Source organism: Kitasatospora sp. NPDC034035 (assembly GCF_055575755.1).
In genome coordinates this window covers 1-115,343 of record NZ_JBVISA010000001.1, presented here as the reverse complement: position 1 = coordinate 115,343, position 115,343 = coordinate 1, and the positions used below count along the sequence as shown (strand labels likewise).

The window sequence follows — 115,343 nt, the reverse complement described above, 5'->3', positions numbered from 1 at the left end:
CCCTCCCGCAGCGGAAAAGTTCGGCTCTCCCACTCTGTGCCCACCGGGAGGGAGGACCGGCCGTGATCACTACATGATTGTGTAGTACCCGGAGCGTCCGCGGGCTTGCCTACGAACCGTCAGCTCCGGCTGCGCGGATGCCACGGGGAGGAGAGGCCGGAGATGCAACCGACCGAGGACTGCGGTCCGGTACCGGGGAGCCCGCAGGACGCGGCGGTGATCTGGCGCAACCGGGCGTTGCGCCTGCTCGACCACGTGCCGATGCCGATCGCGGTGGTCGAGTTCGGCGGCCGGGTCCTGATCGTCAACCGCGCGATGGCGGCCGAGTTCGGCCTGCTGCCGGGGCAGTTGCGCGAGCGGAAGATCCTGGAGTTCTTCACCCTCCAGGACAGCGACACGCTGCAGGCACTCGCCGAGGCGGTCCGGCTGCACCGCCGCTCGCGGTACCCGGCCCGGGTCTCCTGGACGCCCGCGGACGGCGGCGAACGGCACGGCGAGATGACCGTCGACCTGGTCGGCGACACCCCGGAACAGACCCCGAACCTGCTGCTCTCCCTGCGGACCGTCGAGGCACCCCGGGAGGTGCCGCCGCCGGGCCCGCAGGTCGAGGTCAGCCCGGTCGAGGCCCGGATCCTCGCCGCGGCCGCCCGGGGCGCCACCACCGCGCAGATCGCCCGGGAGATCGGCCTCACCGCGGACGGCGTCAACTACCACCTCGCCCGGCTCTCCCGGCGCTGGCGGGTGCCCAACCGCACCGCCCTGGTCGCCCGCGCCTACGCCACCGGCGTGCTGGCCGCCGACACCTGGCCCCCCGAGCCCGCGGCCTGGTGAGAGCCCGGCGACGGGCGCCGAAACGCCCCGAACGGGTGACGGCGAGCTTCGGCCCGGCTACGCCTGGGCAGCCGCCCCGGGCGGACGGAGCGCTTCGAGGAGGAGGACGGCTTGCGCCAGGACGAGGACCGGACCAGCGGCGACCGGGCGGAGGCGGGCCGGGCGGGCCGGGCCTGCGGCGTCAGGCGGGTGTGCAGCGCAGCGCCGCCCACAGGTCGAGCCGGTCCTCCAGCTTCAGCAGGCTGCGGCCGGTGAGCTCCTCGATCCGCTTCATCCGGTAGTGCACGGTGTTGACGTGGAGGTGGAGCGCCTCGGCCGTCCTGGACCAGGAGGCGCTGTGCCGGAGGAAGGCGTCCAGGGTGTCCAGCAGGGAGACGGTGTTGGTCCGGTCGTGCTCGATCAGCGGCGCGAGGAGCCGGCGGCGGAAGTCCGCGGTGATCTCGGCGGGGACGCCCCGGAGCAGCGTTTCGAGGGAGGTGATCCGCGCGCAGCGGCCGACCGTCCCGGGCGGCTCGACGTGGAGCGCGTAGCGGGCCTGGACGAGCGCGGTCCTGAGGGCCCCGGCGGCCGGTTCGACGGTGGAGCCGATGCCCAGGCGCAGGCGCCGTCGGCCGGTCAGTCCGGCTTCCAGGCGGGGGAGGACGCGCTGCAGGGTCTCCGCGATCCGGGCTTCCGGGGCCGGGGACAGGGCCGCCGCGCCGCCCCGGCCGTCGGGGGCGGCGACGAAGGGGGCGGACAGTTCGTGGAGGGCCTCGGCGAGGGCGGCGGCCGTCCAGGTCGCGGGGGCGCCGTCGATCCGCGCGGCGACCGGGGTCAGGCTCTGGTGCGGGGGCAGGCCGGAGAGGGCGAGCGCGCGTTCGGCCTCGGCCTCGGTGTCGGCGCCGGAGTCGAGCAGTTCGATCAGCCGGGTGCCGGTCTGCCGCTGGGCGGTGGCGGTGGCCCGGTCGCGGGTGGCGAGCGGGGTGAGCAGTTCGGCCAGGCCGTGCAGCATGGCGGTGGCGGTGGGGCCGGGTTCGGTGTGGGGCTGCAGCAGCCAGCCGTCGAAGGGTGACTCGCCGGGCGGGCCGACCGGGACGGGCGTGGCCGCGGCTCGGGCTGCGGTTCGCGATGCGGAGGGCGCCGAGGAGTGCGCAGAGGTGTGCGCCGAGGAGTGCGCAGAGGAGTGCTCCGAGGAGGCCAGCACCCGGCCGGAGCCCGTGGTCAGGAAGCAGCCGGGCAGTCCGAGGTCGGTCACGGCCCGCTCCAGGAGGTCGTCCAGGGAGGCCTCGGTGCGGAGGAGCTGGGTCAGGGCGCGCCGGGCGGCGGCCGGGAGGGCCGCCTGCCCCTCGGCGTGCGCCTGAAGGTCGCCCCACAGGCGCAGGTAGACGCGGTCGGTGACGGAGCGGAAGCTGGTTCCGGCCGGGACCGACAGCAGGGGTACGCCGTGCCGGCGGCAGGCCTCGACCAGTTCCGGCGGGACGGTGCCGTGGGTGCCCTCGCCGGCGAGGAGCGCGGCGACCTCGGCGGTGCGCAGCGAGTTGGCGAAGCGCATCGCCGCCTGGCTCTCGTCCGGCCGCCACCAGACCAGTCCGGAGAGGACCAGTTCGCCGCGCTGCAGGTAGCGCGCCGGGTCCTGCAGGTCGGTGGAGGTCACGCCGGTCACCTCGCGGTCGAGTTGGTGGGGGCTCGCCCAGGCGACCTCGATGTGGAGGTCGTCCAGCTCCAGGAGGTCTCCGACGATCATGTTGTTGCTCCTTGTGCGCCATGTGCGGCATGGGGGTCTCGCACATGCGATGGCTGACGCGTATCAGGCATCGTAAACACAAGGACTAGGGTGCGGTTTTCCTCTTGTGTGATCACCTGACGGCGAGGGCTGCGGAGGGGGCCGTGGTCCGGCGGTCCCGACAGTGGACCGCCGCCCGGACTGCCCCGGGCCGCCTCCCGGGCCACGTCCCGGACCGTCCCGGGCCGCCTCCCGCTCACGGCGCCGCGGGCCGCCGGCGGTGCTTGTCGAGGGCCCGCCAGACCTTGTCCCGCAGGAACGGCGCCTCGGTGAAGCGGATCCCGGTGGCGTCCCGCAGGGCGTTGGCGAAGGCCGGCGGCACCGGGTTGAACGGGCTCTCCGACATCGACTTGGCACCCAAGGGCCCGATGGCGTCCGAGGTCTGCGAGAAGTGCACCTCGGTGCGCGGCACGTCCGCGAAGGCGGGCAGCCGGTAGCGGCGGAACGCCGCCGTGCTGACCTCGCCGCGGTCGTCGACCAGGACCTGCTCGAACAGCGTCGCGCCGAGGGCCTGGGCGACGCCGCCCTCGACCTGGCCGCGACACTGCAGCGGGTTCATCACCTTGCCGGCGTCGGCGCCGTGGACGCTGCGCAGGATCCGGATCTCACCGGTGTCCGGGTCCACCGCGATCCGGAACCACTGGGAGTTGAACGCCACCGAGCGCGGTGAGCCGCCGAAGTGGCCGTCGGCACTGAGCTCCACGCCCTGCCCGCGAGCCGCCTCGAAGACCTCCTTGAGCGCGACCGCCCGCCCGTCGCACTCGACCGCGTCGGCGGTGAGCCGCAGCAGGCCGCGCGGAGTGCGGGCGTACTCCGCGGTGAAGGAGAGGATCCGCTCGGCGAGCGCGTCGGCGGCCTTCATCACGGCCTTGCCCGCGACGACGGTCCCGGCGGAGCCGAAGGCGCCGGTGTCGTGCTTCACCACGTCGGTGTCGGACTGCCGGATCGAGATCCGGTCGAGCGTGGTGCCGAGGGCTCCGGCGGTGATCTGTTGGTGCACGGTGGTGGTGCCGTTGCCGAACTCCGCGGTGCCCACCGCGATGTCGTACGTGCCGTCCTCCAGCAGTTTCACCGTCGCGTCGGCGATGTGGCCGCCGGGCGGGCCGCAGGCGATGGCCGCCATGGCGAAGCCCTGGCCGACCAGCCAGCCCTCGGGGGCGAGTTCGGCGCTGGTGTCGTGCGCGAGGGCGTTGCGGACCACCTGGAGGCACTGGTCGAGTCCGTAGGAGGCGATGTGGAGGTCCTCCTCCTCGCCGAGCGGGCCCTCCATGTGCTCGCCGGGGCCGATGACGTTCCTCTCCCGGAGCACCAGCGGGTCGAGGCCCAGCCGCCGGGCGAGTTCGTCCATCGCCGACTCCACGGCGAAGGTGACCTGGCCGAGACCGTAGCCGCGGAACGCGCCGGCGGGCACCGCGTTGGTGTAGACGGAGTAGGCGTCGACCTTCTTGTGCGGCGCCCGGTAGACGCCCATCGACTCGCCGATGCTGTGGAACATCACGGCCGGCCCGTGGTTGCCGTACGCGCCGGTGTCGGCAACCACCCGGAAGCGCAGGGCCGTCAGGGTGCCGTCGCTCCTGGCGCCCAGCTTGACGGTGATCGTGAACGGGTGCCGGGTGGTGGCGCCGTGGAACTGCTCGGCGCGGGTGAACTCCAGCTTGACCGGCCGGTGCAGCCGCAGCGCCGCCAGCACCGCGATGTCCTCGGTGAGCATCTCCTGCTTGCCGCCGAACCCGCCGCCGACCCGGCCCGCCACCACCCGGACCCTGTCCATCGGCAGGTCGTAGAGGTCGCACAGGGCGCGCCGGGTGAGGAAGGGCACCTGGGTGGAGGAGCGCACCACGATCCGTTCCTCCCCCGTCTCCTCGCTCTCCTCGAAGTACGCGACGCAGCCGTGCGTCTCCAGGCTGGCGTGCTGCACCCGCTGGGTGCGGAAGGTCTCCTCGTAGACCACGTCGGCCTCGGCGAAGCCCCGTTCGACGTCGCCCAGTTCGCCGTGCGCCTCGCCGCAGACGTTGTCCCCGGGCCGGGCGATCCGGGACTCCGGGCCCTTGGGGTGGATCACCGGGGCGCCCGGCCGCATCGCCTCCTCCGGGTCCAGGACGTACGGGAGTCGCTCGTAGGTGACGGCGATCCTCCGGCAGCCCTCCTCGGCGGCACCCTCGCTCTCGGCGACCACGGCGGCCACCCGCTGGCCGACGAAGCGGACCACGTCGTCCAGCACCCGGGTGTCGTCCGGGTCCTCGGTCGGGTGCTCGTGGCGGGCCGTGGAGTACAGCCTGTCCGGCGCGTCCTCGTGGGTGAACACCGCGACCACGCCGGGGACGCGCAGCGCGTCCGAGGTGTCGATGGCGGTGATCCGGGCGTGCGGGTGGGGCGAGCGCAGCAGCTTCATGTGCAGCAGCCCGTCCACCGCCAGGTCGAAGGTGTAGCGGGCGGTGCCGGTCACCACCTGCGGCCCTGCGGGGGCGCCCGGGCTGCGGCCGACGGCCTGGCCGGCGCAGGGCCGTTCGGTGTGCCGAACGCCGCGGACGGCGTCCTCGATCGCCCGGTAGCCGGTGCAGCGGCACAGGTTGCCCTTCAGCGCCCTCGGCAGGTCGGCGAGGTGCTCCTCGTCGAAGGCGGAGGCCGTCATCAGCATGCCGGCCGTGCAGAAGCCGCACTGGAAGCCCTGGGCGTCCAGGAACTTCTGCTGCAGCGGGTGGAGTTCGCCGCCCTTCTCGGCCAGGCCCTCCACGGTGGTGACGGCCCGGCCCTCGGCGCGCAGCGCCGGGTAGAGGCAGCTGTGCACCGGCTCGCCGTCCACCTGCACGGTGCAGGCGCCGCAGTCGCCCGCGTCGCAGCCCTTCTTGACCCCGAACCAGCCGCGGTCGCGCAGGTAGGTGCGCAGGCACTGGCCGGCGCGCGGCTCGGCGTCGAAGTCCTCGCCGTTGACCCGGATGGAGAAGCTCACCGTCCGTCCTCCTCGTCGGCGTGGTGCCCGTCGACCAGTTCGCGGCGGACCTCCTCGGAGAGGCGGAAGGTCATGTGCCGCCGCCAGGCGGGGTGTCCGTGGATGTCGTCGACGTACTCCTCGGGCGCGATGCCGTAGCCGATCGCCTCGCGCACCGCCGCCGCGTTGGGCGGCAGCGGGAAGCGCAGCCGGACGGGGCGCACGGTCGAGGCCGTGACCGTCAGCGCCAGCTCGCCGTCGAGCGGGTCGCGGGTGCCGATGAGCAGCGCGCCCGAGCGGCCGAGCCCGTAGAGGGAGGCCTGCCGGAAGGCCGTGCGCCGCTCCAGGGCCCGGGCGGGCAGGAGGATCGAGCGGAGCAGTTCACCGGGGCGCAGGTCCTTCACCCCCGCGCCGACGACGAAGTCCGCCACGGGGACCTCGCGCACTCCCCCGTCCTGGGACAGCAGGGTGCAGACGCCGTCCAGGGCGGCGGTCAGCGAGATCATCGGCCCGGCCGGCAGCCCGTTGCACAGGTTGCCGCCGACGGTGGCCATGTGCCAGATCTTCCAGGACGCGAGGAACGCCCGGCAGCACTGCTCGACGAGCGGGGCCGTCGGCCGGTCCAGGGTCCGGGCGAAGCGCGACAGTTGGGCGATCGTGCAGGTCGCCGCGATCTCCAGGTCGCCGGCGGGCGTCAGCCGCACCGGCTCCCAGCCCATCCGGCTCAGGTCGATCAGCCGCCGGATGTGCGGCTGCGGCTCGGAGAACAGGTACGTCCCGCCGCCGAGCCAGGCGTCCCCCGGGCGCCAGCTCCCGCGCCGCCGCGCGTCGCGCAGCTCCACCACCGTGTTCAGGTCCACGTTCCGTCACCGTCCTCGATTGCTCGATTGATCGACACGGCGATTGAAGCAACGCGCCACCGGGCGGAACGAGTGGTCGCACGCACCAGCCTCGGGCGGCCGGACTGGACGATCGACCAGCGCATGGACATGTCGCGGTGGTGGCCGACGCCACTGGTCCGGGCCCTGCGGCGGGTCGGGGGCAGCGGGCGGGGCCGGGCGCGGGCTCAGCCGTCCGTGCGTCGGACGGCCTCGATGAAGCCCCTGGTGGAGGGCCCGGAGAGCGGGCGGCCGTAGTGTTCCCCGACCTGGTCCAGGGGGGTCAGTGCGGTGGTCCAGCCGTGCCGGTCGAGCCAGCCGTGGGTGTCGGGGCCGAGGCCGCCGCGCCACAGGTCGGTGATGTGGGCGAGGGACGGGTCGTGCGGTGCGGCGCTGACGTCCCCGCCCTTCTCCAGCAGCAGGCGGCTGCCGGGGGCGGCCAGGCCGGCGACCGCCGTGAGCAGTCCGGCGGCCTCCTCGGGCGTGAGGTAGACCAGCAGGCCCTCCGCCAGCCAGGCCGAGCGGCGCGACGGGTCGAACCCGGCCTCGACCAGCCGGGCGGGCCAGTGCGGGTCCAGCAGGTCGGCGGACAGGGTGGTGCGCTCGCTCCTCGGCGCGGCACCGAGCCCGTCGAGGACCTGTTCCTTGAAGGCCAGCACCGGGGCCAGGTCGAGTTCGAACACCCGGGTGCCGGCGGGCCAGTCCAGCCGGTAGGCGCGGGTGTCGAGGCCCGCCGCGAGCAGCACGACCTGGTCGGCTTCGGCGGCGAGGAGGCGGTCGTCGTAGTGGCGGGTGCGCAGGATGCCGTGCGCGACCAGGGCCCTGGCGAGGCCGCTGCCCTGGCCGGCTGCGGGCAGCGGCAGCGCGGCGGCCGTGACGAAGGCGGCGGCGTACGGGTCGACGAAGAGCGGGTCGGGGCGGGCGCTCTCGTAGGCCCGCACCCGGGCGACGGACAGGGAGGTGCGGGACACCGGGCTCAGCGGTTCGGAGGTCGTCATGCCCGCAATGTACATCGCCACCGATACATCGGTGAAGATGTATTATGGCGGCATGGACGGCGTGCAACTCCTCAGACTCGGCAAGCGGTTGACCGAGCTCGGCCGCGCGATGATCACCGACCCGGCCTCCGCGCACCTCACCGCCGGCGAGATCGCCGTGATCTCCGACGTGTACCGCCACCCCGCCACCTCCGTCCAGGAGATCCGGGTCCGCACCGGCTTCGCCCAGAGCCACGTCTCCGTCTCCGTCGCCCGACTGCGCGAGGCCGGCCTGCTCGACGCCGCCGCCGACCCGGCCGACGGGCGGCGCACCCTGCTGACCGTCTCCGAGCGCGCCCGGACCGCCATCCGCGCCCGCGTCGCGCAGCCCGCCGAGCCGGTCATCTCGAAGGCCGTCCCGGACCCGGACCAGGCCCGCCGGGTCACCGAACTGCTCGACGAACTCGCGGGCCTCCTGCTGCGCTGACCAGCGGACCCGGCCGGATTTCCACAACTGCGCTACAAGGAGCCCGGTCTGCTTTCCCGTCAGCCGTCTCCCTGGAATCATCCCCACTGGGCATCGGGGAGGTGCCCGGGACGCGATCGATGGGGGTTGCGATGAACGCTCGGATCAAGGACGCGCGGCCGCCCGGCCGGCCCCGAGTCCTGGCGGCGGTCGGCCGCACGCTGGCCCGGGGCCTGCTCCTGCTGGCGGGCCTGGCCACCGTCTTCGTCGCCTTCAGCTGGTTCGTGGGCGGCTACCGCTCGGTGGACGCCTACCTCGCCGCCCCGGACTGCGGAACGGCGGCGGCCGCGCCCGGCGCGGCCTGCGTACGCCACGAGACGGGCAAGGTCACGGCGGGGAATGTCGACAACAGCGGCGACTCCACCAGCTACGAGCTGACCGTGGCCCGGGAAACGGCGCGCAGCCACACCTTCGACGTCGGCGAGGCCTTCTACGACGAGGTCGCCATCGGCACGGACGTGGACCTGAAGATCTGGAACGGCCGGGCGGTCGAGGTCTCCTGGCACGGGCACCGCGCCTCGGTACCCGACATCCCCTGGCTGACCTGCCTCAAGGTGGCCCTCCTGGTCGGAGCGGGGACGGCCCTGACCCTGTACGGCCTGGCCTGGCCAAGCGCGAGCGCCCAGGCGGTACCGCCGGCCACCGCCCTCGGGATCGCCTTCGTCTCCCTCCTCGGCAGCTTCACCCTCTGCCTCGCCCAGTGGCCCCTCGTCGTCACCCTGGCCCTCCCCATCCTCGCCTGGCTGCTCTTCACCGCCGTCACCACGGTGGTCGCCCTCGAGGACTGACCCTCCGATCCCGACCGGACCTTGACCCCGCTCCGGTCACGTCCGGGTCCGCGAGCGACTCACCACGTCATCGCCGGCGAGCCGGCTGCCCGGGGGCGTGCCCTCGGGAACGGCGGGCGGCGAGGGCGGCCTCGATTTCGGCCTGGAACGGCGGCGGGAGCGGGGCCGGCCGCCCCGGTCCCCTACCGTGGGAGGAGACGGCCCCTACCGTGGGAGACCATGGCCGACGTCCGGAACGCCGCGGCCCGCGGACGGCCCCGGGCAAGCTCGGGCCGGGAAGGGACGGTGACCGGTGGGTCCCGTGGAGGCGCGGCAGCCCAGGCACCCCGTCACCGAGGCCGTCGTCGTCGGCTCCGGTCCCAACGGCCTGGCCGCCGCCGTCACGCTCGCCGTGCACGGGCTCGCGGTCACCGTGCTGGAAGCCGCCGAGGAGATCGGCGGCGGCGCCCGCAGCGGCGAGACCACCCTGCCCGGCCTGCTGCACGACCACTGCTCGGCGGTGCACCCCTTCGGCGTGGCCTCCGCACTGCTGCGCTCCCCCGACCTCGCCCGGCACGGCCTGCACTGGGCCTGGCCCGACGTGGACCTCGCACACCCCCTGGACGACGGGAACGCGGCCGTGGCCCTGCGCTCGGTCCGGGACAGCGCCCGCGCGCTCGGCGCCGACGCCGAGGCCTGGCTGCGGGTGTTCACCCGGCCGAGCGAGCACTTCGACGCCCTCGCCGACGACGCCCTGCGCCCGCTCCTGCGGGTACCCCGACACCCGCTGCTGCTCGCCGACTTCGGCCGCCGAGCCGTGCAACCCGCCACCGTGCTCGCCCGGCGCTGGCGCACCGACCGGGCCCGGGCCCTGTTCGCCGGGGCGGCCGCGCACGCCTTCCAGCCCCTCGAACGCCCGCTGACCTCCGCCGTCGGCCTGCTCCTCCTCGCCGCCGCCCACCACCGCGGCTGGCCCGTCGCCCGAGGCGGCTCCGGCCGGATCACCGCCGCCCTCGCGGCCCGGCTCACCGAACTCGGCGGACACCTCGAAACCGGGCACCCGGTGCGCTCCCTCGCCGAACTGCCGCCGACCGGGCTCGCCCTGCTGGACGTCGCCCCCGGCGCGGCAGCGGACATCTGCGGCGACCGACTGCCCCCACGCGTACGGCGCGCCTACCGGCGCTGGCGGCACGGGCCGGCCGCCTTCCGGATGGACTTCGCCGTGGCCGACGGCGTCCCGTGGCGCCACGAGGACTGCCGCCGGGCCGGCACCGTCCACCTCGGCGGCACCCTGGAGGAAATCGCCCACGCCGAACGGGAGACCGCCCACGGCCGGATGCCCGAACGCCCCTTCGTCCTCGTCGCCCAGCAGTACCTCGCCGACCCCGGCCGCTCACGCGGCGACACCCACCCCGTGTACGCCTACGCCCACGTGCCGCACGGCTACGACGGAGACGCCTCCGGGCAGATCCTGGCCCAACTCGAACGCTTCGCCCCCGGCTTCCGGGACCGCGTGCTCGCCACCACCGTCACCCCGGCGTGCCGACTGCCGCGCCACAACGCCAACCTCGTCGGCGGCGACATCAGCACCGGCGCCAACACCCCGCTCCAGACCGTCCTGCGCCCACGCCCCGCCCTCGACCCGTACGCCACCGGCATCCCCGGCGTCTACCTCTGCTCCGCCGCCACCCCACCCGGCGCCGGCGTCCACGGCCTGTGCGGCATCCACGCGGCCCGGTCCGCCCTACGGCACGCGGGGATCACGGCGGCCGGCTGATCAGCCGGCCGCCCGGAGAGCGGGCGACGGGGCGTCGGGGCCGCCGTGGCGTGGCTGCGCCCCGCCGGACGGTGCGCGCCGCGAGCATAGGGCCTGGCGTCGCCGTCCCCCGGTCGGCGGCCGCGACCGGACGCGACCGGAGGCGGCTGCGACCGAACCCCGACGGTGACCGAGCCCCGTTCCCGAGGAAAGGCGTCGTGCTCGATGAACCCCCCGCCGGGACCTGCCCGCCCGCCCGAACCCGATGCGCGGGCGGCCGACGGCGGGCGCCGGTGGCTCCTCGTCGCGGGGATCGCGGGCGTGCTGTTCACGGTCGTGGCCGTGCTGACGGCCGCCCACGGCTGGGCACCGTACCCGTTCGAGCGGGCTGCCAATGACTGGAGTGTCACCCACCGGCCGGCCGCCGCCCGGAACACGGCCGTCGCCCTCACCTGGCTCGGCAGCGGCGTGGTGCCCTACCTCCTCGCCCTCGCCGCCGGGGCCGTCACCCTCCGCGCCGCGCCCGCGCCGCGCTCCCCGCGCCGCGCCGTCCTGCAGCTGACGGGCCCCGTGCTGTGGCTGATCGCGGGCCAGCTCCTGCGGCTGGGCGTGATGCACGCCTGCGGACGGCCCCGGCCGCCGCGGATGAACTGGGCGACGGACGCGTCCGGGTTCTCCTTCCCCTCCGGCCACTCCTTCACCGCCACGGTCAGCGCCGGTCTGCTCGCCCTGGCCGTCGCCCGGGCCCGCCCGGCCCGGGCCGGGGCCGCGATCGCGGGCGCCGCCGTGTTCGCCGTCGCGATCGGCCTCACCCGCGTCTACCTCGGGGTGCACTGGCCCCTGGACGTCCTCGGCGGCTGGCTCCTCGCCGCCGGCTGGCTCGCCGCCGGCGCCGTCGTCCCGCGCCCGGGCCCACCGCACCGCCGCCGGACACCCGGGAGCCCGACGGATCACCACGCGAGCGACCGAGAGTGACCACCCCGGGAACCCGGCGGGTGCCCGCTCAGACCGGCGGCTGTGCCCGGGCCAGGCCGCGGTCGTACGCGAAGATCACCGCCTGTACCCGGTCCCGGGCGCCGATCTTCGCCAGGACGCGGCTGACGTGCGTCTTGACGGTCGACTCCGCGAGCACCAGGCGTTGGGCGATCTCGCCGTTGGTCCAGCCGTTGGCGACGGCGATCAGGATCTCCCGTTCGCGGTCGGTCAGGGCTTCCAGCCGGGGGTCGGCGGCGGGTGCCGTGCCGGGCGGGCGGATCGGCAGGCGGTGGGCGTAGGCGTCGAGGAGGCGCCGGGTGATGGCGGGGGCGACGACGGCGTCGCCCCCGGCGACGGAGCGGATCCCGGAGAGCAGCTCCTCGGGGCGGGCGTCCTTGAGGAGGAAGCCGCTGGCTCCGGCGCGCAGCGCGGCGTGGGCGTACTCGTCGAGGTCGAAGGTGGTCAGCACGAGGATGCGGGAGCGTCCGCCGCTGGCGACGATCTGCCGGGTGGCCTCGATGCCGTCCATGCCGGGCATGCGGATGTCCATCAGGACGACGTCGGGTCGCAGGTCGGCGGTCAGCCGGACGGCTTCGCCGCCGTGGGCGGCCTCGCCGACGACCTCGGTGTCGGATTGGCTCTCCAGCAGCATGCGGAAGCCGTACCGCTGGAGTGGCTGGTCGTCCACGATGAGGACGGTGGTCACGTCGGTCCGCCTGTCGGGTCGGGGGTGAGGTCGAGTACGGCCTCCACGCTCCATCCTGCACCGGGGCCGGGGCCCGCCGTGACGGTGCCGCCGTAGAGCGCCGCGCGTTCACGGATGCCGGCGAGGCCGTGGCCGTCGCCGCCGGGGTGCGCGGGTGTGCGGGCGTCGGGGGGCGGCCCGCTGTCCTGGACGCGGACCCGCAGCCGGTCGGTGTCGGCGGTCAGGGTGACGTGGGCCCGGGTGTCGGGGCCGGCGTGCTTGAGGGTGTTGGTGAGCGATTCCTGGACGATGCGGTAGGCCATGAGCTGCATGCCGCGGTCCAGGCGGTCGAGGTCGCCGGCCGCCGTGTACACGACCTGCGGTCCGGCGGCGCGGATGCGGGCGCACAGCCCGTCGAGGTCGGCGATGCCCGGCTGCGGGGTGAATTCGGCGGTCTCGTCGCCCTGGTCGCGCAGGACGCCGAGCATGCGGCGCAGTTCGCCGAGTGCCTGGCGGCTGGTGTCGCCGATCAGCAGCAGGGCCTCCCGGCCGCGCTCGGGGGCGGCCTGGGCCGCGTAGGCGCCGCCGTCGGCGAGGGTGACGATGACGGACAGGTTGTGGCCGATGATGTCGTGCATCTCGCGGGCCACCCGGGTGCGCTCGGTGGCGGTGGCGAGCCGGCTGCGCTGGTCGCGTTCGATCTCCAGGCGGGCGGCGCGTTCGCGCAGTCCGGCGAGCTGGGCGCGCCGGATGCGTACCGCGATGCCGAGGGCGACGGCCGCCGTGGCGGCGCTGAACAGGAAGAACAGGGCGTCGCCGACGGGCAGCCCCCCACCGGAGACGGCCACGGCGACCAGGGCGACGGCGCCGACCATGGCCCCGCAGGACCAGGCCAGGTGCCGTAGCCGGCCGTGCAGGGCCAGGCTGTAGAGGGCGATCAGCAGGGCGGCGTCGGCGCGCAGGCCGACGCCCAGCGACCACTGCAGGACGAAGACCGCCATGATCGCGACGAAGGCCGCCGTGGGCCGGCGGCGGCGCCACAGCAGCGGGACGACCAGGCCCGCCTGCAGGGCCAGCGTCGCGGGCAGCGACAGCCGGGCGAGGACGATCCGGTGCTCGCGCGGGCCCTCGCCGTGCCCGGGGAGGAGGTCCGGCAGGCAGAACAGCAGGACGGCGGCGACGACCACGGCGGCGTCGAGCACCCAGGGGTGGTCGCGGTCCGCCTGGCGCACCCGTTGGCCGATCCGGGCCAGGCGCGCGAACAGCGGGCCGGACAGGACCTCGGCTCCGGTGAACGGGCCCGTGGAGGTGGCGTGCTCGCTCACCGGTGGCACCTCCCTGGTCGGACGTCTGTACTGCGCGATCGCGGAAAGCGGCGCCGGTCTGTCCCGGCGCCGCACTCCGATTGTCTCAGGCCTCGTGCCGCAGGCGCCGTGCCTCAGGCATCAGGCCTCGTGCCTCGTGTCTCGGGCGCCGTGCCTGAGGCATCAGGCCTGACGCCTGGTGCCTCAGGCGTCGGTGCGCACCAGGCGCACGGCGGCTCCCGTCAGGGCGAGCACCGTCCAGCCGAGGAAGACGACCAGTCCGGCCGTCGGCGACAGCGTGGTGCTGTCGTGCTGGAGGGCGAACATCGCCTCGCCCGCGTGGCTGGGCAGGTAGGGGCTGATGTCGTCCTGCCAGGAGCTGGGCAGCAGCGAGGTCAGCCCGGGGATCAGCATCAGCGAGGCCACCAGGACGGCGATGCCGCCGGCCACCGAGCGCAGCAGCGCGCCCAGCGCGACGCCGATCACGCCGACCAGCGCGAGGTAGAGCCCGGCTCCGAGCAGGCCGCGCACGACCCCGGTGTCGGAGAGGGTCATCGCGGCGCGGGTGTCGGCGAGGATCCGGCTGTCGACGAGGAAGGTGGCGAACACCCCGACGGTACCGAGGACCAGCGCGATCACCCCGAACACGGCGGCCTTGGACCACAGCACCGGCAGGCGGCGCGGCACGGCGGCGAGCGTGGAGCGGATCATGCCGGTCGAGTACTCGCCGGCGGCGACCAGGACGCCGAGGACGCCGAGTGCCAGCTGGGCGAAGTTGGTGCCGAACAGGGACAGGCTCAGCGCGCTCGCGGTGGCGAAGTCCCGGTCCATCGGGCGGCCCTCGCTGATCCGCGACTTGAACTGGGACGCGGCGATCAGGCCGAACGCGACCAGGAAGAGCAGGGCGAGGCCGAGGGTGATCCAGGTGGAGCGCAGGGACCACAGCTTGGCCCACTCGGAGCGCAGCACGCGCAGTGCGGTCACCTTGTACGCGGGGCGGGCGGGCCGGAGGTCGGCGGGCGCGGACGTCGGGCTCGGTGCGACAACGCTCATGCCGCGCTCCTCGGGGTTTCGGTGCCGACGGTGTCGGCGGCCTTGGCGGTGGTGGTGCCGTGGTACTCGACGGCGTCGCGGGTCAGCTCCATGAACGCCTCCTCCAGGGAGACCGTGCGGGGAGTGAGCTCGAAGAGCGCGATGCCCTGCTCGGCGGCGGCGAGGCCGATCTCGCGGGCCGTGCGGCCGGTGACCAGGAGTTCCTCCGAGCCGGCCCGGCCGGTGATCTCCACTCCCGGTCCGGCGAGCGCGGAGCGCAGCCCGGCCGGGTCGGCGCTGGCGACCTTGACCGCGTCGCCGCCGGCCTGACGGACCAGTTCCTGCACGGTGGTGTCGGCCAGCAGCCGACCCCGTCCGACGATGATCAGGTGGTCGGCGACCAGGGCCATCTCGCTCATCAGGTGCGAGGAGACGAAGACGGTGCGCCCCTCGGCGGCGAGCCCGGTGAGGAGGTTGCGGATCCACAGGACGCCCTCGGGGTCGAGGCCGTTGACCGGCTCGTCGAGCATCACGGTGGCCGGGTCGCCGAGCAGGGCCGAGGCGATGCCGAGCCGCTGGCCCATGCCGAGCGAGAACGCCCCGGCGCGCTTGCGGGCCACCGACTGCAGGCCGGTCATCTCGATGACCTCGTCGACCCGGCCGCGCGGGATGCCGTGGGTGTGGGCCTGGGCCATCAGGTGGTTGAAGGCGGAGCGACCCGGGTGGATCGACTTGGCCTCCAGCAGCGCGCCGACCTCCTGCAGCGGCGCCGCGTGCTCGGCGTAGCGGCGGCCGTTGACGCGGACCGTTCCGCTGGTGGGGGCGTCGAGACCGACGATCATCCGCATGGTGGTGGACTTGCCCGCCCCGTTGGGCCCGAGGAAGCCCGTCACCGTGCCCGGCCGGACCGTGAAGTCCAGCCGGTCGACGGCGGTCTTCTCGCCGTACCGCTTCGTCAGCTGGTGTGCCTCGATCATCGGTCATCCCTGTGCTCCGGGGCCGGGCCGTCCCGGCCGCCCTCGCCTTCCACGCTAGGGGCAGGGGCGGCCGGATCCGTGGTACCGGGGGCCGATCATCGACGCGCCCGTAGTACCGCGGTACCACGGGCCACGCGTCGGCCGGGCAGCTCGACGGGTGATGTTCCCGCAGGTCGGCCGCCGCCGTCCGGGGGTCGGAGCAGGCCCGGCCGATACTCCGGCCATGACACCCTCCCGCCGGAATTCCCTGCTGCGCGTCACCGCTGCCTGCGCGCTCCTCGCCGTCTGTTCCCCGGTCACGACCGCGGGCGCTGCGGCCGGTACGGAAGCCCACCGCCGTCCCTGCGTGGTGTCCGCGAAGATGTCAGGCCTCGCCCTGCTCCCGGAGGATCCGTTCCACGCGGCGAACGCGGCGCGCACGCGCTGATCGTCGGTGCGCCCTGACCAGGGAGGCCTCCGCACTCCTGCGGCGGCGTGACCGCCGGTCAGTCCTGCGCGGAACCCGCGCCCGCGGACAGTCCGAGGATCGTCGCGGTCAGGATGCGGGCCAGCCGGGGTTCGACCTCGATGACGGCGTGGGCGAGGCGCGGGTCACTGCGGTAGAGGGCGGCGACCTCTGCGCCCGGGTTCGCGATCTGCCACATCGCCCCGGCCAGGGCGACGGCGGTGGCGATCAGGTCGACGACGTCCTGGTCGTTCAGGGTGGGCACCTGCGCGCGGACGGCCGCGGTGATCGGCTCACGGGCGGCGCGGGTGGCGAGCTTGAAGTCGCGCACCGCGTCGAGCGAGACGTTGCGTTCGAGGTTGAGCGGTGCGTGCGCGAGCAGGTCGCAGAACATGCCACGGGCCGCGAGCGTGGCGGCGAACGCCCGCGCCACGGCGGCCGGACCCGGGTCCGCGGCGTCCCGGAGCCGCTCGGACAGCGCGTCCGACCAGTCCTGCCAGCCCTCCGCCGTCAGCCGCAGGAAGATCTGCTCGCGCGTCTCGAAGTACCGCAGCAGCGCCGACTTGTGCATGCCCACCGCGGCGGCGATGTCCGTCAGGGAGACGTCCCGGATGCCGCGCTCCCGGCCGAGTGCCCGGGCCGCCTCCAGGATCGAGGCCTCGCGCAGGCGCTTGGCCTCGGGCGAGCGCGCCCGCTGGAACTCCGATGCTGCTGCTTCCACCCGCCCATCGTAGAACAACACCGTTGCGGTATTACCGCAACAGTGTTGCGGTAATACCGCAACGGTGTTTTACTAACGGCATGGAACAGACTTGGTTCATCACCGGCAGCTCCCGCGGCTTCGGCCGCACCCTCGTCCGCGCCGCCCTCGAAGCCGGCGACCGGGTGGCCGCGACCGCTCGCCGCCCCGAGCAACTCGCCGACCTCGTAGAGGAGTTCGGCGACCGGGTCCGACCGATCGCACTCGACGTCACCGACCCGGAGGCCGCCCGGGCGGCCCTCGCCGAGGCGCACGCACACTTCGGCCGGATCGACGTGCTGGTGAACAACGCCGGCTACGCCAACGTCTCGCCGATCGAGACCACCGAGGACGCCGACTTCCGCGCCCAGTTCGAGACGAACTTCTGGGGCGTCTACCACGTCACCAAGGCCGCGATCCCGCTGCTGCGCGAGCAGAAGGGCGGGCTGGTCATCCAGTTCTCCTCCATGGGCGGAAGGGTCGGCGGCTCGCCGGGCATCGCGTCCTACCAGGCGGCGAAGTTCGCCATCGACGGCTTCAGCCGCGTCCTGCGGGCCGAGACCGCGCCGTTCGGCGTGCGGGTGCTGGTCGTCGAACCCAGCGGCTTCCGCACCGACTGGGCCGGGGCCTCGATGGTCGTCCACGACGTCCCGGAGGCCTACGCCGAGACGGTCGGCGCCGTCAACCAGCGGCTGCGGCAGAACAGCGACGGAGCCGGCGTCGCCGGCGACCCCGTCCGGGCCGCCGAGATCCTCGTGCGGATGGCCAAGCGGCGCGACATCCCCCACCACCTGCCCCTCGGGGTCAACGCGGCCGAGGGCTCCATCGCCATGGACCGCCGGCTCCTCGCGGACGACACCAAGTGGCGCGAGGTCTCCCGCTCCGCCGACTTCGCCGAGGCCTACCCGGCCCCCTTCCCGCCGGACTCCACGCACTGACCGGCCTCCACGCCCGCCTCCACCTCCGGGTCCGTCTCCGTCGTCGCGTCCGTCTCCGTGTCCGTGTCCGTTCCGTGTCCGCGTTCGGGAAGTCGGCGCCCGTCCGGTCGGTTACCCGATAATGCGCGGTGGCCGTGTGCCGTCGTAGCGCAGACTCGGAGCGAGCACTTTCCAGACCGGAGGATGGTTTTCATGATTGACCGGCCGTTGACGCTGATGGCAGTACACGCCCACCCCGACGACGAGGCCAGCGGAACCGGCGGTGTCCTCGCGCGGTACGCGGCGGAAGGCATCCGTACGGTCCTCGTCACGTGTACCGACGGCGGTTGCGGTGACGGACCTGGCGGTGTCAAGCCGGGCGACCCCGGGCACGACCCGGCGGCCGTCGCCGCGATGCGCCGGCAGGAACTCGAGGCGAGCTGCGAGGTCCTGAAGGTCAGCCACCTGGAGCTGCTGGAGTTCGCCGACTCCGGGATGATGGGCTGGCCGACCAATGACGCACCCGGCTCGTTCTGGCGGACGCCGGTCGAGGACGGCGCCGCCCGCCTCGCCGAACTGATGCGCCACTACCAGCCCGATGTGGTCGTCACCTACGACGAGAACGGGTTCTACGGCCACCCCGACCACATCCAGGCACACCGCATCACGATGGCGGCACTGGAACTGACCGGGATGACGCCCAAGGTCTACTGGACGACGGCGCCGCACTCGATGATGCGGCGGTTCGGCGAGATCATGCGGGAGTTCGGCACGGACCGGGAGGAGCCCGAGCCCACCGAGGCCGCCGAACTGCCCGAGATCGGCCTCCCCGACGAGGAGATCACCACCTGGGTGGACACCACCGAGTTCGGCGACCAGAAGTTCGACGCCCTCGCCGCGCACGCCAGCCAGGGCGAGAACATCTTCTTCCTGCGCATGGGCAAGGAGCGTTTCAACGAGCTGTGGGGCGTGGAGACCTTCGTCCGGGTCAAGGACGCCACCGGCGCGGCCGTGCCGGAGACCGACCTCTTCGCCGGGCTGCGCTGACCCCCGGCGCGACTCGAACCGCTCGGCCCGCTCGGCCCGCTCCGACGGACCCGGCGCGGCTCGGCCCGTTCCGTGACACCCGCCGCCCGGTTCGCTCGACCTTCGGGTCGGGCGGGCCGGGCGGCGGTTTTGATCTCCGGCCCGAGGGCAGCCGCGGTCGGTGTTGCTTGCTACCGTGAATGTCCGGACATATCGGGGGGACACCATGACGGACTTTCACGTCAAACCGGCGGACATGCTGCTGTCGTCCGCCGGGTTCACCGACCTGCAGAACGCCGCCGCCCAGATCTACCGGAGCGTGGTGTTCGCCCTGGACGGCACCGCGGGCATGGCGGGCGACGACGAGGCCGGCACCGCCTTCGCCGCCACGTACGATCCGGCCGCGCAGAAGCTCGTCGACGCGATGGCCCAGGTCGTCGGCCAGCTCGGCCAGACCTCCAACGGCCTGTACACGATGGCGATCAACTACCTCCAGACCGACGCCGACATCGCGGCCTCGATGATGGCCCCGCAGAAGCTCCCGGAATCGGCCGACCCGCAGTGCGACGAGGAGGTCGCCAAGGCCAAGCTCCACTCCGCGGCCGGACACAACGACAGCGGCGCCGTCCACGACCTCCTCAAGAAGTTCTGGCCGCAGGGCGATCCGGGCAAGCTCCGCCAGGCCGCGAGCGACTGGAGGCACTTCGCGGAACTCGTCGGCAAACTCGGCACCGAAGGCGACAAGCGGGTTCTGCGCGTCACCGCCTCCAGCACCTCCGGCGCCGTCACCTCCTTCGCCCAGAACTGGGCCAAGGTGCACGACGGCAACGCCACCGAGGGCCCGCTGTTGAACAGCCTCGCCACCGCCGCGAACAAGCTCGGCCAGGCCTGCGAGTCGTACGCCAAACACGTCGAGGACCTGCGCGACAAGCTGGAGGACCTCGCGATCGCCGCCGGCGTCGTCGCCGGGGCCGGCCTCCTGCTGACCGTCTTCACGCTCGGCGGATCCGACGTGGCGGCGGCCGGCGGCGAGGCCGCGATCGTCGCCGAGGCCGGCACCGCGGCGGCCGCCATGACCGCGGCCGTCGAGGGCAGCGCGGAACTCGCCGTGCTGGCCGAGGCGGCGGCCGTGGTCGACTCCGCGGCGGCGAGCCTGATCCCCGTCGGCGCGGGCGTGGTCGCCGTGACGACCACCGCCGTCGTCCTGGCCGGGGCGACCGACGCCGCGGCCGCCCCCACGCCCAAGCCCCCGCCGTTCACCGTCACCCCCGGCATGCCGCCGCTGCCCCGCGACCCGAACAGCCCCTTCCCGGCGCTGTCGCCGCAGGACCAGGCCTCCGTCCGGGCGTGGATGACGCAGATGCAGCAGGACGGCCGTACCTTCCCGGCCCTGGGCCCCTCCGTCAAGGGCGATCCCAAGATCGACGCGCGCCGGGGCTACCAGGTCCGGGTGGCCGGATCGACCGAGTACCGGCTGTACACCACGGTGACCGACCCGGAGACCGGACGCGAGCTCGGCATGGACGCCGACGGTGTGCGCCCCGAGGACGGTGCGGCGATCGACGCCAAGTACATCGGCCAGCAGAAGAGTTGCAAGTCCCCGTTCCGGCTGGACAACGCCGACGGCGTCTTCGACTTCGTGTACGAGAACACGATGGACGGCGAGGCGAAGAAGCTGGACAAGTACGCGTCGGCGCTGACGGACCCCCGCAACAAGGTCAACCACCTGGAGCTGATCACCAACGACGGCAAGGCCAGCTCCTACTTCCAGGCCCTGATGACCGCCAAGGGCGTCACCGGCAACGTCCGCGTCGTACCGTGACCGTGACCACGACCGAAGTACCCGGCCCGCACCCGACCGCACCCGACCCGCAGCACCGAGAGATAGCGAGAACACCCCGTGGGAGCCACCTTCTACGTCAGCGCCGACCGCGAGCAGGCCGGACCGTGGGCCTTCACCGGCGAACAGCTGAAGGACTGCGTCCGCCGCCACTGGCCGGACGCCACGGTGAGCGGCGCCTTCGAGCACTTCCTGGAGATCCACGCCGAGGTCGAGCCCGGCCGGTGGGCGGAGGTGTCGTACAACCTGCGGCACGGCGCCTTCTCCTTCGAGGACCGGGAACCGCACTCCGCGCCGCTCACCGTCATCTACGCGGCGCTGCACGAACTGGCGCCCGCCGTACCAGTGGTCTGGTGGGTCGACTACGACGCCGAGCTCGAGCCCCTCGACCTGGCCGGCGGCCGGGAGGCGTTCATCGACAGCTTCCCCGCCTAGGGTCCGCCTGCAGTCCGCCCGCCCGGGGTCCGTTCTCGACCGCCGGCCGGTCACCTGAGTTCGCGCTTGAGGATCTTGCCGGTGGCGGTCATCGGCAGGGTCTCGACGATCTCCACGACGCGCGGGTACTTGTGGCCGGCCATCTGCTCCCTGCCCCAGGCGATCAGTTCGTCGGGGGTGGCCCGGGCATCGGGGTTCAGGATGACGTACGCCTTGACCTCCTCGCCGTGGCTCTCGTGGGGCACGCCGACGACCGCGGCCAGGCCGATCGCGGGGTGCGTCATCAACACCTCCTCGATCTCGCGCGGGTACACGTTGAAGCCGCCCCGGATGATCATGTCCTTGGCGCGGTCGACGATGTAGTAGAAGCCGTCCGCGTCCCGGCGGGCCAGGTCGCCGGTGCGGAACCAGCCGTCCCTGATCGCGGCCGCGGTGGCCTCGGGCCGGTTGTGGTAGCCCTTCATGACGGCGTGGCCCTTGACCGCGATCTCGCCGACGGCGCCGGGCTCGGTGACCTCCGACCAGTCGTCATCGATCAACATGAGCTCGACGCCCCAGATCGGCACGCCGATGGAACCGGGGCGCGGCTCGCGCTCGGGGTCGGAGAAGGTCACCACCGGCGAGGTCTCGGAGAGGCCGTAGCCCTCGAGGATCCGGATGCGGAACCGCCCCTCGACCCGGCTGAGGAGCTCCACCGGCATCGGGGCGCCACCGGAGACGCCGATGCGCAGGTTGCGGGCGATCCGGTCCACGTCGACGGCATCGGTGAGGGCGCCCAGCAGACCCCACCACATGGTCGGGACACCGGCGAAGAAGGTGATCTCCTCGGTGTTCATCAGCCGCACGACCTCCTCCGCGTCGAAGCGCGGCACCAGGTGGAGGGTCGCGGCCGTCGAGAAGCCGGTGTGCATCTGGACGGTGGAACCGAAGGTGTGGAACAGCGGCAGGCACAGGACGTGGCTGTCCGTGGCCGGCGTGCTCCGGAACATCCGGTTGCAGGCCAGCACGTTCATCACCGTGTTCACGTGGGAGAGTTCGGCGCCCTTGGGCTGACCGGTGGTGCCCGAGGTGTAGAGGATGACGGCGGTGTCGGTCGCCTCGGTGGCCACCGCGTCGAACACCGGGGACTTCCCGGCCAGCGCCGCGCCCATGGTCTCCGTCCCCTCGATCGGCGAGGGCGCGGCCGGATCGGCGGTGATCAGGAAGAAGTCCTCGCAGGTCCCGACCTCGTCGAACGCCTTCCGGCCCTCCTCGCCGATGGCCAGGCCCGGCGTCCCCTCGAAGCAGAAGTACGCCTTCACCTCGGCGTCGCGCAGATGATAGGCCACCTCCCGCGACTTGAGCAGGATGTTCAGCGGGACGACGACCCCGCCGGCCTTGAGGATGCCGTAGTAGACGACCGGGAACTGCGGCAGGTTCGGACAACTCAGCGCCACCCGGTCACCGGGCCGGATCCCCCGTTCCACGAGCAGGTTGGCGACCTGGTTCGCGGCGGCGTCGACCTGGGCGTAGGTGAGCCGCGTCGGGCCGAGGACCAACGCGTCACGGTCCGGGTGCGTACGGGCGGAATCCTCGAGCAGGACCGACAGGTTCAGCATGACACCTCCGAAGGTGCGGGTCCGGGCCGAGCGGCGGAGGGCTGCTCGGCCCGGCCCGGGACGGGTGGGACTCCTACGGTTCACACGCGGTTCGGGCGCCGAAGCGGCGGGTGCGGTCGTCGGCGCGGCGCACCGCGACATCATCGTCCTCGGAGCGGATCACCGCTACAGGGCCCGCCTTCAACTCTCCTGCCGCGCGCCCACGCGTTCACGCGTCGCCCTTCGAACGGAGGAACCGCGCCGTACGCGGCCACCGTCATTCCGACGGGCCAGGCACGGATGCAGTCGGCGGGATGCCCGGTGTTCAGTGGGGAACGTGCCCCGGCGCCCGACTGATCGTCCGGTACCCGCACGCGGCCCGGTGTGATCCGGGCCTTCCATGGGGGGAATCGCACTCTGGAGACTTCCGATGAGCAAGGAACAGGCCAAGCCCGGCACCGAAGCGTCGACGATGAGCGGCGAGGCGATGAAAGTCCGGCACGGCCGGGTGACCGATCCGGCGTCCCGGGCGGCGCTCTACATGCCCGAGTGGATCGCCAACGAGATGGAGTCGGGCAAGTTCTTCCCGGCCACTCAGGGCGGTCTCGCCGACCCCGTCGCCCCCGACGACGTCCGGAACGACATCCCGCCGATGGACGGGCGGATCGCGAGCGCCAACCGCAAGGACGCCACGCAGCTGGACGAGCCGATGGACCCCGACGGCCGGGAGTGGCGGAGCCACGAGGTCGTCCCGGGCCAGTCCCTGGCCGTCGTGTGGAACTACGCCATGGCCCACAAGACCCGCCGGTGGAACTACTTCATCACGGAGGCGGACTGGGACCCGGCCAAGCCCCTGAGCAGGGCGCAGTTCGAGCCGAAGCCGTTCCACAGCGTGGAACTCACCTGCCAGCCGTACTGGTCCTGCGGCGAGGAGCTCAACCCGCCGATCCCGACCACGCACACCATGGTGCTGCCCACCCGCACGGGGCACCAGGTGCTCCTCGCGGTGTGGGAGGTCGCCGACACCGCCCGGGCCTTCTACCAGGTCATCGACCTGAAGTTCACGGGGACGCCGAGGTAGGCGGGAACAGGCCGATCTGCCCGCCACCTCGAAGCCGGGCACCTCTCCACCGCGCCCCCTGCCCGTCGACGGGCAGGGGGCGCGGCACTGCCCGTCGGGCCGGGGTCCGGCGAGCGTGGCCCGACGGGCCGTCAGGGCGGCGAGGTGTCAGCCCTGGCAGAGGCCGCGGGCGTAGTCGACGGTCGCGGCGGCCTGCGAGTACTGCCATTGCGGGGCGAGCAGCTGCTGGTCGAGCTGCGCGGCGGCGGCGCGGTTCTCGACGACGTAGCCGAAGTCCTGCAGCCAGGCCGGGTAGAGGTTCTTGGAGCCGATGAAGAAGGCGGATCCGTCGACCGAGACCAGCTTGTGGTGCAGCGCGTAGGGGTGGCCGTCGGCCCAGGTCGGGGTGGCGGCGGCGCGGAAGGGGGCGAGCTGGAGGTTGTGGCACATGGTCGCCTTCGCCTGCGCCGGGTCGCCGAGGCGGGCGGTGAGGCGGGCGGCGAGGGTGTCGCTGATCTCGTTCAGGGACTTGATCTGCGAGTAGCCGCCGCTGCCGACCGTGCCCCGGTTGCCGGGGTCGCTGACCACGATGCGGACCTTGACGCCGTCGGCCATCTTGGCCGCGAGCAGGTCGAAGAGCCGCACGTCGTAGCGGGGCAGCGGCGGGCAGGTGCCGGTCACGTCCTGCTGGGAGATGTCGATGCGGCTGCCGGCGCTCGCGATCAGCGTGCGCAGGGCGGCCTCCTCCGGGTTGACGCTCGCGTAGTCGCGGTCGGCGTTGGTGTTGTCGTGCAGGCCGATCGGGCCGCACTTGACGTCGTCGGCGGCGGGCACCGGGTCCGGGCGGTAGGCGGAGGCGGAGTCCTTGTCGCGGATCCCGACGCCCAGGCCGCCGACGGCGATCACCGGCACTCCGCCGGTGGCGGGCACCTGAGCGGCCGACGGGTTGCGGCGCCGCTCCAGGTCGGGGGTGCAGGTGGCGCCGTGGGAGGAGGCGAACCAGGCGGCCGAGAACACCCCGGTGTTGCGGCAGGTCCAGTCCCACAGGGTGTCCAGGTAGGCGCCGGCGGAGGCGGCGGCCGGGCCGTTCAGCGCGAGGTCGACGTCGGTGACCGGGTGGGCGGTGTCGAGGTAGTCGTTCTTCCAGTTGTTGATCCCGCCGGTGATGACGCTCTGCCCGTCCACGACCAGCAGCTTGGAGTGGTTCCAGGAGAACGCGGTCTTGGCGGTGGTCATCGCGGCGACCTCGAGGGTGACCCGGCCGGCCGCGTCACCGAGCTTGGCCACCAGCTCGTCCCGGTACTTCGACGGCAGCGCGGTGATGTTGTACAGCGGCGCGGCCCCGGCGAGGATCCGCACGTGCGGCGCGTTGCCGGCGGCCACCGAGGCCTTGAGGCCGGCCACGATGGCGTCCTGGAACGCGCCGTCCGGGAACGGTGCGAGCGTCGATATGTCGACGGTCCGGGTGGCGCGCGCGATGTTCTCGCGCATGGTGTCGAGCAGCCGGCGGGTGCCGGTGCGCTCGGTGCAGGAGGGGTCGCCCCAGCAGCCGGGGGTCTGCAGCAGCCAGCCGCCCGGGTCGTCGGCCGGCGCGTCGAGCCGGTTGCCCGCCGTGCGCTGCCACACCGTCCCCTCCAGGCCGGGGGACACCTGACGCAACGCCTGTTCCACCGCGTCCAGGTGCGGGGTCGCGTCGGCTTGCGCGGCCGGCACGGGGGCCGACACCGTCGCCGCCGGGGCCGGGACCGGGGCGGGGGCCGGGTCGGCGAACGCGGGGGCGACGGGCAGCGCGCAGACGGTGGCGACGAGGGCCAGCGCCGATCCGGCGAGACGGCGTCCGGAACGGCGGGACTGGTGATCGAGCACGTACAGGTCCTTCATGAGGGGCCGGGGATGTTCACCCGAGCGACATCGTTGGATTACCCAAGAGTAACCTGATGTGATGTCAGGATCCTGCCAACGTACCGGCGCCACAGCTCGGAGCGGCCGGCCGCCCGCGCGGGAACGACCGCGCCCCGGACCGGAGTTGGCCGGCCCGGGGCGCGATCGGATTTTTCCCGCGGAGATCGGAATTCCCCGGTCGGGACCGGAATCCCCCGGTGGAGGTCGGAGTCCGGTCAGCCGTCGGTCTCCGCGGACGGCAGGTAGGCGCCGGGCACGTCGTTCGGCGCGTGGATCCCGGTCTCGCCCGGGTACGGCATGGTCCAGTTGTGCGTCTGGTACCAGACCAGGTGCTCCATCTGCGCCGGGTTCGCGTGGTCCGGCACCGCGTTCGGTCCGGTCAGCCGCTGCTGCGACTTCCAGGCCTCCCACTGGGCCGCGACGGCCTGCTCCGCCGCCGGCGGCGCGGTCGTGGCGGGCACCGCCGCCGCGCGGAGGTCCTGCGCCCCGGGCACGTCGACGCCGCACGGGGGCGGTGTCTTCAGGCCGTCGGTCAGCGAGGTCCGGTTGGGCACCGCCGTGTACGGCGTGTAGTCCGGTGTGCGGGTGAAGGCCGTGGCCATCGGGCTGGCCGCGCTGTCCTTCTGGTTCATCGGGCGGATCCCGAGGATCTGCTCGATGGTGCGGACCATGGTGATCTGCGTGTAGTAGCGGCTGTCGACGGCCCCGTGCTGCGCCCACGGGCTGATGATCTGGATCGGCGCGCGGTGCCCGTCCACGTGGTCGAGGCCCGCCTGGGAGTCGTCCTCGACGACGAAGACCGCCGAGTCCTTCCAGTACTCGCTGTGCGAGATCTCGTCGACGATCTTCCCGGTCGCCAGGTCGTTGTCGGCGACCTGCGCGGCCGGGCCGGCCGGACCGCCGGTGTGGTCGCTGGACAGCCACAGCATGTTGAGGTCGGCCGGGCCGTTCTGCTCGAAGTCCTGCTTCCAGATCTGGTACCGGTACAGGTCCGGCACGCTGGTGTCGAACTTGGGGAAGCCGGGCACCGACACGCTGTTGAGCGACGGGATCGGCGACGACGAGTTCAGCGTGTACGCGCTGCCCTGGCCGCTCCCGTCCATGGACTTGGCGTCGCAGTACAGGTTCTGCCAGCTCGCGTCGGCCGGCTTGGTCAGGAACTGGTGGAACTCCCCGAAGTCGCGCACCGTCCGGCCCGCCGCCTGCGCGCCCGTCCACAGGAAGCCCGTCCGCTGGTGGCCCAGCGCGTCGTCCTCGGTGTCGTAACTGCGCTCGTACTCGCCCGCCGAGGACTCGGTGTACTCCGGATTGTCGGCCTGCATCAGCCAGTTGTGGCCCTCGGCGGAGTTCGTGCCGATGTCGTAGGTGTTGTCGTAGAGCCCGAACTGCTCGGCCAGCGCGTGCTGGTTCGGCGTCACGTTCGCGCCGAACTGGGCCAGCTTCGGATCGCCGTTGGCCTTCGCCACGTCGCCGAAGAGCTGGTCGTAGGTCCGGTTCTCCTTGACGATCAGGAAGACGTGCTTGATCGGCGAGGGATCGCCGATCCGGTTCGGGACCGGCACCGCCTTCGCCTTGTGGCCGTTCGCCGTCCTGACCGCGCCGTTGGTCCAGCCGTTCTGCCGGAAGACGTCGGCGGTCCGGGAGCGGATCTCCCGGTCGCCGGGCAGGGTGAACTGGGTCAGGCTGGAGGTGGTGTCGTGGGTCTTGTGCGCGCCGGTGCTGTCGGGCCGCCGCGCGTCGATGCCACGGGTGTTGGAGACGACCACCTTCGAGCCGACCGTGGCGATCTCCGCCGGGAAGTAGTCCGTCGGCAGCAGGCCGACGTAGCCGACCGGCTCCTGCGCGCCGGTGAGGCGGTAGACGGCCACCGCGTTGGCGCGGCCCAGGGTGACCAGCAGCCGCCCGTCGTCGGTGAGCGTCACCGCGGTCGGCTCGTAGCCCACCGAGGCCTCCGGCCACGGCTTGGTCGAGACGGTCTGGACGACCCTGCCGTGCGCGGTGTCGATCACCGACACCTCGTCGCTTCCGGTGTCGGTGACGAACAGGACGCCGTTCTTGGCGTACACCGCCGTCGGGTGCAGGCCGACGGCGATGGACCGGACGGCGGCGGCCGGGTCCGCGAGGTCGATCACGCTGACGGTGCCGGTGGTCGTGGCACCGGTCGCCGGATCGGTCGGCACCTGCGTGCCGTAGGAGTTGAGCGTGTCGTCGTCGGCCGTGGCCGCGCGCCCGCCCTCGTTGGCCACGTACAGCTGGTGGCCGACCCGCGCGATGCCGCGCGGGGCGTTGCCCACCGTCCAGCTGTGCCGGATCGCGCCGCTCGCCGCGTCGATGGCGACCACCCGGTTCTGCCCGTTGACCGCCGCGTACACCGTCGAGCCGTCGGCCGAGAAGACCGCCCCCGACGCCAGCGCGTGCTGGTCGCCCTCGGCCGGGATCGGCACAGCCACCGGGGCGGCCAGGGTTCCGTCGGCGTTCACGGAGAACCTGGTGTAGCCGTCGAGCCGGCCCAGCCACAGCTGCTTGCCGTCCGGCGAGTACACCGGGGACTCCTGGCCGACCGCACCGCTGGGGATGCGCAGTTCGTCCACCGCGGCGGTGCCGACGCGCTGCCGCACCTTCCCGGTCTTCAGGTCCACCACGACCAGCGCCGCGTCGCCGTCCGCGACCGAGGCCGCCAGGTGACCGCCGTCCGGGCTGATCGCGGACCCCATCAGCTTGCCGTCGTCGACCACCGACCGGCTGCCGTACGGGGCGAGGTACTGGTCGCTGGAAATGACCTGGCCGTCGGCGGTGACCTGGCCGACCTGGTCCGTGCCGAACTGATGGGTGGTCGCGAAAGCCGTGCCCGTGGCCACGGCCACCGCCGTGACGCAGGCCGTGACGAGTGTGGCGCGGCGGCCCGCACGGCGGCCGCGAAGGACGAAGTGCTCCTTCTGGGAACGTCGACGACGCGTTACCTGCATGGCGTCAGCCCTTCCTTGGGTTAGGTGGGTTCGGTGCGATCGGCGGGTTCGTTCAGGTGGAGAGCAGGTCGACCTGGCCGTCGAACTGCCACAGCGGATTCGGCGCGTCCCCGGACGGGGTCCGCACCAGGAAGTAGCCGTTCACGTCCTTCGGCCCGTCCCCGTCGGCCATCAGCCGCCCGTCCGAGGCCACGTCGAGCTGGTAGATCGCCGTCCCCGGCGCGTCCGTACCGGGCAGGTGCCAGGTGACGACACAGCGCCAGTCGTTGCCCGGCCCCTCCGGGTCGACCTGGCCGCCGCTGCGGTCGCACGCCGTCGTGACCCGCAGCTGCTCCTCCGTGACGGCCGGGCGGTGCAGTTGCTCGGTCTGCAGCCGGTACAGGTGCGCGAACACGGTGGCCACCGACCGCTGCACCTTCGCCTGCGAGATCCCCGAGCCCGTCGAGGGCGTGGCCGCGGCGACCGCCCCGAAGGTCAGCGCGAGCAGCCCGGCCAGCGGCAGCACTCCGAAGGCGAGCGCGCGGCGCCCCACGCCGTCCTCGCTGCCGGTGGTGAAGTCCCGCCGTACGAACAGCAGGTAGGCCGCCCCGGTCGCCACCGCGGCCCAGACCAGGCTGACCGCGACGGCGACCAGCAGCTCGTCGAGCCGTACGGGGCCGGCGAACAGCCCGTTCCAGGACACGAAGGCGTAACCGGGCAGTGCCAGGCGCAGCGCCACCGGCAGCGGCAGCATCTGCGCGAGCTGCATCGCGACCGCCGCCACCGCGGGGACGAGCAGTCCCATCGGCGAGCGCCCCAGCAGTACGGAGCCGAGCAGCCCGAGCGCGGCCAGCGCCAGCGTGGGCGCCAGCGCGCACCCCCACGCCAGCAGCACGCTCCCGGCCGCGTCCGCCGGCGACAGCGGGTGCCCGTCGACGCCGACCAGCGGACCGTTCCCGACCGCCGCCAGGCCACCGACCGTGCCCGAGGCCACCAACCCGGCCAGCAGCAGCACGATGACGGTGGTGCTCGCCAGCGCCTTCGCCGCGAAGATCCGCCGCGGCGAGCGGACCGTCACCAGCAGGTGCCGCCAGGTCCCGAGCCGGTCCTCGGCCGCGAACACGTCACCCGCCACCACCGAGGTCAGCAGCGGCAGCGCCCACGAACCCGAGAACCCCAGCACGACCAGCGGGCCGGCCCAGCCCGTGGCGTGCATCCAGCGGCCGAACAGCGTGTCGGACGGCAGCGTCCCCTGCTGGGCCACCGCGGCCACGAACAGCCCCGGCCCGATCCAACAGGCCAGCATCAGCAACCGGATCCGCCACTGCGAGACCAGCTTCACCAGCTCGAAGCGGTACACGCGGCGCACCGGCACCCGGCTCGCGTCGGGTACGGCACCGACGCCCACGACGGCCGTGCTCACGGCTTCCCCTCCTCCTGCCGCCCGGTCAGGGCGAGGTACGCGGCCTCCAACGGCGGCACCACGGGCGCGACCTCGCGCACCCGCACCCCGGCGCGCACCAGCGCGGCCACCAACTCCTCGACGGCCGGGCCCGACGCGCGCACCACCAGCGCCCCGGCCCCGCCCGACGTCCCGCCCCGCGACCCGGCCTCCGTCACCGCCCGCACCCCCGCGACCCCGGCGGCCACCCGGCGCGCGGCCCCGGGATCGGAGGTGAGCAGGCGGTGGTCCGACGCGCGGCTCTCCGCCACCAGCCCGCCCAGCGGGCCGGAGTAGCGGACCCGCCCGGTCCCGAGGATCGTGACCTCGTCGCACAGCGCCTCGAGGTCGTCCATGCGATGACCGGACAGCACGACGGTCACCCCGTCGTCCGCGAGCCGCCGCAGCGCCCCGTGCACATGCTGCTTGCCCGCCGGGTCCAGGCCGTTGGACGGCTCGTCGAGCACCAGCAGCCGCGGATCCGTGAGCAGCGCCGCCGCCAGCCCGAGCCGCTGCCGCATCCCCAGCGAGAACCCGCGGACCCGGTCGTCGGCGACCTCTGTCAGCCCGACCTCGGCCAGCACCTCGTCGATCCGCCCCGCCTCCGTGCCCGGCCCGCGCAGCGCCGCCAGCGCGGCCAGGTTCCTGCGCGCGGTCAGCGACGGGTACAGCCCGGGCCCGTCCACGAACCCGGCCACCCCGGGCGGCGCCGCCGACACCCGCCCGACCGGCCGGCCCAGCACCTCCAACTCGCCGCCGTCGGCGACGGCCAGCCCGAGCAGCAGCCCGAGCAGCGTCGTCTTCCCCGCGCCGTTCGGCCCGGCCAGCCCGTGGATCCGGCCGGACGCCAGCTCCAGGCCGACCCCGTCGAGCGCCACGACGTCACCGAAGCACTTCGTCAAAGCTCGTGCGCGTACGGCCGGTTGAGTCTCGTTCATAGCCCCTTCTCGCAGTTCCCCAGGGAACGTAGGGCCATGACGGGGCACAGTCAGGAGCGGGCGCTTGAACACCGGTGGAACATCCGGCAGGTACGCCGTGGAGGCCACCGCGGAGAACGGCCGGGAGCGGCCCGGCCCTCGACGCGGCTCAGTCCTCCCCGGGCCGCCCGCGTTGCGTCTACCCCTCCTCCGCGCCCAACCCTATGGTGAGTGCATGGTTATGGCACCAGCCGAGGACGTCGGGCCGTTCGGCGACGGCGCGTGCGCCGGGAACCGGATTGCTGAGGCCGACCGCGGGATCGAGCGCTACCTGGACCGGCTCTGCCCGCCCGCCCCCGGCGGACTGGCCGTGTGGCTCCCGGACGGGCACGGCGGCGGTCTGTCGGCCGACACCGCGCACGCCCTCGACCGCCGCCTGCACCAGGCCCTCGCCGAGCCCGTGCGGCACATGGTGGACGCGGGCGGGCAACGGTGGCGTCCCACCCTGCTGATGCGGGTCGTCGACCTGCTCGGCGGCGACGGCGACCGCTTCGGCGTCCTCGCGGCCGCCCTGGAACTCGCCCACACCGGCTCCCTGGTCGTCGACGACATCCAGGACGGATCGACGATGCGCCGCGCCAAACCGGCCGCACACGCGGTGTACGGCCTGCCCGCCGCCCTGAACGCGGGCACCTGCGCCTACTTCGCCTTCGACCGGGCCATCGGCCTGTGCGCCGCCGACGACCCGGCGCTGCAGGGCCGGATGCGCGAAGCCCTGCTCGCGGCCCTGCGGGCGGCCCACGCCGGACAGGCCCTCGACATCCAGGGCCACCACCCCGAGCTGGACCGGGCCCTGGCCGCCGGCGACAACGGCCCGCTGCTGGAGCTGGTGCTCGCCACCCACCGGCTGAAGTCCGGTGCCCTGGTGGGGGCGTGCTGCCAGATCGCCGCGATCGCCGCCGACGTCGGCCCGGCCCTGAACCGGGCACTGCTGGACTGGGGGTCCGCGATCGGCACCGCCTACCAGATCGCCGACGACGTCGCCGACCTGCGCGGCGTCACGGGCGAGGACGGCACCCTCACGAAGCACGTCGCCGAGGACCTGCGCAACGCCAAGGTGACCCTGCCACTGGCCCACGCCGTCACCCTGCTCCCCCGCCCCACCGCCGAGGCCCTGTGGACCACGATCCGCGACGGCGACGCGGCCGAAGCCGACATCCACGAAGCCCGCCACACCCTGCTGGCGTGCGGCGCCGTCGATGCGAGCGAACGCGACGCCGACCGGCTGTGCGCCGACGCCTGGCGGGCACTCGAACCCCTGCTGCCACCCGGCCCGGACACCGCCCGCCTCCACGCCATCGGCCGCGGCGCCGTACGCGCCCGCCGGATCGCCTGACCCGGCTCCTGCTGTCGCCCGTACGGACGTGGGGCGCCTGTGAGAACGTCAGGACGTTCCGGAATCCGCGGTCAGCGCCGTCAACAGGGGTGCCAGGAAGCGCTGTTCGAGCCTGCCCGGTGGCAGCCGCTCGGGTTCGACGTAGCTCTGCGCCAGGCCGCCCTCGCGGATCGCGATCAGCAGGCGGGCGACTTCGTCGGGGTCCGCGGTGAGGGTGCGTCCGGCCCGGGCCAGGTGGTCGGTGAGGGCACGGGCGAGTTGGGCGCGCAGCCGGGCGTCGTGCTGGGCGAGCACCCAGGCGGCCTGGGGGTCGCGGATGGCGTGCAGGGTGAACTCGGTGGTGACCAGGTACCAGTCGCGTTCGGCCGGTTCGACCTCGCAGAGGACGTCGACCAGGGCCTGCACGGTGAGGTCCTCGGTGGTGATGGAGTCGACCAGTTCGGTCATCCGCCGGACGATCCGGTCGCTGTGCGCGTCGAACAGCGCGAGGAACAGTTCCTCCTTGCTGCTGAAGTTGGAGTAGAACGCGCCTCGGGTGTAGCCGGCCCGCTCACAGATCTGCTCGATGGTGGCGGCGCGGAACCCGTGCGCGGCGAAGGTCTCCAGTGCGGCCTGGAGCAGTGCCGCACGGGTGCGCGGGCGTCGCTTGGTCTCACCCTTGGGCATCGGTGGCGTCCCGGTTCGGTCGGATGGCGGCCGGTCGGATCCAGCGGTTCCGGCAGATCTGTCAGTTCCATCAGACCGGTCGGCTTCATCGGATCCATTGGCGTATCGGATACATCATTGTATCTTCTGGGCCATGAGCACCCCACCGCCTTCCGGCGCGGGCAACCCGCTGCCCGCCGCGCTCGCCGCCGCCGTCGGACCGCTGCCCGCCGGAGTCACCCTGCCGCTGCCGCCGAGCTTCGATTCGGTGGCGGACGAGCGCCGCTACCGCAAGGAACAACTCGCCGCCGGCTTCCGGCTGTTCGGCCGGTTCGGCTTCTCCGAGGGGGTGGCCGGGCACATCACCGTGCGCGACCCGGAGCACCCCGACCGCTTCTGGGTGAACCCGTTCGGGATGCCCTTCGGCATGATCAAGGCCTCGGACCTGATCCTCGTCGACCACGAGGGCACCCTGCTGCACGGCAACCGGCCGGTGAACCGCGCCGCGTTCGTGATCCACTCCCAGGTGCACGCGGCCCGCCCGGACGCGATCGCGGCCGCCCACGCGCACTCGCTGCACGGGAAGGCCTTCTCCAGCCTCGGCATCACGCTCGACCCGCTCACCCAGGACGCCTGCGCGTTCTTCGAGGACCACGGGCTGTACAGCGACTACCGCGGTGTGGTGAACGAGGTCGACGAGGGCAAGCGGATCGCGGCCGCGCTCGGCGCGCACAAGGCGGTGATCCTGCAGAACCACGGACTGCTGACGGTCGGCCGGTCGGTCGCCGAGGCGGTCTGGTGGTTCGTCACGATGGAACGCTCCTGCCAGGCCCAGCTGCTCGCCATGGCGGCCGGGACGCCCAAGCACATCGACCGGGAGACGGCGCTGATCACCCGCGGGCAGATCGGCAGCCACCTGGCCGGCTGGTTCCAGGCGCAGCCGCTCTTCGAGCAGATCGGCGCGACCGACCCGGACCTGGTCGACTGACCCCGCCTCGCCCCCGTCTCCCATCCCCCGAACCCGTCTCCCATCCCCCGAACCGCCGGCTGCCAGAAGGACGCTACGAGTGAGCAAGGAACCACGGATCGCGGTCTTCGGCGCCGGCAGCATCGGCTGCCACCTCGGGGGCATGCTGGCCGGCGCGGCAAACGTCACGCTGATCGGCCGGCCGGCCGCGATGGCCGCCGTCGAACGGGACGGGCTGACGCTGACCGGCCCCGGCCACGCACGGCGGGAGGTGCGCGAGCTGACCGTCGCCACCGACGCGGCCGCCGCCGCGACGGCGGACTACGTGCTGGTGACCGTCAAGTCCGCCGACACCCGCGCGGCGGCGCGCGAGCTGGCCGGGCGGCTGGCCGCCCACGCGGTCGTGATCAGCTTCCAGAACGGCCTGCACAACCCCGAGGAGCTGCGGGCGGAGCTGCCGGGCCACCGGGTGCTCGCCGGGATGGTCCCGTACAACGTGCTGCGCAGCGGTCCGGCCGCCGTCCACCAGGGCAGCGGGGGTGCGCTCATGGTCGAGGACGCCCCGGCGGCCCACCGGTTCGCAGCGGCGGCCCGGGCCGGCGGGCTGAGTCTGGCGCTGCGCGCGGACATGCCCGCCGTGCAGGCCACGAAGCTGCTGATGAACCTGAACAACGCGGTGAACGCCCTGTCCGGACTGCCGCTGCGCGAGGAGCTCGGCGCCCGGGCGTACCGCGCCTGCCTGGCCCGGTGCCAGCGGGAGGCGCTCGCCGCGTTCCGGGCGGCCGGGATCACGCCCGCCCGGCTCGGCCCGGTGCCACCGCGCTGGATGCCCCGGGTGCTCGGGCTGCCCGACGCGCTCTTCCGGCGGGTGGCCGCCGCCAGTCTGCGGATCGACGCCCGGGCCCGCTCGTCCATGTGGGAGGACCTGCAGCGCGGCCGTCCGACCGAGATCGATTCACTGCAGGGCGAGGTGATCGCGCTCGCCGCGCGGAACGGCCTGGCGGCACCGGCCAACGCCCGGCTGGCCGCGCTGGTCCGCGAGGCCGAGCGGGCCGGTCCGGGCGGCGCGCGGCGGTGGTCGGGCCCGGAACTGCTGGCGGCACTCGACCCCGGGGATGCTTGACAAGCTCAACCTTTCAGGCCTAGCGTCGCCACCGTTATTTCATGCGATGAACCATTGGGGCGCGCAAGCCCTCCCAAGGCGCCGCGAGGCCCGCACTCCCCGGAGACACGTTCATGACCCCGCACGACCACAGCACGGCCGTCAGCGCCGAGACCACCCGCTTCGTCGCCGCCGTCCGGCACGCCGACCCGTCGCTCCCGGTGCCCAGCTGCCCCGGCTGGACCCTCGCCGACCTCGTCCGCCACGCCGGCAGCGTGCAGCGCTGGTTCACCGTCCTGCTCCGGCAGCGGATCCAGGAGCCGCCGCGCAGCCGCGACGTCGACCTGCAGCTGCCCGAACGGGCGGAGGACTACCCGGCCTGGCTGGCCGAGGCCGCCGAGCAGGCCGCCCAGGCGTTCGCCGAGACCGACCTCGACGCGCCGATGTGGGCCTGGGGCGCCGACCAGCACGCCCGGTTCTGGGTCCGCCGGATGCTGTTCGAGACCCTCGTCCACCGCGTCGACGCCGAACTCGCGCTCGGCCTCACCCCGGACATCGACCCGGCCCTCGCCGCCGACGGCGTGGCCGAGTTCCTCACCAACCTGCCCTTCGCCGCGATCTTCGCGCCCAAGACCGCCGAGCTGCGCGCCGACGACCGGACCGTCCGCTTCGCCAGCACCGACGGCGAGGGCGACTGGCTGGTCCGGCTGCGCCCCGACGGCTTCGCCCTCGCCCCGGAGGCCGCGGACCCGGCTGCCGCGGACGCGACCGCCGACGCCACCGTCCGGGCCACCGCCGCCGACCTGCTGCTCATGCTCTACGGCCGGCTCGACCGCAGCGCCGACCGCGTCGACGTGTCCGGCGACGACGCGCTGCTGGCCCACTGGTTCGCCAACTCCGCCTTCTGACATCCACGAAAGCACCCCGGCCGGCCAACGAGGCGTCCGCCGAACAGGCGACGCGTGACTCGCGACGGGCGTCAGTGGACACGGACGTGGTACGCGGCGAGGCGTGACCGGACCCGGTTCTCCGGGTCCGGTCCCACGGACGTCGGGTGGATCAGGCCGTCGCGGCGAGGGTGCCGTCGAAGGTGGCGGCCGCGAGGCCGAAGGACAGGGTCATCCCGATGCCCGAGGTGACCGAGATGGCGCGGACTCCCAGTGCCAGGTCGCGCACCAGCAGGGGGCCGCGGGGGCTGCTGGCGTAGACGCCCTGCCAGCGTTCGAGGATCCGCAGACGTTCCACGCCCAGGACCCGGGCGACCGCGCCGGTCAGCAGTTCGTGGGTGTGCTCGTCGATGAACGGCGGGGTGGTGGCGTCGTAGTGGTGCGAGTCGCCGAGCAGCACCGTGCCGTCCGGGAGGCGGGCGAACATCACGTTGGCACCGATCTCGAGCAGTTCGGCGCTGTGCCCCTGGACCTCCTCCCGCAGCCGGGCGGCGGACGCGCGGGTGGTGAAGGCGTCGTAGCGGAGCATCGACGTGGCCGTCAGCACCGCGGAGTCGGTGCGGAAGCCGGCCGGGGCGGCGGCCCGCGCCATGGTGAGGCGGCAGCGCTGGATCTCGTGGTCCTCGGCGATGTCGGGGAACAGGTAGTCCAGGTCGTGGCCGACGCAGATCAGGATCCGGTCGCCGTGGACCGGGCCGCGTGTGGTGTGGACCGTCCCTGGTTCGACGCCGGTGACGGCGGTGCCCCACAGGACCCGGCCGCGCGGCTGTTCGGCCACCCAGCGGGCCAGGCCGGGCGCCGCCTCGCGCGGGTTCACCCGCAGGTCGGCGGGCAGGAGCGCGCCGCCGGCCAGGTCGCCCGCGTCGCCGTCCGCGCGCCCGAGCAGCGACGCCGTCTGTGCGGCGGTGCGCAGTTCGACGGCGTCGCCGCCGCGCTCGGCGCGCAGTTCCTCCAGCACGGCCGCCTCGGTCGCCGACCGGGCCACCACCAGGGTGCCGGCCTCCGCGGCCCAGATCCCGGCGGCCTCGGCGGCGCGCAGCCAGCCTGGCCGGGAGCGCTGGGCGAGGGCGAGCAGGTCGCCGTCCTGGGCGCTGATGCAGCAGTGGCCGAAGTTGCGGACCGAGGCGCCGACGGGCTGCCGGTCGCGGTCGACGACGGTGACGGACAGCCCGCTGCTCAGTGCCTCGAAGGCGTGGGCGAGGCCGATGATGCCGGCGCCGACGATGACCACGTCGCTGCGGCCGGGTGTGCCGGGCGTGCGCGGACGGGAGGCGGCGGAGGCGGGTGTGGGTGCTGTGCTGCTGCTCATGGCTCCAGATTCCGGGCTCGGCGACCCCAACGTCAAGAGGTGTCTATACAAGTTACCGTCCGTTCATCCGGTCGACGAACACCGGAGGGGAACGGTTGACCTGGGAAACGCCCAGATGGGCCCACCTTGAGAAGTCCCGCCGCCGAGTGTCATAGTCGACTTGTGAAGACAAGTGAGGACCCCCCTCTCCACCAACGACTCGGCGCCGAGTTCCAGCGCCGCATCGAGTCCGGCGAGTGGCCCGAGGGCCGACCGGTGCCCAGCGAGTCGCAGCTCTGCGCCGAGTTCGGCACCTCCCGCGGCCCGGTCCGCCAAGCCCTCGCCATGCTGCGCCACGAGGGCAGCCTGACCGGCGGACGCGGGAAGCCGCCCGTCGCCCGCCGCACGGCGCCCTCCCAGCCGTTCGGCACCTTCCTGTCCTTCACCCAGTGGGCCCGCAGCATCGGCCGCGAGCCCGGGCAGACGACCGTCGAGGTGGCCCGCCGCCGTGCGTCCCCGGAGGCGGCGGCCCGGCTCGGCCTCGCCGAGGGCGCGCCGGTCGTCGAACTCGTCCGGCTGCGGCTGCTGGACGACGTCCCGGCCATGCTGGAGCGCTCCACCTTCGTCCACGAGGTCGGCCGCATCCTCTTCGACTTCGACCCGGACACCGGGTCCGTCTACGAGGAACTGCTGCGCCGCGACGTCGACCTGCACCACGCCCGGCACACCATCGACGCCGTCGCCGCCGAGCCGCACGACGCCGAACTCCTCCGGGTCGCCGTCGGCGACCCGCTGCTGCGCGTGCGGCGGCTCACGACGTCGAGCCGGGGCGTGCCGCTGGAGGACGCCGACGACCGCTACCTGCCCGCCATGGCCACCTTCACCATCGAGAACACCGTCGAAGGCCGTACCGTCATCGGCCGCTACCGCACCGAAGAGGACTGACACCGTGATCGAGCTCGCTGCCCTGGACATGGCCGGTACCACCATCAACGAGGCCGGTGCCGTCTACCGGGCGCTGCGCACCGCCGTCGAACGGACCGGCGTGGCCGTCTCCGAGGCCGACCTGCAGACCTGGATGGGCACCGACAAGCGCGAGGCCATCGCCGCCCTGGTCCGTCTCGGCGGTGGCACCCCGACCCCCGAGCTCGTCGAGGACGGCTACGCGGCCTTCGCGGCGTTCCTGCGCGAGGCCTACCGGGCCACTCCCCCGCAGGCCATCCCCGGCGTCGAGGCCACCCTGGCCGAGCTGCGCCGACGCGGCATCAAGGTGGCCCTGACCACCGGCTTCAGCGACGACGTGGCGTACCCGCTGCTGGAGTCGCTCGGCTGGTCGGTCGGCGAGGGCGGCAACCTCGACGCGGTCGTCACCTCGGACGAGGTCCCGCGCGGGCGCCCGGCGCCGCACATGATCCACCGGGCGATGGAGAAGACCGGGGTCATCGACACCCGCCGGGTGCTGGCCGCCGGCGACACCGTCGTGGACGTCGAGGCCGGCGCCAACGCCGGGGCCGGCGTGGTCATCGGCGTGCTGACCGGGGAGCTCACCCTCGGCGACTTCGAGGGACACCCGCACACCTACGTGCTGGACAGCGTCGCCGACATCCCCTCGCTCCCCGAGGCCCGGCCCACGGCCTGACCCCACCGCCACGACCACCGTACGAGCCGCCGGGGGCACCTCCGCCCCGGCGGCTCGTACGCGCGTCCGCCGTCCCGGGCCCGGCCGTGGCGCTACGCCTGCAGCAGCGCCTGGTAGGCGTGCAGCGGCGCGTCGTCGTCCAGCGGGGCGATCGCGGCGACGTAGCCGTCCGGGCGGACCATGATCCGGCCGCCGTTCGGCAGGCCGTAGCGGGCGGCCGTGTGGCCGTCGGGGTCCTGGAACACGGCGTCGTAGCCCGTCGCGGCGGTGGCGGCGGCACCGACCAGCAGTTGACGCACCGTCACGCCGCTCACCGGTGCGGGTGCCGAGCCGTTGACCGCCACGGTGAGCAGTACGTGCGCGTGCGCTTCGGCGAGCGCCGCGCGCAGCTCCGGGCCGGCCGCGGGGAGGTGGTCGCCGGCGTGCAGTTCGCCGCTGCCCCGGCCCCGGACGACGATCGGGCTCTTCCGGTACGCGACCGCGGTCTCCTCGGTGCGGTCGGCCATCGCCTGGCGGACCGGGGCGAGGCCGGTGAGCAGGTGCATCCCCTTGTTGCGCAGCTTCTGCGCGATCGGGTTGGCGAGGGTGGCGACCCGGGTGAGCGTGCCGGCGAACTGGATCACCTGGGCTCCGACCGGGTGGCGCTCCGCGTGGTAGCTGTCCAGCAGGGCCGGGCCGGCCTGGCCGGTGCTGACGAGGGCGAGCTTCCAGGCGAGGTTGTGGGCGTCCTGGATGCCGGTGTTCATGCCCTGGCCGCCGGCCGGGCTGTGTACGTGCGCCGCGTCGCCGACCAGCAGGACCCGGCCGACCCGGTACTCGGGCACCTGGGCGTGGTGCACTTCGAAAACGGTGAGCCAGCGGGAGTCGCGGATGCGGATCGGGCGCTCGGCGCGCTCGTCCACCACTTGCTGCAGCCACTCCTGGGTGGCGGTGCGCTCCTCGTCCGTGGGGATGTTCGCGATCAGTCGCAGCCGGTCGCCCTCCATGGGGAAGACCAGCAGCGGGCCGTCGTGCGGCGAGAAGAAGGTGTACATGCTGTGCGGGTCGAGGTCGTGGTCGGCGTTCACGTCGCCCATCAGGAACTTCTCGCCCTTGAACTTCCCGGCCAGGGCACTGCCGACCAGTTTGCGTGCCTGGCTGTGCCCGCCGTCGGCGCCCACCAGCCAGCCGGTGCCGGCCGTCTCCTGGCGCCCGTCGGCGTGCTCCAGCACCACCTGGACACCGTGCTCGTCCTGCGTGAGACCGGTCAGGGTCACCTCGCGCTCGACGGTGACGCCGTGCTCGGCGAGCGCCTTGGTGAGGATGCGCTCGGTCTCGGTCTGCGCGATGGTCACCGAGTACGGGAACGGGCTGTCCACCAGGTCGAGTGCGATCCGGGCGACCACCTCGCCGTCCGCGTGCATCTCCATCCCGGTGGTCCGGACGCCGGCCCGGATCAGCACGTCCACCAGGCCCAGCCGCTCGAACATCTCCAGGCTGCGGGCGTGCACGATGATGGCGCGCGATTCCGTGGTGGGCTCCGCCAGCCGGTCCACGATCCGCACCGGCACCCTCCGCCTGGCCAGCTCCAACGCAGCGGTCAGCCCCACCGGGCCCGCACCTACGACGATGATCGGGTCGCTCATCAGTAGTCCTCAGGTTCGTGCCGACGGCGGATGGACCGGACGGATCGTCAGCCGCGTTGCCTGTCAGCTTGATCGGCGGGAAGCTTATCGATCACCCGTGCGATTTCCATCCCATTTCCACGTACTCGTCGGGGAACGCCACGCGGCGATCCGTTCCGCGGTCTCGGACGCCAGGCCTTACGGATCGCTGACACCGTCCCGTCGCGACGGCCCGGCGGGCAGATCGCCCGGTAGCGTCCCAGGTCATGAGGATTCTGGTCACCGGCGGCGCCGGGTTCATCGGTTCGACGGTCGTGCGCGCTCTGGTCGCCACGGGCCACGAGGTCCGGGTGCTGGACGCACTGCTGCCCGCCGTCCACCCTTCGGGGTCGGCTCCCGGCCTGCCGGCCGGCGTCGACTTCCGGCACGGCGACGTACGGGACGCGGCAGCGGTGGAGCGCGCCCTGGCCGGGGTGGACGCGGTCTGCCACCAGGCGGCGATGGTCGGTCTCGGGCTCGACCTCGACGACGCACCCGCGTACGCCGGCTGCAACGACCTCGGCACGGCGGTGCTCCTGTCCGCGATGGCGCGCGCGGGAGTGCGGAACCTGGTCCTGGCCGGATCGATGGTGGTCTACGGCGAGGGCCGGTACGCGTGTCCGGAGCACGGGACCGTGGCGCCCGGTCCACGGCGCCCGGAGGATCTCGACGCGGGCCGGTTCGAGCCGCCGTGCCCGGCGTGCGGGGCCCCGCTCCGGCCGGGCCTGGTGGCGGAGGACGCACCGGGTGATCCCCGTAACGTGTACGCCGCGACCAAGCTCGCCCAGGAGCACCTGGCCGCCGCCTGGGCCCGCGCCTGCGGCGGATCCGTCCGGACGCTGCGCTACCACAACGTCTACGGCCCGGGCATGCCGCGCGACACCCCGTACGCCGGGGTGGCCTCGCTGTTCCGCTCCGCGCTCGCCCGTGGTGAGGCTCCCCGGGTGTTCGAGGACGGCGGCCAGCGCCGGGACTTCGTCCACGTCGACGACGTCGCGGCGGCGAACCTCGCCGCCCTGGAGGACGTCCGCGGCGGGCTGCCGGGCCGCGCCCGGGCGTACAACGTGGGCAGTGGGGAGGTGCGCACCATCGGCGAGATGGCCGAGGCGCTGGCCGACGCCCACGGCGGACCGGCGCCGGTGGTGACCGGCGAGTACCGGCTCGGGGACGTCCGGCACATCACCGCCGACTCCTCCCGGCTGCGGGCGGAGCTGGGCTGGCGAGCCCGGGTGCCGTTCCGTGCGGGGATGGCCGAGTTCGCCGCCGCGGCCCTGCGGACCTGACTACCCGGGCGCCGCCGGGAGCGCGATCTCGAAGCAGCAGCCTCCGGCGACGTTGTGCACCCTGGCCCGGCCGGAGTGGGCCTCGACGATGCCGCGGACGATGGCCAGGCCGAGCCCGGCCCCGCTGTCCCCGCCCTCTCCGGGATCGCGCCGTGGCGTCCGGGCGGCGCTGCCGCGCCAGCCGGTCTCGAACACGCGGGAGAGGTCCTGTTCCGGGATTCCTCCGCAGCCGTCGGTGACCGAGAGGACGACCTCGTCCACCTCCCGGCGGGCCGAGACCGCCACGACGCCGTCCTCGGGCGTCGAGCGGATCGCGTTGACGAGGAGGTTGCCCAGCACCCGGGTGATCTCGCGGCTGTCCACCTCGACCGGCTCGGCGGCGACCTGGCGGCCCTCCAGCCGGACGCCGCGCCGGCGGGCCAGGGGGTGGGCGCCGGCCAGTGCGTCGTCGACCAGGTCGTAGACGGACACCCGGGACACCGACAGGGACAGCGCGCCGGCCTGGATGCGGGAGAGTTCGAAGAGGTCGTCGACCATCCCGGTGAGCCGCTCCACCTCGGTGCGGATCCGCGTGAGGTACTGCTCCGGCTCGTCGGCCACTCCGTCCTCCAGGGCTTCGGCCATGGCGCGCAGCCCGGCGAGCGGGGTACGCAGGTCGTGGGAGATCCAGGCGATCAGCTCGCGCCGCGAGGCGTCCAGCGCCCGTGCCCGGGCCCGGGACTCGGCGAGCCGGGCGCTGGTCGCGGCGAGTTCCTCACTGAGCTGGGCCAGTTCGAGCCCGAGCGGGTGGTCCGGCGCGGTGAAGCCGGCGTCGCTCCCGACCGTGCGGGCGGCCGCGGTCAGGGCGCGGCTGCCCGCCACCACCTGGCGTCCGAGCAGCGCGGCCGTGAGCAGCGAGACCACGGACGCCATGCCGAGGACGGTTATCACCACCCCAAGGTCGTGCCCGGACAGGAACATCGCCTGGGCGACGGCGAACGTCCCGGAGGTGACGGCGAGGACGGTGACGACGGCCACGCAGAAGAGCGAGAGCGCCACCGAGCGCCGGCGCAGCAGCCGCACGGCCAGCCAGCCGAGCAGGCCGGCGCCGGTGGCGCCGAGCCCCGCGAACAGGGCGATCAGCAGCAGGTCCTTCACGCCGGGCCGTCCGTCTCGTCCGTCTGGTCAGCCTTGTCCGTCTTGTCGGCCATGGGGTCGTAGCGGTATCCGACGCCCCAGACCGTGGTGATCAGTGTCGGTGCGGCGGGATCGTCCTCGACCTTCTCGCGCAGCCGGCGGACGTGGACGGTGACGGTGGACAGGTCGCCGAAGTCCCAGCCCCAGACCCGCTGCATCAGCTCCTGCCGGGTGAAGACCGTCCGGGGGTTCCGGAGGAGGAAGGCGAGCAGGTCGAACTCCCGCAGGGTGAGCAGGAGTTCACGCCCCCTGCGGTCGGCTCGGCGGGCCCGCGGGTCGAGCGTGATGTCCCCGGACACCATCCGCACGGGAGACGGCGCCGGGGAAGCCCCGGCGCGGGAGCGGCGCAGCACGGACTGGACGCGCAGGACGAGTTCCCGCGGGCTGAAGGGCTTGGTGACGTAGTCGTCGGCGCCCAGTTCCAGGCCGAGGATGCGGTCGGCCTCGTCGCCCTTGGCAGTGAGCATGATCACCGGGAGGCCGGCGCCGTCCTCGGTCGCGCGCAGCCTGCGCAGGATCTCCAGCCCGTCGATCCCGGGGAGCATGAGGTCCAGGACCAGGAGGTCGGGCCGGTGGGCGCGGGCCAGGTCCAGGCCTCGGTCGCCGTCGCAGGCCCGGTCGACGTGGTGGCCGGCCCGGGTGAGGTAGCCGGCGACGACCTCGCCCACGGTGAGGTCGTCGTCGATCACCAGGATGCGGGCGGGGTCCGGTGGGCCGGCGGAGGCGGGGCTGTCGTTCACGTCGCCGAGGATACGAGGCGTGGCCGCCGTGGGGTGCCCCACCCTGGTCGACGTTCGTGTTCCGTAAGATCGCGGCTCCGGCCGCACGCCGGTCCCTCCGCCGGCGAGCTGACGTAGGACTTCCGTAAGGGCGCGGTTCGGCCGCCACCGACCCACCCGCCCCTAGCGTGGCCGACGTGACCTCTCCGACTCCCCCGTTGCCGGGTGCCGATGCGACCTCTCCGACTCCCCCGTCGCCGGGTGCCGATCTGATCCTGCCGTGCCTGGACGAGGCCGAGGCCCTGCCTTGGGTGCTGCGGCGCGTCCCCCCGGGCTGGCGGGCGATCGTCGTCGACAACGGCTCCCGCGACGGCTCGGCCGAGCTGGCGCGCTCGCTGGGCGCGACCGTCGTCGAGGAACCGCGACGCGGCTTCGGCGCCGCGTGCCACGCCGGGCTGCTCGCCGCCACCGCCGAGCTCGTCTGCTTCATGGACTGCGACGGCTCGCTGGATCCCGCCCAGCTGCCGCGGGTCGCCGCTCCCGTCCTCGCCGGCTCCGCGGACCTGGTGCTGGGCCGACGCCGCCCCGCGACCGCCGGGGCGTGGCCGCCGCACGCCCGCCTGGCCAACGCGTTCCTGGCGCGCCGGCTGCGGGCGAGGACGGGAGCGCCGCTGCACGACCTCGGGCCGATGCGGGCCGCCCGCCGTGACCGGCTGCTGGCCCTGGGCCTGGGCGACCGCCGCTCCGGCTACCCCCTGGAGATGGTGCTCGCCGCGTCGGCGGCCGGGATGCGGATCGCCGAGACGCCCGTCGACTACCTGCCCCGCGCGGGTCGCTCCAAGGTCACCGGAACCGTGCGCGGCACCCGGCAGGCCGTCCGCGACATGCGGGCCGTCCTGGCCGCACCGGCCCCGACCCTGCTGGTGATCGCCAAATCGCCGGTCCCGGGCCGGGTCAAGACCCGCCTCACCCCGCCCTGCACACCCGAGCAGGCGGCGGCGCTGGCCGAGGCCGCCCTCACCGACACCCTCACCGCCCTCTCCCGGATGCCGGCCGGACAGCGGCTGCTCGTCCTGGACGGCGCCGTCGGCGCCTGGCTCCCACCCGGCTGGCAGGTCGTGCCGCAGGCGGACGGCGGACTGGACGCCCGGCTCGCGGCGGCCTTCGCGGCGGCCGCCGGCCTCGCCCCGGACGCGCCCGCCCTGCTGGTCGGCATGGACACCCCGCAGCTGGACGCCGCCCTCCTCGCCGAGTCCCTGTCACCCGCCCGGCGCACCGGCGTCGACGCCTGGTACGGCCCGGCCGGCGACGGCGGGTTCTGGGCGCTCGGGCTGGCCAGGCCCACCGAGCGGCTGGCCCGGCGGCTGCTCCTGGGCGTGCCGATGTCCACGCCGGACACCGGACGGGCCCTGCTCGACCGGCTGGCGGCGGAGGATCTGACGATCAGCCACCTCCCGGTGGTCACCGACGTGGACACCATCCGGGATGCGCGTCACGTCGCCGCAGAGGCTCCGGACGGCAGGTTCGCGGCCTGCCTCCGATCGATCGGGACCGCCCGGGAGGTGGCGGAGTGACCGTCGCGTCGGAGGCGTGGGTGGACGACCCGTTCGCCGAGGCCGTCCGCGCCGGCCGGGGCCCGTTGTGGCTGCGGGGCGAGGACGGCCGCCGGATCCCGCTCGACGTCGAACGCTGGTGCGCACCGGCCGCCGGAGCGGATCACGGGCTGCTGCTGCGCTGCACCCGGCTGGCCGCGCCGGTGGTGGACCTCGGCTGCGGCCCCGGCCGCCTGGTCGCGGCCCTGCTGGGCCTGGGCGTGCCGGCGCTGGGTGTCGACGTCACCGGAGCCGCGGTGGCCCGGACCAGGAGCCTCGGCGGGCCGGCCCTGCGCCGGTCGGTGTTCGACCGGCTTCCCGCGGAGGGCCGCTGGGGTGGCGCGCTGCTCGCCGACGGCAACCTCGGCATCGGCGGCGACCCGGGGCTGCTGCTGGGCCGCAGCGCCGAGATCCTCGCTCCGGGTGCCGTACTGCTGGTCGAGGTGGAGCCGGCGGAGGTCGACGAACGGATCACCGTTCGGGTCGAGGGCGCCGACGGGCGGGTCGGGCCGCCGTTCGCCTGGGCCCGCTGTGGTGCGACGGCCACCGCCCGGCGCGCCGACCGAGCCGGGCTCGTCGAGACCGAGCGCTGGTCCTCGCACGGCCGGCACTTCCTCGCCTTCCGGAAGGCGGCCCGTCCCCGCTGACGAGGCGTATTTCCGTCACTCCTCGGCGCCCACCGCCACGGCCGCCCGTCCCGTGCGGCGCCGGCGCAGCAGCGGGACCAGGAGGACGACGCACAGCGCCGTTCCGTACGAGAGCTGCTGCGCCTCCTGGCCTCCCGTCAGGTAGAGCGCCTGCCCCGCGGCCGGGACGGCCAGCCACTCCCAGCGGCCGTCGAGTGCGACCATGGCGACCACGAGCAGCCCGTACCACGGGTAGGAGGGCGCGACGAGCAGCAGCGCCGTGCCCGTCACCAGCAGCGCCCCGGCCCACGGCCGGCTCGGGTCGCCCCGGCGCAGGACCCCGACCACCACCACCGCGAGGACCACGGCCGCCGCCCAGGGCAGGAGGCGGTCGGGCAGCACCAGCCGCAGCAGTCCGAACCGGTCGATGTGCCCCTGCTCGTAGCCCTCCTCCCGCAGGTAGCCCGGCAGGTAGCCCAGGACGGAGGTGCCCGAGGCCACCACGTACGGCAGGTAGGACAGCGCGAAGGCACCGAGCGCGGATCCGAGGAGCAGGACGTCGTTGCGGGTCGGACGCCGGGCGAGCAGACCCGACAACGCACCCGGGAGGGCGAGGGCCGGCAGCAGCTTGGCCGCGACCGCGCCGCCCAGGAGGAGCCCGCCGCGGACGGCTCGGCCCCGCACCTCTCGGGCCCGCACCGCGCAGCCCAGCCCGGCGACCGTGAGCAGCACACCGAGCGTGTCCACGTGCGCGTCGTTGACGGCCCACACCGTCACGCCCGGGAACCACCCCCACAGCGCGGCCCGCCACTTCTCCCGGCCCACCGTCAGCAGGAGTCCGGTGGTCGCCACCGCCAGTACCGCCCCGCCGGCCTGTACCCCGCGGATCCCGCCGCCGAACGGAAGCACCGCGACGAACCACGCCTGCGCCACCGGCGGGTAGACGGTGTGCACGGCCGGCCGGTTGATCCGGGTGCAGTCCCCTGCCGTGGTGAGTCGCTCGTCCCAGCCCGCGCACCCGTCTCCCACCGGGAAGAGTCCCGGATCGCGCAACCGCGCCAGCGCCGGATCGTCCGGGGTGTGGGCGTACGGCGAGATCCCGGCCGCCTGCACCCGACCGTCCCAGACGTAACGGTAGGCGTCGTCGCTGGTGCGCGGCGGGGCGAGCAGCCCGACGGCGGCCACGGCGGCGGAGCCGGCCAGGACCAGCGGCACGACCTGCCCGCCGGGCACCTCGCGCAGCAGCAGCACCGCGACGACGAAGAGGGCGGCGTCGAGGACGTACCAGCCGGGGAGCGGGAGGGCACCGGCGCGGGCGACGGTCAACGCGAGGGCGGTCACCAGGGCGGCGAGAGCGAGGAGGCAGGGCAGGACGGTACGGGAGGTCACGCCGCCCACCCTCCCACCGGCCCGCCTCCCCGGCCCCGCCGGCGAGGCCGCCGTTCGGAATCCGTAAGCACGTCGGAGCTCCGGCGGGACGTGCCGAGGCGCTTCGATGGGCGGATGGAAACCGAACCCGCCGACTCCGGCGCTCCCGCCCCCCGCCGCCGCCACGACCCGCCGCTGCCCGCTCCCCCGGCGTTCCTGCGTCGCGGGCCGTTCCGGCAGGGGGCTTTCACCTCAGCCCTGCACGAGCCGCGGACCGTGGTCGTCATCGGCCGCTGGCTGGGCGCGGCCCTCCTGGTCTGCTTTCTGACCGGCCTGACCAGCCATCTGCTCCAGGACCCGCCCGGCTGGCTCGCACCGCACCTGCCCGCACGGCCGGTGAACGGCTACCGGGTCACCCAGGGCCTGCACGTGATCAGCGGCCTGGCCGCGATCCCGCTGGCCGGCGCGAAGCTCTGGGCGGTCTACCCCCGGCTGTTCGAGTGGCCGCCGGCGCGCAGCGTGCTGCACGCCCTGGAGCGGCTCGGCATCGCACTCCTCGTGGCGGCCGTCCTGCTGGAGCTGTTCACCGGCCTGCTGAACACCCTTCAGTGGTACCCGTGGCCGTTCCCGTTCCGGCAGACCCACTTCTGGCTGGGCTGGCTGGCCACCGGCGGACTGCTGGTCCACCTGGCCGTCAAGGCGCCGCTCATCGGCGCGCACTGGTGGCGCCGGGCCGCTCCGGTCCTGGCGCAGCGCCGCGCGTTCCTCACGACGACCACCGCCGCCGTCGGTGCCGTCACCCTCGTCACCGCGGGACAGAGCGTGCCCTGGCTGCGCGCCGTGGACCTGCTGGCCCCGCGCCGCCCCGACCTCGGTCCCCAGGGCCTGCCGGTGAACCGCACCGCCGCCCAGGCCGGAACGGTCACGGTGCCCGCCGACTGGCGGCTCCGGGTGGACGGGCCCCGGCCGTACCAGCTCACCCTCCCCGAACTCGCCGAACTCCCGCAGCACTCGGTCGAGTTGCCCATCTCCTGCGTGGAGGGCTGGAGCGCCGTGGCCCGGTGGACGGGGGTCCGGCTCTCCGAACTGGTGCGGCGGGCCGGAGCCCCGCCCGGCTCGGCGGTACGGGTCACCTCGCTGGAGGCCGAGGGGCCGTACCGGGTGATGGAGATGCCCGCACCGTACGTCGACGATCCGCTCAGCCTGCTCGCCCTGCGGGTCAACGGCGAAGTCCTGGCAGCGGACCACGGATTCCCCGCCCGCGTCATCGCGCCGAACCGGCCCGGCGTCCTGCAGACCAAGTGGGTCACGCGCATCGAGGTGATCGCATGACCGCCGGGCTCCGGGCTCTGCTCCTGGCCGCCGGCCTCGCCGTGATCGGCTACGGCCTGTACGGGCTGCTCGGCGACCCGTACATCACCGACCCGGTGGAGGTCCTGGTCTGGGCGTTCGGCGGGCTGGTGATCCACGACGGGCTGTGGGTGCCGCTGGTGTGCCTGCTCGGCTCGTCCCTGGTGCGCGGGCCCGTGCTGCGCGGCTGGCTGGTCGTCGCGGCGGCCGTCACCGCCGTCGGCCTGCCGGCCGTCCTGCGCGCCGACGACGACCACGGCAACCCGTCGGTGCTGCCACTGCCCTACCTGCGCAACTGGCTGCTGGTGCTGGCCGCCACCGCCGGTGTCGCGCTGCTGGTCGCGCTCGCCGGACGGTGGCGGCACCGGGACCGGGCCGCCGGGCGCCGGAACCGGGCCGCCAGACACCGGGACCGGGCCGTCAGGCGCCGGTCACCCCGGGAAGACCCGTCGTGAGACCGTCCAGGGCGTGACCGCAGGGGCACTCGCGCACCGCCGGCAGCCGCTCCAGTGCCTTGAACAGCACGGTGCGCAGCCGGTCGACGTTGCGGGCGAAGACCTTCAGCACCTCGGCGTGGGTGACGCCCTCCCCGCTCTCCACCCCTGCGTCGAGGTCCGTGACCAGGGCCACCGAGGTGTAGCAGAGCCCGAGTTCACGGGCCAGCACCGCCTCGGGGTGGCCGGTCATGCCGACCACCGACCAGCCGTTGGCGGTGAACCAGCGGGATTCGGCGCGGGTGGAGAACCGCGGCCCCTCGATCACCACCAGGGTGCCGCCGTCCACCGGCTCCCAGGCCGCGTCGCGGGCCGCGTCCATCGCCGCGTGCCGCCCGGCCGGGCAGTACGGGTCGGCCATCGACACGTGCACCACCCCGGGGACGGTGCCGTCCGGCAGCGGCAGCCCGTCGTAGAAGGTCTGCACCCGCCCCGACGTCCGGTCGACGAACTGGTCCGGCACCAGCAGCGTGCCCGGCCCGTACTCCGGCCGCAGCCCGCCCACCGCACACGGCGCCAGCACCTGCCGCACGCCCAGACTGTGCAGCGCCCACAGGTTCGCCCGGTAGTTGATGCGGTGCGGCGGCAGCCCGTGGCCGCGCCCGTGCCGGGGCAGGAACGCGACCCGGCGCCCGGCCACCTCCCCCACGAACAGCGCGTCGCTCGGCGCCCCGTACGGGGTGTCCACCCGCAGCTCGGTCACGTCGTCCAGCAGCGCGTACAGCCCGGAGCCACCGATCACGCCCACCTCGGCGCTCGGCAGGACGTCCTGGTCGACCGTCATCGCAGTCCACCTCTCTTCTCGGGAACAAGCTCCCGGCAACTGTAGGAACGGACGGCGACGGAACCGGCGCGCCGGGCCTTACGAATCGTGAACGTCCCCACGCCGTGCGCGCGACACGGAGGCCCGGCCGGGCCGTCACCCCGGGAGAGCCCTGCCCACCGCACGCACGAAGCGGGGAGTTCGAACGGCGGCGGCACGTCGGTTCACGCTCTCTGGCGGGGAGTCGGGCGCGCTGATCAACGACGCCCGCCGCACCCGGTCACCCCGCCCGAGGGGCCACGGCCCCGGGCGGGCCGCCCACGCGGGACCCCCGGGAGGGAGCCCCGCGTGCGGCTTCGGTACCGGTCGGGTCGCGGTCAGTTGCCGCCGTGGATCAGACGCAGCGAGAAGCTGTCGTCAGTGGGCAGGGACGGCGTGCGGATCTGCGTCACCCCGGTCGCGGCGTCGTAGTACCAGCCCGAGCCGGCCGCGTCGAGTGCGGCCGCCGAGTCGAGCCGGGGCAGCGGGCCGTCGTCGGTGACCACCAGGCGCGGGGCGGGGCGGCCGTGCACGGTGAAGCGGTAGCCCCGCTCGGCCGGCTTGCCGGCGTAACTGCCCTCGCTGGCACCGACGTCGACGGTGGTGACGGCCCGGTTGGTGTGCACGTCGACCTGCTGGGTGGCCGAGGACCCGGCGGTGAACTGCCGGGTGACGCCGTCGTCCTCGTACAGGGTGTAGGAGGAGTCGCCGTTCGCCTGCGGGTAGAGGTCGTAGTCGAGTTCGGAGCGGTCCCGGTTCTCCCAGGAGAGTGTGCCCTTGGGCCACATCGGCACGATCGCACCGCCGCGGACGAACAGCGGCAGGGTGTCGAGCGGGGCGGAGTAGCCGTTGACGGTGGTCGGGCCCTGGTAGGTGCGACCGGTCCAGTAGTCGGTCCAGGTGCCCTCGGGCAGGTAGATGCCGTCGCGCACGCTGGTGTCCGAGTAGACCGGTGCGACCAGGAAGTCGGGCCCGGCCAGGAACTCGTACTTCGCGTTCGGCCCGAGGGCGTCGGTGTCGTGCGGGTACTCCAGGGCGAGCGGGCGGACCGCGCCGATGCCGGTGCGGGTGGCCTCCGCGGACAGGCCGTACATGTACGGCAGCAGCCGCTCCTTGAGCTGCAGGTACTTGCGGTTGATGGAGGTGTACGGCTCGCCGTCCAGCCAGGGCTGCTGGTCGCGCTGCTGCTTGCCCGTCATGTCCTTCGCCCAGCCGTCCATGGTCATGATCGCCGGGAGGAAGGCCTTCCACTGCAGGTCGCGGGTGTACATCTTCGGGTCGCGGCGGAAGATCGAGCCGACGTCGCCGGTGTCGTAGGCGATGCCGGACATGGTGGCGCCGGCGTAGGTCGGGATCTGCCAGCGGATGTAGTCCCAGGACAGGCTCTGGTCGCCGCTCCACAGGACGCCGCAGCGCTGCGCGCCGGCCCAGGAGACCGGCAGCCAGACGAAGCCGCGGGCGTCGCTGCTGTCCTCGATGCCGGCCTTGGCCTGGTCGCAGGCGTTCAGCGCGAAGTCGTAGCCGTTGCCGACCCAGGCCACGTCGAGCTTGCGCACCCGCACGCCGGCCTTCACCTCGGCGGCCTGGTCGGGCAGGCCGTTCTGGGTCCAGAGGCCGAGCTGGGCGTGGTCCTTGCGCAGGCCCTGGCCGGTTTGCGCGAGGTTCTCGTAGCCGCAGCCGTAGCCGTCGTTGACCAGCATCCAGCCCAGCGGCATCTGCTGCTGGACGTAGCCGTCGGCGACCTTCAGCGCGTCCAGGGTGTGGCGCTCGCCGCGGTTGGCGTTGTGCAGGTAGCAGTCGGAGTCGCCGGGCTCCAGGCCGTAGACGGGAGGCATGAAGGGCTTGCCGACCAGGGCGGTGTACCGGCCGATCACCGACTTGACGTCACCGGTGAAGTAGTAGGCGTCCAGGCGGCGTTCCTGCTGTCCCGTACGGACGGGCGAGCCGAAGTCGTAGATCCCGGGCGCGAAGGTGTTCCGGAGGACGCCGTAGCCGGCGGTGGAGACGTAGAACGGCTGGGAGTTGTTGTAGCCGCCCTCGTTCCAGTCGAAGCTGTTGGCGACGTGGATGGTCTGGTCGCGGTGCGAGAAGGAACCGTTCTGCTCGCCGCCGCCGAAGAACTGCTCGTCGGCGCCGCGCACCAGGCTCTGCCGCAGTCCGCTGGTGCTCCAGCGCAGCGGGGCGTCCTCCTGCCAGAGGGCGGTGCGGTCGTCGGCCTTGTACAGGCCGAACCGCAGGGGGTGCTTGTAGACCCGCAGCACCAGGCCCTTGGAGCGGATGCCGTAGTACGCGCCGGCGTCGAAGGTGCTGGTGTCGCGCTGGGGCTCGGGCTGCGTGCGGATGATCGTGCTGCCCGCCGGGTCGGTGAGGACGCCGTCCGGGGCGGCGCGCAGGCGCAGCTGGTCGTCGGCGAGGAAGTCGACCTTGGCCTTCAGCGTGCCGGCGGAGACGTCGTAGCTGCCCTGGGAGCCGCCGAAGGAGGTCAGGTCGCCCGCGTCGGCGGTCTGCGGCAGGTAGGCCGTGCCGGTGTACGAGCCGCCGTGGACGTCGTAGGGGACGACCAGGACGCGGTAGCTGCCCGAGGCCTTCGGGATCACCGTGGCCTCCGGGTCGGCGGTGCCCGCGCTGCCGGCCACCTGTTTGCCGGCGGCGTCGTAGATGTAGAGGTCGAAGTCGTCGGTGGGGTTCTGCCAGCGGACGGAGACCGGGACGCCGCCCTCCGGGTTGTCGTCCCAGTAGCCGGCCGGCACGTTCACGGTCAGGTCGAAGTGGTCGCAGACCGCGCCGCCCGGGTCCTGCGCGGCCGGCGGGCAGGAGGCGGGGTCGCCGAGGGTGCCCTTGGCGTACTGCGGGCTCTGCCAGGTGACGCTCTGGTGGCCCTGGTCGAGGACGGCGGAGCCGGGGGTCGCGGCCCGGGCGGGCAGGGCGGGCCCGGCCAGGGCGGTGATGCTGCTCAGGGCCACGGCGAGGGCGGCCCGGCGGAATCGGGGTCGGCGGAGTCGGAGCCGGGTCCGGGTCCGGGTCCGGTGGGGTTCGGGTCGTCGTAAGCGCACGGTGGTGCCTCCGGTCGAGAGCTGGGTGGCTGGCGGGCGAGGAGCAGCAGGCGGCGCCGGGGCGGGGCGGGTCCGGGGCGCGTTCTCAGTCGTGGTGGTCGCGCAGGACGACGGAGCGGGTGAGGTGGCGCGGCCGGTCCGGGTCGCAGCCGCGCGCGTCGGCGACCGCGACGGCCAGCCGCTGGGCCCGGACCAGGTCGGCCAGCGGGTCCAGGTCCGTCGCGGCGTCGCCGGACCCGGCGACGAGCAGGCCGCCGGCCCGGGCGATGTCCTCGGTGAGCCCGGCGGGCAGCGGGCCGAAGGCCCAGGCGACCCGGCCGGGCGCGGCGATGGCGATCGGCCCGTGCCGGTACTCCATGGCCGGGTACGCCTCGGTCCAGGCCCCGGCCGCCTCGCGCAGCTTCAGCCCGGCCTCCAGCGCCAGCCCGTACGTCCAGCCCCGGCCGAGGAAGGTGAACTGCTCGGCGCCGCTCACTGCGGCGGGCAGCGGCTCCGCGACGGCCCGTTCGGCGTCGCGCACCGCCCGGGCGAGCGGGCGCACTCCCGCCGCGAGCGCGCCGTCGGCCTCCAACTGGGCCCGGAGCAGGGCCAGTACGGTGGTCGCGAAGCGGGTCTGCACGACCGAGCGCTCGTCGGCGAAGTCCAGCACGGCGACGGTGTCGGCCAGTGCCATGACCGGCGTGCCCGGATCGGCGGTGAGGGCGCCGGTGGGCACCCCCGCCGTGCGGGCGCGGGCGAGCAGGTCCAGTACCTCGGTGGTGGTGCCGGAGCGGGAGATGGCGAGCACCCGGTCGTAGCCGCGCCCGTGGGGGAACTCCGAGGCGGCGAAGGCGTCCGTCTCGCCGTGGCCGCCGCTCTCGCGCAGCGCCGCGTAGGCCTGGGCCATGAACCAGGAGGTGCCGCACCCGGTGACGGCGACCCGCTCGCCCCGGCGGGGCAGGACGTCGGCGTACCGGGGCAGGGACGCGGCGGCGCGGCGCCAGCACGCGGGCTGGGAGGCGATCTCGGCGGCGGTGTGGGAGGTCATGCGGCGGCTCCTTCGGATGGGGGTGGCCGTACGGGTCGACCGGGCGGCAGCCGCCGCTACTTGACCGATCCGGCGGTCAGTCCGGAGACCACGCGGCGCTCGATGAGGGCGAACAGCACCACGACCGGCACGATGGCGACGACCGAGCCGGCGAAGAGGTAGTTCCACTCCACGGTGTAGTTGCCGATGAAGCTGTTGATCCCGACGGTGAGGGGCTGGCGCTCGGGCGCCGTGGACAGGGTCAGGCCCATCACGAACTCGTTCCAGGCCGCGATGAAGGTGAAGACCAGCGCGGTGACCACGCCGGGCATGGCCAGCGGCAGGACCACCCGGCACAGTGCCCCGAGCCGGCCGAGCCCGTCGAGCATGGCGGCCTCCTCCAGCTCGACCGGGATCGAGCCGATGTAGGCGGTGAGGATCCAGACGGCGAAGGCCAGGTTGAAGGCGGAGTTGCAGAGGATCAGCGTCCAGACCGAGTTGAGCATGTCCAGCCGGTAGAACTCGCGGTACAGGCCCACCAGCAGCGAGGTCGGCTGGAACATCTGGGTGACCAGGACCAGCAACAGGAAGAGCCGGCGCCCCCGGTAGCGGACGCGCGCGGTGTGGTACGCGGCGGGCAGCGCGACCAGCAGCACCAGCAGGGTGGAGCCGCCGGCGACCAGCAGGGTGACCCGCAGGTTGGCACCGAGCGTGGAGTCGCGCCACACGTCGACGAAGTTGGACCAGGCGAAGTGCCGCGGCAGGTAGCTCGCGTCGCGCAGTTCGTCGGCCGGGCGCAGCGCCGTGACGGCCATCTCCAGGTACGGCAGCAGGAACACCGCGGCCAGCAGCCAGGCCAGTGCGGCGACCACCAGGGTGCGCGGGCGGATGCCCCGCCCGGTCCGGTGCCTCGTCACCTGCCTCGTCACCTCTCCTCCCGGCTCGTCCATCGGCTGACCTTGAGGAAGACCAGGACCATGACCACGACCAGGGCGAAGTTGACCACCGACATGGCCGCGGACTCGCCGATGTCGGAGCTCTTCAGCTGGTACATGAACACCGTGGTGGTGGCCGTGTCGCTGCTCGGGCCGCCCTGGGTCATGCCCCAGATGACGGGGAAGGAGTTGAAGACGTTGATCAGGTTGATCACCAGACCGACCAGGAAGGCCGGGCGCAGCAGCGGCAGGGTGATCCTCAGGTAGGTCTGCCACCGGGAGGCGCCGTCCACCCGCGCCGCCTCGTACAGCTCGCCGGGGACGGTCTGCAGGCCGGCGAGCAGGGTGTAGGTGGTGAACGGCAGCGAGACGAAGACCGCGACGGCCACCATCCAGGGCCAGGCCGTCGCGGGATCGCCGAGCCAGTCGCGGGGCCCGTCGACGAGGCCGAGGTCCGTCATCGCGGTGTTGAGCACGCCGGCGGTCCGGTCGAGCATCCACCGGAATCCGATGGCGGTCATCAGGACGGACGCGGCCCAGGGCGCGATCAGGGCCCAGCGGGCGAACCTGCGGCCGGGGAAACGCTGGTCGAACAGCTGGGCCAGGCCGAGCGAGAGCACCATCGTCAGACCGACCACGGCGACGGTCCAGAGCACGGTGGAGAGCAGCACGTGGCCGAGGTCGGCCTCGTCGAAGAGCTTGCGGTACTTGTCCAACCCGGCCGAGCCGCGGACGAATCCGCTGGTGCTGACGCGCAGGAACGAGGTGCGGACCATCTCGTACACGGGCCACAGGACGACGAGGACGATCAGCAGGAGGGCCGGGGCGATCCACGGCAGCGGTCCGAGTCCGCCGGGGCGGCGCGGGCGGGCGGGCGCGCGCCGGCGGGGCCTGGCCGCCTGCGGCGCACGGGAGTTGTGGGTCACTGCGGGTGCCTTTCGCGGGGCACGACGACGACGGCCGGCTGGGGGCGTGACTGCCCTGTGGGCATGGCTGCGCTGGGGGCGTGGCTGCGCTGGGGGCGTGGCGTGGCTACTTGTTGGCGACGGCGTCCTGGGCCTTCTTCTGCAGGTCGCCGAGTACCTTGACCGGGTCGCCGGCCACGGCGCTGCCGACGGACTTCTTCAGCTCGGCCGAGACCGCGTCCCAACTGGTGTCGCCGAGCGGGTAGAAGGAGGCGTGCGGCAGCAGGGCGAAGAACGGTTCGAGGTCCTTGTGCTTCCCGCCGACGGTCATGTCCTGGAGGGCGTCCTGGGTGACCGGCATCAGGTTGTAGGTCTCGTAGAACCGGAGCGTGTTGTCCTTGGTGTAGACGAAGTCGAGGAAGGTGCGGATCTGGTCGCGGTGCCCGTTCTTCTTGAAGGCCATCATCCAGTCGGCCACGCCGAGGGTGGACGGGAGCGGGCCGGCCTTGCCGGGGACGGGCGCGACGCCGTAGTCGACCTTGCCGTCCCGGGCCATCGTGATCAGCGAGGGGTGCCCGTTGAGCATGGCGGCCTTGCCGGCGGCGAAGTCGGCGAACGCGGTCTTGCGGTCGGTGGTGGCCGGGTTGGCGTAGGTCAGGCCGGGGTCGACGAGGTTGGCCCTGAGCCAGCGGAAGGTGTCGACGTTGGCCTGGCTGTCGATGGTGTAGGTGCCGTCCTTGCCGGTGGGGCCGCCGCCGTTCCCCAGCTCCCAGAGCATGCTCTCGCCCTGGGCCTCCTCCGGGCCGAGCGGCAGCGCGTACGGGGTGACCCCGGGCACCTTGGCCTTGATGAGCTGGGCGTCCGCGCGCACCTCCTCCCAGGTGGTGGGCGGCCGGGTGAGGCCGGCCTGCTGGAAGACCTCCTTGTTGTAGAAGAAGGCGCGGGCCGAGGAGACGAACGGGATGCCGTACTGCACGCCGTTGACGCGGCCGGCCTGGGCGAGGCTGTCGATGAAGTCGGCGCGGGTGTCGGCGGACAGCACGTCCTCGGCCTTGTAGAGGAGGTCGTCGGCGACCTTGTCGGCGTAGCCGCCGGTCTGCAGGACGTCCGGGACGTTGCCGCTCTGGATCATCGTCTTGACCTGCTTGTCGATGTCGTTCCAGTTGACCACCTGGACGTCGACCGTGATGTCGGGATGGGCCGCCGTGAAGGCGGAGGTGACGCCCTTCCAGTAGGCCTTCGAGCTGTTGGCGTCCTTGTCGCCGTAGTCGGCGGCGACCAGTCTGAGCGTCACCTTTCGGCCGGAGCCGTTCCCGCCGTCGTCGCTCCCGCTGCCACCGCCGCTGCCGCAGGCCGTGAGGGTGAGTGCGCCGAGGGCGCACACCGTGGCGAGGGCCAGCACAGGTTTGTTCACCGCAGTTACCGCCTTCGTACGCGCTTGATTCGCTGATCCAAGTTGCTTGAAGAAAGCTGGTTTTGAGCAGTTCCGAAAGAGCTTCCTGCCTCTGACAGTTCATGTCAACGGGTGGTGCACCAGAAAGCCCGGCCGGGGCGGCCCGGCCGGGCTTTCCAGTGGGTACGGTTCGGCGGGATTCAGACGCGCAGGACCCGCACTCCGCAGGCGGCCACCGCCGTCTCCTGCGCCGTGGTGGCCTCGCCGTCGGTGACGAGGTCGTCGACCTCGGCGAGCGGACAGATCCTCGCGAAGGTGACCCGGCCGATCTTGGTGCTGTCCGCCAGGACGACCGACCGCGCGCTGCTGCGCAGGAACGCCCGGTCCGTCTGGGCCTCCATCTCGTCGTGCGTGGTGCAGCCCTCCTGGGCGGTCAGGCCGTCCACCCCGATGAAGGCGATGTCCAGGTGGTACTGGGCGAGCATCCGGTCGGCGGCCGGCCCCACCAGCTCGTAGCTCGTGGTCCGGGCCAGGCCGCCCACCACCACCAGGCGGATGTCCGGCCGGACGATGAGGTCGGCCGCGATGTTGACGGCGTTGGTGACGATGGTGATCCCGCCGCGCTCCGCCAGCACCCGGGCCAGCTCGCTCGTCGTCGTGCCGCCCGTCAGGCCCACCACCGCGCCGTCCGGCACCAGCCGGTCGGCCGCCAGGGCGATCCGCCGCTTCTCCGCCTGGCGCTTCCCGTGCTTGTGCCGCAGCGGCAGTTCGAGGTTGACGGCCCCGGTCACGGCGCCGCCGCGGGTGCGGTGCAGCAGCCCCTGGTCGTGCAACTCCTGCAGGTCGCGCCGGACGGTGGCCGCGGACACCCGGAGGAGCCCGGCCAGCCCGTGCACGTCGGCGCTGCCCGCCTCGGTGATGTGCGCGAGTATCCGGGCGGTTCGGTCAGCTTTGAGCATGGCGGAAGTCTAGTGCCGCCCTCGCGGTCGCCGGTTCCGCGCAGAACTGCTCACCGGCTACCGGACGGCCGCCGTGACGGCACACGCCTTCGGGCCTCCCCAGTCGACCGGTTCACCTCCAGCGTCCGGTCCACCACGTTCCTCCCGCTCGGCCGGGCCGGGCTCCCGCTCCCGGCTGAAGTCCTCGGCGCCGGACCGTACTTCGCGGATCCCCTCCGCCCTGGCCTGCGCCGCCCGCTTCGGCTGAAGTGAACACTTCACCACGCCGGGTGATCGTGTTAGCGTCCGTCGGATGTCGAGGATTCTGGTCACCGATCTGGACGGCACCTTGCTCGGCGGCGGAACCGACGACCGGCGCCGATTACGGGAGGCCCTGGCCCGCCACCCCGAGGTGACGGTGGTCTTCGCCACGGGCCGCGGCGCGGCCTCGGTCCGCGAGGTCCTGCGCGACGCTCTGGTGCCGCCGCCCCGGTGGGTCATCGCGGACGTCGGCGCGACCGTCCTCGACGGCACCGACCTGTCCACCGTGGAGCCGCTGCAGGAGCAGCTGCGCACCGGCTGGCCGGGCGCGGAGCGGGTACGCACCGCGCTGGCCCGCTTCCGCACGCTCGACTACCAGCACGAGGTGGCGCAGGACGGCCGCTGCTCGTTCCACCTGCCGCCGCAGGGGCTGACGGGCGAGCTGACCGCGGCGGTGGAGTCACTGGGCTGCGCCTGGGTGTACTCCGGGGACCGCTACTTCGACGTCCTTCCACCGGGTGTCTCCAAGGGCAGCGCGCTGCGGGCCCTGGCGGACAAGCTGGCCTGGCCGGCGGAGTCGATCCTGGTGGCCGGCGACTCGCTCAACGACCTGTCACTGTTCCGGCAGGGTACCCACGGGGTGATCGTCGCCGGTGCCGAACCCGCCCTGAGCGCCGCGGTCGGCGCCGACCCGCTCGTCCACCGGGCGCACCGGCGCGGTGCGGGCGGCATCCTGGCGGCACTGCTCGCGCTCGGCTGGGTGACACCCGCCGCCCGCCGCACAGGGCGCCGGCACTCCCTCGTGGTGGGCTACCACCGCCCGCCCCCGTCTCCGCCTCCGTCTCCGCGCCGGACGGACCCGCGCCGGACGGACCCGGCCGGCCGGCCGACGGCCAGCCCCAACGGCATCCTCCCGACCTTGACCAGTGCCTTCACCGACGGGCTGCCGGGCACCTGGGTCGCCGCCCGGCCCGGTGCCGGCGACACGGCTGCTGGTGGCACCGCTCCCGGTGGCACCGCCGCCGGTGAACGGCGCCACGGGCTCCCGCTGTCCCTCGTCCCGGTCAGCAGGACCGAGTGGAGCGCGTACTTCCACCAGGCGTGCAAGGACACCCTGTGGCCGGTGCTGATGTCCGAACCGCACCGCTCCGTCCACGACGCGCAGACCTGGGCCGCCTACCGTGCGGTGAACGCCCGCTTCGCCGAGCGCATCGGCGCCGAGGCCGCTCCCGGCGCGACCGTCTGGCTGCACGACTACAACCTGTGGCTGGTGCCCGGGCTCCTGCACGCCACCCGGCCCGATCTGCACGTCGGGCTGTTCCACCACACGCCCTTCCCACCGGCGGACGTCTTCGCCGCCCTGCCCGTCGCGGCGGAACTACGCGCCTCGCTCGGCCGCCTGGACTGGGCGGGGTTCCACACCGCCGCCTTCGCCGAGCACTTCCGGGACGTCCTGTCCTCGGCCGGCCTGCCGTCCACGCCCCGGCTCGGCGTGCATCCGCTGGGGATCGACCGCCCGGCCATCGAGGCCCTGGCCCGCTCCCGGCCGCCCACGGTCCGGTCGGCGGAAGACCGGCTCGTCGTCTCGGTCGAACGCCTCGACTACGTCAAGGCGCCGGTCCAGAAGGTGGACGCGCTGGACCGGCTGCTCGCCGACCGGCCCGACCTGCGCGGCCGGCTCACCTTCCGGCTGGTCTGCCCGCCGCCCGAACCGGGGATCACCGCCTACGACACCACCCGGGCCCTGCTCGAAAGACGCATCGACGCGGTGAACGACACCTGGCGGAAGGGAAGTTGGCAGCCGGTCGACTACCGTTCCCATGCCCTCGCCTTCGCCGAGGTCGTCGACGAGTACCTGGCGGCGGACGTGTTCTGGGTGACCTCGCTCCAGGACGGCATGAACCTCACGGCCAAGGAGTTCGTCGCCGCCCAAGCCGCCCGAGCCGCCCGAGCCGCCCGGGCTGCTCTCCCCGGGCACCGCGACCGCGGGCCGGGCGTGCTGGTGCTCTCCCGGCACACCGGCGCCGCCACCCAGTTCGGCGACGCGGCCCTGCTCACCGATCCCCGCTCGCCCGAGGACCTCAGCTCCGTCCTCGCCCGCGCCCTCGACGCCACCCCGGGCGAGCGCCGCACCCGCATGGCACGGCTGTCCGCGCTCCTCGCCCACGAACGGCCGGTGGACTGGGCGCTGCGGGTCATCGACGCGATCCGCCGGCCGACGGTGGATCGCGTCGATGACCGCTCCACGGGCGGGCCCGGCCGACGGCTCGCGGCCGCCGACCGGGACGGCCCCCGCGCGTGTCAGGACAGGTAGTCCTCCAGCCCGCCGTCGCGCCGGATGTCCAGGGTGACGCAGTGGAAGCCGCCCCCGAGCACCCGGGAGTGCCGCAGCCGGTGCGGCAGGACGGTGATTCCGGAGTGCTCCAGCAGCTTGATCAGGCTCTCCTGGCCAGACTCGACGATCGCCGTGTCCGGGGAGACCATCAGCAGGTTCATGCTGATCCAGCTCTCGCTGAGCGCGTGCTCGGGCAGGTCGCCGGAGGGCTCGGCCGGCGGGCACCACAGGATGTCCCAGCCCCGCAGCGGCTCCGGGACGGTCTCCGGGCTGATCCGCTCCGGGTTGAGCAGCACCAGCCCGGGCCGCAGCAGGGCGATGGTGCTGTCGATGTGGGTGTAGCCGTAGATGTCGCGCAGCGGGTGCAGCCTCAGGCCGCCGTCGCCGAGCAGGCCGAGGGTGGATTCGAGCCACTGCAGGCCGAGTTCGTTCCCGCTGCGGGAGACCTGGTAGAACACGTCCCGGCCGAGCCGCAGCACGTTCGCGGCGTCGAAGACCGGCTCGGCCTCGCCCAGCAGCGGGAGTCCGTCCGCGTCGTACTCGAAGAGCGCGTCCGTCAGCTGCGGCCGGGGGGCGGCCAGCCAGCGCGCGCCGCGGCGCAGGTAGTCCTGGAAGAGTCCGCGCAGCCCGAAGACCTCGAAGTAGCGCTGCCGCATCGGGCTCGCGACCTCGATCACCGTCTCGCCGACCACCAGGGTCAGGTCCCGGGGGCAGTAGGAGTGGAAGCCGCCGTCGGCCTTCCAGAGCGGGGAGGCGAACTCGGCCGCGTGGTCGATCGCTTCGGGCTGGTGGACGGTGACGCCGAGGCCGCGCAGGGTGGCCACCAGCGCGTCCAGGTCCTCCTCGGTCTCCTCCACGACCTGCTGCGAGTAGGGGCCGACCTGGATCGAGGCGAGGTCGGCGGCGCTGGTCTTCGGGAAGCAGGACAGCCAGGAGGACGGCTCGGTCTGCTCGGGAAGCCGGGCGCCGACGGCGCTGCCGACCACGACCTCCCGCAGTGTGGTGAACTCGTCCCAGCTGTGGACCGGACGGGCCGAATTGGACATGACTCCCCCTTGACGCAGGTTTAGTGACACGGTTTTAGGGAAACGCGGATACGGCGGCGAACAACCGCGCGCCGGCGGCGGAGCGTGGTCCCCCCGGCCATGCGGAACCGGCCAGGGAAAAGGGAAATCGGTACGGATTGTTCGCCGGACCGCCTCCGGCCGACCACGGCGTACGGGAAATCACCGGCCGGGCAGCCGAATTCGCCTTCGACGGGCCGGGATCGATCGTCAAGCTACCCGCCCGGCCGACGGCGGCGCAAGGACCGTGATCGGCACCGAATGCGCCGCCGTGACGAACCGTCGATTGATCCGCGCGTTGTTCAACTCCCGTGCTCCGGCGCTGATCAACACCCGGGCAACCTCGGGCAATGCCCCGACTAACACCCCGGGCAACACCCCGGGCAACAACCGGGCGACGGCCCGAGCGGGGCGCTCGCGGGAACGACCACCGCCGCTCCTGCGAACGACCCGGCACTCACACCCCGGCGCTCACCACGGCCAGGCCCGACGGATCCGGCTGCCGCCCGCCAGGGCCAGCAGCGCCCCGCCCGCCGCGGCGACCCCGGCCACCGCCAGGTTCTGGCGCTGCGCCCGGCGCCGGTCGGCGACGGCCGCCCGCGCCGAGGCCGCCAGGAACGCCCGCTCGACCCCCGCCGTGGTCAGCTCGCCGGCCGCCACCCGCCGCATGAGCTGCTCCAACCGGATACCCCGGTACAGCAGTTCCGGATCCCGTTCGGCGGCGGCCCAACTCCGCGCGGCCGTGGTGAGCCTGCGCTGCTCGCCGAGTGATTCGCGGCCCTCGGCCAGCCAGCCGCGCAGTCTGGGCCAGGCCTGCGGGAGCGCGTGGTGGGACAGTTCGACGCTGTCCCGGTCCACCACCACGAGCCGCGCCCGGATCAGCCGTTCCATCACCTCCGCCACACCGGGATCGTCAAACTCGGCACGCCGGACCGGCTTGCGGGTGCCCTCGTCGCCGCCCGACACCAGCTCGCCGCCGGGGGTCAGCCCGTCGCCCAGTGCCATCGCGCCGCCGGCGGCGTCCTCGCCCGCGCCGAGCAACTCCCCACCGAGCCGCAGGAACACCGCCTGCGCCCGGTTCCGGTCGGAGGCATCCAGCCCGTTGTACAGCGTCTCCGCCGTCCGGGCCAGCGCGCCCTCGAAACCTCCGGTGGCCTGGAACCCGGCCAGGGTGAGCGCGTTGCCGCTGCGCCGCCGCCAGGTCTCCAGCAGTGCCGCGGACAGCAGCGGGAGCGCGCCGGGCTGTTGAGCGGCGGTCGAGATGAGGACGGCCAGCAGGGCACCCTCGACGGTGCAGCCGGCCCGTAACGCGGGTTCGGTGATCGCCCGCCGCAGCTCGTCCGGCGCCGGACGCCCCATCGACAGCACCCCGTGGCGTCCGGCGTCGGCCAGCCCCGGGTGCTCGGCGAACAGCGGCCCGCTCTGGTCCGAGCGGATCACCAGCACCACCCGGCACCGGGCCGGCGCCGCCACCGGCAGCCCGGCCAGGGCCTCGCGCGGACCGCCCTCGGCCGTCGCCACCAGGGCGTCCAGGAAGCGGGCCCGCTCGGCGGCGTCCCGGCAGCGGGTGCGCAGTTGCTCGCCCTGGTCCACCACCAGCACCGGGTCGCCGCCCGTCGGTCCGGACGCGCCGCGCATCGTCTCCCCGGCTCGCTGCCCGAGCCGGGCGAGCGCGAGCGCGTACGCCTCCATCGGTCGTTCACCCGGCGTCAGCAGCGCCACCGGGACGCCGCCACCGGCCGGGGCCCGCCCCGCTCCGCCCCTGGCCCCGCCTCTCCCGGCAGCGGTACCACCGGCAGCGCCGGCAGCCGCACCGACAGCGGCACCGGCGGCCGTACCGGCAGCGGGAGCCCCGCCGAGCCGGGCCAGCAGACCGGCTCTGACCAGCGAGGACTTGCCCGCCCCGGACGGCCCGGCGAGGATCACCAGCCGCCGTTCGGCCAGCAGGGCGACCAGCCGGTCCAGCAGCGCCTCGCGGCCGAAGAACCGCTCGGCGTCGGCCGCCTCGAACGCCGCCGAGCCGGGGTAGGGAGCCCGCCCGGCGTCCTGGGCGCGCCGCCGGGCGGCGGTGTCGGCGGCCAGTTCGGCGGCGAGCAGCTGCCAGCGGTGCCGCCACTCCCGTACGTCCCCGCCGCAGGCCTGGACGTAGGCGAGGGTGACGGAGAGGCTGGGCAGCCGCCGGCCTCCCGCGGCCACCGACAGGCTGGCGGCCGAACAGTGTGCCCGGAGGGCGAGTTGACGGTACGGCGGACTTCCGGCGCGTTCCCGCATGGCCCGTAAGTCGCCCGCGAACCGCAGCAGCGGCCCGTCACCGGGCTCCAGTGGACTTTCCCGACGCGGCACTTCGGCCCCCTTCTTCGTTGAAGCGGTGTCCTGACACCCTTGTGTGCCCACGTGCCCACGCGCGTCGCGCGTGTCTCGTGTCCGTCCCCCGGTGATTCATCATGCACAGCACGGTTGGCGTCAAACAATGGTGCGTGCGGGTCGGTTGTTCCGAGTTGATGTTCAATGTCCAGTCACACGGCGCCGAACAAAGCCGGTGGGATAGAACCGGAACCCGCAGCCTTCGCTGACTTCGGAGATATCCATGAAGTTCACGCGCTACTGCCGTTCCCTCCTGTCCACACCCGCGATGGCGGTGGAGCGGTACGCCAAGAGCCACCAGTCCGGCGCCGACATCGCCATGGTCGATCTGGAGGATTCGGTCCCACCGGCCCGGAAGGAGGAGGCCCGCCGGCTCGCCGAGGAGTTCTTCGCGCTCCCGTCCACCAAGCTCGCGCGCAGCGCGGTGCGCATCAACACGCTGTCCGGACCGGACGGTCTGCGTGACCTGATCGCCATCACCCGGTACCGGGTCAAGCCGGACATCGTGCTGATCCCGATGGCGGAGTCCCCCCGGGACATCGAGATCGCGGCCGGCGCGCTCGGTCCGGACTGCCCGGAGACGGAGTTCCTGGCCGTCGTGGAGACCCCGCTGGGCATCGAGCACGCGCCCGCCATCGCGGCCGCCGGGCACCGGCTGCGCGGGCTGGTCTTCGGCTCGGCCGACTACGCCTTCGCGGTCGGCGCCCGGCTCTCCTGGGAGGCCCTGGCCCACGCCCGCGCCCGGGTGGTCAACAGCGCCCGCGCGGCGGCGGTGGAGGCGATGGACGCGCCGTTCTTCGAGGTCGCCGACCTCCCCGGGCTGCGCCGGGAGGCCGGGCTCGCCCGGGACTTCGGGTTCAGCGGCAAGATCGCCGTCCATCCCCGCCAACTTGCGCTGATCAACGAGACGTTCAGCCCGGACGAGGAGCTGCTGGCGCGCGCCCGCCGGGTGGTCGCGGCGGGTCTGGAGAACGGCCGCTCGGTCACCGTGGTGGACGGGGTGATGGTCGGCATGCCGTTCTTCGAGGCCTCGCAGCGCCTGATCGAGCAGTTCGACCCGCCCCGGCCGGACGGTTCGCACCTTCCCCAGGGCCACCCGCAGGGCCGCGCCCAGATCCCCCCGCAGGGCCACGCGCCCACCGACACCCCGAACCACGCGACGGAGAAGTGACGATGACCGAAGAATCCATCCTGGGCCCGCGCCGGTACCGCAACGCCGAGGCCATGCTGGCCGCCGCCGACCCGGTCTGGCAGGCGGCCGCCGCCAACGGCCTGATCGGCATCACGGTGGACTCGGAGTCCAACAACCGGCTGATCGTCCGCGAGACCGGGCACGAGTTCGCCAACATGGTCTCCTGCGCGTACCTGGGCCTGAACAACCACCCCTCGGTCGCGGCCGCCGCGGTCGACGCACTGGCCGAGTCCCGCAGCACCTGGCTGGTCACCTCCACCACCCGGATCCGGCACAACCTGCTGGTGCGCCTGGAGGAGGAACTCGGCGAGCTGTTCGGCGCGCACATCCTGCCGGGCGCCTCCTGCACCTCGCTCACCGCCGGCATCCTGCCCCTGATCGCCTCCGGCCACCTCGACGGCGCCTGTCAGGGCGGCGGCGGACCCCGGGTGATGGTCTTCGACCGCTTCTGCCACTTCTGCATGGCGTACGTCAAGCCGATCTGCGCGGACGAGTCGCTGGTGCTGACCTGCCCGCACAACGACCTGAACTACCTCGAGGACATCTGCCGCAAGTACCCGCGGGTCGCCTACGTGGCCGACGGCGCGTACTCGATGGGCGGCGCGGCGGCCCTCGACGGGCTGCTCGAACTCCAGGACCGCTACGGACTGTTCCTCTACATCGACGACTCCCACTCGCTGTCCATCATGGGCGAGCGCGGCGAGGGCTTCGTCCGCTCCCGGCTGGAGATGAACCCGCTGACGGTCATCGTCGCGAGCCTCGGCAAGGGCTTCGGCACCGGCGGCGGCGTCGCGATGCTCGGTAACCGCGAGCAGTTCGAGTTCCTGCACCGGCACGCCGGCCCGGTCGGCTGGTCGCAGAACGTCGCGCTGCCGCTGGTCGGCGCCTCGCTGGGCAGTGCCGCCATCCACCGCTCCCCCGAACTGGGCGACCTGCAAGCCCAGTTGAACCGCAACATCGACCTCTTCGACGAACTGCTGCCGACCACCTTCGCGGGCAACGGCCTGCCGGTGCGCCGGGTCGACGTCGGGGACGCCGAGCGGGCCGTCAAGCTGTCCGCCCAGCTCTTCGAGCGCGGCTTCTACAGCTCGGCGGTGTTCTTCCCGATCGTGCCCAAGGGCGAGGCCGGACTGCGGCTGATGATGCGCGCCGACATGGACGAGCGGCTGATCCGCGAGTTCGCCGGCCACGTCAAGGAACTCACCGCCGACCTCTAGGACTTGGGGACAGCCACCATGGAAGGAACCGAACCCGCCGGCTACCGGCGGATCGGCGAGCGCCGCTACCGCGAGGTGGTCGGGCGCTACTACGAGGAGTTCGAGGTCGGCGAGGTGGTCGAGCACCGCCCCGGGCGGACCGTCACCGAGCTCGACAACGTGCTGATGAGCATGCTGAGCATGAACGACGCCCCGCTGCACATCGACGCCGCCTACAGCGCGCACACCCCCTGGGGACGGCCGATCGTCTCCAGCCTGGTGACGCTCAGCATCGTCGGCGGGATGACGGCCCGCTCCACCAGCGGGCGCACCATCGCCAACCTGGGCTGGGAGAACATCCGGATGACGCACCCGGTGTTCACCGGCGACACCCTCTACGCGGAGACCGAGACCCTCGCCAAGCGGCTGTCCAAGAGCCGCGCCGGGCAGGGCATCGTGAGCTGCCGCACCACCGGGACGAAGTCCACCGGCGAGGCCGTGGTGGTGTTCGAACGCAGCTTCCTCGTCCCGCTGCGCGGCCACGGCCTGGACGAGGTCGCCGGGTACTGACCGGTCACCGGGCCCGACAGTCCGCTGTCGGGCCCGGTGCGCACACCGCTCGGTCCTCCCGGCGCCCTGTTCGCGGGCTCACTCCTCGCGGCGGACGTCCACCAGCAGCTTGCCCATGGTCTCCCGCGCGGCCAGCGCCCGGTGCGCCCCGGCCACCCCGGACAGCGGTACGGTCCGGTCGATCCGCGCCACCAGCCGTCCCTCGGCAGCGAGTCGGAACAGGCGCTCGGCGATGCCGGCGAACAGCACCCGGTCCGCCAGGACGTGCTGGAGCCAGAAGCCCAGCAGTCCCGCCGAGCGGTCGGCCAGCTCGTCCACCGAGAAGCTCTCCTCCGGTCCGCCCCGGGCCCCGACCGACAGCAGCCGCCCGAACGGCGCCAGTGCGGCCAGCCCGGCGCGCAGCACCCGGCCGCCGACCAGGTCCACGAACAGGTCCACCCCGCCCGACCCGCCGATCCGCTCGGCCAGGTCGGGATCCTCGGGGTCGATGACCTCATCGGCTCCCAGCGAGCGCGCGAACTCCCGCTTCGCCGGGGTGGAGGCCAGGGCGATCACCCGGCCCGCGCCCGACTCCCGCGCCAGCTGCACCGCCAGGTGTCCGACCCCACCGGCGGCAGAGGTCACCGCGACGGTCTCGCCCGGCCGCAGCCGCCCCGCCAGGGTCAGCGCGCCGTAGGCCGTCGCCCCCTGCTCCAGCAGGGCGAGCGCCTGCTCGTCGTCCACGCCGTCCGGCACCTCCACCGTGTACGCCGTCTCGGCGCGGGCGACCTGGGCGTACCCGCCTCCGGTGCGCAGCAGCGCGGCGACCCGCCGCCCGTCCCCGCGCCGCCGCCCGACCACGTCGGCGCCGAGCACCGCCGGCAGCGGGTAGCGCGCGTACTCGCCGGTGCGGCAGTGCAGGTCCGCGTAGTTGAGCCCGGCCAGGGTGACGTCGATCAGCACCTGGTCAGGGCCGGCCACGGGCTCGGGCACCGTCTCGGTGCGGAACTCCTCCGGCCCGCCGTAGCGGTGGATCACCGCCGCACGCATCCCGCTCACGGCCGTGTCGGGTGTCATCCGGCGAAGAGCGCGAGCAGCGCGCTCTCCAGGGCGCGGGTGGCCTCCGGGCTCTCGGCGATCACGCAGTACATCACCGAGCCGTCGGCGGGCGCGAAGTCGCAGCTGTACAGCACGCCGGTGCCGGTCTGCGGGTCGAAGGCCAGCCCGGCCGTGTCGATCGCCGCCACGGCCTGCGCGAAGGACGGCACCGTGAGGCCGGCGAGCTCCAGAATGTAGCGCGAGTCGCGGTGTTCCGCGCGCAGCAGGCGGCCGAAGTAGGCGTCGTGCAGGTGGCTGGAGCCGGTGAGCCGACCGTTGGTCTCGTGGAAGTAGATCTCGCCCTTGGGGGTCAGCACGGCGTCGGCGCTGACCGTGCCCCGGTAGCCGATCACCCGCAGTGCCTCGGACAGCCTGGCGCCCTGGGCGACGAGTTCGGCCAGGACGTCGGAATCCGGGGTGACCGGCGGGGTGATCTCGCCGATCACCACCGGCCGCATGACCATCTCGCCGCAGCCGGAGAGCACCACGGCCGTGTCGTCGATGAGGAACTGGGCGTACAGCGGCGCGGAGTCGGCGAAGTACCGCTCCACCACCACCCGTTGGCCGCGCCCGCCGGTCAGCCAGGTCCACCGCTCGGCCACGTACGCGGCCACCGCCGCCCGGTCCGGCAGCGGTACGACCCGTTCGGCGCCGACCGCGTCGACCTGCTCGTCCCGGGAGAGGATCTCGTTGCCGAAGCCACCGGCCTGGTACTCGACCTTGACCATCACGCTGTGCCCCTGCGCGAGCAGGTGCTCGATGGCGGCCTCGACCTCCGCGGGCGAGCCGGCCACCCTCCCGGGCGGGATCGGCACCCCGGCGCCGGCGGCCAGCGCCCGGAAACCCGCCTTGCTGTTGACCAGGGCGTTGCCGCCCTGCGCGGCGAAGGGGTGGCCGGGCATGGCGTGCGCCAGGCCGAGCGCATCCGCCAGTTCGGCCACCGCGCCGTTCGGCGAGATGGCCAGCACCTCGTCGACGGTGCGCCCGGCCAGGGCGCGGCGCAGCTGCGCGCGGAAGTCCGGGTCGACCAGGCGGTCGGCGGTGAGCACCTGGTCGCCCTGGGCGCCCGGCGGCGGCACCACGAAGGTCAGGCTGTCGGCCCGCACGCCGGTCAGCCCGGTGACGTACGCCAGGTACTCCGGGTCGGGGCCCCAGGGCAGCACCAGGACGTCGCCGTCCTCGGCCCACCAGAGCATCCGCTGCGCCCCGCACCCGGCGAACCGCTGCTCCAGCGGCTCCATCCCGGTGAGGTCCCCGACCATCTCCTCGGTGCGGTTGTTCGCGATGCAGAGCGTCGTCATCTGGTGAACTCTCCCGGGGTTCGGCGCTGTTGCGGCCCTGGTCCACGCACGGCACGGGTGTGGCGTGCGCTACTGGTGTAGCGCACCGGGATTGTTCTGGTTCGGCCCTCGGTCATTGAACAAAACGCCGAACAACCGCCTCGGTCGGCGGATCAGACGGCCGGCTCCCGGGCGGAGGTCGGCTTGGTGGTGAGAAGTGCCCTGATCTCCTCGGCGAGGTGCGGTCCGAGTTCGCCCCAGCCCTCCTTGTAGCCGTAGACGCCGGCCAGGCTGCGGGCCTCGTAGTCGCCGTTCATGATCTCGACGTCGTCGGCCGTGATGAGTGCCGGGTGGGCGACGCCGACGGCCGCCGACACCTTCGCCAGCTCCCTGCGCAGGGTGCGCAGGTAGACGGCCGCCCGGGTGGCCTTCGACGCCGGGTCGAGGCCGCGGGCCAGCCACGGGTTCTGGGTGGCGATGCCGGTGGGGCACTTGTCGGTGTGACACTTCTGCGCCTGGATGCAGCCGATCGACAGCATCGCCTCGCGGGCCACGTTGATCATGTCGACGCCCAGGGCGAAGGCGACCGCGGCGTTCTCGGGCAGGCCGAGCTTGCCGGAGCCGATGAAGGTCAGGTCGTCGGTCAGCCCCAGCTCGGCGAAGGTGCCGTAGACCCGGGAGAAGCCCATCCGGAACGGCAGCGACACCGAGTCGGCGAACATCCGCGGCGCCGCCCCGGTGCCGCCCTCACCGCCGTCGATCGTGACGAAGTCGACCCCGCGGTCCCCACGTACCATCAGGGTGGCCAGCTCATGCCAGAAGCCCATCTCGCCCACCGCGCTCTTGATCCCGACCGGCACACCGGTCTCGGTGGCGAGCAACTCGACGAAGTCGAGCATCGAGTCGACGTCGCCGAACGCGGTGTGCCGCGACGGGGAGGCACAGTCCTCGCCGACCGGGATGCCGCGGATCGCGGCGATCTCCGGGGTCACCTTCGCGCCCGGCAGCATTCCGCCCAACCCGGGCTTGGCGCCCTGGGAGAGCTTGATCTCTATCGCCCTGACGGGCGCACCGGCGACCACGTCCTTGAGCTTGTCGAGGTTGAAGCTGCCGTCCTCGTTGCGGCAGCCGAAGTACGAGGTGCCGAGCTGGAGGACGAGGTCGCCACCGTTGCGGTGGTACGGCGAGAGGCCGCCCTCGCCCGTGTTGTGCATCGCGCCGGCCAGCGCCGCCCCCTTGTTGAGCGCCGAGATGGCCGCGCCGGAGAGCGATCCGAAGCTCATCGCCGAGATGTTCACCACGCTGGCCGGCCGGAACGCCTTGGCGCGCCCGCGCGGCCCGCCCAGCACCTTGGCCGAGGGCAGGGGAGCCAGCGGGTCGTGCGCATCGGGCAGTGCGCCGGCGAAGGTGCGCTGCTTCAGGTAGGCGTGCCCCTGGACGTGCTCGACGTCGACCTCGGTTCCGAACCCGGAGTAGTTGTTCTCCTCCTTCGCCGACGCGTAGATCCAGGTGCGCTGGTCGCGGCTGAACGGGCGCTCCTCCTCGTTGGAGGTCACGATGTACTGCCGCAGCTCCGGCCCGATCGTCTCCAGCAGGTACCGGGCGTGCCCGACCACCGGGAAGTTCCGGAGCAGCGCGTGCCTCTTCTGGAGGAGGTCGCGGGCCGCCAGAACCGCCACCGCGGTTACCGCGGCCGCGCCGATCTTCCGGGCTTGCATGAAGGTTCCTCCTCGATGCCCGACTCCATCGCCGTGCGGTGGAGTCGAGGTGTCGTGCCGGATGGTGGACGGCGGGCACCCGGCCATGCGGGCAGCGGTGTCCGTCGAAGAATGCGACACGATGCTAGGAGGCCCCCCGAACGGGCGTGCGGCCAGGGGGCTGATCCGGGAGGTCGGCCTTGCCGAGGAGGCCCCGGGCCGGGCCCGCTCGCAGGCGGTCCCGCGCCCACTCGCAGGCGGTCCCGCGCCCACGCGGAGGCGGGCCCGGGACCGCCGGCTGTCAGCTGACGGCCACCGTGGCGGCCGTGGCAACGCTCACGGCCGTGATGGCCGCGACCGCGACGCGCATGTTCCGGATCGCCTGGGTGACGGGCTCCCCCGCCCAGTCGCCCGCGGCGATCTCCGAGAAGCGCAGCTCGACCCGCGCGCGGGGGAGGTCGGGGAAGGCCAGACCGTGCAACCGGGCGGCGTGCAGGAGCGCTATCAGGGTCGCGGTGCGGGTGTCGGGCGTCCCGTGATGGCGGATCACGGCAGCGAGCCGCTCGCGGAGCTCACGCTCGACCGAGCCGTCCGCCTCCGGATAGCGTCGGACCGGGAAGAGGCCGAGGACCCGGTGGCGCTCCTCGACGACCAGGCCGCGCTCGCACAGCCGCTCCACGGTGGCACGGACCGCCGTGGGGTGGTCCTTGGTCAGCCAGTCCGCCGCCTTCGCCTTGCCGGGAGCCTTGCGCGCGACCCACTCGGTGAGCCGCTCCAGCCGCCCGTCGAGCAGCGGGTCGCCGGTCGGGGTGTGGTCGGTGACGCTGAGCCGGCCTTCGTCGAGCGCGACCCGGCCGGCCAGTGCGAGGTCGGCGAGGAGGCCTCCCGCCACCGCCCATCCGGCGCTCGAACTGTCCTTCGCCACACCGGACTCGTCGTCCAGTGAGAGCAGCATCAGCTCCTCGGCGAGGGTGACGTGCATGTGCAGTTCCTTTCCCTGTTCGGATCGGCCACCCCCCAGCGCGCCGACCAGCAGCCCCGCCCGGGTGTCCTCAGCCAGCAACGCCCGCACCCGCGGCCCGGTTCCCCGGTCGGGTCCGCTCCCTGACGGGTGCTGTTGCCGCTGCGCCGACGGCTCGACCGAACCGTCACACGAACGACACCCGACCCGCGCAGAAGCCTCGCGCCGGCCGGGTGTCGCGAACCGGTCCGATCTGCGTACGCTCGCATCCCATCCGGCCCGGCCTTCGGGCGGCGTGGCAGTCACCGCCGGGATCCCGGTCACGCGCACCTACGGAAAGATCCCATGAGTTACTGCACGCCCTGCCAACGCCACCTCAACGGCGCGCTCTCCTGCCCCGGATGCGGCCGGGCCGCCGAGCCCGCGACCGGGGAGGCCGCTCACCACCGGTCCGCGCGACCGAGCGAAATCTCCGCCACCGCGTCCGCACCGCCACGCCGGTCGGCAGCGCGGTCGGCCCGGCGGCGGGCCGGTCGGCCGCGGAGCACGGTCGTGGCCGTGTCGACGGCCGGGGTGGTCGTCTGTGGACTGGCCACCGTCCTGCTGACCGGCGGCAACTCGGACGGTGCGGTGGCCCCGGCCTCCGCGGGCGCCGAGTCACCCTCGCAGAGCGCCCCGGCCGTCCCCGGTACGTCGGCCTCACCGGCCCCGGCCACCGCCACGGCCGCAGCCCGCCCGCAGCCGTCGGCCACCACCACCCGGCCCAAGCCATCCGGCAGCCCGACCCCGGCCACGGCGTCCCCCTCGGGCCCGCCCCCGTCCCCCGGCGCCCCTCTTCCGGTGGACCCGCCCTCGGCACCCGCCCCGAGCACGACCAGACCGAACACCGGCCCCGTCCCGCCGACCTCCGCCACCCGGCACCCGACCGACCCGGCAACCACACCGGGCTGTACCCGTCTCCTGTTCTGGTGCACGTGAGCACGAGGCACCGTTCGTCAGGCCCGCCGAGCCGATGCGGGCCGACGCGGCCCTTCGACGCTCACGACCCGGCCGGCTGTTGTACCGAGGTCGTCCGACGGTCCGGGGACGAACCGTTGACAGTGCCACAGCAGGCTCCTAGCGTGGCGCAGTCGATTACCCGCGAGTAGGGACTGCTGATGGCCGAGCCGCGCCCGTACGACCTCGTCCTGTTCGGTGCCACCGGGTTCACCGGCGGGCTCACCGCCGAGTACCTGGCCCGGACCGCGCCCGAGGGCTGCCGCTGGGCACTCGCCGGACGGGACGAAGGCCGGCTCGCTGCCGTCCGGACGAGGCTGGCCCGGATCGACCCGCGCTGCGCCGACCTCCCCCTGCTGATCGCGGACGCCGCGGACCGCGAGGCGCTGCGCGCCGTGGCCGCCGACGCCCGGGTGGTGGTGTCCACGGTCGGCCCGTACCTGCGGCACGGCGAGCCGCTGGTGGCAGCCTGCGCGGACAGCGGCACCGACTACGTGGACCTCACCGGCGAGCCCGAGTTCGTCGACCGGATGTACCTCCGGTACCACGAGCGGGCGGTGGCCACCGGCGCTCGCCTGGTGCACGCCTGCGGCTTCGACTCGGTCCCGCACGACCTCGGCGTACTGTTCACCGTCGAGGAACTGCTGCGCCGCGGCGGCCCGGCGGCCCGGGTCTCCGTCGAGGGCTTCGTCCGCGCCGGCGGCACCGTCTCCGGCGGCACCTTCGCCTCCGCGATGACGGCCTTCTCCCGACCGCGGGCGATGGCCCGCGCCGCCCGGGCGCGCCGCGTGGCGGAGCCCCGGCCGAAGGGACGGCTGGTCCGCACCCCGGTCGGCCGGCCGCACCGGTCGCGGGCGGCCCGGGCCTGGGCGGTGCCGATGCCCTCGATCGACCCGCAGGTGGTGTCCCGCTCGGCCGCCGCGCTGGAGGAGTACGGCCCGGACTTCGGCTACACCCACTACGCGGCGGTGCGACGGCTGCCGGTCGCCCTCGGCGGTGTCGCCGCGGTGGCGGCGATCGCCCTCGCCGCGCAGCTGCCGCTGCTGCGCCGGGCCCTGGGACGGCTGCGCAAGCCCGGCGACGGGCCGAGTGCGGAGCAGCGGGCACGGTCCTGGTTCGCCGTCCGGTTCGTGGCGCGGGCGCAGGGCGGGCCCACGGTCCTCACCGAGGTGTCCGGGGGCGACCCCGGCTACCAGGAGACCGCGAAGATGCTGGCCGAGGCGGCGCTCTGCCTGGCCTACGACGACCTGCCGCCCGTGGCGGGGCAGCTGACCACCGCGGTGGCGATGGGTCGGCCGCTGATCGACCGGCTGATCGCGGCGGGCATCTCCTTCCGGGTGCTGGACACCCCGCCGACGGCCGCCCCCGGCCGGTAGCGGCCGCCGCGGCACGCCGACGGCTCGCCCGCCCCTGTCGCGGGGCGGGCGAGCCGTCGGCATCCTCCGGGGGGTGGCCGCCGCTACTGCGGGGTCACGTAGGCGCCGGAGATGCCGCCGTCGACGAGGAAGGTGTTGGCGGTCATGAAGGAGGAGTCGTCGGAGGCGAGGAAGGCCACCGCGGCGGCGATCTCCTCGGGCTCGGCGAAGCGGCCGAGCGGGATGTGGACCAGTCGGCGGGCGGCCCGCTCCGGGTCCTTGGCGAACAGTTCCTGCAGCAACGGGGTGTTCACCGGGCCGGGGCAGAGTGCGTTGACCCGGATGCCCTCGCGGGCGAACTGCACGCCCAGCTCGCGGGACATGGCCAGCACGCCGCCCTTGGAGGCGCTGTAGGAGATCTGCGAGGTGGCCGCGCCCATCACGGCGACGAACGACGCGGTGTTGATGATCGAGCCCTTGCCCTGGCGCTGCATGTGCGGGATCGCGTACTTGCAGCACAGGTAGACGCTGGTCAGGTTGACCTCTTGGACCCGCTTCCAGGCGTCCAGGCCGGTGGTGAGGATGGAGTCGTCGTCCGGCGGGGAGATGCCCGCGTTGTTGAAGGTGATGTCGAGCCGGCCGTACTCGTCGACGGCCCGCTGGAAGAGGTCGCGCACCGAGTCCTCGTCGGTGACGTCGGCCTGGATGAACAGGCCGCCGACCTCGTTCGCGGCCTTGGCGCCGGTCTCGGCGTCGAGGTCGACGCAGACCACCTTGGCGCCCTCGGCGGCGAAGCGGCGGGCGGTCGCCAGGCCGATGCCGCTGCCCGCGCCGGTGATGACGGCCACGCGGCCGTCGAGTCGCTGGGTCATGCTGATCATTCCTCCGTGGAGATGAAGACGTTCTTGGTCTGGGTGAAGGCGTCGAGGGCGTCGGGGCCGAGCTCGCGGCCGAGGCCGGACTGCTTGAATCCGCCGAACGGCGTGGTGTAGCGCACCGAGGAGTGCGAGTTGACGGAGAGGTTGCCGGCGTCGACGCCGCGGGAGACCCGCAGCGCGCGCCCGACGTCCCTGGTCCAGATGGAGCCGGACAGCCCGTACTCGCCGGCGTTGGCGATGCGCAGGGCGTCCTGTTCGTCGCTGAACGGGACGACCGCGACGACCGGGCCGAAGATCTCCTCGGTGAAGGCCCGGTCGTCGTGCCGCACGGGCGCGAGCACGGTCGGCGGGTACCAGAAGCCGGGCCCGTCGGGGGCGCTGCCGCGGAAGGCGACGGCCGACCCGTCCGGAACGTAGGAGGCGACCCGCGCCCGGTGGGCGGCGGAGATCAGCGGGCCCATCTCGGTCTTCTCGTCGGTCGGGTCACCGACCCGCACCCCGCGGACGGCCGGCTCCAGGAGCGCCAGGAAGTCCTCGAAGACGGATGCTTCGACCAGGATCCGGGAGCGGGCGCAGCAGTCCTGGCCGGCGTTGTCGAAGACCGCGTAGGGCGCCGTCGCGGCGGCTTTGGCGAGGTCCGCGTCGGCGAAGACGATGTTGGCGCTCTTGCCGCCGAGTTCGAGGGTGACGGGTTTCACCTGGGCGGCGCAGCCCGCCATGATCTCCTTGCCGACCCGGGTGGAGCCGGTGAACACGACCTTGCGCACGTCGGGGTGGGTGACGAAGCGCTGTCCGACGACCGGTCCGCGGCCGGGCAGGACCTGCAGCACGCCTTCCGGGATCCCGGCTTCCAGGGCGAGTTCGCCGAGGCGCAGGGCGGTGAGCGGGGTGAGTTCGGCCGGTTTGACGATGACGGTGTTGCCGGCGGCCAGGGCCGGGGCCAGGGCCCAGGCGGCGATCGGCATCGGGAAGTTCCACGGCACGATGACCCCGACCACGCCGAGCGGTTCCTGGAAGGTGACGTCGATGCCGCCGGCGACGGGGATCTGCCGGCCGAACAGCCGCTCGGGCGCGGCGGCGTAGTACTCGATGACGTCCCGCGCGTTGCCCGCCTCCCAGCGGGCGTTGCCGATGGTGTGGCCGGCGTTGGCGACCTCCAGTGCGGCGAGGTGCTCGCGGTCGGCGTCGACGGCGGCGGCGAAGGAGCGCAGCAGCCGGGCCCGGTCGGCGGGGGCCACCCGGCGCCAGGTGTCGAAGGCGGCGCGGGCGCGGGCGACGGCGGCGTCGGTTTCGGCGAGACCGGCCAGTTCGACGGTGGTGATCACCTCCTCGGTGGAGGGGTTGACGACCTCGAAGAGGTCCGGATCGGTCATGGAGCTGTCTCCCTGTGCGTGGCGGTGGTCCGGCTGTCGGTGGTCCTGGCGGTGGTCCGGCCGGCGGTGGTCCGGCCGGCGGTGGTCCGGCCGGCGGCGAGCAGGGCCTCGAAGAGGCGCAGGTCGTCGGGGTCGGTCTCGGGGTGCCACTGGACGCCCAACGCGAAGCGGTGGCCGGCCAGTTCGAGCGCCTCTACGGTGCCGTCCGTGGCCCAGGCGGTGGCCCGCAGACCGGTGCCGAGCCGGTCGACGGCCTGGTGGTGGTAGCAGGAGACCTCGGCGGTCGGCCCGAGGACGGCGGCGAGCCGGCTGCCGTCCACCAGGCTGACGCGGTGGCGGACGAAGCGGGCGGGGACGATCTGGTGGGTGCCGTCGGGCAGGTGCTGGCGGAGGGTGCCGCCGCGTTCGACGTTGAGCAGCTGCATGCCGCGGCAGACGCCGAGCACCGGCAGGTCCCGGGCCAGGGCGGCGCCGAGCAGCCGGCTCTCCCAGTCGTCGCGGGCGTGGTGGGGCGGGCCGGTGCGCGGATCGGCCACCGCCGCGTACCTGGCCGGGTCGATGTCCGGTCCACCGGCGAGGACGAGCCCGTCCAGGGCGTCGAGCAGGTGGTCGGCCCCGCCGGGTTGCGGCGGCAGCAGCACCGGGCTGCCGCCCGCGCGCGCGACCGCGTCGACGTACGTCTGGGGCACCAGGGAGGCGCGCTGGTTCCAGACGGACCAGGCGGCGTCGTCCTGGTAGCTGGTGATGCCGATCAGCGGGCGTCGGCCGTCGTCGCGCGTCACAGCCGCTCGAATCCGCGGCGCCGCTCCCAGTCGGTCACCGCCCGCTCGTAGGAGGCGAGTTCGGTGCGTCCGGCGTGGGTGTAGTGCCGGACGACGTCCTTGCCGAAGGCCTCGGTGGCGACCGCGCTGCGCTCGAAGGCGTCTGTCGCGTCGCGCAGGGTGGCGGGCACCCGGGGCGCGGCGGAGGCGTACGCGTTGCCGGTGAACTCCGGTTCGAGTTCGAGCTGTTGCTCGACACCGTGCAGTCCGGCCGCGATCAGGGCGGCGACCGCGAGGTACGGGTTGACGTCGCCGCCGGGGACGCGGTTCTCGAAGCGCAGCGACGGGCCGTGGCCGACCACGCGCAGCGCGCAGGTGCGGTTGTCGCGGCCCCAGGCGATGGCGGTGGGCGCGAAGCTGCCGGGCACGTAGCGCTTGTAGGAGTTGACGGTGGGGGCGAACAGCAGGGCGAAGTCGGCCAGGCAGGCGAGCTGTCCGGCGAGGAAGTGCTCCATGGTGCGGGAGAAGCCGTGCGGACGGTCACCGGCGAACACCGGGGCGCCCTGCTCGTCGCGCAGGCTCAGGTGGATGTGGCAGGAGTTGCCCTCGCGTTCGTCGTACTTCGCCATGAAGGTGAGGCTGCAGCCCTCCTGGGCGGCGATCTCCTTGGCTCCGGTCTTGTAGACGGCGTGGTTGTCGCAGGTGGTGAGGGCGTCGGCGTACTTGAAGGCGATCTCGTGCTGGCCGAGGTTGCATTCGCCCTTGGCGGACTCGACGGTGAGGCCGGCGCCGGCCATGCCGTTGCGGAGCCGGCGCAGCAGGGGCTCGATCCGGCCGGTGCCGAGGATGGAGTAGTCCACGTTGTACTGGTTGGCCGGGGTGAGCCGGGTGTAGTCCTTGTCCCAGGCCTGTTCGTAGCTGTCCCGGAAGACGATGAACTCCAGCTCGGTGGCGGCCTGGGCCTGCCAGCCGTAGCCGGCCAGGCGGTCGAGCTGGCGTTGCAGGACCTGACGCGGGGAGACGGCGACCGGGGTGCCGTCGTGGTGGACGATGTCGCACTGGACCATGACGGTGGCGGGGTGCCAGGGGATTGACCGCAGGGTGGCGAGGTCGGGGCGCAGCGTCAGGTCGCCGTAGCCGTTCTCCCAGGAGGAGATCTCGTACCCGTCGACGGTGTTCATGTCGACGTCGACGGCCAGCAGGTAGCCGCAGCCCTCCGCGGCGCCGGGCACGACGTCGTCGAGGAAGTACTCGGCGGCGACGCGCTTGCCCTGGAGGCGCCCCTGCATGTCGGTCATGGCGAGCACGACGGTGTCGACGGACCCGTCGGCGACGCGGGTGCGCAGCTCGTCGAGGGTGAGCCGGGGGGTGGTCATCGGGTCTCCAGTTCGGTGTCCGGGACGTCGTGTTCGGGCGGCGTGGCGTTGATGTGGGGCCCGGTGAACCAGTGCCGGGCGGAGGCCAGCCACCACACGCCGGCGAAGCCGACCACGACGGCCACGGCGACGGGGGTGTAGTTGAAGCTCTCGGCGGTGATCGGGCTGGCGGTGGGGAGCATGAACAGGACGGTGATCACCGCGGTCCAGGCGACGGCGACGACGCCGATCGGCCGGCTCCAGCGGCCCAGGTGCCAGGGGCCGCGCGGGAAGTCCTCGCCCTGGCGCAGCCGCAGGTACACCGGGATGACGTAGGAGATGTAGAGACCGATGACGGAGATGGAGGTCACGGCGGTGTAGGCGGTGGTGTTCCAGAGCGCGGGCAGCCCGAGCAGCAGCGCGCCGCCGGTGGCCAGCCAGACCGCGTTGGTCGGGGTCTGGGTGCGCGGGTCGATGCGGTGCCACAGGCGGGAGCCGGGCAGCGCGCCGTCGCGGGAGAAGGCGTAGATCATGCGGGAGTTGGCGGTGACGGAGGCCATGCCGCAGAAGAACTGGGCGCCGATGACGATGAGCAGCAGGAGTTGGGCGCCGCCGGAGCCGATCGCGTCGATGAAGATCTGCGCGGGCGGGACCTGGGTGTCGCTGTTGAGGGCGCCGTCGTAGTCCCGGATCGCGAAGGTGATGCCGAGCAGCAGGATCCAGCCCGCCACCAGGGAGACCGTGATGGCGTTGACGATGCCGCGCGGGCCGGAGCGGGCGGCGTCGCGGGTCTCCTCGGTCATGTGCGCGGAGGCGTCGTAGCCGGTGAGGGTGTACTGGGCCATCAGCAGGCCGAGCAGCGCCACGTAGAACTGGTTGTGGAAGCCGGTCTGGTTGACGAACTCGGTGAGGACGAAGGAGACCGAGGCGTGCCGGTCGGGGAGCACGGTGAGCGCGCCGACGATGATCGCGACGCCCACCAGGTGCCACCACACGGACACGCTGTTGAGGACCGCGACCAGGCGCACCCCGAAGGTGTTGAGCAGGCCGTGCACCAGCAGGATGACGGCGAAGATCTCCATGGTGTGCGCGGGGCTCGCCTCGACGCCGAAGCGGAGCGTGAGGAACGCGTTGGTGAAGAAGGCGGCGCCGTAGTCGACGCTGGCGGTCACCGCGACCTGGCCGAGGAAGTTGAACCAGCCGGTGAACCAGCTCCAGGCCGGGCCACGGCTGCGGGTCAGTTTGGCGGACCAGTAGTAGAGCCCGCCGGCCGTCGGGTAGCTGGAACAGATCTCGGCCATCGCCAGCCCGACGCAGAGCGTGAGCAGGCCGACCACCGGCCAGCCCCAGACGATCAGGGCCGGGCCCCCGGTCTTCATTCCCGTTCCGTACAGCGTCAGGCAGCCGGAGAGGATCGAGACGATGGAGAAGGAGACGGCGAAGTTGGAGAAGCCCGACATCGAGCGGGCCAGCTCCTGGGTGTAGCCCAGCTCGCGCAGTCGCTGTTCGTCGTCGGAGACGGAGGTGGAAACAGGGACGGAAACGGCGGCGGAAACGGGGGCGGTGTTCTCCGGAAACTTTTCGGGGGCAGGCTGGTCGGGTGAGCGTGCGTCGGTCATGGGCACCCCTGGGGGTTGAGGGTGTGCCGGGGAGCACGCGGCCACGACGGCGTGGCCCGGTCGCCCCGACGGGTTCGACGGTCGGACGGCTCTTCAATGGTCTGGAATCAGTCCATTGGGTGGGTGAGCAGCATCGTTCCGGCTGGGCCGGGGCCGCGTCAAGAGCGACAGGGGAACGAGTCGGGGAAACCCGGTCGTAGGTACGATTCCGGCGTGGACGTGGACGAAACACGTGAGCGAGCGCGGCTCGACTGGCAGGCCGGGGCGATCTTCCGCCCGGTCCGGACCGGCAACGCCTTCGAGGAGACCGTCGAGCGGCTGCTCCAGGCGATCAAGCTCGGCGTCTTCGGCCTCGGCGACCGGCTGCCCGCCGAACGGGACCTCGCCACCCGGCTCGGCGTCAGCCGGGAGACCCTGCGCGAAGCGCTCCGCACACTGCAGCAGACCGGCTGCGTCGAACCCCGCCGCGGCCGGTACGGCGGCACCTTCGTCACCTACCGGATGCCGGCGCCGGACGTCGCCGACCTGCGCCGCGCGGCCCGCGACCTCGGCGGCGCGCTCGAGGACGCGCTGACCTACCGCCAGGTGCTGGAGATCGGCGCCGCCGAGGCGGCCGCCCGCCGCCCCCTCTCCCCCGAGCAGCGGGCCCGCCTGGAGAGCCGGCTGACCGACCTGGAGGGAGCCCCGCCCGAGCAGTACCGTCAGCTGGACTCGCGCTTCCACCTCGCCATCGGCGAGCTCACCGGCTCCCCCACCCTCGCCGCGGCCATCGCCGAGGCCAGGATGCGCCTCAACGACCTGCTCAACGCCATCCCCATGCTGGACCGGAACATCGAGCACGCCGCCGAGCAGCACCGGGCGATGGTCCGGGCGATCCTCGCCGGCGACGGTGACGCCGCCCGACGCGCCACCGAGGAACACCTCGCCGCGACGGCCGCACTGCTGCGGGGCTTCCTGGCCTGAGGCTGCCGGACCTCTCCGTACGCCCGCCGTGACCGCCCACCCCTCTCCGCTGGTCACTCCTCCGACGCTCTTGGTCACTCCTCCGACCGCCCCCTGACCGCCGCCCGGGTCCTCCGGACGATCGGACGATTACCCGCACCCCGGCCGCGCCCCTACCGTCGGGGATCACCCGCAGGTCGCTGTCGCCCGGTCGGGCCGGTCGCGGGAGGCGGGCGTCCGCACCGGCTCCGCAGAGAGTCGTGCACGGTGTCCGTGGCGTTGAACTTCCGCATGGCGAAGCAGCTGACGGGCGGCCGGGTGCTGCTGTGGTCGCTGCTCCCGCCGCCGTGACCTCGACCCGGATCCGCCCGCCCTGTCCATGTACACCGGATGACCGCGCGGGCCGTTGGAACCGCCGTACTCAACGACGACATCCTCCTGGAGGCCAGTCCGGGGAAAGCTCAGTTGCCACCGCCACGCTGGAACGCGGACTTTCCGTGAGCGACGTCCTGACCGACCTGGTGGCGCGTGGGCGGAGCGGGTCCACCGTCCCGGTGCTGCGGCGGGCGGGGAAGGTACCGCAGGCGGACGATGTCCGGGCTACAGGCCGATGTCCGCATCAACGAACTGCGCCTCCGGATGCGTTGAAGTACTGCATCCTGATCCTGGGCCAATCGATGGGGCACGCATGACGGGTCCTCAATCCGCTGTCCGGCCGCTGGCTGCCGGATCACAGCCACCTCCAGCGGCATGTCGGCTCGGCGGTCGCCTACAACGTCTGGCAGTACTACCAGGCCACCGGGGACCGGGACTTCCTCGCCACGGCCGGCGCCGAGATGCTGCTGGAGATCGCCCGCTTCTGGTCCTCCGCTGCCACCTACGACCGGGCCCGCAGGCGCTGGTCGATCCACGGGTTGCTCGGCCCTGACGAATACCACGACGCCTACCCGTGGGAGACCCGGCCGGGCGTGGACGACAACGCGTACACCAACGTGCTGGCCTCCTGGGTGCTGGGCCGCGCCCAGGACGCCCTGGACGTCCTGCCCGGCTACCGCCGCGACGAACTGCGCGAGCGCCTCGCCCTCGACGACCTGGAGCTGGAGCGCTGGCAGGCTCGACATCGTCCAGGCCTGGCGCGCCAAGGGCGCCGTCACCGCGATGACCGGCGACGGCGTCAACGACGGCCCCGCCCTGCGGCAGGCGGACATCGGCGTGGCCATGGGCCGACGTGGCACCGAGGTCGCCCGCCAAGCTGCCGACCTGGTCCTCGCCGACGACGAACTCGCCACCGTAGTCGGCGCGGTGGAGGAGGGCCGCCGGGTCTACGACAACGTCCGCCGTTTCCTCGTGTACGGGCTGTCCGGCGGCGCGGCCGAGATCCTGGTGATGCTGGCCGGCCCGCTGTTCGGCCTCGCACTGCCGTTGCGGGCGGGCCAGATCCTCTGGATCAACCTGCTCACCCACGGCCTCACCGGTGTCGCCATGGGCGCGGAGCCGGTTTCCCCCGGCGCGATGACCCGGCCCCCGCGCCCGCCACACCAGCACATCCCGGGTTCCGGTGTGTGGCAGCGGGTGCTGCTGCTGGGCTTCGTCGTCGCGGCGGCCGCTCTCGGCGCCGGGCTCTGGGCCCACGGCGGTGACCGCCCGTGGCAGTCCGTCCTGTTTCTCGCCTTGCTGGCCGCCCAACTCGGCGTCGTCCTGGGCCTGCGCGAACGGCTGCTGACCCGCGCGAACCTCTTCCTCCCGCTGGCCGTCCTCACCTCCGGCGCGCTCGCGGCCGCCGCCCTCTACCTGCCGTTCCTCCGCGACGTGCTCGACACCGTGCCGCTGTCCTGGAGCGACTTCATCGCACCCGCGGCCGCCGGGGTCGTCGGGTTCGCGGCAGCCCGGCTGTGCAGGCAAGGGGTCTGACGCCATGTCGAACGCCCTGGGTCACCGACCTGTACGAGCTGCCGATGGCCCTGTCCTGCCAGCAGGGCAGCTGCGGCGACGTGGCGGCCCCGAGGTCGGCATCGCGGCCCGTCCCACAGTGGAGTCCCGCGATAGGACCGCGACCACCATCAGACCCGTGAACGTGCGCGCCGCGACACAACCGGTTGTCTGGGACGCACTGACCAGTCCCGACGGCGAGGCATCGGCAATCGCTGGTGCAAACGGGGCCGGGTGCCCCTTCGGAGGATAGGGGTGAGCGGGTAGGTTGGCGGGCCGGGCAGGGTGCCCTGAAGGCCGGAAGCGGGTGGGGCATGATTGCCGGGGCGGTTGTGGACTGCGGGCTGTACGAGCTCGGGCGCAGGCTGCCCGGGACGGTGGAGCTGTCGAAGGTCCTGGAGCGGATCGGCGAGGGGCTCGGCCGGTTCGTGTGGATCGGCCTGTACGAGCCGACCGCGGAGCAGTTCGCGGAGATCTCGGCGGCGTTCGACCTGCATCCGCTGGCGGTGGAGGACGCGGTGCGCGCGCACCAGCGGCCGAAGCTGGAGCGGTACGGCGACACGCTGTTCCTGGTGCTGAAGACGATCACCTACGTCGAGCACGACAAGGTGACGGCAACCAGTGAGATCGTCGACACCGGCGAGATCATGGTCTTCGCCGGGCCTGGCTTCGCGATCGTCGTGCGCCACGGCAGCGCCAAGTCCCTGACCGGGGTACGCAAGGGCCTGGAGGCCGCCCCCGATCTGCTGGCCCTCGGCCCGGCCGCCGTTCTGCACGCGGTCGCCGACCACGTGGTCGACCAGTACCTCGACGTCGCCGACAAGTTCGAGCGCGACGTCGAGGAGCTGGAGTCCGCGGTGTTCTCCCACGAGCGGACCGACGACGCGGGCCGGATCTACCAGCTCAAGCGCGAACTGCTGGAGTTCAAGCGCGCGGTCGTGCCGCTCGGCGCACCGCTGCAGCGCCTTGCGGACGGAACGATCGCCCTCGTGCCGGCGGCGATAGCCGCCTATCTGCGGAACGCCGCCGACCACCACACGCAGGCCAGGGAGCGGATCCTGGCGTTCGACGAGCTGATCTCCAGCATCCTGGACGCGAGCATGGCCCGGCTGTCGATGCAGCAGAACACCGACATGCGCAGGATCAGCGCCTGGGCGGCCCTGGCCGCCGTGCCGACGCTGGTGGCCGGCGTGTACGGGATGAACTTCGACAACATGCCGGAACTGCGCTGGACCTACGGATACCCGGCGATGCTGCTGTTCACCAGTGTGGTGTGCGGGCTGGTCTTCCGGGCGTTCCGCCGCAACGACTGGCTGTGACGGCGGTGTCGGCCCTGGGCGGGGCCGGCACCGGGTGCTCATCCGTCGAGGTGGATCCAGGTGGCGATGAACGCGACCCAGGCGAACAGGGCGGTGAAGGCCAACAGCGGAGCGAAGCGGGGCACGGTCGTTCCTTCCGTGGGGGGCGGGTGATGGCGGCGAGGATCAGGCGAGGCCGAGCCAGCCGAGGACGGTCTGGACGAGCAGGATCGTGGACATCCCGGCGACGCCGACGACCACCGCCGTGGCCGCGACCCGGTAGCGGGGGCTGTTGGCCGCCTCCCCGAGGACGGATCGGCGGTTGGTGAGGACCAGCAGGTAGACCAGCACGATCGGGCTGATCAGGCCCTGAAGGACCTGGGTGCCGATCAGCAGCTGGATGACGTCCACCGGGGTGAGGGCGACGATCGCCCCGAGAGCGATCTGCGCGGTGAACACGCCGAGGAACAGGGGCGCGTCGCGGAAGCTGCGGGAAACCGAGCGTTCGACACCCGCTGCCTCGCCGACTGCGTAGCTGGCCGAAAGCGGGACGACGGCGCCGGCGAGGGCGGAGGCGCCGATCAGGCCGAAGGCGAAGAGCAGCTCGGCGCCGTGCCCGGCCACGGGCTTGAGGGCCTCGGCAGCCTGCGCGGCGGACTCCAGCGGCCCGGTGCCGCCGATGGCGGAGGCGGTGGCGATGATGATGGTCAGACTGATCAGGCAGGCGAAGACCGCGCCGAGGACGGCGTCGGCCCGGATCAGCTTGTAGTCCTCCGGCTTGGCCCCGCGGTCGACCACGCCGGCGGCGGCGTAGAACTGCATGTACGGGCTGACGGTGGTACCGATCAGGGCGACAGCCAACAGGATGAAGTCCTTACTCGGCTCGATGTGCGGGACGGCCAGGTGCTCGCCGACCCGGCCCCAGTCGGGGTGGCCGAGGACCATCGCGATGGGGTAGGCGAAGAAGGCCAGCGACATCACCAGGAAGATCCGCTCGGCCCACTTGTAGGAGCCGAACAGCACCAGCGACCACAGCAGGAATGCAGCCGGCGGGATGACCGCCCACTTGGGGACGCCGAGGAGTTCGAAGGCGGCGCCGATGCCGGCGAACTCGCTGACGACCAGTCCGGTGTTGGCCAGCCCGAGGCAGAACACCGCCAGCGCGGTGAGCCGGAGGCTGAACTGTTCGCGGATCAGCGCGCCGAGGCCCTTGCCGGTGTGGGCGCCGAGCCGGACCGCCATCTCCTGCACCATCACCAGCGCGACGGTGACCAGCACCATGAAGAACAGCGTGCCGTACGTGAACTGGGAACCGGCCGAGGCATAGGTGGCGATGCCCGCGGCGTCGTTGCCGGCGTTCGCGGCGACCAGGCCGGGTCCGGCAATCATCGCGATGGCCGCGATGCGGCGCCGGCCCTTGCGCCGGGCGGGCGAGGCCGCGGCGACGGCCGGCGCGGCGGTGACAGGGGCGGTGTCGAGGTCGCGGGTCACTTGAGGAGCCTCCGGAAGTGCAGGCGCCCGCGCTCGGGCAGCAGGGTGTCGAGGATGTCGTCGGCGAGGATCCGGCCCAGCGGGCGCTCGGTCTCGTCGACCACCAGCAGGGAGGTGGCCCGGGCGGCGACCAGCTGATCGGCGGCCTCGGCGAGGCGGGTATCGGGGCGGACCGTGACCGGCGGACCGAACTGGGCCAGCCACTCCACCAGATCCCCAACCGGCGCGGCGTCCTCCGCGACCGCCACGTCGAACAGCGGGATGTCGCCGACCAGTCGACCATCGTCATCCAGCACCACCACGGAGTCGATCTCGGTCCGGTGCTCCGCCTGCGCGGCCAGCTCGGCCCTCACCTGGGCGACCGTCTGCCCGGCGCGGGCGGTGACCAGCACGGTGGTCATCGCGCCGCCCGCCGTACCCTCGCGGTGGGTCAGCAGGGTGCGCAGCTCCGACGCCTCGCCGACCGGCATCCGGGCGAGCAGGTTCTCGCGCTCGCCCGGCTGGAGGTCGCGCAGCGCGTCGGCGGCCTCGTCCGGCTCCATCTCGTCGAGCAACCGGGCGGCGTGCTCGGGCGGCGCCTCGCGGAGCAGGTTCTCCAGCTCGGCCGGTTCCATCTCCTCCAGGGCGTCCGCGGCGTGCTCCGGCTCCAGCCAGCCAAGCAGCTGCTGGCGCTCGTGCCGGCCGAGGTCCTCCAGGATGTCCGCGAGGTCGGCTGGGCGCAGCTGGTGCAGGGCGGAGCGGGAGGCGCGCAGCCGTACCTCGGCGGGACCGTGGGTGGCCTGCTCGCCGAAGGGGGCGACGGACTGCCAGTCCAGGACGCGGTCCGGGGTGGGGCGCACCTGCCAGCGGCGAGGGCCGAGCCGGCGCAGCAGGGTCGCCAGCGACACGTCCACCCCGATGAGCACGGTGCGGTCGACCTGTGGCGCCAGGTACAGGTCGGCGGCGCGGGTGACCTGAACGCCGTCCACGTCCACCAGCTGGTGGTCCATCACCTCGCGGGCGAGCAGCACCTCGCCGGGCCGGCGGACGTACTCGCGCAGGTCGACGCGGGAGGTCCGCAGTCCGACCCGCCCGGCGTGGATCTTGCCGATGGCCGTGGCGGGAAGGAAGGTGCGGCGGCGCCCGATCCGGATGATCAGTCCGGTGACCGGCGGGTACGGCTCGGGCCCGTAGAGGCGGGCGACGATGTCGACGACGCGGCCGACGTCCTCGCCGGGCTGGTTGGTGACCGGGCCGCCGACCAGCCCGGCGACAGAGACCAGGGAGGCCCGGACCGTGCGGGTGGTGGCGGCACGGCGCTCGAGATCGACCTTGCGGTCGCGCAGGCGGGCCGTGGTGGACATGAGCAGAGTGGTGGAAGCCATGGGTGAGCACCCCCTTGCCTCGGCTGGGACGAGGCATCAGGCGGCACCGGGGCACACCTCCACATTCCCTGGCTCGTGCGGCAGGCCGTGCGCGGGGTGATACCGCCGCACGGCAACGCGTCTCGCCGTGGTGCCGAGCGAGAAGGCCGCTACGGGTTGAGCGATTCAGGGAAGGAGGGGCTGCCCCGGGCCGGTGAAGGACGGCGAGGACAACACGATGAAGGGCCGACTATGGCCCGGACTACTGTCCATCTCGCCTCCTCCCGATCACGGCCACGATCCGACGTCGCGGCGGCACGGCAAGGGGAACCGGGCCCACAGCCTGGTACACCCCCAACTCGTCAGAGCTTTGGCACTCCACGGCGTGTCCCGCGTTCTGCGGGAAGCCACTTGGGGTCACCCCTTAGGTCGGGGAGACCTGTCCTGATCCGGAGCGTCTCTCGACGGGTGGGATCAGTGGCCTGTGTCCGTGAAGACGCCTCACCGAACGAGGTGTCTGTTCAAACCTGCGCAAGGATAGGCCTACCCAGCTCGCGAAGCCCAATCCTTGACCGGACCTTGACTCGCTCGGGCAGGGGGTCCCGATCACAACGGCCGCCCCAGGAGGCACCGCTGGAATCTCGGAACCCGTCGACTTGCGGGTGGTACGACCGGCCATGCCGGCAGGCGAGCAGTGCGGGCGGCACTCGGGACCGCAGACATCCGCCGGCGCATCGAGGAGTGGCGTCGCGTCGCTCAGTAGGGCAGTCGGCGGCCGGACGGCGTTCGCAGGTCCGGTGGCGGGGGCTCGTGGGGGGCGAGTCGGCCGGGTGACGACCTTGATCCGGACCATCGTGGCCACCTCCTCGTTCGGGCTTCGTGCTCCGCTCTGCCGTCGCCGGACGGGGACGTCACGGGTGGGGCCTCCGGGCTCCGGCGACTGGGCCGGTCGGCCCTCGTGGCGAACGCCGTGCCCACCTAGCGTGGGAGCAGGATCCAGGTCACCGGGCCGAGGAGGACCGCCATGACATCCGCGAGTTCCGACAGCACGACGCGTTCCGTCGTCCTCGGCGTCGATGCGAACGACACCGGCCGGATGAGCGCCGCCTGGGCCGCCGACGAGGCCGACCGCCGGGGGCTGCCGCTGCGGCTGGTGCACGCCGTCCCGTCACTGTTCCGCGAGTTCCGGCCCTTCGACGAGGGCCGCTACCACAAGGCGCTGCGCGAACGGGCCGACCAGGCGCTCGACCGGGCCGCTGCCGTGGCCCGCGAGCGGCACCCCGGACTGACCGTGACCACCTTCGTGGCCGAGGACGTCCCGGCTCCCGCACTGTGCCGGGAATCCCGCCACGCCGCACTCGTCGTCGTCGGCTCGCGCCGACTGAGCCGGGCGGCGGAAGAACTGAGCGTCTACTCGGTGGCCGTCCCGGTGAGCGCTCAGGGCCACTGCCCGGTCGTCGTCGTCCGCGATCCCGAGCACATCACCCAGGACCCGCCGTACGTCGTGGTGGGCGTGGACGGCAGCCCGTCCTCGGACGCTGCCCTGGACTTCGCCATCGACCTCTCCGCCGAACGGCACGCCGCCCTACGGGTCGTGTGGGCCTGGCAGCGCCTGCCGGTCGCCCATCTCGACGAGTCAGCCGCCGAGCAGGCGCTCCGGCGGATGCTCTTCGAGACCACCGCCGGGCGCCGCGAGCTCCACCCCGACGTGGCCATGACCCACGAACTGGTGCGCGGCCACCCGGTCGAGGAACTCGCCCGCGCCTCCGAGCACGCCTTGGCCGTGGTGGTCGGCCGTCGCGGCAACGGCGGCTTCACCGGTATGTGCCTCGGCTCCGTCCCCCACGGCCTGCTGCACCGGGCGCACTGCCCGGTCGTGACCGTGCCAGCTCACCCGTAGCGGAACGGGACGTGGTCGGCAGCGACGAGACCCACCAGCACGTCCTGGCACGACTCGCCGACCGGGAGAGCGAGTTGCGCGCCCTGGCACCCCAGGTACTGGTCTCCCGCTCTGGCTCTGCCGTGACCGCCGAGGCCCTGAAGGCTGCGGCGACGGCCCGGCTGCTCGTCCTGGGTCGCCGGGTCCGGCGGATGCCGCTCGGAGCCCAGCTCGGTCCGGTGGCGCACGCTGCGATCCATCACGTCGGTTGTCCGGTCGTGATCGTCCCGCACCGCTGTCGTGCCCGTCCGGCGACCCGATCCGGTCCGAACGGCCCACCTCCGCGCGGAAGTGCCGGAGCGAGAATGGAGTCGACGAAAGGTGGAAACCATGCACACTGTGATCGTGTACGAGAGCATGTACGGCAACACCCGGGAGATCGCCGAGGCGATCGCCGAGGGTGTCCATCAGGCCGACCCCGGAGCGGCCGTGGACTGCCTCCCGGTTGCCGAGGCCGACGTCGGGCTCATGCGGTCGGCGGACCTGCTGGTGGTCGGCGGCCCGACCCACATGCACGGCATGTCCTCCGGACTCAGCCGCCGGATGGCCGCCACGGCCGAGGCGCACAAGGAGGGCCACGAGGAGGCCGCCGCCGAAGCGCGGGAGACCGTCGAGGGTCCGGGCCTACGCGCCTGGTTCCACGACCTTCCGAAGACCGAACCCGGCACACACGCCGCCGCGTTCGACACCCGGGTCGACATGCCCCGGGCCGGCGGCGCGGCCAACGGCATCGCCCACCGGCTCTCCCACCACCACTACGACGTGGTCGCCGAACCCGAGGGCTTCATCGTCGAGGACAACGACGGCCCGCTGCGCGCCGGCGAACTCGACCGCGCCCGCACCTGGGGCGCGAACCTCGTCTGACGTCCGATCGGGCTCCGGCCGGCTCCGCTCCAGCCCGGGGCTGGTCAGCAGGGCCCGGCATGACGGTCCTCCGCCAGTCCTCGCTGTCCCGGATTGGCGAGCACGTTCGGGTATCCCGTCTGCCCGGCCTGCCGTACGGCGTCGACTCGCGGTCGTCCGGGGCATCCGGGCCGGAGGAGTGCGGCGGCCACAGCAGGGAGCCGGCCGCACGGGCCCTCCGGGACCGCTGCGCGTGCCGCAGGTGCGGCCTCGTGGATCACCCTGGCCCGGGCGGCGTACCGGCGATCGCGCGAGACTGGTCGAGGAGCGGAGGACTGGGAGTGGACGAGGACTGGGAGTGGACGGGATGTCTGACGGCGGAGGCGGCGGTTGCCCGCATTGGTCGGCGAGCTGGCCGGTCTGGTCCGGCTGGCGCACACCGCCCTGCACGGTGCGACGTCCGTCCTCACGGACCCGGCCGACGGCGGGGACGGGATCCCGGGTGCTGAGAACGCGATCAGGCCCTCCAGCAGGGCTTCGAAGACGCCGGCGTCCCTCCACTGCCGGAAGCGGTTGGAGACGGTCGACCAGGCGCCGAACTCCTGTGGCATCTCCCGCCACTGCCCGCCTGTCTTGAATCGCCAGATCACGCCCTCGAACTGCTGCCGCAGCCGCTCCGGGTACGGGCCGTACTCGCCGATCGGCAGGTATGGCTCGATGTACTCCCACTCCGCATCCGTAAGTTGCGCTCGCGTCACGCAAGATGGTTGATGTGTGTCGTTGACTGACGCGCAGTGGGCGCGGCTCGAGCCGCTGCTGCCGGAACGAACACCCAAGCGAGGTCGGCGGTGGCGTGATCATCGGCAGGTTATCGACGCGATCGCATTCAAGTACCGCACTGGGACTGCGTGGACCGACCTGCCAGGACGGTTCGGATCCTGGAAGGGGGTCTATAACTGGCTACGGACCTGGGCGCGCACGGCGTCATGGCGCATCCGCGGTCGGCGGCCGTCCGGCAGTACCGTGACGGCTGCGAGGTGGATGTGGTGCACGACGTGCTGGACCGCGACCCACCGCTACCCCGGCTCGCCCTGCGGTGCCAGGCCGGTGTTCCGGCGATCACCCGGGGCGCCGGCTGCCCGCCAGGATGAACCGCCAGACCCGGGCTCTACGTTCTTTCTGGTAGCGGTCAACAGAGATGAGACGTACGGAAAGTGGTGCGCATGACCCAGCTGGAGCGGAACTGCCCAGCGGCCCTGCTGCTGCTCGGGGGGGCCGGTCACGGACACCGCCGCCGTGCTCGCCGCGGCCCGCGGCCTGCACGCCTGGGACCCGCGGCGGCCGGCGGTCGGACAGCTGCTGGAACACCTGCTGGACCACGGCGACGACGCCCGGGCCAGGTCTCCGCACCAGGGCCGGAACCAGCTCGCACCGTTCGACGACTCGAACGTCATCCCCATCCCGACGGCCCGCATCGAACGCCGACAAGCCGTCACCGGCCTCATCAACGAGTACCACCGAGCAAGCTGACCATCCGACAAACCCCCGGCTCACAGCCGGTGAAGCCATTTTGAAGCACTACGGGCCACTCGGCCTGGATGATCTTGCAGTGTTAGGATTTTCAGGTCGGAGTAACTCGCCACAGGCTCCGATGCACCCTCGTTAGACATGAACGGAGAGTGTCGTGCCGAAAACCCACACTACTCCGGCGGGAGAATTTTCGCCGACGTTATTGTCAATAGCTTTGACCGGTCCTCACGGCGTCGGATCGATTTGCCCTTCCTGGCCGGAAGACCAGCTGATACGCGAACCCCACGAGGTCCGTTCGAGCGATGACGTCCTTTTGTTTTACGGACCCGGCATGACCCAGGAAGTGAGGCGGTTCTCGATCGAGTCGGACGTCGAGCTGCCGCCTGTCACGACTGTGGGCTCCGCCTACGGTCCCGTCCCAGCCGGGCCGTACGGAACGGACGAGTGCCATGGGTAATGACCAGAACGGCTGCGAAGTGTCCCAACCGGTCGGCGACTGCGTTCTCAGCTCGGTCCAGGTCAGGATCCTGGAGGGCATTGCGGCCGGCTTCTCCAGCGGGCGGCTTTCGAGAGAGTTATACCTCAGTTCGAAGACCATCGACTATCACGTCCGCGTCATGTCCGACAAGCTGCAGGCGCCGAATCGTGTCGCGTTGGTTTCGAGGGCGTTCGTCCTCCAGATTCTGCGAACGGATTCATGGCCCCCGCGCATTGCGTATGAAGCTGTGGATTAATGCCCGGCGGTTCGCGAGATCGTAATCCGCACGTTCTGCACGAACTGCATTTTGTGTCATGTTTCCCGGACGTTTACTTTATCTCGCTCCTTCTGGTCAGGTCGGAGGTCAGACGCTGGCCGGCCACGAGTGCGCGGGCCAAGCCGTGACCTGGCTCGGCGATCTGCTGCAGCGTGGCGTCGATGTCGGCCGTGGACGTGGTGGTCACGACTGCACCGGCACCGGCGCGACGCCGCCAACCGGCACCTCGCGCCCACCATGATCTGGCGGGGGGTCCGCCGCGTGGCCACCGAGAGGGGGACCTCGTCCTTGCGTGGCAAGGGCATTCCCAAATCGATGGTCGTCAATGTTCCTCCCCTGAATGAACCGGCCAGGTGCCGGGGTCGTCGATGTCTGCTGACGCCGGTGCGGCATCGAGGCCGGTCAGCAGCCCCACCACGACCCTGGTGATGTTCTGCGCGGTCAGCCCGCAGGCGGCGAGCACCTCGGCCCTGGTGCCGTGGCTGAGGAACCGCCTCGGGATGCCGAACTCGCGCAGCGGGGTGTGCACGTCGGCGTCCCGCAGCGCCTGCGCGATCGCGGAACCGACACCACCCGCGCGGCTGTTGTCCTCGACCGTGATCGCGAGCCGGTGGCGGCGGGCCAGGTCGGCCAGCGCGGGGTTGACCGGGGTGACCCATCTCGGGTCCACCACCGTCACCCCGATGCCCTGTGCCCGCCCACCGTCGGCGACGGTGAGCGCGAGCCCGGCCAGCGCACCTACCGCGATGATCAGCACGTCTAGCCGGCCGGAACGGCGCAGCACGTCAATCCCGTTGAACGTGGCGGTGGCGGGCAGGTCCTCACCGGCGGGGCCTTTGGGGAACCGCAGCAGTGTCGGACCTTCGTGCCACGCCACCGCCTCAGCCAGCAGTTCGGCCAGCCTGGTGCCGTCCCGCGGCGCCGCGATCCGCAGCCCCGGCACCACCTGCAGCACCGACAGGTCCCACATGCCGTTGTGGCTCGGCCCGTCGTCGCCGGTCACCCCGGACCGGTCGAGGACGAACGTCACCGGGCGGCGGTGCAGCGCGACGTCCATGAGCAGTTGGTCGAGCGCGCGGTTGACGAACGTGGAGTAGATGGCCACCACCGGGTGCACACCGCCCATGGACAACCCGGCGGCCATCGTGACCGCGTGCTGCTCGGCGATGCCGACGTCGATCACCCGGTGCGGAAACCTGCGCTGCAGCGGCAGGAGCCCGGTCGGCTCGGTCATCGCGGCCGTGATCGCCACGAGGTCGTCGCGCTGCTCGGCCAGTTCGACCATCTTCTCGCCGAACACCGACGTGAACGACGGGGGCGATACCTTCAGTGCCTGCCCGGTGTACGGGTCCATCGGTTTGACGGCGTGGCCGAGATCGAGGTCATTGGTCTCGGTGTGCCGGTATCCCTTGCCCTTGGCGGTGATCACGTGCACCACCACCGGCCGGCCCAGTGCGACCGCGCGGCGCAGGGAGTCCTGGACGGCGGGGAGGTCGTGACCGTCGACGGGGCCGAGGTAACCGAGCCCGAGTTGTTCGAACACGCCCGGCCCGCGCCCGGCGCGCAGGTCGGCCAGGTGCTCGGCCAGCCCGCCGACGGTCGGCGCGTAGGAGCGCCGGTTGTCGTTGAGCACGATGACGAGCGGCCGCTCCGGCCCGCCCGCGATGTTGTTGAGCGCCTCCCAGGCCATGCCGCCGGTCATCGCGCCGTCGCCGATGATCGCGACGGTCGCCCGGTCGCGTCGGCCGAGGTGGGCGTCCGCCCTGGCCAGCCCGTCCGCGTAGGACAGCGCGGTGGACGCGTGCGAGTTCTCCACCAGGTCGTGCTCGGACTCCTCCCGGCTCGGGTAGCCGGAGAGCCCGCCCGACTTACGCAGCCGGTCGAACCCGGCCTGGCGGCCCGTGAGGATCTTGTGCACGTAGGACTGGTGCCCGGTGTCCCACAGCAGCCGGTCCCGCGGGGACTCGAACACCGTGTGCAACGCGATGGTCAGCTCGACCACACCCAGGTTGGGCCCGAGGTGTCCCCCGGTCGCGGAGACCCGCTCGATCAGGAACGCGCGGATCTCCCCGGCGAGGTCGCGCAGCTCCCCGGCGGTCAACTCACGCAGCCGCGCCGGGTCGCGCACGGTTTCCAGCAGCGCCATGTCGAACAGTGCTCCTCACCGGGCGTGGTGGGCGGCCGCGGCCGCCCACTCGGTCAGTTCGGGCCGACTGCCCGGCGCGATGCCGGTTCGGCCGACGATCGGTCCCGACCGGTCACGGCGCGTCCGCCACTCCGGTCAGCCGCGTGGGCGGGAAGAACACGATGTCCTCGGTCGCCACCCGTTCCACGGACGTGTCCGCGTAACCCAGTTCGGCGAGCCGGTCGAGCAGCTGGTCGACGAGGATCTCCGGCGCGCTCGCCCCGGCGCTCACGCCGACCGTGCTCACGCCGGCCAGCCACGTGGGGTCGAAGTGCGTCACGTCCGGCACCAGTTCAGCCCTGCCGCCGAGCCTGCGCGCCACCTCGACCATCCGGATCGAGTTGCTGGAGTTGGTCGAACCGACCACCAGCACCAGGTCGCAGCGGTCCACGATGGCCCGGATGCCGTCCTGGCGGTTCTGGCTGGCGTAACAGATGTCGTCGGTGGCGGGCCCGCGCAGGTCGATGAACCTGCGCTGGAGCACGGCGATGATGTCCCTGGTCTCGTCCACCGAGAGCGTGGTCTGGGTGAGGTAGGCGACTGCTGCGTCGGAGGGAAGGTCCAGTGCCTCCGCGTCGGCAACCGTCTCGACGATGATCGTCTGGTCGGGAGCGTGCCCGTAAGTGCCCTCGACCTCCTCGTGGTCCGCATGCCCGACCAGCAGCAACGTCCGCCCGTCGCGGGCGAACCGGCGGGCCTCCTGGTGCACCTTGGCCACCAGGGGGCAGGTCGCGTCGAGCACGTCCAGCCCGCGTGCCTCCGCGTTCTGCCGCACCTGCGGGGAGACGCCGTGCGCGGAGAAGACACACACCGCGCCCTCCGGTACCTCCTGCTCGGAATCGACGAACCGGACTCCCCGGCGCTGGAACTCGCGCACCACGTAGTGGTTGTGCACGATCTCCTTGCGGACGTAGATCGGCGCGCCGTGCTGTTCCAGCGCGAGGTCGATGATGGCTATCGCCCGGCGTACACCGGCACACAAACTCCGTGGCTCGGCCAGCAGGACCCGCTTACCGTCACTCATCCCACTCCGTTCCGTGCCATGACGTTTGCATTGAAACGCCTGGCCTGCGTTGCCGAACAGGGCATCCACGCCGGTCGGTAGAAACCGGGCCCTTCTGGGGAAGTCTTGTCTGCCGTTTGGTGCCGGCTTAATAGCCGGACTCGAAGTACGGCCTTGGGTGCCGCCCAGCAGCTACCAATCTGCACAGTACTCCAATCCAGTCCTCACACCGTCTCCGTTTGGGGTTTTTCCTAAAGTCGAAGCTGCTCACGCCGCGTCGTTGACACGACCGGGACCGTCCTCCAGGATGGCATCCAATAGCCGCCGCTCAATTTTGGGCGACTCAGGATTCCGGATCGTGAGAGCGGCCCTGCATTTCGAACGAGGCGCCGCTCGTGCCGCAAGCCACGGAATCCGGTCCGGCGATCCTCGTTAAACCACGTATCCTCGCCAAAATTCATGACGCGCGCAGCGCAACGACCGAAGCAGGCCATTCGCCAACGTCGTCGGCATCAGAGCTCTGGAGGAGTGACCGTGTCAAATCTGCTGGATGAACTTTCGAGTTCCCCTCAGGCAGCGCTGGAGCCTCAGGACGAGGTAAGAATCGTTGGCCAGTACTACGACGACAAAACAGCCAGGCTTGTCCGCAAATACGGGCCCGGCCCCAGGATTCACTACCACGTGGGTCACTACCCTTCGGCTGAAACGCCGCTGCATCCCGACGATGTGACGCCGGATGCCATTCGCCGCAGCATCCGGGACCACCAAGAGGGTCTGCTGCGGTACGCGGCCAAGATCTGGGGCGCTGAACACCGGCTGTCGGGGCGAATCCTGGACGTCGGCTGCGGTCTCGGCGGGGGCTCGCTCTTCTGGGCGCGGGAGTACGGCGCCGACGTCACGGCGGTCACCAATGCGCCGGAACACGCGCCGATCGTCAACAAGTTCGCGCGGGAATGCGGCGTGGACGAGCGGGTCCGAACCCTGGTCTGTGATGCGATGCATCTCCCCCTGGACGGCCCCTATGACGCAGCAGTAGCGATCGAGAGCAGCGGATACTTCAACCGTCCGCAGTGGTTCGAGCGTCTGGCGCAGGTGCTTCGTCCGGGCGCGAGTGTGTGCATCGAGGAAGTGTTCATTACACGCCCTCACGGGGCCGATGTGTGGGCCGAATACTTCTACACGAAGCCGGCCACGGTGCTCGACTACGCAGAAGCCGCGCAGGCTGCGGGCTTCGAACTGGTCGATGAGGTCGACGCCACGTCAGAGACCCTGCCGTTCTGGGAGGAGAGTGTCGCCTGGACGAAGGCGGTACTGGACACCGACAGCAGCCTCTCTGCAGTTGACCGCAGGAACCTGAGGATATCTCTGCTGGCGAACCAGGCGCTCTGCGCTGAATGGCAAGCAGGAGGCATGCAGCTGGGCTTCTTGCGCTTCGAGCGTAAGTGAGCGCGAAGAGTAGCAGACAGCCGGTTTGTTGACCTGGCAGCACTGGTTACCAGTGGTTGTCAGTAGATCACGCAGGCGCTGGGCTGGGGTTCCCCAGCCCAGCGCAGCGGGTTTCCGCCCGCCTTTCGATGTGACTGCCGCCTAGGTGTCGCCAACCATCTCCTCGACGCGTTCCCCGGCTCGTGGCTCGCGGTCGACCCGCAGGATCTGCGGTGGCGTACCAACACGATCATTCGCGGGCTCACCGCCGGTACGGCTGAACCGCCGCCGACTTCCCGCCACCTTCACGACGATACGGAGTTCCTCATGACGCTCGGACAGTCTCCCGCTCACAGCGACGTCCGCAACGTGTACGACGGGTTCGGTCGGATCTACGGTTCCGTCTGGGGCCCCAATATCCACTACGGCTACTGGGAGAACGAGGCCGACGACAGCTCCGTCGAGGTGGCCACGGACCGCCTGACCGACCTGATGATCTCTGGTCTCGCCGCACAGGCCGGCCAGCGGGTCCTGGACATCGGCTGCGGCATCGGCTACCCCGCGCAGCGGCTCGTCCGCACTTGTGACGTGAACGTGGTGGGCATCACCGTCAGCCACATCCAGGTGGAGGAGGCCACGGAACTCGCCGCCGAGGCCGGGCTCGCCGACCGGGCCACGTTCCAGTTCGCGGACGCGATGGACATGCCCTTCCCCGACGGCTCGTTCGACGCGGCCTGGGCGTTCGAGTCGATGTGGCACATGCCCGACCGGGCCCAGGTGCTCTCCGAGGCCGCCCGCGTGCTGCGCCCCGGCGGCCGCCTCGCCATCGCCGACGTCATCCAGCGCGACCCGATCAGCCCTGAGGGACGCGTGGTCCTGGACCACATCTCCGAGAACTACGCGGTGCGCTCCCTGGGCACTGTGGACGAATACCGGGTGGCGTTGGCCGCCCACGGTTTCGTCGACGTGGAGATCCGTGACATCACCGACAACGTCATCCGTACCCTCGGGCTCATGGCCGACGCCTTTGATACTGTCCGCGACAAGCTGGCCGACCTGGTCGGCGAGGAGCACGCCGAGTCGCTCATCCACAACGTGCGCAGGTTCGGGGCCATCCCGGAGAGCGGCTACCTCTTCCTGACCGCGGTCCGCGCCTGACCGCGGGCGCCGTCCCCGGTTCTCAGCTCGGCGTCTCATGGCGCAAGGCTGGGGTCGAGGTACTTCCTGACGCTTCCTGAACAGGGCCCTCCGGCGGTTGAGCGAGATGTCTGACGTCTCAACTCGACGTCCGGAGGGCCTCGTTGTTTGTCCATCCTGCATCACCGGACCTGCCGCACGGCCCATCAGCAGTCCGACAAGCCGAAACGGCCCGCCAGTTCAACTGACGGGCCGTCACGCCGTGCTGGGGCTAGCCGGCATCCGGATCTGTGGAACCCAGGGTCCTCACCGCAGGGGTCAGCGTGTCGTCCAGATCCCCGACGACCGCCCGGATGCCCGTCCTCACTGCCGTACCCGCAACTCGGTCAACGCCCGAAGCGGAAACACCGGCCGGTGATGTGGCGGCTGCCCTGGCGCCAGGGTCAGACCCGGCATCCTGGTGGCGATGGCCTCTACCGCGATCTCCAGTTCCGCGCGGGCGAATCCGGCTCCGAGGCAGAAATGGATGCCGTGCCCGAACGCGAGATGCGTGGCAGACCGGCTGTCCGGACTGAACGCGGCCGGACATGCGCGAGAGCGGCTGTCCCGGCCGGCCGCTCCGTACAGCAGAAGCAGCCGACTCCCCGCGGCCAGGTGGACGCCACCGACCACTACGTCACGGACCGCGGTCCGGTACATGCCCGCCAGCGGGCTGTCGAACCGCAGCCCCTCCTCGACGAGGTCCCGTACGGCGATCGTCCCGTCGACGACCTCGGCCCAGCCGCCGGGTGACTGAAGCTGCTGGTAGAGGATCGTGCCGAGCGCCTCGGCACAGGTCATGTGTCCCGCGAAGATCAGGGTGGGGACCTGGACGGAAACCTCGTCAGCGGTGAGCGTGCGGCCCGCCTTGCCGTCGTGGAGCAGCTCACTGATCAGGTCGTCCTGCGGTGCGGCCAGCCGCTCCTGCACGAGTGAACGGGCGAACGCTCCGAAGTCCATCAGCCCGCGGGCGAATTCACGCAGCCGCTCAGGATCGGCGTTGCTCTGCGACATCATGAGCTCGATGCGCTGCTCGGACCACGTGCGGCAGCGGTCGTAGTAATCCTCCGGGACCCCGAGGCGCCGGCAGATCACCTCGAGGGCGTACGGAACGGCGAACGCCGAGATGAAGTCGAACTCCGTCAAGACCGCGGCACGCTCGACGAGGTCGGTGGCGATCGCACGGATCGTGGGTTCGAACGCTCTGACCCTGGCCGGCGTGAACCCGGCGTTGAGCACTTCCCTGACCCTGGCGTGCTCGGGCGGGTCGAGTGAGCCGACGGCCACCGCATCAGCGCCGCGCCAGGTGCGGAACATCCGACTCACGTCCTCGGGCAGTGCGGCCGCGGGACGAGGGTTGTGGTCACGCGCCGAGAAGCTTTGGTCGTCCCGCAGCACGGCAACCATGTCCTCGCGCCGGGTGACGCACCACGCGCCGAGCAAAGGGGCGTAGAACACCGGTTCCGTCTCTCCGATGTCGGCCAGAAATGAATACGGGTCGTCGCGATGTGCGCCGTACGGGTCGAACGACCTGACTTCATGCAATTGCTCAGAATCAACTGGCATAGCCATTCAGCCTCTCAAGCTTTCAGTGAACCATTCCCGGCAATGATCAGTGACGTCGTGTGATACTGCTCGGCCCGCAGGGGCGACCCAGGGTCGCAACGTCCGCCCGTCGCGGGCGAACCGGCGGGCCCCCTGGTGCACCTCGGCCACCAGGGGGGCAGGTCGAGCACGTCCAGCGCGCGCCGTGCTGTTCCAACGCGAGGTCGATGACGGCTATCGCCAGGCGTACACCGGCACAGAAACCGAGCCCTTCTCAGGAAGTCTTGTCTGCCGTTTGGTGCCGGCTTAATAGCCGGACTCGAAGTACGGCCTCGGGTGCCGCCCAGCAGCTACCAATCTGCACAGTACTCCAATCCAGTCCCCACACCGTCTCCGTTTGGGGTTTTTCCTAAAGTCGAAGCTGCCCACGCCGCGTCGTTGACACGACGGGAGAGGTCGTTCAGGATGACAGGCGGAACGATCACGCAAATTCCGGTGCATCACTCCGGGTCCGGATTGCGCGTAGCTGCGGGAGCTGCCTACGCATTGACCTGTAGTGAGATCGGGTGATCATGAGCTTTGCGCAATCATTCGTCCATCCAGCGCAGTGATTTCCAGTGGTGCAATTCGCGAACGCCATGCGCGTAGGCTCTGACCACGAATTGGGAAGGCGCGCGACCGAAGGAGAATCCCGATCAGCGCACTCGACACCTCGTCGACCGGGCTCCAAGCCTTCCTGTCGCCGAAGATGGTGCAATCCACGGTACTGCCCGTTATGCGGCAGCAGACTTCCGCACTGCAGCCGATCCTGGCCCGGATCTGCTCCTACCACCTCGGCTTCATCGACGAACACGGTGACCCCAGCGGTGCGGAGGGCGGCAAGCTGACCCGCGCCGCCCTCATGATGGCGGCGGCTGATGGCGTCGGCCTACGGCCGGAGGACGTGCGGTGCCAGGCGGCAGCACTGGAGTTGCTGCACAACTCGACCCTGATCCACGACGACATCATCGACGCGGACGAGCTGCGTCGCGGCCGCCCGGCCGCGTGGAAGGTGTTCGGCACCAGTCTGGCCATCCTGGCCGGGGACGCGTTGCAGGCTCTTGGGCTGCAGATGGTCGTCGCCGACCCCGGCCCCGGCCGTGCGGAAATCTCCAGCCTGTTCGCCGAAGCCCTCGGTCTGGTTCTCGCGGGCCAGGCTCGCGAGCTCACCGTCCGGCTGGGTCCGGGCACCGGCATCGCGGAGTACGACCGGATCGTGGAGGAGAAGACGTCCGCGCTGCTGGAGTGCGCGCTGGTGACGCCCGCATTGCGGGCGGGCAGACCGGAGCACGTCCTGACTGCCCTGCGCAGCGCGGGCCGGCATCTGGGCCTGGCTTTTCAGATCTTCAACGACGTCGAGGACATCTGGGGCGACCCCGCAGTGACCGGCAAGCCCGTCCGGAGCGACATCCTGCGGCGCAACCCTTCTTTTCCGGTGCTGGCGGCCTTGTCCACCGACAGCCCGGCCGGCGAACGCCTGCGCCAGCTGTGGCACGCCGACGGCAGCACGGCAGCGGACCTCCAGGAGATGGCCGACCTCGTCGAGGAATCCGGCAGCCGGCACACGGCCGAGCGGCTGTCCCGCAGCCATCTGGACTCGGCTCTGGAGCACCTCGGACGAGCCGAGCTGTCCCCGGCCGCGTCCGCCGAACTGACCGCCTTGTTCGACCGCATCGTCAATCGCACGCCATGACGTACATCGTGATCATCCTCGACAAGGTGGTCTGAACCTCGATTCCGGCGGAGGCCGTCAGTGAGTACCCCAGCTCAATTGCCTTTCGAGCAGACGAATGTGCTGCAACTCGCGCCAGGGCTGCGCACGCTCCGATCCCAGGGCGCGGTCCATCGGGTTCGTACTGCCGAGGGCGTCGAGGCGTGGCTGGTCACCGGTCATGCCCAGGTGGCGCAGCTGCTCGACGATGACCGGCTCAGCCGCTCCAATCCCGATCCGGAGGCCGCGGCGAAGGACAGCGGGTCGGCGTTCCTCGCCGGCCTGCTGGGCGACTTCGCCACCGACCACGCTCGGTTGCGTGCGCTACTGGAGCCGCACTTCTCACCCGAGCGGATGCTGGCGCTGCGGCCCCACGTCGAAGAACTGACCGGGCGGCTCCTGGACGAACTGGCCGGGCAGAAGTCACCGGTGGACCTGCGCCAGATGTTGGCGCTGCCGCTGCCGCTTCAGGTGATGTGCCAGTGGTTGGGCGTACCCCGGGAGGACAAGGACCGGTTCGGCAGCTGGATCCAGGACGCCGCCAACGTCGGGGACCCGGTCAGGTCCAAGCAGGGACTGGGCGAGTTGTTCGGCTACTGCGGGCAACTCGTCGCGGACAAACGGCAGAATCCCGGCGATGACGTGATCTCCCGGATCTGCGCGACCGAGGGGATCAGCGACAACGAGGTCCTCGGGCTGACGGCGTTGTTGCTGTTCGGTGGCTATGAGACCACGGTGGCCCGGATCGGCACCTGCGTGTCGCTGCTGCTGGCCAACCCCGAGCAGTGGCAGGCGTTGCTGGACGACCCGGGCCTCGTCCCCGGCGCGGTCGAGGAAACCCTGCGGATGTCGATGCCGAACCCGCACAACGGCGGCATGCCCCGTTATGCGCTGACGGACTTCGAGATCGACGGAGTCACCATCCGGGCCGGCGACTTCGTGCTGCTGAACATCATCGCGGCCAACCACGACGAGACGGCCTTCGCCGACCCCGGCCGGATCGATGTCGCTCGCAACACCGCGGACAGCCTCGTGTTCGGGCGCGGCGCCTACTCCTGCGTCGGCGCGATGCTGGCCCGGATGCAGCTGCAGGTGTTGCTCACCCAGCTCGTCGCGCGATTCCCCACCATGCGTCTGGCTGTCGGTGTAGAGGAGCTGGGGCTGCGCCACAACACGCTGATCGGCGGGTTGGTCCAGCTTCCGGTGACCTGGTGATTGGATCCTGATGCTGCACAAGATATCTACCGGCGTAGTCACGAAGAGCCCGGATTCAGTCCGCGCATATCTCCTGTTGATGCGACTGGACCGGCCTACGGGGTACGTGCTGTACCTGCTTCCAGGGCTGTGGGCCGTCGTCCTCGCCTCCGGGCGACGACCGGACCTGCTGGCGGTGGTGGTCGTCGCTGTCGCGGCGGTGCTGGTGCGCGGCGCGGCCTGCGCGGTCAACGACGTGGTCGACAGGGACGTCGACGCCCGGGTCGCCCGCACCGTGTCGCGTCCTGTCGCGTCGGGGACGATCAGCGTCGGGAACGCACTCCTGTTCGCCGCCGCACAGGCCGTGGTCGCACTGCTGGTCCTGGCGGTGGCGAACGTGGGGACAGCCCTGGTCGTCGGGGCCTCGTACCCGTTGATCGTCGCGTACCCCTTCATGAAGCGCATCTTCTTCTGGCCCTCGGCGTTCCTGGCGCTGGTGATGAGCGTCTACGTGCTGATCGGCTGGACGGCGGTGACCGGGAGCGCCGACTACCCGCTCGCGGTGTCCGGCCTGTACGCCGGCGGGGCCTTCTGGACCCTGATTCACGACACGATCTACTCCCATCAGGACAAGGAGTACGACCGGAACATCGGTGTCAGGTCTTCCGCCCTGCTGTTCGGCAAGGCCACCAAGGCGTGGCTGGCGATTTTCGTCGTGCTCAGCGTCGGCGGCGTGCTGTGGGCCGGTTCCCAGACGCCGATGGGGTGGGCGTTCTACCTGATCGTCGTGCTCGCGGGAATCTTCTTGTCCTATCTGGTCGTACGTGTGGACCTGGATGATCCGCAATCGTGCTGGGACACCTTCGTCGCCAACACGTACTTCGGCTGGATCGTTCTCGCGGCCGCGGTCGCCGGGCAGTTCACATGAAGGATGAGCTACGTATGACGGATTCGATGTGGCAGGGCAGTGGCGTCGACCTGGACGCCTACCTGACCCGCGTGGGCTACCAGGGCGACGTGGCTGCGGACCTCTCCACGCTGCGGGGTCTGCACGCCGCCCACGTCGACGCGATCGCCTTCGACAACCTCGACGCGGTGCTCGGGCGGCCGACGGTGCCGTTGGACCTGGACAGCGTCCAGGAGAAGATCGTGCGACAGGGCCGCGGCGGCTGGTGCCTGGAACAGGTCGTCCTGATGGCGGCGGTGCTGGACCGGATCGGCTTCACGTTCTCGGCGTTCGCGGGCAGGACACGGATCCGCACCGGGAACAAGTTCGGTCCGGCACTCCACGTAGCCCTGTGCGTGCAGCTCGACGACGAACGCTGGATCTTCGACGTGGGTTTCGGTGCATACGGGCCGCACGTCCCCATCCGCCTCGCCGAGAACTCGCGGCTGGACGGCGATTGGCCCTTCGACGTGGTGCGGGAACCGAGTGGTGAACACGTGCTGCGGTTCCTTCGACCTGAGGGTCCCGCAGAGCTCTACGGTTTCACCACCGACGCGCGCTATCCGTCGGACTTCGAGCTCCTCAACCATTTCTGCCTGACTCACCCGCGCTCGCCGTTCAACCACCGCATGGTCCTCCAGCGCACTCAGCCCGACGTGAGGCACCTCCTCGTCGGCAGCACTCTCACGGAGATACGTCCCGCAGAGCCGGCGACCTTCCGGGAACTCGACAAGGACGAGACGCTTTCCGCTCCCGAGGAGATCTTCGGGATCACCTTGGAACCGGGCGACGTCCAAACGCTCCGGAAGATCTTGGACGGCCCGTGATGCGTACCTTGCTGCTGGACAACTACGACTCGTACACCTTCAACCTGTACCAGTTGATCGCCGAGATCAACGGCCGGGAGCCCGTCGTCATGGTCAACGACGATCCGATGTTGTCCAGCCTGCGGCTGGAGGACTTCGACAACATCGTCGTCTCGCCCGGCCCTGGACGGCCGCAGAACCCGCGCGACGTCGGCCTCCTCGGCGACCTGCTGCGTCGCACCACGCTGCCCGTGCTGGGCGTCTGCCTCGGCCATCAGATGATCGCGCACCTGGCCGGAGCGTCGGTGGCCGCCGCGCCCGAACCGAGACACGGGTACCTCGCCAAGGTCTCCCACGAGGGAGATCCGCTGTTCGCCGGCATTCCGCGGGAATTCGTCGCGGTTCGCTACCACTCGCTGTGCGTGCAGGAGCCCCTGCCCGAGGAGCTCATCGCCACCGCGTGGGCAGACGACGGTGTACTCATGGCGCTGCGTCACCGCGATCTGCCGCAGTGGGGCGTGCAGTTCCACCCCGAGTCGATAGCTTCCCAGTACGGGCGTGAGATCCTGCGGAACTTCGCCGATCTGACCCGCCGGACGCAGCACAAACAACGGCCCTCCGTCACCGACACCGGAACGGACACGGACACCGGCACCGGCACCGGCACCGCACTGGCCGGCGAGACGCCCGGCGCGGTCGAGGAACTGGGAATCATCAGCACGGCCGTGCCGACCGCTGCCGATTCCGAGGCCATCTTTCTGAAGCTCTTCGACAACACCCCGTACTGCTTCTGGCTGGACAGCAGCCGGGTGGAGGAGGGCCTGTCCCGGTTCTCGTTCCTCGGCGACACGTCAGGTCCGCTCAGCGAGGTCCTGACCTACCGCACCGGCAGCGGGACAGTGGAAGTGCGCGACGCGAACGGCGTCGGCATCGTCACCGGCAGCGTGTTCGACGTCCTCGAACAGCGGCTGCGCGACCGGCGCATCCCCGACTCGGACCTGCCGTTCGACCTGACCGGCGGCTACGTCGGCTACTTCGGCTACGAACTCAAGGCCGAATGCGGGGCCACGGCCAGCCACACCGCCGAAACGCCGGACGCCATCTGGATGTTCGCCGATCGCGTCATCGCGGTCGACCACCAGGAGGGGCTGACCTACCTGGTGGCCGTCCACGACGAGAAGACCCGGCGTGACGCGCAGGAGTGGGTGGAACGGACGTCCGCGCTCCTGACGGGCCTGAACCCGGCCGATGTCGAGCCGCCGCGCGAACCCGCCGCCGGCCCGCCCCCGAATGCCGAGGAGTACCTCGGCCGCGGCCGGAGCCAGTACCTGGCGGACATCACGGAGTGCCAGCGGCAGCTGAACCGGGGCGAGAGCTACGAGATCTGCCTGACCAACAAGTTGCACATGCCGTTCCATGACGACGACACGTCCTTCTACCTGCGGCTGCGCCGGGCGAACCCGGCACCGTACGCCGCGCTCCTACGCCTGGGCGACGTCACGGTCTTCAGCTCCTCGCCGGAGCGGTTCCTGCGCATCGAGAGGGACCGCACGGTCACCAGCAAGCCGATCAAGGGCACGGCCCCGCGCGACGCCGACCCGGTGCGCGACGCCGAACTGGCCGCCGTCCTCGCCTCCAGCGCCAAGACTCAGGCCGAGAACCTGATGATCGTCGACCTGTTGCGCAACGACCTGGGCCGGGTGTGCGAGGTGGGCAGCATCGAGGTCGACCCGTACCTGGCCGTCGAGAGCTACGAGACCGTGCACCAACTGGTCTCCACCGTTCGCGGACGGCTCAGTGACGGGGTCAGCGCGATGGACTGCGCCCGGCAGTGCTTCCCGGGCGGGTCGATGACCGGAGCGCCGAAGCTGCGCACCATGGAGATCATCGACCGCTTGGAGACGGAGGCCCGGGGTGTCTACTCCGGCGCCCTCGGCTACTTCGGCCTCTCCGGCGGCACGGAACTGAACATCGTGATCCGCACCGCGGTCCGTGTCGGTGACCGGTTGACCATCGGAGCCGGCGGGGCGATAGTGCTCGACTCCGACCCGCACGAAGAGTACGAGGAGATGCTGCTCAAGGCGGCGGCGTCGCTCCGCGCCTGGCGTGCGCCGGCGGTGTCGGACGTGGGCGGCTCCCGACGATGAACACGGCAAAGAGCACGGCCACCGACCAGGGCGTCCGCCGGTGCTGGGACCCCGATGGCGGATGGTCGACGGCCGACGCCGCCGGGACGGTGCTGGTCATCGACTCCTGGCTCGTGGACGAGGGGCGGGTGCGGGGACTCGACCGGCACGCCGAACGCTTCGGTTCGGCCTGCGACCGGTTCGGCGGACCGGGAGCCGAACGGACGAACCGGTTCCTGCGGGCGGTCGCCGAGTCGCTGCCCGCGCAAGGCCGATGGTTTCCTCGCGTCGAACTCGTGGAGACCGGGTCGGGAACGCGGCTGCGGATGTGGCTGCGCCCCGCGCCACCGCGCACCGCGACCGTCCGGTTGTGGACCGCGGCGGGACCCGACCGCCGTCGACTGCCGGCCGTCAAGGGCGCCGACCTGGACCACCTGGCCTCCCTACGCGCTGCCGCGGCTGCGGCGGGAGCTGACGAGCCGGTGCTGGTATCGACGGAAGGGCATGTGGTCGAAGGGGCGTCCACGAGCATCGTCTGGTGGCGGGGCGACACGCTGTGCGGGCCACCACCCGGCCCCGGCCTGCTCCCCGGGATCACCCGCGCCCTGCTCGGCGAGCTCGCCGCCACGGCAGGGCACCAGGTCGTCACCGAGCAGGCCACCGCGTCGGATCTCGCCGGCGTCCCCGTCTGGACGCTGAACGCCCTGCACGGCATCCGGCCGGTCACCGAGGGGCTGGGCCGGTTCCAGGACACGGACGCCGCAGCGGCCGAGCGCTGGCAGTCGCGCCTGGCCGCGCTCGCCGTTGCGGCCGACGCCTCGCTGATTCCTGTGGTGAACCCATGAAGGAGGTTTCCCGATGACCTCGGCACGTGAAGAGCCCACGTACGAGCGCGACTTGCTGGTGCAGCTGACGCGCCGCTGGGGAAAGCGAGTGGCCGTCAAGAAGGACGAGCTCGACCTCGACGGTCACTTCGACACGGCGATGCCGGACTTCCCCGAACGCCTCGTCCCGGTGCTGGGACTGCCGGGTGCCGACCGGCTCGACCAGGACGCTCGCGAGCGCATCCTGTCCGCGGCGTGGATCTCCTACAACGCCAAGACCGCGGCCATCGAGGACGAGATCATCTTGCCGGCCTGCCGGTTGATGCTCCAGGAACGGATCCCCGTCCGCCACGACGACGTCGCCGTCGACGCGCTGCACCAGACGATCATCGATGAGCACTACCACATCCTGATGTGCCACAACGCCGTCGGCGTGACCCGCAGGCGGCGCGACCTGACGGACCTGCGGTTCGCGCCGGGCGCCTGGTCGGTCGTCCGGGAGCTGGAAGCCACCCGCGCCGGGCTGTCCGGGTTCGACCGCGACATCGTCGACATCGCGTTCTCCCTGGCCGCCGAGACGACGATCAACGGGTTCCTCTCCACACTCGGCACCGCCCAGGAGATCCAGCCGATGAACCGGATCACCACCGATCTGCACCGGCGGGACGAGAGCGGACACGCGGTGGTGTTCCGTGAGTTGTGCGGCTCGCTCTACCGGAACCTGGACGGCGCACTGCAGCGGACGTTCCGCGAAGCGCTCGTCGCCGGGCTGACCGCGTTCCGCTCCGCGGACCTGGACCCCTGGGTGACCGTGGCGGCCCAGGGCGGCTTCGAGATCGACACCGATCAGCTGAGCGAGTGGGCCGCCTCCCGTCCCGTGCCCGCGCGGGACACCGGACCGTTGCAGCTGCTGCTCGACGACCTGGGCATCAGCCACGATCTCGTCGAGATGGTCCACCCATGACCGCCCCGCACCGTTGAGCCGTGAGAAGCGGACGGAGATCATGTTGACCCCCACCGGCGAAGCCGCCGCGCACTGGCGCACACTTGTCGCCCATCAGCGGCCGGAGTGGCCTAGCCTGGCTGAGCTCGGCGACGTGATGGATCAGCTGGCAGCCGTGCTCCCGTTGGTCACGCCGCAGGAGTGCGACACGCTCACCGCTCGACTCGCCCAGGCGGCAGAGGGCAAAGCGTTCCTGCTGCAGGGTGGCGACTGCGCCGAACGCTTCGGCCGCCTCTCGACGCAGGCGATTCACAGCAAACTACGCCTCCTGCAGCAGATGGCCGTGATCCTGGCGTACGCGTCGGCGGTGCCGGTGGTCACGGTGGGCCGGATGGCCGGGCAGTACGCGAAGCCCCGATCCCGGCCGACCGAGACCGTCGACGGGCGCACGCTGCCGGTCTACCGGGGCGACGCGGTGAACGGCGTCGGCTTCAGCCAGGCCGAACGACGGCCGGACCCGTCCCGGCTGCTTCGGATGTACGACGCTTCGCGCTACACCCTGGACGCCATGCGCGCATTCGCCCGTGTCGGCACCGATCTACGCCAACTGCACGAGGAGAACCAGGACTTCGTCTCACGCTCGGCTGCCGGTGAACGCTACGGCGAACTCGCCGGTCGAATCGGCCGGGCACTGTCCTCCAAGGACGCGCGCGGCGGCGATCCGTCGCGCACCACGGAGTTGTTCGCCAGCCACGAGGGATTGCTGCTCGACTACGAGGCCGCGCTGACCCGTTACGAGCCGCGTTCCGGCCGAAGGTACGCGGGCAGCGGCCACATGCTGTGGATCGGCGACCGCACCAGACAGCTCGACGGCGCCCACGTCGCCTACTTCGCGACCATCGACAACCCGATCGCGGTGAAGCTGGGCCCTGCCACCACGCCCGAGCAGGCGCTTGCCCTGATCGACCGCCTCGACCCCGACCGGCGGCCGGGCCGGCTGACGTTCATCGTGCGCATGGGCGCACACCGCGTGCGGCACCTGCTGCCGGAACTCGTGGAGAAGGTCACGGCTTCCGGCGCGCCGGTGGTGTGGGTGTGCGATCCGATGCACGGCAACACCTTCAAGGCGCCCAGCGGGCACAAGACCAGGCGGTTCGACGACATCCTCGCCGAGGCCGCCGGCTTCTTCGAGGTGCACCAGGCGCTCGGCACCCACGCCGGCGGACTGCACGTGGAGCTGACCGGCGAGGACGTGACCGAGTGCGTCGGCGGCGGCGCCGATCTGGGTTTCGACGACCTGCACCGCAGGTACGAGTCGGCGTGCGACCCGCGCCTCAACGGAGGCCAGGCGCTTGACCTGGCCTTCCTGGTAGCCGAGATGTTCAACCCGGGAGCAACCGGCGTCGTGGCACCGGAGGCAGCGGTGAACGCCGCGGCCCAGGGCGCAAGTCACAGCAACTCTCCCGCCTAGTTCGCCGCGTGAAACCAGCAACATTTTCGAGTGCCCACGCTCTCGCGATCATGTAATCCTACACCGATCAATAAACGGGTCGGCGGAATGGAGTTCCGATGCCTTCGAAGGAGAATTACGCCCGCCGGGTGCTCGAGGCGCTGGCGTCCGATCCTGACCGGATTGCCCTGTGGCGGGAAGGCGAAGAGTTCACCGCAGGCCAGTTCTCCAAGGCCGTTCTCACCGCGGCGGAAATCTTGCGTCGGCACTTCACGGAACACCGAGCTCCGATTGCGGAAGGCAAGGATCCGGTTGTGGCGGTGCTAACCGTCACCAACACCCCGGCGACCATCATCTTCCGCTACGCGGCCAACCTCGCCGGGGCCACCCTGGTCCACCTGCACTCCACGAACGCGGTGGATCCCACCGATCAGCTGGCCGCCGCCGCCCGGCAGGAGATGCTCAGCAGGACCGGGGCGACCTTCCTCGCCATCGACAAGGAGAACGTCGACGCGGCCCGCGAGCTGTGCGACCGGCTGCCTGAGCCACCGCGTCTCGCCGCTCTCGGCCCCCTCGGTCCCGATGTCCTGGACCTCTCGTCGGGCGACTCGTACGCCTTCGACCTCGACGCCGTCGAGGTCGACCCCGAACAACCGGCCGTGGTGATCTGCACCAGCGGTACCAGCGGCAGCCCCAAGGCTGTCACAATGCCGTACCGCGTCCGCAGCCTCTACCTGCAGGTGGGCCCCCGGGTGGGCTTCCAGTCCCCGGAACCCATCGTGTACCTGTCGACCCTTCCGGTGAGCAACTCCAGCGGTACCGTCGTCGACCTCGCGCTCGCCTCCGGCGGAACGGTCGTCCTGCACGACGGGTTTGAGGCGGGCGAAGTGCTGCGGGCCGTGGAACAGCACCGCATCTCCACGCTGGCGATCACCCCGCCGCAGCTGTACATGCTGGTCGACCACCCCGACATCGCCACCACCGACCGGTCGAGCATCAGGAACATCACCTACGTCGGCTCCCCCGCAGCTCCCGCCCGCCTGGCCGAGGCGGTCGAGGTGTTCGGCCCGGTGCTGACCCAGATCTACGGGACCACGGAGACCAGCCCCATCAGCATCCTGACCCCGCCGGACCACTCCGACCCGGCACTCTGCCGGACCGTCGGGCGTCCGACCGCGGAGGTACGCATCCGCGGCCTGGACGACGACCGTGACGTCCCACCCGGCGAGATCGGCGAGGTGTGCGTGCGGAGCCCGTCCACCATGCTCGGCTACTGGGGCGAACCGGAGCTGACCGCCGTGACCATCCGCGACGGCTGGGTGCACACCGGCGACCTCGGCTCCCTCGACGAGAACGGCTTTCTGCGCCTGCACGGCCGGATGGGCGAGGTGATGAAGACCAACGGCATCAAGGTCCGTCCCACAGATGTGGAGAACGCGCTGCTAACCCATCAGGAGGTCGCCCAGGCCGCGGTGTACTGCGTGGTCGACGACGACCGCGTGGAGCACATCCACGCCGCCATCGTGGTGCGGCCGGGCAGCACCGCCGACTCCGGGACGCTGATCGGTCACGTCGCTGCCGAGCTGTCCCCGAATCACGTACCGGCCGTGGTGACGTTCTACGACGCACTGCCCCTCACCGGTGCCGGCAAGCCGGACATGCAGACGCTGGTCGCACTAGCTAGCGCTCTCGCTGATAAGCCGTTGTCTTATCGGATGTGATCGGTAGGTTTCCGCAGGTGAGGCTTAGGCTCGGCGACCGCGCGACAGGGTTGGTCCATCCGGCGAGACAGGTTCCCACTTGGACCGGGGGCCACGTTTCTGTCAATCTCGGCAGTCCTCCTGGCGGGGATGCTGTCGAAAATCCTGGCCTGACCGGCCTGAGACCGATGACTGGCTGACTCTCGTTACAGGCGCTCTGTTGGCGGCCAACCAGCCCCAAACGCACCGGTGCTACTGGGGATCGAGTCCCAGGCCGGATCCACCTTCCCAAATTCCGTTCGATCGACAGCCTCGTGATCGATATGACAGCGGCTTCTTTAGAGAGCGAGTGGCATAATGACCGCACACCTGGATTTCTTCACCCATGAGATGAAGGAATTCGCCGACCACAGCCGTCAGTTCCTGGAGGTCGGTCGGCGTGCCGGACGGTTCCCGAGTGCCACTGCCCGGGAGGGGCAGGCAGGCGCCGAGCTGGAGATCAGCGTCTGGTGCAGCAACGACTACCTCGGCATGGGGCAGAACCCGGCCGTGCTGACCGCCATGAAGGGGGCCGTCGACGCGTTCGGCGCCGGCTCCGGCGGCTCCCGCAACATCGGTGGCACCAACTACTACCACGTCCTGCTGGAACAGGAGCTCGCCGCGCTGCACGGCAAGGAGGCGGCGCTGCTGTTCAGTTCGGGCTACACCGCCAACGACGCCGCGCTGTCAGTGCTGGCGGGCCGGATGCCCGGCACCGTGGTCTACTCAGACCAGCTGAACCACGCATCGATCATCGACGGGCTGCGGCACAGCGGTTGCGAGAAGCGGATCTTCCGGCACAACGATGTCACGCACCTCGAGGAGCTGATCCGCGCCGACGGGGACCGCCCGAAGCTGATCGTCCTGGAGTCGGTGTACTCGATGTCCGGTGACATCGCGCCGCTCGCCGAGATAGCCGCCGTCGCCGAGAAGTACGGCGCCACCACGTACATCGACGAGGTGCACGCGGTCGGCATGTACGGCCCGCGCGGTGCCGGGATCGCCGCCCGGGACGGCATCGCCGACGAATTCACCGTCGTGATGGGCACCCTGGCGAAGGGCTTCGGCACCGCCGGCGGCTACATCGCCGGGCCCGCCGCGATGGTGGACGCGGTGCGCAGCTTCGCCCGCGGCTTCATCTTCACCACCTCGCTGCCGCCGGCCATCGCCGCCGGCGCGCTCGCGGCGGTCCGCCACCTCGTCGCCTCCGACGAGGAGCGCGAGCGGCTGCGGAACAACGCGCAGCTGCTGCACCGGCTGCTCGACGAGCAGCGCATCCCGTTCGTCTCGCCGATGTCGCACATCGTCTCGGCGTTCGTCGGCGAGGACGCCACCTGCCGTCAGGCGTCGGCGCTGCTGCTGGACCGGTACGGCATCTATGTGCAATCCATCAACGCCCCCAGCGTGCGGGAGGGCGAGGAGATTCTGCGCGTCGCGCCGTCCGCGACGCACACCACGGCCGATGTCGAGAAGTTCGCGGAGGCGCTGGACGCCATCTGGCAGGAGCTCGACATCCCGCGCACACAGGCGTGAGGCGGGGACGGCGGTCGGGGGCCCTGGCGCGCCCGGCCGCCGTCGTCGCTGCTTTCGACCGCAATCGATCAGCGGAGGTTTGGTGACTCTCTCGGTAGCAGCCGTTCTCGCCGAGTCGGCGGTACGACGTCCGGACCACCCGGCGATCGAGTTCGCCGGAGCTCGCCTGACGTACCGTGAACTATGGTTCCGTGCCCGGCAGTACGCCACAGTGTTGGACGAACGGGGTACTCGCCCCGGTGACCGGGTGGCGCTGCTGCTGCCGAACGGCCTGGAGTTCCCGGCGGCCTACTTCGCCGTGCTGGCGCTCGGCGCGGTCGTGGTGCCGATGCACGCGCTGCTCAAGGCGACCGAGATCGAGTACGTGCTGCGCGACAGCGGGGCCCACGTGCTGATCTGCGCCGGGTCGTTGCTCGCCGAGGGGCGCAAGGGAGCGGAGATCGCCGAGGTGCCGCTGCTCGCGGTGCGGGCCGACGCGGAGTGCGAAGCGCCGCGGCTGGACGTGCTCGCCGAGCACGCCGAACCGATCGCCGCCTACCGGCCGTGCGCGCCCGACGACCTCGCGGTGATCCTCTACACCTCCGGCACCACGGGTCGGCCCAAGGGCGCGATGCTGACCCAGCTGAGCATCACCATGAACGTCACCGTCGGGATGCTCTCCCCGTTCGACTTCCGGGCCGAGGACGTGCTGTTCGGTTGCCTGCCGCTGTTCCACACCTTCGGGCAGATCTGCGGCATGCTGACCTGCTTCCGGGCGGGCGCCACCATGGTGCTGACGGACCGCTTCGACGCCGCGGGCGCGCTCGACCTCATGGTCGCGCACAGGTGCACGGTGTTCATGGGCGTCCCGACGATGTACCTGGCGCTGCTCGACGCGGCCGCCGCCACCCCGCTCCGCCCGCCCCTGGACCGCGCGTTCTCCGGCGGCTCGGCGCTGCCGGTCAAGGTGCTGGAGGAGTTCCAGGCCACCTTCGGCTGCACGATCTACGAGGGGTACGGGCTGACCGAGACCTCACCGGTGGTCGCGTACAACCAGCGGGCCTGGCCGTGCAAGCCGGGCACCGTGGGCCGCCCGATCTGGGGCGTCGAGGTGGAGATCGCCAGGGCCAACCTGGAGGGCCGGATCGAGCTGCTGCGGACGGGCGAGGTCGGCGAGATCGTCATCCGGGGCCACAATGTGATGGCCGGCTACCTGGGCCGGCCCGAGGCGACCTCCGAGGTGCTGGTGGACGGCTGGTTCCGCTCGGGCGACCTCGGGGTGAAGGACGCGGACGGCTATCTGTCGATCATCGACCGCAAGAAGGACCTGGTGCTTCGCGGCGGGTACAACGTGTACCCGCGCGAGCTCGAGGAGATGCTGGTGCACCACCCGGCGATCGCGCAGGTCGCGGTCATCGGCGTCCCGCACGAGCGGCACGGCGAGGAGGTGTGCGCGGTGGTGATCCCGCGCGCGGACCGGACGCCGGACGAGGCGCTCGGCGCGGAGATCGTCGCCTGGAGCCGGGAGCGGATGGCCGCGTACAAGTACCCGCGCCTGGTGGAGTTCGTCGACGCGTTCCCGCTCGGCCCCAGCGGCAAGGTGCTCAAGCGGGAGTTGGCGCAGTGGTTCGGCGCCGAGCGCTGAATCAGACCGCCAGCAGCCCGCGGAACCTGTCAAGGCGATCAAGGCAGGTGATGTTGCGCCTACTCCACTTGAACTCGCCTTGTCGTAGGTGCTGAGAGCTGTCGATCCGTGGGTATGCCCCCGTCCGTGCGATACGCGCAGGGGGGCGGGTTCACTGCCCAGGAACAGCAGCGCCGGGAGCGGGTGCGGCTTGATGCCGCCGAGCGGTTCGAGCGTGGTGACAGCAACGGAATGATCGCCCGCGACCTGAGAGGGACGGTGCGGTCGGTCGAGCGGTGGCGCCGTGCCTGGCGGGAAGGTGGCTCGGTGGCACTTGAGCCGAAGGGGCCTCAGTCCCCGCCGAGGCTGGGCGAGCGGCAGTTCGCCCAGTTGGAGGGGGAGTTGGAGAAGGGGCCGTTGGCGCACGGCTGGGAGGACCAACGGTGGACGCCGGCGCGGATCAAGACGGTGATCGGCCGCCGGTTCCATGTCTCGTACACGGTTCAGGGTGTCTGGAAGCTCTTGCGGCGCAACGGCTGGTCCTGCCAGCAGCCGGTTCGTCGGGCGATCGAGCGCGACGAGGGCGCGGTCGAGGTCTGGAAGAAGCAGGTGTGGCCGCAGGTAAAAGCCTAGTGGCGACGCTCGGGGCCTGGCTGGTGTTCGAGGACGAGGCCGGGGTGTCGACGGGTTCAGTCAAGATTTTCGTGATGCGGTGACGGAGCGTCATGCTGATCAGCTGACGTGCTCTGCCCGTACTCCGGTGCGCTGGTGACGCGCCGGT

At 72.2% G+C, this 115,343-nt stretch carries 92 protein-coding genes, 5 pseudogenes and 1 riboswitch; of the genes and pseudogenes, 52 read left to right on the top strand and 45 right to left on the bottom strand.

The features are described from left to right. The first annotated feature begins 162 nt into the window (after positions 1–162). A complete protein-coding gene (locus ACZ52J_RS00485) occupies positions 163–831 on the top strand; it encodes a LuxR C-terminal-related transcriptional regulator (protein ID WP_465614821.1) in 669 nt (222 codons plus the stop codon). Between the two features lie 181 nt (positions 832–1,012). On the opposite strand, the gene ACZ52J_RS00480 is transcribed toward ACZ52J_RS00485, so the two are convergent. From ACZ52J_RS00480 to ACZ52J_RS00465, 4 genes are all read right to left on the bottom strand, one after another. Beyond that, entirely contained in the window at positions 1,013–2,554 is a 1,542-nt protein-coding gene (locus tag ACZ52J_RS00480; protein WP_465614820.1) for a PucR family transcriptional regulator, read from the bottom strand. A 235-nt stretch (positions 2,555–2,789) separates the two neighbouring features. Then, on the bottom strand, positions 2,790–5,543 hold the full coding sequence (locus tag ACZ52J_RS00475; protein ID WP_465614819.1) for a molybdopterin-dependent oxidoreductase: 2,754 nt from the start codon (positions 5,541–5,543) through the stop codon (positions 2,790–2,792). After that, positions 5,540–6,382 carry an FAD binding domain-containing protein gene (locus ACZ52J_RS00470; protein ID WP_465614818.1) on the bottom strand — a complete coding sequence of 281 codons (843 nt, stop codon included), beginning with the start codon at positions 6,380–6,382 and terminating at the stop codon, positions 5,540–5,542. Before ACZ52J_RS00470 ends, ACZ52J_RS00475 begins: the two co-directional genes overlap by 4 nt. A 206-nt stretch (positions 6,383–6,588) precedes the next feature. Continuing rightward, a complete protein-coding gene (locus tag ACZ52J_RS00465) occupies positions 6,589–7,398 on the bottom strand; it encodes an SAM-dependent methyltransferase (RefSeq protein ID WP_465614817.1) in 810 nt (269 codons plus the stop codon). Between ACZ52J_RS00465 and ACZ52J_RS00460 the strand changes: the two genes are divergently transcribed. From ACZ52J_RS00460 to ACZ52J_RS00445, 4 genes are all read left to right on the top strand, one after another. Beyond that, on the top strand, positions 7,397–7,864 hold the full coding sequence (locus ACZ52J_RS00460; RefSeq protein WP_465614816.1) for a MarR family winged helix-turn-helix transcriptional regulator: 468 nt from the start codon (positions 7,397–7,399) through the stop codon (positions 7,862–7,864). The two genes, ACZ52J_RS00465 and ACZ52J_RS00460, sit on opposite strands and share 2 nt — an antisense overlap. 131 nt (positions 7,865–7,995) lie before the next feature. Continuing rightward, positions 7,996–8,691, top strand: coding sequence for a hypothetical protein (locus ACZ52J_RS00455; RefSeq protein WP_465614815.1), 696 nt, complete (start codon positions 7,996–7,998; stop codon positions 8,689–8,691). Positions 8,692–8,983: 292 nt separating this feature from the next. After that, positions 8,984–10,447 (top strand): phytoene desaturase family protein, encoded by a 1,464-nt coding sequence (locus ACZ52J_RS00450; RefSeq protein WP_465614814.1) that lies wholly within the window; start codon positions 8,984–8,986, stop codon positions 10,445–10,447. Between the two features lie 204 nt (positions 10,448–10,651). After that, positions 10,652–11,401, top strand: coding sequence for a phosphatase PAP2 family protein (locus ACZ52J_RS00445; protein ID WP_465614813.1), 750 nt, complete (start codon positions 10,652–10,654; stop codon positions 11,399–11,401). A 28-nt stretch (positions 11,402–11,429) separates the two neighbouring features. On the opposite strand, the gene ACZ52J_RS00440 is transcribed toward ACZ52J_RS00445, so the two are convergent. The 5 genes from ACZ52J_RS00440 to ACZ52J_RS00420 form a co-directional block, all read right to left on the bottom strand. Further along, entirely contained in the window at positions 11,430–12,107 is a 678-nt protein-coding gene (locus tag ACZ52J_RS00440) for a response regulator transcription factor (RefSeq protein ID WP_360501410.1), read from the bottom strand. Next, on the bottom strand, positions 12,104–13,411 hold the full coding sequence (locus ACZ52J_RS00435; protein WP_465614812.1) for a sensor histidine kinase: 1,308 nt from the start codon (positions 13,409–13,411) through the stop codon (positions 12,104–12,106). Before ACZ52J_RS00435 ends, ACZ52J_RS00440 begins: the two co-directional genes overlap by 4 nt. Before the next feature lie 183 nt (positions 13,412–13,594). Continuing rightward, positions 13,595–14,443 (bottom strand): ABC transporter permease, encoded by an 849-nt coding sequence (locus ACZ52J_RS00430; protein ID WP_465614811.1) that lies wholly within the window; start codon positions 14,441–14,443, stop codon positions 13,595–13,597. Further along, a complete protein-coding gene (locus ACZ52J_RS00425; RefSeq protein WP_360501402.1) occupies positions 14,440–15,399 on the bottom strand; it encodes an ABC transporter ATP-binding protein in 960 nt (319 codons plus the stop codon). The genes ACZ52J_RS00430 and ACZ52J_RS00425 overlap by 4 nt, the downstream gene beginning before the upstream one ends. Positions 15,400–15,884: 485 nt before the next feature. Then, positions 15,885–16,565, bottom strand: a complete 681-nt coding sequence (locus ACZ52J_RS00420; protein WP_465614810.1) for a TetR/AcrR family transcriptional regulator — start codon at positions 16,563–16,565, stop codon at positions 15,885–15,887. Positions 16,566–16,645: 80 nt separating this feature from the next. On the opposite strand from ACZ52J_RS00420, the gene ACZ52J_RS00415 reads away from it, so the two are divergent. From ACZ52J_RS00415 to ACZ52J_RS00400, 4 genes are all read left to right on the top strand, one after another. Beyond that, the gene (locus ACZ52J_RS00415) at positions 16,646–17,521 is read left to right on the top strand and encodes an SDR family NAD(P)-dependent oxidoreductase (protein WP_465614809.1); all 876 of its coding nucleotides are present in this window, start codon (positions 16,646–16,648) and stop codon (positions 17,519–17,521) included. 192 nt (positions 17,522–17,713) lie between these two features. After that, positions 17,714–18,547 carry a PIG-L family deacetylase gene (locus ACZ52J_RS00410; protein WP_465614808.1) on the top strand — a complete coding sequence of 278 codons (834 nt, stop codon included), beginning with the start codon at positions 17,714–17,716 and terminating at the stop codon, positions 18,545–18,547. 205 nt (positions 18,548–18,752) lie between these two features. Next, a complete protein-coding gene (locus ACZ52J_RS00405; RefSeq protein WP_465614807.1) occupies positions 18,753–20,348 on the top strand; it encodes a restriction endonuclease fold toxin-2 domain-containing protein in 1,596 nt (531 codons plus the stop codon). Positions 20,349–20,426: 78 nt separating this feature from the next. Continuing rightward, the gene (locus ACZ52J_RS00400) at positions 20,427–20,801 is read left to right on the top strand and encodes a hypothetical protein (RefSeq protein ID WP_465614806.1); all 375 of its coding nucleotides are present in this window, start codon (positions 20,427–20,429) and stop codon (positions 20,799–20,801) included. 50 nt (positions 20,802–20,851) lie between these two features. Here ACZ52J_RS00400 and ACZ52J_RS00395 read toward each other — a convergent pair whose 3' ends face one another. After that, positions 20,852–22,399 carry a long-chain-fatty-acid--CoA ligase gene (locus ACZ52J_RS00395; RefSeq protein WP_465614805.1) on the bottom strand — a complete coding sequence of 516 codons (1,548 nt, stop codon included), beginning with the start codon at positions 22,397–22,399 and terminating at the stop codon, positions 20,852–20,854. Between the two features lie 409 nt (positions 22,400–22,808). On the opposite strand from ACZ52J_RS00395, the gene ACZ52J_RS00390 reads away from it, so the two are divergent. Next, positions 22,809–23,459 carry a lytic polysaccharide monooxygenase auxiliary activity family 9 protein gene (locus tag ACZ52J_RS00390; RefSeq protein WP_465614804.1) on the top strand — a complete coding sequence of 217 codons (651 nt, stop codon included), beginning with the start codon at positions 22,809–22,811 and terminating at the stop codon, positions 23,457–23,459. A gap of 147 nt (positions 23,460–23,606) precedes the next feature. On the opposite strand, the gene ACZ52J_RS00385 is transcribed toward ACZ52J_RS00390, so the two are convergent. From ACZ52J_RS00385 to ACZ52J_RS00370, 4 genes are all read right to left on the bottom strand, one after another. Further along, positions 23,607–25,304, bottom strand: a complete 1,698-nt coding sequence (locus ACZ52J_RS00385; protein WP_465614803.1) for a phospholipase D-like domain-containing protein — start codon at positions 25,302–25,304, stop codon at positions 23,607–23,609. Positions 25,305–25,555: 251 nt separating this feature from the next. Then, positions 25,556–28,306 (bottom strand): bifunctional YncE family protein/alkaline phosphatase family protein, encoded by a 2,751-nt coding sequence (locus ACZ52J_RS00380; RefSeq protein WP_465614802.1) that lies wholly within the window; start codon positions 28,304–28,306, stop codon positions 25,556–25,558. Between the two features lie 52 nt (positions 28,307–28,358). Next, positions 28,359–29,708, bottom strand: a complete 1,350-nt coding sequence (locus tag ACZ52J_RS00375) for an ABC transporter permease (RefSeq protein ID WP_465614801.1) — start codon at positions 29,706–29,708, stop codon at positions 28,359–28,361. Then, on the bottom strand, positions 29,705–30,664 hold the full coding sequence (locus ACZ52J_RS00370) for an ABC transporter ATP-binding protein (protein ID WP_465614800.1): 960 nt from the start codon (positions 30,662–30,664) through the stop codon (positions 29,705–29,707). The genes ACZ52J_RS00375 and ACZ52J_RS00370 overlap by 4 nt, the downstream gene beginning before the upstream one ends. Before the next feature lie 214 nt (positions 30,665–30,878). On the opposite strand from ACZ52J_RS00370, the gene ACZ52J_RS00365 reads away from it, so the two are divergent. Next, on the top strand, positions 30,879–32,039 hold the full coding sequence (locus tag ACZ52J_RS00365; protein WP_465614799.1) for a polyprenyl synthetase family protein: 1,161 nt from the start codon (positions 30,879–30,881) through the stop codon (positions 32,037–32,039). Positions 32,040–32,087: 48 nt separating this feature from the next. On the opposite strand, the gene ACZ52J_RS00360 is transcribed toward ACZ52J_RS00365, so the two are convergent. Next, a complete protein-coding gene (locus ACZ52J_RS00360; protein ID WP_360501363.1) occupies positions 32,088–32,705 on the bottom strand; it encodes a TetR/AcrR family transcriptional regulator in 618 nt (205 codons plus the stop codon). Between the two features lie 133 nt (positions 32,706–32,838). Here ACZ52J_RS00360 and ACZ52J_RS00355 point away from each other — a divergent pair, with 133 nt between their 5' ends. From ACZ52J_RS00355 to ACZ52J_RS00345, 3 genes are all read left to right on the top strand, one after another. Further along, positions 32,839–33,672: a class II aldolase/adducin family protein gene (locus ACZ52J_RS00355; RefSeq protein WP_465614798.1), complete on the top strand. Its 834-nt coding sequence runs from the start codon at positions 32,839–32,841 to the stop codon at positions 33,670–33,672. A 79-nt stretch (positions 33,673–33,751) separates the two neighbouring features. Further along, positions 33,752–34,774, top strand: coding sequence for a 2-dehydropantoate 2-reductase (locus tag ACZ52J_RS00350; protein WP_465614797.1), 1,023 nt, complete (start codon positions 33,752–33,754; stop codon positions 34,772–34,774). 113 nt (positions 34,775–34,887) lie between these two features. Next, positions 34,888–35,661: a maleylpyruvate isomerase family mycothiol-dependent enzyme gene (locus ACZ52J_RS00345; protein WP_465614796.1), complete on the top strand. Its 774-nt coding sequence runs from the start codon at positions 34,888–34,890 to the stop codon at positions 35,659–35,661. A gap of 151 nt (positions 35,662–35,812) precedes the next feature. Here ACZ52J_RS00345 and ACZ52J_RS00340 read toward each other — a convergent pair whose 3' ends face one another. Continuing rightward, positions 35,813–37,009: a TIGR03364 family FAD-dependent oxidoreductase gene (locus ACZ52J_RS00340; RefSeq protein ID WP_465614795.1), complete on the bottom strand. Its 1,197-nt coding sequence runs from the start codon at positions 37,007–37,009 to the stop codon at positions 35,813–35,815. Positions 37,010–37,171: 162 nt separating this feature from the next. Between ACZ52J_RS00340 and ACZ52J_RS00335 the strand changes: the two genes are divergently transcribed. Beyond that, complete coding sequence (locus ACZ52J_RS00335; RefSeq protein ID WP_465614794.1) at positions 37,172–37,933, top strand: GntR family transcriptional regulator; 762 nt, start codon at positions 37,172–37,174, stop codon at positions 37,931–37,933. Positions 37,934–37,937: 4 nt separating this feature from the next. After that, the gene (locus ACZ52J_RS00330) at positions 37,938–38,627 is read left to right on the top strand and encodes a phosphonatase-like hydrolase (RefSeq protein WP_465614793.1); all 690 of its coding nucleotides are present in this window, start codon (positions 37,938–37,940) and stop codon (positions 38,625–38,627) included. Positions 38,628–38,719: 92 nt separating this feature from the next. On the opposite strand, the gene ACZ52J_RS00325 is transcribed toward ACZ52J_RS00330, so the two are convergent. Beyond that, positions 38,720–40,252, bottom strand: a complete 1,533-nt coding sequence (locus ACZ52J_RS00325) for an FAD-dependent monooxygenase (protein WP_465614792.1) — start codon at positions 40,250–40,252, stop codon at positions 38,720–38,722. Between the two features lie 245 nt (positions 40,253–40,497). Here ACZ52J_RS00325 and ACZ52J_RS00320 point away from each other — a divergent pair, with 245 nt between their 5' ends. Further along, complete coding sequence (locus ACZ52J_RS00320; RefSeq protein WP_465614791.1) at positions 40,498–41,553, top strand: NAD-dependent epimerase/dehydratase family protein; 1,056 nt, start codon at positions 40,498–40,500, stop codon at positions 41,551–41,553. On the opposite strand, the gene ACZ52J_RS00315 is transcribed toward ACZ52J_RS00320, so the two are convergent. Both ACZ52J_RS00315 and ACZ52J_RS00310 read right to left on the bottom strand, forming a co-directional pair. After that, positions 41,554–42,690: a sensor histidine kinase gene (locus tag ACZ52J_RS00315; RefSeq protein ID WP_360501338.1), complete on the bottom strand. Its 1,137-nt coding sequence runs from the start codon at positions 42,688–42,690 to the stop codon at positions 41,554–41,556. It abuts the gene before it with no gap. Further along, positions 42,687–43,469 carry a response regulator transcription factor gene (locus tag ACZ52J_RS00310; protein WP_465614790.1) on the bottom strand — a complete coding sequence of 261 codons (783 nt, stop codon included), beginning with the start codon at positions 43,467–43,469 and terminating at the stop codon, positions 42,687–42,689. The genes ACZ52J_RS00315 and ACZ52J_RS00310 overlap by 4 nt, the downstream gene beginning before the upstream one ends. 197 nt (positions 43,470–43,666) lie before the next feature. On the opposite strand from ACZ52J_RS00310, the pseudogene ACZ52J_RS00305 reads away from it, so the two are divergent. The 3 genes and pseudogenes from ACZ52J_RS00305 to ACZ52J_RS00295 form a co-directional block, all read left to right on the top strand. Then, positions 43,667–44,398 (top strand): annotated as a pseudogene (locus ACZ52J_RS00305) (glycosyltransferase family 2 protein); the annotation flags it as partial. Positions 44,399–44,494: 96 nt separating this feature from the next. Beyond that, positions 44,495–45,022: a DUF2064 domain-containing protein gene (locus ACZ52J_RS00300; protein ID WP_465615269.1), complete on the top strand. Its 528-nt coding sequence runs from the start codon at positions 44,495–44,497 to the stop codon at positions 45,020–45,022. Next, positions 45,019–45,687, top strand: a complete 669-nt coding sequence (locus ACZ52J_RS00295) for a class I SAM-dependent methyltransferase (protein WP_465614789.1) — start codon at positions 45,019–45,021, stop codon at positions 45,685–45,687. Before ACZ52J_RS00300 ends, ACZ52J_RS00295 begins: the two co-directional genes overlap by 4 nt. A 15-nt stretch (positions 45,688–45,702) precedes the next feature. Here ACZ52J_RS00295 and ACZ52J_RS00290 read toward each other — a convergent pair whose 3' ends face one another. Next, complete coding sequence (locus ACZ52J_RS00290) at positions 45,703–47,055, bottom strand: glycosyltransferase 87 family protein (protein WP_465614788.1); 1,353 nt, start codon at positions 47,053–47,055, stop codon at positions 45,703–45,705. A 114-nt stretch (positions 47,056–47,169) separates the two neighbouring features. On the opposite strand from ACZ52J_RS00290, the gene ACZ52J_RS00285 reads away from it, so the two are divergent. Both ACZ52J_RS00285 and ACZ52J_RS00280 read left to right on the top strand, forming a co-directional pair. Then, positions 47,170–48,366, top strand: coding sequence for a molybdopterin-dependent oxidoreductase (locus ACZ52J_RS00285; protein WP_465614787.1), 1,197 nt, complete (start codon positions 47,170–47,172; stop codon positions 48,364–48,366). Continuing rightward, on the top strand, positions 48,363–48,839 hold the full coding sequence (locus ACZ52J_RS00280; RefSeq protein WP_465614786.1) for a hypothetical protein: 477 nt from the start codon (positions 48,363–48,365) through the stop codon (positions 48,837–48,839). The genes ACZ52J_RS00285 and ACZ52J_RS00280 overlap by 4 nt, the downstream gene beginning before the upstream one ends. Here ACZ52J_RS00280 and ACZ52J_RS00275 read toward each other — a convergent pair. The 7 genes from ACZ52J_RS00275 to ACZ52J_RS00245 form a co-directional block, all read right to left on the bottom strand. After that, a complete protein-coding gene (locus ACZ52J_RS00275) occupies positions 48,805–49,662 on the bottom strand; it encodes an S-methyl-5'-thioadenosine phosphorylase (RefSeq protein WP_465614785.1) in 858 nt (285 codons plus the stop codon). The genes ACZ52J_RS00280 and ACZ52J_RS00275 overlap by 35 nt on opposite strands. 356 nt (positions 49,663–50,018) lie before the next feature. Next, entirely contained in the window at positions 50,019–52,643 is a 2,625-nt protein-coding gene (locus tag ACZ52J_RS00270) for a glycoside hydrolase family 31 protein (RefSeq protein ID WP_465614784.1), read from the bottom strand. Between the two features lie 175 nt (positions 52,644–52,818). After that, complete coding sequence (locus ACZ52J_RS00265; protein ID WP_465614783.1) at positions 52,819–53,760, bottom strand: SIS domain-containing protein; 942 nt, start codon at positions 53,758–53,760, stop codon at positions 52,819–52,821. A gap of 56 nt (positions 53,761–53,816) precedes the next feature. Continuing rightward, complete coding sequence (locus ACZ52J_RS00260) at positions 53,817–54,689, bottom strand: carbohydrate ABC transporter permease (protein WP_465614782.1); 873 nt, start codon at positions 54,687–54,689, stop codon at positions 53,817–53,819. Then, positions 54,665–55,600, bottom strand: coding sequence for a carbohydrate ABC transporter permease (locus ACZ52J_RS00255; protein ID WP_465614781.1), 936 nt, complete (start codon positions 55,598–55,600; stop codon positions 54,665–54,667). Before ACZ52J_RS00255 ends, ACZ52J_RS00260 begins: the two co-directional genes overlap by 25 nt. Positions 55,601–55,706: 106 nt before the next feature. Next, positions 55,707–56,993: an extracellular solute-binding protein gene (locus ACZ52J_RS00250; RefSeq protein WP_465614780.1), complete on the bottom strand. Its 1,287-nt coding sequence runs from the start codon at positions 56,991–56,993 to the stop codon at positions 55,707–55,709. A gap of 179 nt (positions 56,994–57,172) precedes the next feature. Then, entirely contained in the window at positions 57,173–57,931 is a 759-nt protein-coding gene (locus tag ACZ52J_RS00245) for a DeoR/GlpR family DNA-binding transcription regulator (RefSeq protein WP_465614779.1), read from the bottom strand. A 292-nt stretch (positions 57,932–58,223) separates the two neighbouring features. Here ACZ52J_RS00245 and ACZ52J_RS00240 point away from each other — a divergent pair, with 292 nt between their 5' ends. Then, a complete protein-coding gene (locus tag ACZ52J_RS00240) occupies positions 58,224–60,485 on the top strand; it encodes an HAD-IIB family hydrolase (protein WP_465614778.1) in 2,262 nt (753 codons plus the stop codon). On the opposite strand, the gene ACZ52J_RS00235 is transcribed toward ACZ52J_RS00240, so the two are convergent. Beyond that, positions 60,473–61,552 carry an inosamine-phosphate amidinotransferase 1 gene (locus ACZ52J_RS00235; protein WP_360501301.1) on the bottom strand — a complete coding sequence of 360 codons (1,080 nt, stop codon included), beginning with the start codon at positions 61,550–61,552 and terminating at the stop codon, positions 60,473–60,475. The genes ACZ52J_RS00240 and ACZ52J_RS00235 overlap by 13 nt on opposite strands. 489 nt (positions 61,553–62,041) lie before the next feature. Next, on the bottom strand, positions 62,042–63,766 hold the full coding sequence (locus tag ACZ52J_RS00230) for an nSTAND1 domain-containing NTPase (RefSeq protein WP_465614777.1): 1,725 nt from the start codon (positions 63,764–63,766) through the stop codon (positions 62,042–62,044). Positions 63,767–64,157: 391 nt separating this feature from the next. Between ACZ52J_RS00230 and ACZ52J_RS00225 the strand changes: the two genes are divergently transcribed. From ACZ52J_RS00225 to ACZ52J_RS00215, 3 genes are read left to right on the top strand one after another with little or no spacing between them, the layout of a single operon-like run. After that, positions 64,158–65,105, top strand: a complete 948-nt coding sequence (locus tag ACZ52J_RS00225) for an HpcH/HpaI aldolase/citrate lyase family protein (RefSeq protein WP_465614776.1) — start codon at positions 64,158–64,160, stop codon at positions 65,103–65,105. A 2-nt stretch (positions 65,106–65,107) separates the two neighbouring features. Beyond that, the gene (locus tag ACZ52J_RS00220) at positions 65,108–66,343 is read left to right on the top strand and encodes an aminotransferase class I/II-fold pyridoxal phosphate-dependent enzyme (RefSeq protein WP_360501293.1); all 1,236 of its coding nucleotides are present in this window, start codon (positions 65,108–65,110) and stop codon (positions 66,341–66,343) included. 18 nt (positions 66,344–66,361) lie between these two features. Continuing rightward, entirely contained in the window at positions 66,362–66,892 is a 531-nt protein-coding gene (locus tag ACZ52J_RS00215; protein ID WP_360501290.1) for a MaoC family dehydratase, read from the top strand. A 78-nt stretch (positions 66,893–66,970) separates the two neighbouring features. On the opposite strand, the gene ACZ52J_RS00210 is transcribed toward ACZ52J_RS00215, so the two are convergent. The 4 genes from ACZ52J_RS00210 to ACZ52J_RS00195 form a co-directional block, all read right to left on the bottom strand. Then, positions 66,971–67,948, bottom strand: a complete 978-nt coding sequence (locus ACZ52J_RS00210) for a quinone oxidoreductase family protein (protein WP_465614775.1) — start codon at positions 67,946–67,948, stop codon at positions 66,971–66,973. Then, a complete protein-coding gene (locus ACZ52J_RS00205) occupies positions 67,945–69,270 on the bottom strand; it encodes a preATP grasp domain-containing protein (protein ID WP_465614774.1) in 1,326 nt (441 codons plus the stop codon). The genes ACZ52J_RS00210 and ACZ52J_RS00205 overlap by 4 nt, the downstream gene beginning before the upstream one ends. Positions 69,271–69,422: 152 nt before the next feature. Beyond that, entirely contained in the window at positions 69,423–70,967 is a 1,545-nt protein-coding gene (locus tag ACZ52J_RS00200) for an FMN-binding glutamate synthase family protein (protein ID WP_465614773.1), read from the bottom strand. A gap of 280 nt (positions 70,968–71,247) precedes the next feature. Beyond that, a complete protein-coding gene (locus ACZ52J_RS00195) occupies positions 71,248–71,928 on the bottom strand; it encodes a GOLPH3/VPS74 family protein (RefSeq protein WP_465614772.1) in 681 nt (226 codons plus the stop codon). Positions 71,929–72,459: 531 nt separating this feature from the next. Here ACZ52J_RS00195 and ACZ52J_RS00190 point away from each other — a divergent pair. Both ACZ52J_RS00190 and ACZ52J_RS00185 read left to right on the top strand, forming a co-directional pair. Further along, a complete protein-coding gene (locus ACZ52J_RS00190; RefSeq protein ID WP_465614771.1) occupies positions 72,460–72,885 on the top strand; it encodes a hypothetical protein in 426 nt (141 codons plus the stop codon). A gap of 179 nt (positions 72,886–73,064) precedes the next feature. Next, positions 73,065–74,279, top strand: a complete 1,215-nt coding sequence (locus ACZ52J_RS00185) for a saccharopine dehydrogenase family protein (protein WP_465614770.1) — start codon at positions 73,065–73,067, stop codon at positions 74,277–74,279. A gap of 83 nt (positions 74,280–74,362) precedes the next feature. Here the strand turns inward: ACZ52J_RS00185 and ACZ52J_RS00180 are convergent, their stop codons facing one another. Genes ACZ52J_RS00180 through ACZ52J_RS00160 form a run of 5 tightly spaced genes read right to left on the bottom strand, consistent with a single transcriptional unit; the run spans position 74,363 to position 80,244 of the window. Further along, entirely contained in the window at positions 74,363–75,139 is a 777-nt protein-coding gene (locus ACZ52J_RS00180) for a 3-oxoacyl-ACP reductase (RefSeq protein WP_465614769.1), read from the bottom strand. Further along, complete coding sequence (locus tag ACZ52J_RS00175; protein ID WP_465614768.1) at positions 75,136–76,509, bottom strand: aldehyde dehydrogenase family protein; 1,374 nt, start codon at positions 76,507–76,509, stop codon at positions 75,136–75,138. Before ACZ52J_RS00175 ends, ACZ52J_RS00180 begins: the two co-directional genes overlap by 4 nt. Beyond that, the gene (locus ACZ52J_RS00170) at positions 76,506–77,291 is read right to left on the bottom strand and encodes a gamma-glutamyl-gamma-aminobutyrate hydrolase family protein (protein WP_465614767.1); all 786 of its coding nucleotides are present in this window, start codon (positions 77,289–77,291) and stop codon (positions 76,506–76,508) included. Before ACZ52J_RS00170 ends, ACZ52J_RS00175 begins: the two co-directional genes overlap by 4 nt. Then, on the bottom strand, positions 77,288–78,646 hold the full coding sequence (locus ACZ52J_RS00165) for a glutamine synthetase family protein (protein ID WP_360501264.1): 1,359 nt from the start codon (positions 78,644–78,646) through the stop codon (positions 77,288–77,290). Before ACZ52J_RS00165 ends, ACZ52J_RS00170 begins: the two co-directional genes overlap by 4 nt. Next, positions 78,643–80,244, bottom strand: coding sequence for an amino acid permease (locus ACZ52J_RS00160; protein ID WP_465614766.1), 1,602 nt, complete (start codon positions 80,242–80,244; stop codon positions 78,643–78,645). Before ACZ52J_RS00160 ends, ACZ52J_RS00165 begins: the two co-directional genes overlap by 4 nt. 219 nt (positions 80,245–80,463) lie before the next feature. On the opposite strand from ACZ52J_RS00160, the gene ACZ52J_RS00155 reads away from it, so the two are divergent. The 4 genes and pseudogenes from ACZ52J_RS00155 to ACZ52J_RS00140 all read left to right on the top strand — a co-directional run bounded on the left by ACZ52J_RS00155 (position 80,464) and on the right by ACZ52J_RS00140 (position 84,434). Continuing rightward, positions 80,464–81,207: a FadR/GntR family transcriptional regulator gene (locus tag ACZ52J_RS00155; protein WP_465615267.1), complete on the top strand. Its 744-nt coding sequence runs from the start codon at positions 80,464–80,466 to the stop codon at positions 81,205–81,207. 677 nt (positions 81,208–81,884) lie between these two features. After that, positions 81,885–82,298 (top strand): annotated as a pseudogene (locus ACZ52J_RS00150) (glycoside hydrolase family 65 protein); the annotation flags it as partial. Between the two features lie 46 nt (positions 82,299–82,344). Then, positions 82,345–83,097: an HAD-IC family P-type ATPase gene (locus ACZ52J_RS00145; RefSeq protein ID WP_465614765.1), complete on the top strand. Its 753-nt coding sequence runs from the start codon at positions 82,345–82,347 to the stop codon at positions 83,095–83,097. Between the two features lie 350 nt (positions 83,098–83,447). Beyond that, on the top strand, positions 83,448–84,434 hold the full coding sequence (locus ACZ52J_RS00140; RefSeq protein WP_465614764.1) for a magnesium and cobalt transport protein CorA: 987 nt from the start codon (positions 83,448–83,450) through the stop codon (positions 84,432–84,434). A 165-nt stretch (positions 84,435–84,599) separates the two neighbouring features. Here the strand turns inward: ACZ52J_RS00140 and ACZ52J_RS00135 are convergent, their stop codons facing one another. Both ACZ52J_RS00135 and ACZ52J_RS00130 read right to left on the bottom strand, forming a co-directional pair. Continuing rightward, complete coding sequence (locus ACZ52J_RS00135) at positions 84,600–85,904, bottom strand: NRAMP family divalent metal transporter (protein WP_360501198.1); 1,305 nt, start codon at positions 85,902–85,904, stop codon at positions 84,600–84,602. Beyond that, entirely contained in the window at positions 85,901–87,268 is a 1,368-nt protein-coding gene (locus ACZ52J_RS00130) for a magnesium transporter MgtE N-terminal domain-containing protein (protein ID WP_465614763.1), read from the bottom strand. Before ACZ52J_RS00130 ends, ACZ52J_RS00135 begins: the two co-directional genes overlap by 4 nt. Positions 87,269–87,592: 324 nt before the next feature. Beyond that, positions 87,593–87,767, bottom strand: a riboswitch (M-box (ykoK) riboswitch). Between the two features lie 504 nt (positions 87,768–88,271). On the opposite strand from ACZ52J_RS00130, the gene ACZ52J_RS00125 reads away from it, so the two are divergent. The 3 genes and pseudogenes from ACZ52J_RS00125 to ACZ52J_RS00115 all read left to right on the top strand — a co-directional run bounded on the left by ACZ52J_RS00125 (position 88,272) and on the right by ACZ52J_RS00115 (position 90,050). After that, positions 88,272–89,147 (top strand): universal stress protein, encoded by an 876-nt coding sequence (locus tag ACZ52J_RS00125; protein ID WP_465614762.1) that lies wholly within the window; start codon positions 88,272–88,274, stop codon positions 89,145–89,147. Then, positions 89,072–89,356, top strand: a pseudogene (locus tag ACZ52J_RS00120) (hypothetical protein); the annotation flags it as partial. The gene ACZ52J_RS00125 and the pseudogene ACZ52J_RS00120, both read left to right, overlap by 76 nt. 160 nt (positions 89,357–89,516) lie before the next feature. Further along, positions 89,517–90,050: a flavodoxin family protein gene (locus tag ACZ52J_RS00115; protein ID WP_360501190.1), complete on the top strand. Its 534-nt coding sequence runs from the start codon at positions 89,517–89,519 to the stop codon at positions 90,048–90,050. 482 nt (positions 90,051–90,532) lie between these two features. Here the strand turns inward: ACZ52J_RS00115 and ACZ52J_RS00110 are convergent. Next, a pseudogene (locus ACZ52J_RS00110) lies at positions 90,533–90,787 on the bottom strand (transposase); the annotation flags it as partial. A gap of 16 nt (positions 90,788–90,803) precedes the next feature. Here ACZ52J_RS00110 and ACZ52J_RS00105 point away from each other — a divergent pair. The 3 genes from ACZ52J_RS00105 to ACZ52J_RS00095 all read left to right on the top strand — a co-directional run bounded on the left by ACZ52J_RS00105 (position 90,804) and on the right by ACZ52J_RS00095 (position 92,293). Next, on the top strand, positions 90,804–91,256 hold the full coding sequence (locus ACZ52J_RS00105) for a transposase (RefSeq protein WP_465614761.1): 453 nt from the start codon (positions 90,804–90,806) through the stop codon (positions 91,254–91,256). Positions 91,257–91,325: 69 nt separating this feature from the next. Continuing rightward, on the top strand, positions 91,326–91,559 hold the full coding sequence (locus tag ACZ52J_RS00100; RefSeq protein WP_465614760.1) for a hypothetical protein: 234 nt from the start codon (positions 91,326–91,328) through the stop codon (positions 91,557–91,559). 449 nt (positions 91,560–92,008) lie between these two features. After that, positions 92,009–92,293 (top strand): LuxR C-terminal-related transcriptional regulator, encoded by a 285-nt coding sequence (locus ACZ52J_RS00095; protein ID WP_360501464.1) that lies wholly within the window; start codon positions 92,009–92,011, stop codon positions 92,291–92,293. A gap of 73 nt (positions 92,294–92,366) precedes the next feature. On the opposite strand, the gene ACZ52J_RS00090 is transcribed toward ACZ52J_RS00095, so the two are convergent. From ACZ52J_RS00090 to ispH, 3 genes are all read right to left on the bottom strand, one after another. Then, positions 92,367–92,501, bottom strand: a complete 135-nt coding sequence (locus ACZ52J_RS00090) for a hypothetical protein (protein WP_396238565.1) — start codon at positions 92,499–92,501, stop codon at positions 92,367–92,369. A gap of 135 nt (positions 92,502–92,636) precedes the next feature. Beyond that, the gene (locus ACZ52J_RS00085; RefSeq protein WP_465614759.1) at positions 92,637–94,460 is read right to left on the bottom strand and encodes a 1-deoxy-D-xylulose-5-phosphate synthase; all 1,824 of its coding nucleotides are present in this window, start codon (positions 94,458–94,460) and stop codon (positions 92,637–92,639) included. 112 nt (positions 94,461–94,572) lie between these two features. Further along, entirely contained in the window at positions 94,573–95,523 is a 951-nt protein-coding gene (gene ispH, locus ACZ52J_RS00080; protein WP_360263009.1) for a 4-hydroxy-3-methylbut-2-enyl diphosphate reductase, read from the bottom strand. A 513-nt stretch (positions 95,524–96,036) separates the two neighbouring features. Between ispH and ACZ52J_RS00075 the strand changes: the two genes are divergently transcribed. Beyond that, a complete protein-coding gene (locus ACZ52J_RS00075) occupies positions 96,037–96,948 on the top strand; it encodes an SAM-dependent methyltransferase (protein ID WP_465614758.1) in 912 nt (303 codons plus the stop codon). A gap of 306 nt (positions 96,949–97,254) precedes the next feature. Further along, positions 97,255–98,085 (top strand): methyltransferase domain-containing protein, encoded by an 831-nt coding sequence (locus ACZ52J_RS00070; RefSeq protein ID WP_465614757.1) that lies wholly within the window; start codon positions 97,255–97,257, stop codon positions 98,083–98,085. A gap of 342 nt (positions 98,086–98,427) precedes the next feature. On the opposite strand, the gene ACZ52J_RS00065 is transcribed toward ACZ52J_RS00070, so the two are convergent. Next, the gene (locus ACZ52J_RS00065; protein WP_465614756.1) at positions 98,428–99,648 is read right to left on the bottom strand and encodes a cytochrome P450; all 1,221 of its coding nucleotides are present in this window, start codon (positions 99,646–99,648) and stop codon (positions 98,428–98,430) included. A gap of 775 nt (positions 99,649–100,423) precedes the next feature. On the opposite strand from ACZ52J_RS00065, the gene ACZ52J_RS00060 reads away from it, so the two are divergent. The 12 genes and pseudogenes from ACZ52J_RS00060 to ACZ52J_RS00005 form a co-directional block, all read left to right on the top strand. Then, positions 100,424–101,380 carry a polyprenyl synthetase family protein gene (locus ACZ52J_RS00060; protein ID WP_465614755.1) on the top strand — a complete coding sequence of 319 codons (957 nt, stop codon included), beginning with the start codon at positions 100,424–100,426 and terminating at the stop codon, positions 101,378–101,380. Positions 101,381–101,458: 78 nt separating this feature from the next. After that, on the top strand, positions 101,459–102,613 hold the full coding sequence (locus ACZ52J_RS00055; RefSeq protein ID WP_465614754.1) for a cytochrome P450: 1,155 nt from the start codon (positions 101,459–101,461) through the stop codon (positions 102,611–102,613). 10 nt (positions 102,614–102,623) lie between these two features. Next, positions 102,624–103,520 (top strand): UbiA family prenyltransferase, encoded by an 897-nt coding sequence (locus ACZ52J_RS00050; RefSeq protein WP_465614753.1) that lies wholly within the window; start codon positions 102,624–102,626, stop codon positions 103,518–103,520. Positions 103,521–103,534: 14 nt separating this feature from the next. Next, positions 103,535–104,365: an arylamine N-acetyltransferase family protein gene (locus ACZ52J_RS00045; RefSeq protein WP_360263029.1), complete on the top strand. Its 831-nt coding sequence runs from the start codon at positions 103,535–103,537 to the stop codon at positions 104,363–104,365. Further along, on the top strand, positions 104,365–106,491 hold the full coding sequence (gene pabB / locus ACZ52J_RS00040; protein WP_465614752.1) for an aminodeoxychorismate synthase component I: 2,127 nt from the start codon (positions 104,365–104,367) through the stop codon (positions 106,489–106,491). Before ACZ52J_RS00045 ends, pabB begins: the two co-directional genes overlap by 1 nt. Then, positions 106,488–107,315: an aminotransferase class IV gene (locus ACZ52J_RS00035; RefSeq protein ID WP_360263034.1), complete on the top strand. Its 828-nt coding sequence runs from the start codon at positions 106,488–106,490 to the stop codon at positions 107,313–107,315. The genes pabB and ACZ52J_RS00035 overlap by 4 nt, the downstream gene beginning before the upstream one ends. Positions 107,316–107,328: 13 nt before the next feature. Next, a complete protein-coding gene (locus ACZ52J_RS00030) occupies positions 107,329–108,258 on the top strand; it encodes an AurF N-oxygenase family protein (RefSeq protein WP_465614751.1) in 930 nt (309 codons plus the stop codon). A gap of 40 nt (positions 108,259–108,298) precedes the next feature. Further along, a complete protein-coding gene (locus tag ACZ52J_RS00025) occupies positions 108,299–109,708 on the top strand; it encodes a class II 3-deoxy-7-phosphoheptulonate synthase (RefSeq protein WP_465614750.1) in 1,410 nt (469 codons plus the stop codon). Between the two features lie 98 nt (positions 109,709–109,806). Next, positions 109,807–111,408 carry an ANL family adenylate-forming protein gene (locus ACZ52J_RS00020; protein ID WP_465614749.1) on the top strand — a complete coding sequence of 534 codons (1,602 nt, stop codon included), beginning with the start codon at positions 109,807–109,809 and terminating at the stop codon, positions 111,406–111,408. A gap of 336 nt (positions 111,409–111,744) precedes the next feature. Beyond that, a complete protein-coding gene (gene hemA / locus ACZ52J_RS00015; RefSeq protein WP_465614748.1) occupies positions 111,745–112,959 on the top strand; it encodes a 5-aminolevulinate synthase in 1,215 nt (404 codons plus the stop codon). Positions 112,960–113,041: 82 nt separating this feature from the next. Then, on the top strand, positions 113,042–114,583 hold the full coding sequence (locus tag ACZ52J_RS00010; RefSeq protein WP_465614747.1) for a long-chain-fatty-acid--CoA ligase: 1,542 nt from the start codon (positions 113,042–113,044) through the stop codon (positions 114,581–114,583). Between the two features lie 126 nt (positions 114,584–114,709). Next, a pseudogene (locus ACZ52J_RS00005) lies at positions 114,710–115,245 on the top strand (winged helix-turn-helix domain-containing protein); the annotation flags it as partial. Positions 115,246–115,343 lie beyond the last annotated feature (98 nt).

Bases quoted from the DNA above. Each gene is read 5' to 3' on its own strand.
- ACZ52J_RS00220 (WP_360501293.1), top strand. From the start codon at position 65,108: ATGACCGAAGAATCCATCCTGGGCCCGCGCCGGTACCGCAACGCCGAG.
- ACZ52J_RS00215 (WP_360501290.1), top strand. From the start codon at position 66,362: ATGGAAGGAACCGAACCCGCCGGCTACCGGCGGATCGGCGAGCGCCGC.
- ACZ52J_RS00125 (WP_465614762.1), top strand. From the start codon at position 88,272: ATGACATCCGCGAGTTCCGACAGCACGACGCGTTCCGTCGTCCTCGGC.
- ACZ52J_RS00395 (WP_465614805.1), bottom strand. From the start codon at position 22,399: ATGCTGAACCTGTCGGTCCTGCTCGAGGATTCCGCCCGTACGCACCCG.
- ACZ52J_RS00195 (WP_465614772.1), bottom strand. From the start codon at position 71,928: ATGCACGTCACCCTCGCCGAGGAGCTGATGCTGCTCTCACTGGACGAC.
- ACZ52J_RS00365 (WP_465614799.1), top strand. From the start codon at position 30,879: ATGGTTATGGCACCAGCCGAGGACGTCGGGCCGTTCGGCGACGGCGCG.
- ACZ52J_RS00175 (WP_465614768.1), bottom strand. From the start codon at position 76,509: ATGACCGATCCGGACCTCTTCGAGGTCGTCAACCCCTCCACCGAGGAG.
- ACZ52J_RS00380 (WP_465614802.1), bottom strand. From the start codon at position 28,306: ATGCAGGTAACGCGTCGTCGACGTTCCCAGAAGGAGCACTTCGTCCTT.
- ACZ52J_RS00240 (WP_465614778.1), top strand. From the start codon at position 58,224: ATGTCGAGGATTCTGGTCACCGATCTGGACGGCACCTTGCTCGGCGGC.
- ACZ52J_RS00205 (WP_465614774.1), bottom strand. From the start codon at position 69,270: ATGACGACGCTCTGCATCGCGAACAACCGCACCGAGGAGATGGTCGGG.
- ACZ52J_RS00210 (WP_465614775.1), bottom strand. From the start codon at position 67,948: ATGACACCCGACACGGCCGTGAGCGGGATGCGTGCGGCGGTGATCCAC.
- ACZ52J_RS00345 (WP_465614796.1), top strand. From the start codon at position 34,888: ATGACCCCGCACGACCACAGCACGGCCGTCAGCGCCGAGACCACCCGC.
- ACZ52J_RS00245 (WP_465614779.1), bottom strand. From the start codon at position 57,931: ATGCTCAAAGCTGACCGAACCGCCCGGATACTCGCGCACATCACCGAG.
- ACZ52J_RS00425 (WP_360501402.1), bottom strand. From the start codon at position 15,399: ATGATCGAGGCACACCAGCTGACGAAGCGGTACGGCGAGAAGACCGCC.
- ACZ52J_RS00115 (WP_360501190.1), top strand. From the start codon at position 89,517: ATGCACACTGTGATCGTGTACGAGAGCATGTACGGCAACACCCGGGAG.
- ACZ52J_RS00390 (WP_465614804.1), top strand. From the start codon at position 22,809: ATGAGCAAGGAACAGGCCAAGCCCGGCACCGAAGCGTCGACGATGAGC.
- hemA (WP_465614748.1), top strand. From the start codon at position 111,745: ATGACCGCACACCTGGATTTCTTCACCCATGAGATGAAGGAATTCGCC.
- ACZ52J_RS00465 (WP_465614817.1), bottom strand. From the start codon at position 7,398: ATGACGACCTCCGAACCGCTGAGCCCGGTGTCCCGCACCTCCCTGTCC.
- pabB (WP_465614752.1), top strand. From the start codon at position 104,365: ATGCGTACCTTGCTGCTGGACAACTACGACTCGTACACCTTCAACCTG.
- ACZ52J_RS00070 (WP_465614757.1), top strand. From the start codon at position 97,255: ATGACGCTCGGACAGTCTCCCGCTCACAGCGACGTCCGCAACGTGTAC.
- ACZ52J_RS00180 (WP_465614769.1), bottom strand. From the start codon at position 75,139: ATGATCAGCATGACCCAGCGACTCGACGGCCGCGTGGCCGTCATCACC.
- ACZ52J_RS00410 (WP_465614808.1), top strand. From the start codon at position 17,714: ATGATTGACCGGCCGTTGACGCTGATGGCAGTACACGCCCACCCCGAC.
- ACZ52J_RS00085 (WP_465614759.1), bottom strand. From the start codon at position 94,460: ATGGCGCTGCTGGAAACCGTGCGCGACCCGGCGCGGCTGCGTGAGTTG.
- ACZ52J_RS00035 (WP_360263034.1), top strand. From the start codon at position 106,488: ATGAACACGGCAAAGAGCACGGCCACCGACCAGGGCGTCCGCCGGTGC.
- ACZ52J_RS00025 (WP_465614750.1), top strand. From the start codon at position 108,299: ATGTTGACCCCCACCGGCGAAGCCGCCGCGCACTGGCGCACACTTGTC.
- ACZ52J_RS00160 (WP_465614766.1), bottom strand. From the start codon at position 80,244: ATGACCGACGCACGCTCACCCGACCAGCCTGCCCCCGAAAAGTTTCCG.
- ACZ52J_RS00340 (WP_465614795.1), bottom strand. From the start codon at position 37,009: ATGAGCAGCAGCACAGCACCCACACCCGCCTCCGCCGCCTCCCGTCCG.
- ACZ52J_RS00275 (WP_465614785.1), bottom strand. From the start codon at position 49,662: ATGACGGTCGACCAGGACGTCCTGCCGAGCGCCGAGGTGGGCGTGATC.
- ACZ52J_RS00185 (WP_465614770.1), top strand. From the start codon at position 73,065: ATGGCCGAGCCGCGCCCGTACGACCTCGTCCTGTTCGGTGCCACCGGG.
- ACZ52J_RS00355 (WP_465614798.1), top strand. From the start codon at position 32,839: ATGAGCACCCCACCGCCTTCCGGCGCGGGCAACCCGCTGCCCGCCGCG.
- ACZ52J_RS00235 (WP_360501301.1), bottom strand. From the start codon at position 61,552: ATGTCCAATTCGGCCCGTCCGGTCCACAGCTGGGACGAGTTCACCACA.
- ACZ52J_RS00095 (WP_360501464.1), top strand. From the start codon at position 92,009: ATGGGTAATGACCAGAACGGCTGCGAAGTGTCCCAACCGGTCGGCGAC.
- ACZ52J_RS00045 (WP_360263029.1), top strand. From the start codon at position 103,535: ATGACGGATTCGATGTGGCAGGGCAGTGGCGTCGACCTGGACGCCTAC.
- ACZ52J_RS00460 (WP_465614816.1), top strand. From the start codon at position 7,397: ATGCCCGCAATGTACATCGCCACCGATACATCGGTGAAGATGTATTAT.
- ACZ52J_RS00280 (WP_465614786.1), top strand. From the start codon at position 48,363: ATGACCGCCGGGCTCCGGGCTCTGCTCCTGGCCGCCGGCCTCGCCGTG.
- ACZ52J_RS00285 (WP_465614787.1), top strand. From the start codon at position 47,170: ATGGAAACCGAACCCGCCGACTCCGGCGCTCCCGCCCCCCGCCGCCGC.
- ACZ52J_RS00200 (WP_465614773.1), bottom strand. From the start codon at position 70,967: ATGCAAGCCCGGAAGATCGGCGCGGCCGCGGTAACCGCGGTGGCGGTT.
- ACZ52J_RS00145 (WP_465614765.1), top strand. From the start codon at position 82,345: ATGACCGGCGACGGCGTCAACGACGGCCCCGCCCTGCGGCAGGCGGAC.
- ACZ52J_RS00415 (WP_465614809.1), top strand. From the start codon at position 16,646: ATGGAACAGACTTGGTTCATCACCGGCAGCTCCCGCGGCTTCGGCCGC.
- ACZ52J_RS00405 (WP_465614807.1), top strand. From the start codon at position 18,753: ATGACGGACTTTCACGTCAAACCGGCGGACATGCTGCTGTCGTCCGCC.
- ACZ52J_RS00130 (WP_465614763.1), bottom strand. From the start codon at position 87,268: ATGGCTTCCACCACTCTGCTCATGTCCACCACGGCCCGCCTGCGCGAC.
- ACZ52J_RS00260 (WP_465614782.1), bottom strand. From the start codon at position 54,689: ATGGACGAGCCGGGAGGAGAGGTGACGAGGCAGGTGACGAGGCACCGG.
- ACZ52J_RS00050 (WP_465614753.1), top strand. From the start codon at position 102,624: ATGCTGCACAAGATATCTACCGGCGTAGTCACGAAGAGCCCGGATTCA.
- ACZ52J_RS00455 (WP_465614815.1), top strand. From the start codon at position 7,996: ATGAACGCTCGGATCAAGGACGCGCGGCCGCCCGGCCGGCCCCGAGTC.
- ACZ52J_RS00480 (WP_465614820.1), bottom strand. From the start codon at position 2,554: ATGATCGTCGGAGACCTCCTGGAGCTGGACGACCTCCACATCGAGGTC.
- ACZ52J_RS00430 (WP_465614811.1), bottom strand. From the start codon at position 14,443: ATGAGCGTTGTCGCACCGAGCCCGACGTCCGCGCCCGCCGACCTCCGG.
- ACZ52J_RS00485 (WP_465614821.1), top strand. From the start codon at position 163: ATGCAACCGACCGAGGACTGCGGTCCGGTACCGGGGAGCCCGCAGGAC.
- ACZ52J_RS00370 (WP_465614800.1), bottom strand. From the start codon at position 30,664: ATGAACGAGACTCAACCGGCCGTACGCGCACGAGCTTTGACGAAGTGC.
- ACZ52J_RS00030 (WP_465614751.1), top strand. From the start codon at position 107,329: ATGACCTCGGCACGTGAAGAGCCCACGTACGAGCGCGACTTGCTGGTG.
- ACZ52J_RS00020 (WP_465614749.1), top strand. From the start codon at position 109,807: ATGCCTTCGAAGGAGAATTACGCCCGCCGGGTGCTCGAGGCGCTGGCG.
- ACZ52J_RS00300 (WP_465615269.1), top strand. From the start codon at position 44,495: ATGCCGGCCGGACAGCGGCTGCTCGTCCTGGACGGCGCCGTCGGCGCC.
- ACZ52J_RS00060 (WP_465614755.1), top strand. From the start codon at position 100,424: ATGCGGCAGCAGACTTCCGCACTGCAGCCGATCCTGGCCCGGATCTGC.
- ACZ52J_RS00165 (WP_360501264.1), bottom strand. From the start codon at position 78,646: ATGACCACCCCCCGGCTCACCCTCGACGAGCTGCGCACCCGCGTCGCC.
- ACZ52J_RS00445 (WP_465614813.1), top strand. From the start codon at position 10,652: ATGAACCCCCCGCCGGGACCTGCCCGCCCGCCCGAACCCGATGCGCGG.
- ACZ52J_RS00360 (WP_360501363.1), bottom strand. From the start codon at position 32,705: ATGCCCAAGGGTGAGACCAAGCGACGCCCGCGCACCCGTGCGGCACTG.
- ACZ52J_RS00225 (WP_465614776.1), top strand. From the start codon at position 64,158: ATGAAGTTCACGCGCTACTGCCGTTCCCTCCTGTCCACACCCGCGATG.
- ispH (WP_360263009.1), bottom strand. From the start codon at position 95,523: ATGAGTGACGGTAAGCGGGTCCTGCTGGCCGAGCCACGGAGTTTGTGT.
- ACZ52J_RS00265 (WP_465614783.1), bottom strand. From the start codon at position 53,760: ATGACCTCCCACACCGCCGCCGAGATCGCCTCCCAGCCCGCGTGCTGG.
- ACZ52J_RS00320 (WP_465614791.1), top strand. From the start codon at position 40,498: ATGAGGATTCTGGTCACCGGCGGCGCCGGGTTCATCGGTTCGACGGTC.
- ACZ52J_RS00325 (WP_465614792.1), bottom strand. From the start codon at position 40,252: ATGAGCGACCCGATCATCGTCGTAGGTGCGGGCCCGGTGGGGCTGACC.